98 protein-coding genes and 1 tRNA gene (1 of these 99 cut by a window edge) are annotated in these 113,350 nt (G+C 70.6%); 56 read left to right on the top strand and 43 right to left on the bottom strand.

Annotated features, from left to right (window positions below; genetic code table 11):
• Together rarD and ASF52_RS04110 are read right to left on the bottom strand one after the other, a co-directional pair.
• Positions 1–158, bottom strand: the start of a protein-coding gene (rarD, locus tag ASF52_RS04115) for an EamA family transporter RarD (RefSeq protein ID WP_056168062.1). It extends 700 nt beyond the left edge of the window; only the first 158 of its 858 coding nucleotides appear in the window; its start codon is at positions 156–158; the stop codon falls past the left edge of the window.
• A gap of 171 nt (positions 159–329) precedes the next feature.
• Positions 330–674, bottom strand: a complete 345-nt coding sequence (locus ASF52_RS04110) for a hypothetical protein (RefSeq protein WP_056168059.1) — start codon at positions 672–674, stop codon at positions 330–332.
• Positions 675–937: 263 nt separating this feature from the next.
• On the opposite strand from ASF52_RS04110, the gene ASF52_RS04105 reads away from it, so the two are divergent.
• The 5 genes from ASF52_RS04105 to metC all read left to right on the top strand — a co-directional run bounded on the left by ASF52_RS04105 (position 938) and on the right by metC (position 6,701).
• Positions 938–2,038 (top strand): amino acid ABC transporter substrate-binding protein, encoded by a 1,101-nt coding sequence (locus ASF52_RS04105; protein ID WP_082478887.1) that lies wholly within the window; start codon positions 938–940, stop codon positions 2,036–2,038.
• Positions 2,039–2,266: 228 nt separating this feature from the next.
• Positions 2,267–3,427 (top strand): amino acid ABC transporter permease, encoded by a 1,161-nt coding sequence (locus ASF52_RS04100; RefSeq protein WP_056168056.1) that lies wholly within the window; start codon positions 2,267–2,269, stop codon positions 3,425–3,427.
• The gene (locus ASF52_RS04095; RefSeq protein WP_056168052.1) at positions 3,424–4,581 is read left to right on the top strand and encodes an amino acid ABC transporter permease; all 1,158 of its coding nucleotides are present in this window, start codon (positions 3,424–3,426) and stop codon (positions 4,579–4,581) included. Before ASF52_RS04100 ends, ASF52_RS04095 begins: the two co-directional genes overlap by 4 nt.
• Positions 4,578–5,333, top strand: coding sequence for an amino acid ABC transporter ATP-binding protein (locus ASF52_RS04090; RefSeq protein WP_056168047.1), 756 nt, complete (start codon positions 4,578–4,580; stop codon positions 5,331–5,333). Before ASF52_RS04095 ends, ASF52_RS04090 begins: the two co-directional genes overlap by 4 nt.
• Before the next feature lie 180 nt (positions 5,334–5,513).
• The gene (metC, locus tag ASF52_RS04085; RefSeq protein WP_056168044.1) at positions 5,514–6,701 is read left to right on the top strand and encodes a cystathionine beta-lyase; all 1,188 of its coding nucleotides are present in this window, start codon (positions 5,514–5,516) and stop codon (positions 6,699–6,701) included.
• Between the two features lie 1,050 nt (positions 6,702–7,751).
• Here the strand turns inward: metC and ASF52_RS04080 are convergent.
• From ASF52_RS04080 to ASF52_RS04065, 4 genes are read right to left on the bottom strand one after another with little or no spacing between them, the layout of a single operon-like run.
• Positions 7,752–8,357: a pyridoxamine 5'-phosphate oxidase family protein gene (locus tag ASF52_RS04080; protein WP_056168041.1), complete on the bottom strand. Its 606-nt coding sequence runs from the start codon at positions 8,355–8,357 to the stop codon at positions 7,752–7,754.
• The gene (locus ASF52_RS04075) at positions 8,354–8,674 is read right to left on the bottom strand and encodes a lipid-A-disaccharide synthase N-terminal domain-containing protein (RefSeq protein ID WP_056097410.1); all 321 of its coding nucleotides are present in this window, start codon (positions 8,672–8,674) and stop codon (positions 8,354–8,356) included. The genes ASF52_RS04080 and ASF52_RS04075 overlap by 4 nt, the downstream gene beginning before the upstream one ends.
• A 4-nt stretch (positions 8,675–8,678) precedes the next feature.
• Positions 8,679–9,404, bottom strand: coding sequence for a glycosyltransferase (locus tag ASF52_RS04070; protein ID WP_056168039.1), 726 nt, complete (start codon positions 9,402–9,404; stop codon positions 8,679–8,681).
• Between the two features lie 17 nt (positions 9,405–9,421).
• The gene (locus tag ASF52_RS04065; protein ID WP_156629961.1) at positions 9,422–11,161 is read right to left on the bottom strand and encodes an ArnT family glycosyltransferase; all 1,740 of its coding nucleotides are present in this window, start codon (positions 11,159–11,161) and stop codon (positions 9,422–9,424) included.
• A gap of 250 nt (positions 11,162–11,411) precedes the next feature.
• Between ASF52_RS04065 and ASF52_RS04060 the strand changes: the two genes are divergently transcribed.
• From ASF52_RS04060 to ASF52_RS04035, 6 genes are all read left to right on the top strand, one after another.
• Positions 11,412–12,116: a DJ-1/PfpI family protein gene (locus ASF52_RS04060; protein WP_056168035.1), complete on the top strand. Its 705-nt coding sequence runs from the start codon at positions 11,412–11,414 to the stop codon at positions 12,114–12,116.
• Positions 12,117–12,269: 153 nt separating this feature from the next.
• Positions 12,270–13,601 carry an O-antigen ligase family protein gene (locus tag ASF52_RS04055; protein ID WP_056168031.1) on the top strand — a complete coding sequence of 444 codons (1,332 nt, stop codon included), beginning with the start codon at positions 12,270–12,272 and terminating at the stop codon, positions 13,599–13,601.
• A complete protein-coding gene (locus tag ASF52_RS04050) occupies positions 13,598–14,767 on the top strand; it encodes an acyltransferase family protein (RefSeq protein WP_056168028.1) in 1,170 nt (389 codons plus the stop codon). Before ASF52_RS04055 ends, ASF52_RS04050 begins: the two co-directional genes overlap by 4 nt.
• Before the next feature lie 9 nt (positions 14,768–14,776).
• Entirely contained in the window at positions 14,777–16,690 is a 1,914-nt protein-coding gene (locus ASF52_RS04045; protein WP_082515182.1) for an acyltransferase family protein, read from the top strand.
• Positions 16,691–16,811: 121 nt separating this feature from the next.
• Entirely contained in the window at positions 16,812–17,147 is a 336-nt protein-coding gene (locus ASF52_RS04040; protein ID WP_056168026.1) for a GCG_CRPN prefix-to-repeats domain-containing protein, read from the top strand.
• A gap of 111 nt (positions 17,148–17,258) precedes the next feature.
• Positions 17,259–19,070 carry a methanol/ethanol family PQQ-dependent dehydrogenase gene (locus tag ASF52_RS04035; RefSeq protein WP_056168022.1) on the top strand — a complete coding sequence of 604 codons (1,812 nt, stop codon included), beginning with the start codon at positions 17,259–17,261 and terminating at the stop codon, positions 19,068–19,070.
• Between the two features lie 133 nt (positions 19,071–19,203).
• Here the strand turns inward: ASF52_RS04035 and ASF52_RS04030 are convergent, their stop codons facing one another.
• Positions 19,204–19,635 carry a hypothetical protein gene (locus ASF52_RS04030; protein ID WP_056168020.1) on the bottom strand — a complete coding sequence of 144 codons (432 nt, stop codon included), beginning with the start codon at positions 19,633–19,635 and terminating at the stop codon, positions 19,204–19,206.
• A 106-nt stretch (positions 19,636–19,741) separates the two neighbouring features.
• Positions 19,742–20,830, bottom strand: a complete 1,089-nt coding sequence (locus ASF52_RS04025; protein ID WP_443136648.1) for a replication protein RepA — start codon at positions 20,828–20,830, stop codon at positions 19,742–19,744.
• Positions 20,831–21,414: 584 nt separating this feature from the next.
• On the opposite strand from ASF52_RS04025, the gene mazG reads away from it, so the two are divergent.
• Complete coding sequence (gene mazG, locus ASF52_RS04020; RefSeq protein ID WP_056168015.1) at positions 21,415–22,266, top strand: nucleoside triphosphate pyrophosphohydrolase; 852 nt, start codon at positions 21,415–21,417, stop codon at positions 22,264–22,266.
• Between the two features lie 127 nt (positions 22,267–22,393).
• Here the strand turns inward: mazG and ASF52_RS04015 are convergent, their stop codons facing one another.
• Genes ASF52_RS04015 through pabB form a run of 4 tightly spaced genes read right to left on the bottom strand, consistent with a single transcriptional unit; the run spans position 22,394 to position 25,614 of the window.
• Positions 22,394–22,753 carry a DoxX family protein gene (locus ASF52_RS04015; protein ID WP_056168124.1) on the bottom strand — a complete coding sequence of 120 codons (360 nt, stop codon included), beginning with the start codon at positions 22,751–22,753 and terminating at the stop codon, positions 22,394–22,396.
• A 41-nt stretch (positions 22,754–22,794) separates the two neighbouring features.
• Positions 22,795–23,613, bottom strand: a complete 819-nt coding sequence (locus ASF52_RS04010) for an aminotransferase class IV (protein WP_056168012.1) — start codon at positions 23,611–23,613, stop codon at positions 22,795–22,797.
• Positions 23,600–24,223, bottom strand: coding sequence for an anthranilate synthase component II (locus ASF52_RS04005; RefSeq protein ID WP_056168006.1), 624 nt, complete (start codon positions 24,221–24,223; stop codon positions 23,600–23,602). The genes ASF52_RS04010 and ASF52_RS04005 overlap by 14 nt, the downstream gene beginning before the upstream one ends.
• Positions 24,220–25,614, bottom strand: coding sequence for an aminodeoxychorismate synthase component I (gene pabB / locus ASF52_RS04000; RefSeq protein WP_056168003.1), 1,395 nt, complete (start codon positions 25,612–25,614; stop codon positions 24,220–24,222). Before pabB ends, ASF52_RS04005 begins: the two co-directional genes overlap by 4 nt.
• A 242-nt stretch (positions 25,615–25,856) precedes the next feature.
• Here pabB and rimO point away from each other — a divergent pair, with 242 nt between their 5' ends.
• Positions 25,857–27,203, top strand: coding sequence for a 30S ribosomal protein S12 methylthiotransferase RimO (gene rimO, locus ASF52_RS03995; protein WP_056168001.1), 1,347 nt, complete (start codon positions 25,857–25,859; stop codon positions 27,201–27,203).
• Here rimO and pncA read toward each other — a convergent pair.
• The 3 genes from pncA to ASF52_RS03980 all read right to left on the bottom strand — a co-directional run bounded on the left by pncA (position 27,185) and on the right by ASF52_RS03980 (position 30,344).
• Entirely contained in the window at positions 27,185–27,820 is a 636-nt protein-coding gene (pncA, locus tag ASF52_RS03990) for a bifunctional nicotinamidase/pyrazinamidase (RefSeq protein ID WP_056167998.1), read from the bottom strand. The genes rimO and pncA overlap by 19 nt on opposite strands.
• 43 nt (positions 27,821–27,863) lie before the next feature.
• Positions 27,864–28,838: a quinone oxidoreductase family protein gene (locus ASF52_RS03985; protein ID WP_056167996.1), complete on the bottom strand. Its 975-nt coding sequence runs from the start codon at positions 28,836–28,838 to the stop codon at positions 27,864–27,866.
• Positions 28,839–28,952: 114 nt separating this feature from the next.
• Positions 28,953–30,344, bottom strand: coding sequence for a GntP family permease (locus ASF52_RS03980; RefSeq protein ID WP_056168121.1), 1,392 nt, complete (start codon positions 30,342–30,344; stop codon positions 28,953–28,955).
• Between the two features lie 166 nt (positions 30,345–30,510).
• On the opposite strand from ASF52_RS03980, the gene ASF52_RS03975 reads away from it, so the two are divergent.
• Complete coding sequence (locus tag ASF52_RS03975; protein ID WP_082515181.1) at positions 30,511–31,761, top strand: FAD-dependent monooxygenase; 1,251 nt, start codon at positions 30,511–30,513, stop codon at positions 31,759–31,761.
• 3 nt (positions 31,762–31,764) lie between these two features.
• Here the strand turns inward: ASF52_RS03975 and ASF52_RS03970 are convergent, their stop codons facing one another.
• Complete coding sequence (locus tag ASF52_RS03970; RefSeq protein ID WP_082515180.1) at positions 31,765–33,012, bottom strand: patatin-like phospholipase family protein; 1,248 nt, start codon at positions 33,010–33,012, stop codon at positions 31,765–31,767.
• Between the two features lie 200 nt (positions 33,013–33,212).
• Between ASF52_RS03970 and ASF52_RS03965 the strand changes: the two genes are divergently transcribed.
• The gene (locus tag ASF52_RS03965) at positions 33,213–34,265 is read left to right on the top strand and encodes an HpcH/HpaI aldolase/citrate lyase family protein (RefSeq protein WP_056167993.1); all 1,053 of its coding nucleotides are present in this window, start codon (positions 33,213–33,215) and stop codon (positions 34,263–34,265) included.
• Between the two features lie 98 nt (positions 34,266–34,363).
• Positions 34,364–34,687, top strand: coding sequence for a heat shock protein HspQ (hspQ, locus tag ASF52_RS03960; protein ID WP_443136647.1), 324 nt, complete (start codon positions 34,364–34,366; stop codon positions 34,685–34,687).
• Positions 34,688–34,794: 107 nt separating this feature from the next.
• Here the strand turns inward: hspQ and ASF52_RS03955 are convergent, their stop codons facing one another.
• Entirely contained in the window at positions 34,795–35,571 is a 777-nt protein-coding gene (locus ASF52_RS03955) for an invasion associated locus B family protein (protein ID WP_056167979.1), read from the bottom strand.
• Positions 35,572–36,032: 461 nt separating this feature from the next.
• On the opposite strand from ASF52_RS03955, the gene ASF52_RS03950 reads away from it, so the two are divergent.
• The gene (locus ASF52_RS03950; RefSeq protein ID WP_244473688.1) at positions 36,033–37,241 is read left to right on the top strand and encodes an AMP-binding protein; all 1,209 of its coding nucleotides are present in this window, start codon (positions 36,033–36,035) and stop codon (positions 37,239–37,241) included.
• 289 nt (positions 37,242–37,530) lie between these two features.
• Entirely contained in the window at positions 37,531–37,872 is a 342-nt protein-coding gene (locus ASF52_RS03945) for a hypothetical protein (protein ID WP_056167974.1), read from the top strand.
• Between the two features lie 127 nt (positions 37,873–37,999).
• Here ASF52_RS03945 and mfd read toward each other — a convergent pair whose 3' ends face one another.
• On the bottom strand, positions 38,000–41,599 hold the full coding sequence (gene mfd / locus ASF52_RS03940) for a transcription-repair coupling factor (protein WP_056167971.1): 3,600 nt from the start codon (positions 41,597–41,599) through the stop codon (positions 38,000–38,002).
• Positions 41,600–41,703: 104 nt separating this feature from the next.
• Positions 41,704–41,997 carry an FAD assembly factor SdhE gene (locus ASF52_RS03935; protein WP_056097355.1) on the bottom strand — a complete coding sequence of 98 codons (294 nt, stop codon included), beginning with the start codon at positions 41,995–41,997 and terminating at the stop codon, positions 41,704–41,706.
• 227 nt (positions 41,998–42,224) lie between these two features.
• Between ASF52_RS03935 and recG the strand changes: the two genes are divergently transcribed.
• Positions 42,225–44,369: an ATP-dependent DNA helicase RecG gene (gene recG, locus ASF52_RS03930; RefSeq protein WP_056167968.1), complete on the top strand. Its 2,145-nt coding sequence runs from the start codon at positions 42,225–42,227 to the stop codon at positions 44,367–44,369.
• A gap of 109 nt (positions 44,370–44,478) precedes the next feature.
• Here recG and ASF52_RS03925 read toward each other — a convergent pair whose 3' ends face one another.
• From ASF52_RS03925 to ASF52_RS03900, 6 genes are all read right to left on the bottom strand, one after another.
• A complete protein-coding gene (locus ASF52_RS03925; RefSeq protein WP_056167963.1) occupies positions 44,479–45,237 on the bottom strand; it encodes a DUF502 domain-containing protein in 759 nt (252 codons plus the stop codon).
• A 123-nt stretch (positions 45,238–45,360) separates the two neighbouring features.
• Positions 45,361–46,626 carry an extracellular catalytic domain type 1 short-chain-length polyhydroxyalkanoate depolymerase gene (locus tag ASF52_RS03920; RefSeq protein ID WP_056167960.1) on the bottom strand — a complete coding sequence of 422 codons (1,266 nt, stop codon included), beginning with the start codon at positions 46,624–46,626 and terminating at the stop codon, positions 45,361–45,363.
• Positions 46,627–46,654: 28 nt separating this feature from the next.
• Positions 46,655–47,074: a hypothetical protein gene (locus ASF52_RS03915; RefSeq protein ID WP_056167957.1), complete on the bottom strand. Its 420-nt coding sequence runs from the start codon at positions 47,072–47,074 to the stop codon at positions 46,655–46,657.
• Between the two features lie 143 nt (positions 47,075–47,217).
• A complete protein-coding gene (gene glmS / locus ASF52_RS03910; RefSeq protein WP_056167954.1) occupies positions 47,218–49,059 on the bottom strand; it encodes a glutamine--fructose-6-phosphate transaminase (isomerizing) in 1,842 nt (613 codons plus the stop codon).
• Positions 49,060–49,208: 149 nt separating this feature from the next.
• The gene (gene glmU, locus ASF52_RS03905) at positions 49,209–50,585 is read right to left on the bottom strand and encodes a bifunctional UDP-N-acetylglucosamine diphosphorylase/glucosamine-1-phosphate N-acetyltransferase GlmU (RefSeq protein ID WP_056167943.1); all 1,377 of its coding nucleotides are present in this window, start codon (positions 50,583–50,585) and stop codon (positions 49,209–49,211) included.
• A gap of 144 nt (positions 50,586–50,729) precedes the next feature.
• Positions 50,730–50,975, bottom strand: a complete 246-nt coding sequence (locus ASF52_RS03900; protein WP_056167940.1) for a hypothetical protein — start codon at positions 50,973–50,975, stop codon at positions 50,730–50,732.
• A gap of 303 nt (positions 50,976–51,278) precedes the next feature.
• On the opposite strand from ASF52_RS03900, the gene ASF52_RS03895 reads away from it, so the two are divergent.
• From ASF52_RS03895 to ASF52_RS03885, 3 genes are all read left to right on the top strand, one after another.
• Positions 51,279–52,826, top strand: coding sequence for a glucan biosynthesis protein (locus ASF52_RS03895; protein WP_244472900.1), 1,548 nt, complete (start codon positions 51,279–51,281; stop codon positions 52,824–52,826).
• Between the two features lie 68 nt (positions 52,827–52,894).
• A complete protein-coding gene (gene mdoH, locus ASF52_RS03890; protein WP_156629962.1) occupies positions 52,895–54,991 on the top strand; it encodes a glucans biosynthesis glucosyltransferase MdoH in 2,097 nt (698 codons plus the stop codon).
• 71 nt (positions 54,992–55,062) lie between these two features.
• A tRNA-Ser gene (locus ASF52_RS03885) sits at positions 55,063–55,152 on the top strand.
• 222 nt (positions 55,153–55,374) lie between these two features.
• Here ASF52_RS03885 and aroQ read toward each other — a convergent pair.
• Complete coding sequence (gene aroQ / locus ASF52_RS03880; protein WP_056167933.1) at positions 55,375–55,827, bottom strand: type II 3-dehydroquinate dehydratase; 453 nt, start codon at positions 55,825–55,827, stop codon at positions 55,375–55,377.
• 205 nt (positions 55,828–56,032) lie between these two features.
• Between aroQ and ASF52_RS03875 the strand changes: the two genes are divergently transcribed.
• The 7 genes from ASF52_RS03875 to ASF52_RS03845 all read left to right on the top strand — a co-directional run bounded on the left by ASF52_RS03875 (position 56,033) and on the right by ASF52_RS03845 (position 61,711).
• Positions 56,033–56,863 (top strand): 3-keto-5-aminohexanoate cleavage protein, encoded by an 831-nt coding sequence (locus ASF52_RS03875; RefSeq protein ID WP_056167930.1) that lies wholly within the window; start codon positions 56,033–56,035, stop codon positions 56,861–56,863.
• A gap of 114 nt (positions 56,864–56,977) precedes the next feature.
• Positions 56,978–57,619, top strand: coding sequence for an HTH-type transcriptional regulator RutR (gene rutR, locus ASF52_RS03870; RefSeq protein ID WP_056167927.1), 642 nt, complete (start codon positions 56,978–56,980; stop codon positions 57,617–57,619).
• A gap of 309 nt (positions 57,620–57,928) precedes the next feature.
• Positions 57,929–59,053, top strand: a complete 1,125-nt coding sequence (rutA, locus tag ASF52_RS03865) for a pyrimidine utilization protein A (protein WP_056168112.1) — start codon at positions 57,929–57,931, stop codon at positions 59,051–59,053.
• Positions 59,053–59,796: a pyrimidine utilization protein B gene (rutB, locus tag ASF52_RS03860; protein WP_056167920.1), complete on the top strand. Its 744-nt coding sequence runs from the start codon at positions 59,053–59,055 to the stop codon at positions 59,794–59,796. Before rutA ends, rutB begins: the two co-directional genes overlap by 1 nt.
• 23 nt (positions 59,797–59,819) lie before the next feature.
• A complete protein-coding gene (gene rutC, locus ASF52_RS03855; RefSeq protein ID WP_056167916.1) occupies positions 59,820–60,212 on the top strand; it encodes a pyrimidine utilization protein C in 393 nt (130 codons plus the stop codon).
• A 3-nt stretch (positions 60,213–60,215) separates the two neighbouring features.
• On the top strand, positions 60,216–61,010 hold the full coding sequence (gene rutD / locus ASF52_RS03850) for a pyrimidine utilization protein D (RefSeq protein ID WP_056167913.1): 795 nt from the start codon (positions 60,216–60,218) through the stop codon (positions 61,008–61,010).
• A gap of 59 nt (positions 61,011–61,069) precedes the next feature.
• On the top strand, positions 61,070–61,711 hold the full coding sequence (locus tag ASF52_RS03845) for a flavin reductase (protein WP_082515185.1): 642 nt from the start codon (positions 61,070–61,072) through the stop codon (positions 61,709–61,711).
• A 22-nt stretch (positions 61,712–61,733) separates the two neighbouring features.
• Here the strand turns inward: ASF52_RS03845 and hpxZ are convergent, their stop codons facing one another.
• From hpxZ to ASF52_RS03820, 5 genes are all read right to left on the bottom strand, one after another.
• Positions 61,734–62,114: an oxalurate catabolism protein HpxZ gene (gene hpxZ / locus ASF52_RS03840; RefSeq protein WP_056167911.1), complete on the bottom strand. Its 381-nt coding sequence runs from the start codon at positions 62,112–62,114 to the stop codon at positions 61,734–61,736.
• 5 nt (positions 62,115–62,119) lie between these two features.
• A complete protein-coding gene (locus tag ASF52_RS03835; protein ID WP_056167908.1) occupies positions 62,120–63,523 on the bottom strand; it encodes an AtzE family amidohydrolase in 1,404 nt (467 codons plus the stop codon).
• An 11-nt stretch (positions 63,524–63,534) separates the two neighbouring features.
• Positions 63,535–63,735 carry a DUF4089 domain-containing protein gene (locus ASF52_RS03830; protein ID WP_056167906.1) on the bottom strand — a complete coding sequence of 67 codons (201 nt, stop codon included), beginning with the start codon at positions 63,733–63,735 and terminating at the stop codon, positions 63,535–63,537.
• An 81-nt stretch (positions 63,736–63,816) separates the two neighbouring features.
• A complete protein-coding gene (locus tag ASF52_RS03825; protein WP_056167903.1) occupies positions 63,817–64,506 on the bottom strand; it encodes a cysteine hydrolase family protein in 690 nt (229 codons plus the stop codon).
• A gap of 157 nt (positions 64,507–64,663) precedes the next feature.
• A complete protein-coding gene (locus ASF52_RS03820) occupies positions 64,664–65,404 on the bottom strand; it encodes a GntR family transcriptional regulator (RefSeq protein ID WP_056167901.1) in 741 nt (246 codons plus the stop codon).
• Between the two features lie 218 nt (positions 65,405–65,622).
• On the opposite strand from ASF52_RS03820, the gene ASF52_RS03815 reads away from it, so the two are divergent.
• The 6 genes from ASF52_RS03815 to ASF52_RS03790 all read left to right on the top strand — a co-directional run bounded on the left by ASF52_RS03815 (position 65,623) and on the right by ASF52_RS03790 (position 72,843).
• Positions 65,623–66,642 (top strand): hypothetical protein, encoded by a 1,020-nt coding sequence (locus ASF52_RS03815; protein ID WP_056167897.1) that lies wholly within the window; start codon positions 65,623–65,625, stop codon positions 66,640–66,642.
• Between the two features lie 62 nt (positions 66,643–66,704).
• Entirely contained in the window at positions 66,705–68,069 is a 1,365-nt protein-coding gene (locus ASF52_RS03810; protein ID WP_056167894.1) for an 8-oxoguanine deaminase, read from the top strand.
• A gap of 2 nt (positions 68,070–68,071) precedes the next feature.
• Entirely contained in the window at positions 68,072–69,643 is a 1,572-nt protein-coding gene (locus tag ASF52_RS03805; RefSeq protein WP_056167891.1) for an ABC transporter ATP-binding protein, read from the top strand.
• A 12-nt stretch (positions 69,644–69,655) separates the two neighbouring features.
• The gene (locus ASF52_RS03800) at positions 69,656–70,744 is read left to right on the top strand and encodes an ABC transporter permease (protein ID WP_056167889.1); all 1,089 of its coding nucleotides are present in this window, start codon (positions 69,656–69,658) and stop codon (positions 70,742–70,744) included.
• A 28-nt stretch (positions 70,745–70,772) separates the two neighbouring features.
• Entirely contained in the window at positions 70,773–71,699 is a 927-nt protein-coding gene (locus ASF52_RS03795) for an ABC transporter permease (protein ID WP_056167884.1), read from the top strand.
• 58 nt (positions 71,700–71,757) lie between these two features.
• On the top strand, positions 71,758–72,843 hold the full coding sequence (locus ASF52_RS03790; RefSeq protein WP_056167882.1) for a BMP family ABC transporter substrate-binding protein: 1,086 nt from the start codon (positions 71,758–71,760) through the stop codon (positions 72,841–72,843).
• Between the two features lie 68 nt (positions 72,844–72,911).
• On the opposite strand, the gene ASF52_RS03785 is transcribed toward ASF52_RS03790, so the two are convergent.
• Positions 72,912–73,172 (bottom strand): hypothetical protein, encoded by a 261-nt coding sequence (locus ASF52_RS03785; protein WP_056167878.1) that lies wholly within the window; start codon positions 73,170–73,172, stop codon positions 72,912–72,914.
• A 450-nt stretch (positions 73,173–73,622) separates the two neighbouring features.
• The gene (gene uraD, locus ASF52_RS03780) at positions 73,623–74,519 is read right to left on the bottom strand and encodes a 2-oxo-4-hydroxy-4-carboxy-5-ureidoimidazoline decarboxylase (protein ID WP_056168109.1); all 897 of its coding nucleotides are present in this window, start codon (positions 74,517–74,519) and stop codon (positions 73,623–73,625) included.
• Between the two features lie 176 nt (positions 74,520–74,695).
• On the opposite strand from uraD, the gene ASF52_RS03775 reads away from it, so the two are divergent.
• The 13 genes from ASF52_RS03775 to ASF52_RS03715 all read left to right on the top strand — a co-directional run bounded on the left by ASF52_RS03775 (position 74,696) and on the right by ASF52_RS03715 (position 89,703).
• Positions 74,696–76,099, top strand: a complete 1,404-nt coding sequence (locus ASF52_RS03775; protein WP_244473687.1) for a nucleobase:cation symporter-2 family protein — start codon at positions 74,696–74,698, stop codon at positions 76,097–76,099.
• 121 nt (positions 76,100–76,220) lie between these two features.
• Positions 76,221–77,060, top strand: coding sequence for a factor-independent urate hydroxylase (gene pucL / locus ASF52_RS03770; protein WP_056167876.1), 840 nt, complete (start codon positions 76,221–76,223; stop codon positions 77,058–77,060).
• A 456-nt stretch (positions 77,061–77,516) separates the two neighbouring features.
• Positions 77,517–77,768, top strand: a complete 252-nt coding sequence (locus ASF52_RS03765; protein ID WP_082515183.1) for a hypothetical protein — start codon at positions 77,517–77,519, stop codon at positions 77,766–77,768.
• Positions 77,769–78,109: 341 nt separating this feature from the next.
• Entirely contained in the window at positions 78,110–79,216 is a 1,107-nt protein-coding gene (locus tag ASF52_RS03760) for a BMP family ABC transporter substrate-binding protein (protein WP_056167863.1), read from the top strand.
• A gap of 59 nt (positions 79,217–79,275) precedes the next feature.
• A complete protein-coding gene (locus ASF52_RS03755; protein WP_056167860.1) occupies positions 79,276–80,454 on the top strand; it encodes an ABC transporter permease in 1,179 nt (392 codons plus the stop codon).
• A 10-nt stretch (positions 80,455–80,464) separates the two neighbouring features.
• The gene (locus ASF52_RS03750; protein ID WP_056167858.1) at positions 80,465–81,388 is read left to right on the top strand and encodes an ABC transporter permease; all 924 of its coding nucleotides are present in this window, start codon (positions 80,465–80,467) and stop codon (positions 81,386–81,388) included.
• Positions 81,389–81,396: 8 nt separating this feature from the next.
• A complete protein-coding gene (locus ASF52_RS03745; protein WP_056167853.1) occupies positions 81,397–82,425 on the top strand; it encodes a formamidase in 1,029 nt (342 codons plus the stop codon).
• A 14-nt stretch (positions 82,426–82,439) separates the two neighbouring features.
• Entirely contained in the window at positions 82,440–83,162 is a 723-nt protein-coding gene (biuH, locus tag ASF52_RS03740; protein ID WP_056167850.1) for a biuret amidohydrolase, read from the top strand.
• Positions 83,159–84,712 (top strand): ABC transporter ATP-binding protein, encoded by a 1,554-nt coding sequence (locus ASF52_RS03735; protein WP_200937380.1) that lies wholly within the window; start codon positions 83,159–83,161, stop codon positions 84,710–84,712. Before biuH ends, ASF52_RS03735 begins: the two co-directional genes overlap by 4 nt.
• 131 nt (positions 84,713–84,843) lie before the next feature.
• Positions 84,844–85,101 carry a hypothetical protein gene (locus ASF52_RS03730; RefSeq protein WP_056168104.1) on the top strand — a complete coding sequence of 86 codons (258 nt, stop codon included), beginning with the start codon at positions 84,844–84,846 and terminating at the stop codon, positions 85,099–85,101.
• 156 nt (positions 85,102–85,257) lie between these two features.
• The gene (locus ASF52_RS03725) at positions 85,258–86,229 is read left to right on the top strand and encodes a LysR family transcriptional regulator (protein ID WP_082483570.1); all 972 of its coding nucleotides are present in this window, start codon (positions 85,258–85,260) and stop codon (positions 86,227–86,229) included.
• A 101-nt stretch (positions 86,230–86,330) separates the two neighbouring features.
• The gene (gene atzF, locus ASF52_RS03720) at positions 86,331–88,196 is read left to right on the top strand and encodes an allophanate hydrolase (protein ID WP_056167846.1); all 1,866 of its coding nucleotides are present in this window, start codon (positions 86,331–86,333) and stop codon (positions 88,194–88,196) included.
• A 67-nt stretch (positions 88,197–88,263) separates the two neighbouring features.
• Positions 88,264–89,703, top strand: coding sequence for an acetamidase/formamidase family protein (locus ASF52_RS03715; protein WP_056167843.1), 1,440 nt, complete (start codon positions 88,264–88,266; stop codon positions 89,701–89,703).
• Positions 89,704–89,709: 6 nt separating this feature from the next.
• On the opposite strand, the gene ASF52_RS03710 is transcribed toward ASF52_RS03715, so the two are convergent.
• Positions 89,710–92,484: a molybdopterin-dependent oxidoreductase gene (locus tag ASF52_RS03710; protein ID WP_056167839.1), complete on the bottom strand. Its 2,775-nt coding sequence runs from the start codon at positions 92,482–92,484 to the stop codon at positions 89,710–89,712.
• Complete coding sequence (locus ASF52_RS03705) at positions 92,481–93,296, bottom strand: FAD binding domain-containing protein (protein WP_056167836.1); 816 nt, start codon at positions 93,294–93,296, stop codon at positions 92,481–92,483. The genes ASF52_RS03710 and ASF52_RS03705 overlap by 4 nt, the downstream gene beginning before the upstream one ends.
• A gap of 290 nt (positions 93,297–93,586) precedes the next feature.
• Between ASF52_RS03705 and ASF52_RS03700 the strand changes: the two genes are divergently transcribed.
• Genes ASF52_RS03700 through ASF52_RS03690 form a run of 3 tightly spaced genes read left to right on the top strand, consistent with a single transcriptional unit; the run spans position 93,587 to position 97,079 of the window.
• Positions 93,587–94,723, top strand: coding sequence for a PspA/IM30 family protein (locus tag ASF52_RS03700; RefSeq protein WP_056167834.1), 1,137 nt, complete (start codon positions 93,587–93,589; stop codon positions 94,721–94,723).
• On the top strand, positions 94,720–95,376 hold the full coding sequence (locus ASF52_RS03695) for an OB-fold-containig protein (protein WP_056167831.1): 657 nt from the start codon (positions 94,720–94,722) through the stop codon (positions 95,374–95,376). Before ASF52_RS03700 ends, ASF52_RS03695 begins: the two co-directional genes overlap by 4 nt.
• A 14-nt stretch (positions 95,377–95,390) precedes the next feature.
• Complete coding sequence (locus tag ASF52_RS03690) at positions 95,391–97,079, top strand: flotillin family protein (RefSeq protein WP_056167828.1); 1,689 nt, start codon at positions 95,391–95,393, stop codon at positions 97,077–97,079.
• Between the two features lie 12 nt (positions 97,080–97,091).
• On the opposite strand, the gene ASF52_RS03685 is transcribed toward ASF52_RS03690, so the two are convergent.
• Complete coding sequence (locus tag ASF52_RS03685; RefSeq protein ID WP_056167824.1) at positions 97,092–98,156, bottom strand: YeiH family protein; 1,065 nt, start codon at positions 98,154–98,156, stop codon at positions 97,092–97,094.
• A gap of 147 nt (positions 98,157–98,303) precedes the next feature.
• Between ASF52_RS03685 and ASF52_RS03680 the strand changes: the two genes are divergently transcribed.
• A complete protein-coding gene (locus ASF52_RS03680) occupies positions 98,304–98,558 on the top strand; it encodes a hypothetical protein (protein WP_056167821.1) in 255 nt (84 codons plus the stop codon).
• A gap of 45 nt (positions 98,559–98,603) precedes the next feature.
• On the opposite strand, the gene ASF52_RS03675 is transcribed toward ASF52_RS03680, so the two are convergent.
• The 5 genes from ASF52_RS03675 to chlG form a co-directional block, all read right to left on the bottom strand.
• Positions 98,604–99,722, bottom strand: coding sequence for a hypothetical protein (locus tag ASF52_RS03675; RefSeq protein ID WP_056167816.1), 1,119 nt, complete (start codon positions 99,720–99,722; stop codon positions 98,604–98,606).
• A 135-nt stretch (positions 99,723–99,857) separates the two neighbouring features.
• Positions 99,858–100,586, bottom strand: a complete 729-nt coding sequence (locus ASF52_RS03670) for an amino acid ABC transporter ATP-binding protein (protein ID WP_056168099.1) — start codon at positions 100,584–100,586, stop codon at positions 99,858–99,860.
• Positions 100,587–100,675: 89 nt separating this feature from the next.
• Entirely contained in the window at positions 100,676–101,368 is a 693-nt protein-coding gene (locus ASF52_RS03665) for an amino acid ABC transporter permease (RefSeq protein WP_056167813.1), read from the bottom strand.
• A 41-nt stretch (positions 101,369–101,409) separates the two neighbouring features.
• Positions 101,410–102,132: an amino acid ABC transporter permease gene (locus ASF52_RS03660; protein ID WP_056167810.1), complete on the bottom strand. Its 723-nt coding sequence runs from the start codon at positions 102,130–102,132 to the stop codon at positions 101,410–101,412.
• Between the two features lie 534 nt (positions 102,133–102,666).
• On the bottom strand, positions 102,667–103,563 hold the full coding sequence (gene chlG / locus ASF52_RS03655) for a chlorophyll synthase ChlG (RefSeq protein ID WP_056167807.1): 897 nt from the start codon (positions 103,561–103,563) through the stop codon (positions 102,667–102,669).
• Between the two features lie 265 nt (positions 103,564–103,828).
• Here chlG and ASF52_RS03650 point away from each other — a divergent pair, with 265 nt between their 5' ends.
• The 4 genes from ASF52_RS03650 (at position 103,829) to ASF52_RS03635 (ending at position 108,297) form a co-directional block, all read left to right on the top strand.
• A complete protein-coding gene (locus ASF52_RS03650) occupies positions 103,829–105,208 on the top strand; it encodes an FAD/NAD(P)-binding protein (RefSeq protein ID WP_056167805.1) in 1,380 nt (459 codons plus the stop codon).
• Positions 105,209–105,396: 188 nt separating this feature from the next.
• Complete coding sequence (locus ASF52_RS03645; protein ID WP_056167800.1) at positions 105,397–105,579, top strand: hypothetical protein; 183 nt, start codon at positions 105,397–105,399, stop codon at positions 105,577–105,579.
• 302 nt (positions 105,580–105,881) lie between these two features.
• Positions 105,882–106,265, top strand: a complete 384-nt coding sequence (locus ASF52_RS03640; protein WP_056168094.1) for a response regulator — start codon at positions 105,882–105,884, stop codon at positions 106,263–106,265.
• Positions 106,266–106,320: 55 nt separating this feature from the next.
• The gene (locus ASF52_RS03635) at positions 106,321–108,297 is read left to right on the top strand and encodes an AI-2E family transporter (RefSeq protein WP_056167797.1); all 1,977 of its coding nucleotides are present in this window, start codon (positions 106,321–106,323) and stop codon (positions 108,295–108,297) included.
• A gap of 177 nt (positions 108,298–108,474) precedes the next feature.
• Here the strand turns inward: ASF52_RS03635 and ASF52_RS03630 are convergent, their stop codons facing one another.
• Both ASF52_RS03630 and ASF52_RS03625 read right to left on the bottom strand, forming a co-directional pair.
• Positions 108,475–111,444 (bottom strand): response regulator, encoded by a 2,970-nt coding sequence (locus tag ASF52_RS03630; RefSeq protein ID WP_056167795.1) that lies wholly within the window; start codon positions 111,442–111,444, stop codon positions 108,475–108,477.
• Between the two features lie 77 nt (positions 111,445–111,521).
• Positions 111,522–112,919 (bottom strand): pentapeptide repeat-containing protein, encoded by a 1,398-nt coding sequence (locus tag ASF52_RS03625; RefSeq protein ID WP_056168092.1) that lies wholly within the window; start codon positions 112,917–112,919, stop codon positions 111,522–111,524.
• Between the last annotated feature and the right edge of the window lie 431 nt (positions 112,920–113,350).

Here is a 113,350-nt window from a genome sequence, read left to right as displayed (position 1 = left end):
CGGCGCAGGGCCACCAGCAGGCCGGTGACGAGAACGGCCGACCAGACGATGCGGTGGGCCAGGATGCTGGTGGCCGGCACCGCGTCGAGGAGCCGGAAATGCACCGGGACCACGAGGCCCCAGCTGAGATAGGCGCCGAGCGCGTAGATCAGGCCCAAGGTCGAAGGCTCCCGCTCCCGCGGGCCGTCCCGCGGACGGGGCTTATACCAGACGGCGCGGCGTGGAACGCATCGTCGTCTGCCCGCGCGACCGCGCGGCGGCGGAGGTCCGCCGAGCGGCGCCGAGACCGGCCGTCGCCCGGGGGATCGGCGCCGCTCGGTCTGCGAGCATCAGCGCGTGCGCGACAGGGTGACGGCGGGATCGCCGCGCATGAGGGCGTTGAGGCGCTCGGTGTCGAACCCCTCCACCGCCTTCGGCCGCGCGGCCTTGGCGGTCTTCGTCGGGGCGGGCGCCCCGGACAGGGGGCCTGTGCCGGAGCCGCCCAGGGGCGAGGCCCCACCGGTGCCGAGGGAGCCCGTCGCCAGGGGGTCGGCCATCACCGGGCGCGCCAGGGTGGGCACGGGCGGTGCCGGCACCACCACCGGATGGGCGAGGCGATCGACGCAGGTGAAGCCGATGATCGTCAGGCTGACCCCGAAGAGGCCGCCCACGGCAAGGAAACGCAGGATACGCACGGCGACGCACTTCCGAGATACGCGAACAACACGAACCGCAACAGCTTTAGCCCAGGGCCGTTAACGAACCGCGCGACGCGGCGCGCCCCCGACCCGTCGATCGGCCGGGCCACGCGAATTCACCCTGGCGACGCCACCGCTTCGTCCTGTCTAGGTCCTTGGTACGGCGCGGGTTTTCCGCTCGGAAGCGGGGACCGCTTTTGCGAAACCCACCGAGCCTGCTAGAGCTCGCCCCGATCCCCCGCGAACCCCTACGGAGACGCATGCGCGTGGTTCGACCAAGGCCGGCCCTGCTCCTCGCCCTGGCGCTCCTCGGCACGCCCCTCCCCGCCTGGGCCGAGCCGGCCAAGACCGATTCAGTCAAGACCGATTCGGTCAAGACCGACGCCACCAAGACCGGCACCGGCAAGGCCGAGGGCACCCTGGCGCAGGTGAAGGCGCGCGGGCACCTCGTCTGCGGCGTCAGCCCCGGGGTGGCGGGCTTCAGCGTGCCCGACGGCCAGGGCCACTGGACCGGCCTCGACGTCGATTTCTGCCGGGCGCTGGCGGCGGCGATCTTCGACAGCCCGGAGGCCGTGCGCTTCATCCCGCAATCCTCCGCCGCGCGCTTCACCGCCCTGCAATCGGGCGAGATCGACGTGCTCGCCCGCAACACCACCTGGACCCTGTCGCGCGACACGGCGGCCATGAACTTTCCGGCGATCACCTTCTACGACGGGCAGGGATTCCTGGTCCGAAAGGCCCTGAACATCGGCGCCGTCAAGCAGCTCGACCGGGCGACCATCTGCCTGCAGCAGGGCACCACCACGGAGCTCAACCTCGCCGACTGGTTCCGCACCCGGGGCCTGACCTACCAGGTCGTCACCTTCGCCAACAGCGAGCAGACGCTCGGCGCCTACGAATCCGGCCGCTGCGACGCCTACTCGACGGACCAGTCCTCCCTCTACGGCGAGCGCCTGAAGACCGCCCACCCCGACGAACACGTGATCCTCAGCGAGGCCATCTCCAAGGAGCCCTTCGCCCCGGGCGTGCGCCAGGGCGACGACCAGTGGCGCGACATCGTCGCCTGGACGCACTACGCCATGCTCGACGCCGAGGAGGCCGGCATCCGCCAGGACAACGTGGAGCAGATGCGCCGGGAGGCCCCGAGCCCCGACGCGCGGCGCATCCTCGGCCTCGAGGGCGGCTACGGCGAGCGCCTCGGCCTGACGGCGGACTGGGTCGCCCGGATCGTCCGCCACGTCGGCAATTACGGCGACAGCTTCGCCCGCAACCTCGGCGACGGCACGCCCCTCAAGATCCCGCGCGGCCTCAACGCCCTGTGGAACCAGGGCGGCCTGCAATACGGGCCCCCGATCCGGTGAGGGGCGTTTTGCGGAACGCGGATGCGCCCCCCCTCTCCCCCCTGCGGGATGCGGCACACCTGGCATGTGGAGACGCGGGTCCCCTCTCCTGGAAGGAGAGGGACAGGGTGAGGTGTGTGGGTTCTCCGGAGAGTTCGCACACCTCACCCCAGCCCTCTCCTTCCAGGAGAGGGAGTCCGTCGCGCTTCACGCCCTCGGGCCGGGGCCAATGGCGAGGGACCTCGTCGAATGGCTGAGCCCCGCGTCTCCTCCTGGCGGGCCCTCGTCGTCCAGGCCGCCCTCGTCCTGGCACTGGCGGCGCTGGCGTATTTCGCCGCCACCAACGCCGCCCAGAAACTCGCGCGCCAGGGGATCGTGGCCGGGTTCGGCTTCCTCGAGCGCCCCGCCGGGTTCGACATCGGCCAGAGCCCGATCCCGTACGCGGCCGCGACGGCGACCTATCTCGATGCGTTCCTCGTCGGGCTCCTCAACACCCTGCTGGTGTCGGCCCTCGCCATCGTCCTCTCGACGGTGCTCGGCTTCGCCCTCGGCATCGCCCGGCGCTCGTCGAACCTGCTCGCCCGGTCGTTCGCGGCCGCCTACGTCGAGGGCTTCCGCAATCTGCCGCTGCTGCTGCAATTGCTGGTCTGGTACGTCGCCGTGCGGGTCGCCCTGCCCGCGGCGAGCGATCCCGCCGCGTGGGGCGGCGCGTATCTCAGCCAGCGCGGCCTCTTCCTGCCCCGCCCGGATTTTTCCGGATTGGCCGCCCTTGTGCCCCTGGCTTTCGCCGCCGGCCTTTTCGCGATGGGGCTCCTCCTCCGCATGAGCCGCCGCGCCGTGGCCCTGGGCCGGAAGCCCGTCCCCGTGCTGTGGCCGGGTGCGCTCCTCGGCCTCGGCCTCCCGGCCCTCGCCTGGGCCGGTCTCGCGCTCGCGGGGCATCTCGTGCCGGTGGCGTGGCCGGCGCGCGGCCCCTACGACATCGCGGGCGGCCTGGCCCTGCGGCCGGAATTCGTGGCCCTCCTCGTCGGGCTCTCGACCTACTCGGCCGCCTTCATCGCCGAGATCGTGCGCTCGGGCCTCGACAGCGTGCCGCGCGGCCAGCGCGAGGCCGCCGCCGCCCTGTCGCTCAGCGGCGCCCAAGCCCTGCGCCTCGTGGTGCTGCCCCAGGCCATGCGGGTGATCGTGCCGCCGCTGACGAGCCAGTATCTCAACACGACGAAGAACTCGTCGCTCGCCGTGCTCATCGGCTACCCCGACCTCGTCCACGTCTTCATGGGCACGGTGCTCAACCAGACCAACCAGGCGGTGGAGGTGGTGGCGATCACCATGGGCGTCTATCTCAGCCTCAGCCTCGCGACCGCCCTCCTGATGAACCGGTACAACGCCCGCGTGGCGGGGGGCCGGCCATGAGCCGCGCCGATGGGTTCTTGACCGAGGGTTACGTGCGGAAAACCCTGATCCCGCCGGCCCCGCCGCCGCGCCGCCTCGGCGGGCCCCTCGCCTGGGTTCGGACCAACCTGTTCGCGAGCTGGACCGACGGCCTCGTCACCGTCCTGATCCTGGCGGCGCTGGCCTGGCTCGTGCCCCTGGCCCTGCGCTTCCTCGTGTTCGACGCCGTCTGGACCGGGACCTCCGGCGAGGCCTGCCGGCCCGAGGTGGTGGGCCACCCGGTCGGGGCCTGCTGGGCCTTCATCGGAGAGAAAATCAACTACCTCGCCTACGGTTCCTACCCGGCGGCCGAGCGCTGGCGCCCGAACCTGTTCTTCGCCCTGCTGGCCTTCGGGGCGGGCTGGATGCTGTGGCTCGGCGCCCCGAAGCGCGCCTGGGGCGCGGCCTACCTGTTCGTGGTGTTCCCCGTCCTCGCCTACGCGCTGCTCGCCGGGATGCCGGCGCTGGGCCTCGTTTCCGTCGCCACCGGCCTGTGGGGCGGCCTCCTCGTCACCGTGGTGGTCTCGATGGTGGGCATCGTCGCGTCCCTGCCGCTCGGCATCCTCCTGGCGCTCGGCCGGCGCTCGGACTGGCCGGTGGTGCGCTACGCCTGCATCGGCTTCATCGAGTTCTGGCGCGGGGTGCCCCTCATCACCGTGCTGTTCATGGCCAACGTGATGCTGCCCCTGTTCCTGCCGGGGGACCTCACGGTGGACCGGCTGGTGCGGCCGCTCGTCGGCATCGCGCTGTTCGCCTCCGCCTACATGGCCGAGGTGGTGCGCGGCGGCCTCCAGGCGATCCCGGAGGGCCAGATGCGGGCCGCCCTGGCGCTGGGGCTCACGAAGACCCAGGCCCTGCGCGCCGTCGTGCTGCCCCAGGCCCTCAAGATCGTGGTGCCGGGCATCGTCAACACCCTCATCGGCCTGTTCAAGGACACGACGCTGGTCTCCATCGTGGGCATCGCCGACTTCATCCGCGTGCTGGAGGCGGCCCGCGCCGACCCGCGCTGGTCGGCCCCCGCCGTGCCGGCCACGGCCTACGCCTTCGCGGCCCTGTTCTACTTCGCGATCTGTTTCGGCATGGCCCGCTACGCCGGCTTCATCGAGCGCCGCCTCGCGGCGGGGGATGCGCGATGACGGACACGCCTGCCCAGAATACGCCCGCCGTGGAATTCGCGGGCGTCGACGCCTGGTTCGGCACCACCCACGTCCTGCGCGACATCGACCTCACGGTGGCGCGCTCCGAGACCCTGGTGATCTGCGGCCCCTCCGGCTCGGGGAAATCGACGCTCATCCGCGCGATCAACGGCCTCGTCGCGCACCAGTCCGGCACCATCCGGGTCGCGGGCTTCACCCTCGACGGCAGCGCCAAGGCCACCGACGCCGTGCGCGCCCGGGTCGGGATGGTGTTCCAGCAGTTCAACCTGTTCCCGCACCTCACGGTCCTGGAGAACTGCACGCTGGCCCCCCTCCACGTCCGCCGCCTCGGGCTGAATGCGGCCCGCGACCTCGCCATGGGCCACCTCGCGCGGGTGCAGCTCGCCGACAAGGCCGACCGCAGACCCGCCGAACTCTCCGGCGGCCAGCAACAGCGGGTCGCCATCGCCCGCGCCCTGTGCCTCGAACCGGAGGTGATGCTGTTCGACGAGCCGACCTCGGCCCTCGATCCCGAGATGGTGCAGGAGGTCCTCGACACCCTCACCGAGCTCGCGGGCGCCGGCACCACGCTGCTGTGCGTCACCCACGAGATGGGGTTCGCCCGGGCGGTGGCCGACCGGGTGGTGTTCATGGACGAGGGCCAGATCGTCGAGATCGCCGCGCCGGACGCCTTCTTCGACCGGCCCCGGCACCCGAGGACGCAAGGGTTTCTGAGCCGCATCCTGGGGTGAGGCGGACGGTCTGCGCGCATCCCCCTGCCTTCCGAACGGGTGGACTTGATGCGTCCGATCGATCCGAGGAAGCGAACGAATCTCCCGTCACAGGTCGAGTGCCTGGGAGGCTGACTTGACGGCCCACCCCCCGCCGGGCTGTGGTCGCCCCATCCCCAGAAGAACCGCCCGAAGGCGCCGATGTCCATCACACCGCCCCGCGATCCCGCACGCTTCGGCCCGAGCACCCGCCTCGTCCATGCCGGGCGCGATCCCTCCGCTCAGCACGGCTTCGTCAACACGCCGATCTATCGCGGCTCGACGGTGCTGTTTCCCACCTACGACGACCTCAAGCACCGGCGCGGGCGCTTCGATTACGGCACCTCCGGCACGCCGACGACGGAATCCCTGACGCGCGCCTGGAGCGAACTCGCGGGGGCCGCCGGCACCGTGCTGACCCCCTCGGGGCTGGCGGCGCTCACCGTCGCCCTCATGGCCGTGGTCTCGGCCGGCGACCACCTGCTGGTCAGCGATTCCGCCTACCGCCCCACCCGCATCTTCTGCGATGGCGTCCTGAAGCGCTTCGGGGTGGAGGTGGAGTATTACGACCCGTTGGTCGGCGCCGGCATCGGCGCCCTGATGCGCGACACCACCAAGGCGGTCCTTGTGGAGGCGCCGGGCTCGCAGAGCTTCGAGATGCAGGACGTGCCGGCGATCAGTGAAGTGGTCCATGCGCGGGGCGCCGCCGTCATCATGGACAACACCTGGGCGACGCCGCTGCTGTTCCCGCCCCATGCGCGCGGCGTCGACATCGCGGTGGAGGCCGGCACCAAGTACCTCTCCGGCGGCTCGGACCTGCTGCTGGGCCTCACCTCGGCCAACCAAAAATACTGGCCGGCCCTGCACCGGACCTTCGAGCACTTCGCCATGTGCGCAGGCCCGGAGGACGTGTTCCTGGCCCTGCGCGGCTTACGCACCATGGCGCTGCGCCTGCGCGAGCACGGCGCGCAGGGGCTCGCCATGGCGCGCTGGCTGCAAGCCAGGCCGGAGGTGGCCCGGGTGCTCCATCCCGCACTCCCCGAGGATCCCGGCCACGCCATCTGGCGCCGCGACTTCTCCGGCGCCTCGGGCCTGTTCGGCGTGATCCTCCGCCCCGCCCCCGAGCGCGCCGTGGCGGCACTGCTCGACGGCCTCGAACTGTTCGGCATGGGCTTTTCCTGGGGCGGCTTCGAGAGCCTCGTCATCCCGTTCGACTGCCGCACCTACCGCACCGCCACCACCTGGGCCCCGGAGGGCCCGGGCCTGCGCTTCCACATCGGGCTCGAAGACGTCGCGGACCTGCAGGCGGACCTCGACGCGGGGTTCGCGCGGCTGCGCGCGGCGATGTGAACCGCAGAACGCCTGCGCGCGTCCCTCATGGGCCATCGGCCTCACCACGGCAGGATCGGTCCCACCTCGAGCACCGAAATTTCTTGACAATATTCCTATTTCGTKGTTCAGTCCGGGCACTCGCCTCCCACGCGGGAGGCCCCCCGGCGAACCGGGTCGGGGGGCTCGGGGGAGGAGACGGCGCCCCGCGTCGATGGCCCGGTCNGTTCAGTCCGGGCACTCGCCTCCCACGCGGGAGGCCCCCCGGCGAACCGGGTCGGGGGGCTCGGGGGAGGAGACGGCGCCCCGCGTCGATGGCCCGGTCTCGCCATCGCCCCGGGCCGCATCGGCGACGCAAGGTGTTCTGGACGGGGAGGAGCCGTGTTGAGGCGAGGAACCGGGACCCTGGAGCACACCGAGACAACGGACGGTCCGCCCACTACGAGGCGGGCTCGGGGCTTGACCCTGATCAGTCGGCTGCCGCACCGGCGTTYCCGTAAAGGGACGTCGCGTCGCGCGGAGGTGGGCCGCTACTAGCCGAGTCGCCGAGGCCGAGAAGACGCCGTGACGAAACGGATCGGTCCCGAAAGGGGCCGGGCCGGGGGACGCCGGGAGACCGGCYAAACTTACATTCGGCTTCGAGGGCGCCGGTATCGGCCTTCTCGACGCTCTCGCGCTCGGTGGCGNGGCGGCGATCTTCTGCTCGAGGCGTGTTGAGGCGAGGAACCGGGACCCTGGAGCACACCGAGACAACGGACGGTCCGCCCACTACGAGGCGGGCTCGGGGCTTGACCCTGATCAGTCGGCTGCCGCACCGGCGTTCCCGTAAGGGACGTCGCGTCGCGCGGAGGTGGGCCGCTACTAGCCGAGTCGCCGAGGCCGAGAAGACGCCGTGACGAAACGGATCGGTCCCGAAAGGGGCCGGGCCGGGGGACGCCGGGAGACCGGCCAAACTTACAAAAACAGGGTCTCGCGGCGTCCCGCGTCTCCCGTTTCCTCAGGCCGTCCCCCGCGCCGAACCGGCGGCGGGGCGCTGGCGCGTGGGGAGCGCCCCCGGAACAAGGGGCGGCGTCACGGCGCCAGCCAGGCGCCCGTCCACCCCGCCGCCCCGCGTTCCCACCCCGCCCGGCGGTGCCCGCGCCGGTCGAGGAACAGGAAGTCGAGGCGGGTCGCCGTCACCACCACGGCGCAGAAATTCGGGCGCGCGAGGTCCAGGTCGGCGCCGTCCTCCGGCTGGGTGTAGGCGTCGCCCGCGGGCAGCGCCGTGCCGGGGGCCGGAGCGATCCCGTAGCAGGTCCGGCTCATGACCCGCGAGGCGGCCCAGGCGGCCTCGGCCACGGCGTCGTCCGTGTGGAGGCGGGCCGGCCCCGAGACCCGGATCTGGATCTTCGAGGCGGTGTCGTAGCCGTGCAGGGCGGCTCGGCCGGTGGCGGCGATCTCGCCGGCCTTGGCCGAGCGGCGGTCGCAGTGGAACCGGAGCGTTCCCGCAGCGGGATCGGCTTCGCGCAGGACCACGGTCCGCACCTGGGGGTGCCCGTCGGCGTCGACGGTGGCGAGGGCCGGCATGTGGAAGGCGTTGCGGCGCAAGGCCGGCCCCTCGTGCAGGAGGCGCCAGAGTTCGAAGAAGCTGGCGTCGAGGTCGTCGTAGAACGCCGGCAGGGGCGCGAAGGCCGTCATCGGGCGCGCCGCTCGCGCAGGATGAGGACGACGTTGCGCAGGTAGATGAAGGTCGACAGCGCCTGCCCGAAGATGATCACGGGTTCGCGCCGCACGAGGCCGTAGACCAGGGTCATCAGGCCACCCGCGATGGAGAGGAACCAGAACGCCAGGGGGATCACGCTGCGCCCCGCCCGCTCGGAGGCGAGCCACTGCACCACGAAGCGGGCGCCGAACACCGCCTGGGCGAGGATGCCGAAGACGAGCCACCCGTCGAAGCGCACCACGAAGACGTCGTAGACGTAGCCGCGGATATCCGCGGCGAGCTGGATCAGCATGGGGTCAGGGTCCCGTGACGTCGGTGACCGAAGGCGTGACCCGCTTGCGGCGGATCAGCCACCACACCCCGGCGAGATCGAGGAGGCCGACCCAGAGCCGGTCGAACAGGCCGTATTTCGAGGCCCCGGTGAAGCGCGGGCGGTCGATCACGTCGCGGTGGACCACGGCGTAGCCCTCGCGGGCCACCAGCGCCGGCATGAAGCGGTGCAGCCCGTCGAAATACGGCAGGCGGGCATAGACCTCGCGGCGCACGAGCTTGTAGCCGCAGCCGGTGTCGCGGGTGGCATCCTTGAGGATGCGGACCCGCACCCCGTTGGCGATGCGCGACTGGAGGGTCTTCAACCGGCCGTCCTTGCGCCCGACGCGCTGCCCCTGGGCGAGGCCGACGCGCGGGCCGCCCTCCTCGAGGGCCGCCAGCAGGGTCGGCAGGTAGGCCGGATCGTTCTGGCCGTCGCCGTCGAGGAGGGCGCAGATCGCCCCGCGGGCGGCGGCGATGCCGGTCTGCACCCCGGCGGACTTGCCGGCCGTGCGGTCGTGGCGCAGCACCCGGAGCCAGGGCCGGTCGCGGCGGGCGAGGTCGAGGGCCGCGGCGGTGCCGTCGGTGGAGCCGTCGTCCACATAGATCACCTCGAACGGCGCCAGGGACGCGCAGGCCGCGCCGATCTCGGCGACGAGGCTCGCGATGTTGCCGACCTCGTCCTTCACCGGCACGATCACGGAGAGACGCATGGGGGATTCCCGGGGGTTCAGGGCGTCGGTTCGGGGGCGTGGGCGTAGGCCGTGAGGTCGACCCTTCGTCCGCCGTTGATGTTGAAGCCCGAGACGGTGCCGACCGGGGCCGGCACGAACCCGACGCCCGCGGCGGCCTCGGCGAAGGCCGGGGCGAAGCGGCCCTCGACGTAGAGCAGGCGGCAGCCCTCGCCCCGGAGGAAGGCGGCGGCCTCGGCGGCCGTGTCCATCATCGCCAGATCCGTCCCGATGAGGAAGACGAAGCTCGGCTCGCGGTAGCCGAGGCTCGCCACCTTCGGCGCCGCGCAGGGCACGCGGTCGCGCAGGGCGGCGAGGCGGGGCGAGACCTTCAGGGCGGCCATCACCGGCTGGGTCAGGCCGAACACCGCCGGCGAAAGCAGGGCCGAGGCGAGGATGCCGAGGCACAGGGCCCGCTCCGCCGCCCCCCGGGCGAAGGCGCGCCAGGCGAGGACCGCCACGGCGCAGGCGGCCAGGAGCAGCGGCAGCCCGGCCCAGGGCAGCGTCCGGTCGTAGGTCCAGGCGAAGGCCGAGAGCCCCAGGGTCAGGCCCACCGGGATCAGCACCACGAGGCCGGCCGTGAGCCGCGCCCCCCGGCGTTCGGGGTCGAGGGCGCCGCGCGTCAGGGCGAGCACGGTGAGGATCGCGAGGGCCGGGAACAGGGGCAGCACGTAGTGCGGCAGCTTCGTCGGCACGATCTCGAACAGGAGCCAGGTCGGCACGATCCAGGCGAGGAGGAAGGCGATTCCCGCTTCGCGCCGGTTCGCCCAGGCGAAGGGCGCGCCGAGCGCCGCGAAGGCCGCGCCGGGCCAGAAGGTGCCGAACACCGCGAACAGGTAGGCGCCCGGTGGCGCCCAATGCTTCTCGGAGCCGCCCTGGACCTTGCTCAGCATGTCGTGGCCGACGGCCTCGCCGTAGAAGGCACCGCCGCTCTTCCAGGTGATGGCGACGAACCAGGGCGCCACGATGAGGAGCGTGAGCGGCAGGCCGAGGCCGGGCCGCAGCGCCTGCAGCCACCGGCCGGAGCGGGCGTGGAGCGACAGCACCAGGGCGGGCAGCCCGCAGAACAGGGGCACCATCGGGCCCTTCACCAGGATGCCCACGGCGAGGCCGAGCCAGAAGGTCAGGACGGTGGCGGTGCCGAGGGTCCGGCCGGCCGATCCGTCGGCCCGGCCGAGCCAGGCCCGCGCCAGGGACCCGAAGGTCGCCATGGCGCAGGCACAGAGCAGCGCGTCGGTCTTGGCGAGGCGCGCTTCGGCGGAGAGCACCACGCAGGCGGCGAACAGGGCGGCGGCGAGCAGCGCGCTCCGCCGGGGCAGGAAGGCCAGGGCCGACCAGTAGGCGAGGAGCACCGCCCCGATGGCGCCGAGCAGCGAGGGCAGGCGATAGAGCGCGATGGTGGTGCGGGCGTTCGGGATGCCGAGGGCCTCGCCGGCCCCGACGAAGGCGGCCTGGGCCCAGTAGATCCCCACGGGCTTCTTGTGGCGCGCCTCGCCCTGGAAGCGGATGTCGACGAGGTCGCCGGTCTCCAGCATCTGCTTGGAGGCCTGGGCGAAGCGCGGCTCGTCCCGGTCCATGGGCTGGAGCGAGGCGAGCCCCGGCAGGAAGCAGACGAGGCAGAGCGCCACGAGGAGGGCACAGGCCCGGCCATGGCTCAGCGCCGCGGCGTCGAGGATCGCCTGCGGCCACGCGAACAGGTCGCGACGGCCCGGGCGAGACGCGAAGGCGCGGTCGGTCATGCGGGAGGACGGGCCGGAAAGGCGGGCATGCGGCTCCAGACTGGCACGCGCCCGGCGATTCCGGTCGATGCCGCGAAGGCCGGCGGTGTCGATGATGCGGCCCGGAATGTCAAATTCCGAACGGGCCCGGGCGGGGCCCGCGAGGAAGCGAGAAAAGCGGGCGCCCGGTCGTTTCGGTCCGGATATGATGGTGCGTGTGCGTGAGCCGGGGCGCCCCGCGAATCACGCACCCGAGAACCAGGGTCCTCACATGAGCCTCCACATCGGCCTCCTCGCCTTCCCGAACGTGCAGCAGCTCGATCTCACCGCGCCCTACGAGGTGTTCGCGATGATCCCGGCGGCGACGGTGCATCTCGTCGCCGCCGGCCTCGACCCGATCCGGAGCGCCACCGGCCTCGTGCTCGCCCCCACGGTGACCATGGCCGGGTGCCCGGCCCTCGACGTGCTGTGCGTCCCCGGCGGGGTCGGGGTGAACGCCTTGATGACCGATCCGGTCGTGCTGGCCTTCGTGCGCGAACGGGCGAAAACCGCCCGCTTCGTCACCTCCGTCTGCACCGGCGCCCTGGTGCTGGGCGCGGCCGGTCTCCTTCGGGGCCGGCGCGCCACCACCCACTGGGCCTCCCTCGACCTGCTCGCGGCCTTCGGCGCGACGCCCGTGGCCGAGCGCGTGGTGCGGGACGGCAACCTCGTCACCGGCGGCGGCGTCACGGCGGGGATCGACTTCGCCCTGGCGCTGGCCGCCGAACTCGTCGGTCAGGGGGAGGCGGAAGCGATCCAGCTCGGCCTCGAATACGCCCCCGCCCCGCCCTTCGACGCCGGCACGCCGGACACGGCGGCGGCGCCGGTGCTCGCCGCGGCCCGCGCGCGCCTCGCCGCCTCCCGGGCCGCGCGCGAGGCCCTGGTGCGGTCGATCACGGGCCGCGCGCCGGAGGTCTGGGGCGAGCCGGAATCCTGATCCGGACCGGGGTCCGGCCTTTGCGGGTTCTCAAGTATTCTGCCCGCAGGATACGGAGGACGGATCGCGCTATCCTGGGTGATCCTCGGGGCCGAGTTCCTGTCCCGATGGGGGGCTTTCTCGTCCCGACACAGTTCATGGGAGTTGCAGCCGATGACCACGGGAGTCGCCGTCCCCGCGCGACAGGTGTCCGCCCGTGCGCTGGGTCCCGACGCCCTGCGCGTCACCGCCATGGTGGCGATCCTCCTCGTGATGCTGGTGGGCGCCAACCCGTTCCACGACGGCACCGCGCCCGAGAACGCGGCCTCGGGGGCGGGCGGCAACCTCGGCAACCAGATCCTGTTCCTGATCATGGGCGGCCTCGCCGGCACGATTCTCTTCGCCCGAGGCGCCGCCGCCCTGCGGCCGCTGGCCAGCCTGCCGATCCTGCTGATGCTCGCCTGGCTCGCCGTATCGACGGTGCTGTCCATCGAGCCCCTGGTCTCGGCCCGCCGCCTGGTCTCCCTCGTGATCGTCACCGCGGCGGCGGTGTCGCTTCTCGTGGCGGCGCGCGACGCGCGCCAGTTCGCCACGGTGCTGGGCGCCACGGTGCTGGGGATCGTGGGCATCAGCTATCTCGGCCTCGTGCTCGTGCCCGAGCGCGCCATGCACACGGCCTTCGACCTCATCGAGCCCGAGCACGCCGGCAGCTGGCGCGGGGTCTACGCGCACAAGAATGCGGCGGGCGCCGCCATGGGGGCGTTCGTGTTCGTCGGCCTGTTCTGGGCGGGGACGGGGCAGCGCATCCTCGGCTTCCTACTCGCGGGCGCCGCCGCCCTGTTCCTCGTGTTCACGAACGCCAAGACCTCCGTCGCCATCACGCCTGCGGTGCTCGCCCTCACCTGGTTCTGCACGTGGTCCGGGGCGACCGTCTGGCGCCGCCTCGTGCTGCTCGCGCCCCTCGCCCTCCTCCTGACGGTGACGGTGGGGTCGGTCCTGGTGCCGGAGATCGGCGCCCTGGTGGCGCGTCTGGCCGGCGACCCGACCTTCACCGGCCGCACGGAGATCTGGGAGTTCGCCGCCGACAACATCGCCAGGCGTCCCATCGCCGGCTACGGCTACGGCGCGTTCTGGGAGAGCGTGTTCTACGGCGGCGGCGCCGACGCGGCGACCTGGGTCAACCGGGCCACGGACGCGCACAACGGCTACCTCAACACCGCCCTCGAATCCGGCCTCGTCGGCCTCGCCCTCACCCTGTGGTGGCTCGTCTGGGCGCCCGTGAGCGACCTCCAGGCCCGGGCCGGGGGCCGCTCCATCGACCCCCTGACGATGCTGTTCCTGCGCCTGTGGCTGTTCATCATCCTCGTGGCGGTGTTCGAATCGGTGTTCTACCAAGCCACCAACGGGCTCTATTTCCTCCTCGTGGTGTCGGTGCTGGGCCTGCGCTACCTGGCGCGGACCCGGGTGGTCGCGGGTGGGGACCGGGCGGAAGGGGACCGGGCATGACGCCGCGCGCGGACCAGGCCGACCCCGCGGGCCCCCATCCGGCGGTGGAGCCCTTGCCGGCGCTGACCTCCCTGCGCTTCGTGGCGGCGGCCTACGTCCTCGCCTTCCACTTCGCCGGCTACGAGGCAGGCCGTGCGGCGATGCCCGATGCGGTCTTCCTCGGTTACTCGGGCGTGACGTTCTTCTTCCTGCTGTCGGGCTTCATCCTGGCCTACAACTATCAGCGGGTGGACCTGTCGCCGCGCGCCGCGCGCCTGCGCTTCCTGCGCGCGCGGGTGGCACGGGTCTATCCCGTCTACCTCCTGGCCCTCGCCATCGGCTTGCCGTGGTTCGTCGTCTGGACGGCGAAGGTCGTGCCCCCGCTCCAGACCCTGATGGCCTCCGGCGCGGTGCTGGCGCCGCTCGGCCTCCACGCCTGGGTGCCGGGCGCGGCCTGCTCCCTCGACTGTCCGAGCTGGTCGGTCTCGGCGGAGCTGTTCTTCTACGCCCTGTTCCCCCTCCTCCTGCCGCTCGCCCTCAGGCGGCCGGGCCCGACGGCGCTCGTCACCCTCGCGGCCTGGGCCGCGTCCGTCGCCCTCGCGATCCTGGCCTGGAACCGCTTCGCCCCCGGCCTCTCCCTCATCGCGCCGACCACGGACGCGGCGACCCTCCTGGCGCAGGCGATCAAGTACAATCCCCTGCTGCGCCTGCCGGAATTCGTGGCCGGCCTGCTCCTGTTCGTCCTGTGGCGGCGGGTCCGCCTGCCCCTCGGGGTGCTCCTCACCTGGGCGGGAGCGGCGGCCCTGGCTCTCGTCGCGGGGGTCGAGACGATCCCCGAGCCGCTCATGCACAACGGGCTCACCGCCGTGGTCTGGGCACCGGTGATCCTGGCCGGCGCCCAGGTCCGCTCCGGCCCGCTCACGGCCGGGTGGTTCGTCTTCCTCGGCCGCATCTCCTTCGCCCTCTACCTCCTGCACGTGCCCGCCTACGCCTTCGTGTCGAGCCTCGACCGGACCGTCCTCGCCGGCCGCCTCGCCGGCACGCCCTGGCTCACCGTCGCGCTCGCGACGCTCCTGTCGCTCGCCGCCGCGAGCGCGGTGCACCTGGCGATCGAGGAACCGGCGCGCCAGCGCCTCCTTCGGCCCCGCGCGCCCGCGCGCGAGGCGGCGCCCCTGCCCTCGGCCTGACGAACCGGCATGTCGCAGCTCCCTCCGCAGGCCCATTCGCTCACCCTCGCGGCCGGTCCGCCTTCGGCGCCCCTGCACATGGCCTATCGCCCGGACATCGACGGCCTGCGCGCGGTGGCCGTCCTTGTGGTGCTGTTCTTCCATGCCGGCGTGCCGGGCCTGTCCGGCGGGTTCGTCGGCGTCGACGTGTTCTTCGTGATCTCGGGCTACGTGATCACCCGGGGCATCCTCGCCGACGTGGCGGCGGGCCGGTTCTCCCTCGTCCGGTTCTACGAGCGCCGCATCCGCCGCATCCTGCCGATGCTGGTGGCGACGATTCTGGCCACCTACGCCCTCGCCCTGCTCTATCTGCCTCCCGGCGCCATGGACGATTACGCCCGCAGCGTCGTGGCGGCCGCGGCCTTCGCCGCCAACGTGTTCTTCTGGAAGACCACCGGTTACTTCGACCTCGAGGCGCAGACCCGGCCCTTGCTGCACACCTGGTCGCTCTCCGTCGAGGAGCAGTTCTACCTCGTGGTGCCCATCGCCTTGCCGCTGCTCCTCGCCCGCTCGCGGCGGGTCGCGGCGGCGGCTCTTCTCGCGGCCCTGCTGGCCTCCCTCGCCCTCGGCATCGTCCTGACGAACAGCGCGCCCGGCGCCAACTTCTACCTCCTGCCCACCCGCGCCTGGGAACTCCTCGTCGGTGCCCTCCTGGCCTTCGCGGCCGACTGGACGCCGCCGCGCGCCCTGCGCGAGGCCATGGCGACGGGCGGCCTCGGTCTCGTCGCCACCGCGGTCCTGGCCTACGACGAGGCGACACCGTTTCCCGGCCTGAACGCCCTGGCGCCGTGCCTCGGAGCAGCCCTCCTCATCGCCGCCGGGAATGGCCCGACCGCCATCGGCCGGGTCCTGTCGGCGCCGCCCTGCGCCGGCCTCGGGCGGATGTCCTACGCCCTCTACATGGTGCATTGGCCCGTGGTGGTGTTCGCTCGCTATGCCCTGCTGCGCGAGCCGGCCGGGTGGGAGATCTGTGCCGTCGTCGCGGCCTGCCTCGTCTTCGCCTACGCCGCCTGGCGCTGGATCGAGACGCCGTTACGGTATGGGCGATCCACCGGAACACGGGACGGTCATCGTCCGCTCTTCGCCGCCACGGCCGCTGCCCTGACGGTCCTCGCGGCCCTCGGCCTCGCCGGCACCCTCGCGGAGGGCTTTCCCGCGCGCTTTCCCGACATTCGGCCGGGCGCCCTCGCGGCCCTCGAGCGGGCGGGCTGGAAGGGCGGGCGCTGCTTTCTCGAGAACCAGCGCGTCGCGGACTGGGCGGGAGCCGAGTGTCTGCTGGCCCGGGACGCGCCCGCCACCGCCCTGCTGTGGGGCGATTCCTACGCGGCCCATTACGTGCCCGGCCTCGTGCGCAACGCCCCCACCCTGAGCCACGCCATCCTCCAATACACCTTCGCCGGCTGCCCGCCGCTCCTCGCCTACGCCTCGCGGGCCAAACCCGGCTGCCGGGACTTCAACGCCCACGTCTTCGAGATCATCCGCGCCTACGGCATCGACAGCGTGGTGCTGGCCGCCCGCTGGGACCTCCTGCCCGCCCGGACGCTGGCCAACCTGCCCGACACCATCGCGCGTCTCACGGCGGCGGGGGTCGCCGTCTCGGTGATCGGCCCCTCGCCGCTGTTCGCGTTCGACGTGGGCGTGCTGGGCGCGCGCGGCGCCGGCACCCGGGTCGACGGCTCGGCGGCGTGGTTCGCCCACCGGGGCGATCCGGCGATCCGACGTCTGTCGGCGAAGGCCCGCTTCGCCGACCCCCTGCCGACCTTCTGCGACGGCCCCCTGTGCCGCTACCGCGCGGACGGCACCGACCTGTTCCTCGACACCGGCCACCTGTCGCAGGCGGGCAGCGAGCGGGCGGTGCGGGCATATTTTCCCCTCCTGCGCTGAGCCGGGGATCACAATCGCGCCCAGATCATGTCAGCGAGCGTTCAGCCGGGCGGGGGCATTTTGGTTGGCGATCCGGTCCTCGCGGCCGGATCGCCCTCACAACAGCAGAAGGGTCTGTTCCATGTCTGTGAACGCGCTCGTCGCGGCTCTCGCCGTCGCCTGCGGTGTCGGCCTCGCCTCGGCCGCCCATGCCGCTCCGCTGCCCCCGGCTCCCGCCGGCACCCTCGCGGCCCCGTTTGCCGGTTCCCCCACGGATGCCACGGTGCAGACCGTCGCCTTCGGTTGCGGCCCCGGTTGGGCGCCCAATCGCTGGGGACGGTGCCGGCCGATCTACCGGGGCTACGGCTACGGACCGCGTCCGTTCTACGGCCCCCGGCGCTTCTACGGGCCGGGCTACGCCTACGGACCACCGCGCCCGTTCTACGGCCCCCGCCCCGTCTACGGGCCGTTCTACTGATTCGGCTCCCGATCGAGGACGCGGGCGGGCTCTCCGCCCGCGTCCCTTCGCGCATGAGCCGTGAGGGTTGAAATCGCCTAGACCTCCCCGAACCACACCCGAGGGGATCCCATGCGTCGCGCGCTACCGCCCTGTCTTGGTCTTGGTCTTCTTGGTCTTGCCGCCCTGGCCGGGGCCACCCTCCCCGCGGGAGCCCAGGAGCCGGCCCAGGACGCGACGGGCGGGCCGATGCTCCAGACCGTGGACGCGGCCAACACCCGCTATTCGCCCCTCGACGGGATCACGGCCGAGAACGTCGCCCGCCTCCAGGTCGCCTGGACCTTCTCGACGGGCGTGTTGCGTGGGCACGAAGGCGCCCCGCTGGTGGTCGGCGCGGTGATGTACGTCCACACGCCGTTCCCCAACATCGTCTATGCCCTGGACCTCGACCACGACGGCCGCATCCTCTGGAAGTACGAGCCCAAGCAGGATGCGTCCGTCGTCGCGATGCTGTGCTGCGACACGGTCAATCGGGGTCTGGCCTACGCGGATGGGGCGATTCTGCTGCACCAGGCCGACACCACGCTGGTGTCCCTCGACGCCGCGACCGGCCGGGTGAATTGGGCGGTCCGCAACGGCGATCCGGCCCGGGGCGAGACCAACACCGCCACGGTCCTGCCGGTGAAGGACAAGATCCTCGTCGGCCTTTCGGGCGGCGAGTTCGGCGTGCGCTGCCACCTCACCGCCTACGACGCGAAGACGGGCCGGCGCCTCTGGCGGGCTTACTCCATGGGCACGGACGCCGACATGCGCGTCGATCCCGAAACCACCACCGTGCTGGGCCGGCCCATCGGCCGGGATTCCTCCCTGGCCTCGTGGGAGGGCGACCAGTGGAAGACCGGCGGCGGCTGCACCTGGGGCTGGTACGCCTACGATGCCGCCCTGAACCTCATGTATTACGGCACCGGCAATCCCTCGACCTGGAACCCCGGCCAGCGCCCCGGCGACAACCGCTGGGCGCAGTCCATCGTCGCCCGCGATCCGGATACGGGCCGGGCGCGCTGGCTCTACCAGATGACGCCCCACGACCAGTGGGACTACGACGGCGTCAACGAGATGATCCTGACCGACCAGGCGATGGACGGCCGCATGCGGACGCTGCTCACCCATTTCGACCGCAACGGCTTCGCCTACACCCTGGACCGCGCCACGGGCGAACTCCTGGTGGCGGAGAAGTTCGATCCGGCGGTGAACTGGGCCACGCACATCGACCTCGACCGGGCCTCGAAAACCTACGGCCGGCCCGTCCTCGATCCGCGCTACGCCCCCGAGCGGACCGGCGAAGACGAGACCACCCCGGGCATCTGCCCCGGCGCCATCGGCGCCAAGAACCAGCAGCCGGCGGCCTACTCGCCCCGGACGCGCCTGTTCTACGTGCCGACCAACCACATCTGCATGACCTACGAGCCGTTCCGGGTGACCTACACGCCCGGCCTGCCCTATGTCGGCGCCACCCTGAGCCTGCAGCCGCCGCCGGGCGACGGCCACACCGGCAGCCTCACGGCCTGGGACGGGGTGCGCGGACGGATCGCCTGGTCGATTCCCGAGCCGTTCTCCGTGTGGTCGGGCGTCCTCGCCACCGCCGGGGACGTGGTGTTCTACGGAACCCTCGAAGGCCATCTCAAGGCCATCGATGCCCGGACCGGCCGGGAACGCTACCGGTTCAAGACCCCGTCGGGCATCGTCGGCAACGTGACCACCTACACCCACAGGGGCCGGCAATACGTGGCGGTGCTCTCAGGGATCGGCGGCTGGGCCGGCATCGGGCTGGCCGCCGGTCTCACGGACCCCAACGACGGCGCCGGCGCCGTGGGCGGCTACGCGGCGCTCGCGAACTACACGGCGCTGGGGGGCCAGCTCACGGTGTTCGCCCTGCCGGACTGATGTCCGGGTTCGAAGGGTCGAGCCCTTCGCGGGTCCAGGCAAGAATTTACAAAGACCGGCCCTGGGTTCTGCGTCGGGCTCTGCCCGACACCCGCCGAAGGGGTGACCCCTTCGGGATCCCGGACCGGAAGGCTCACGCCCGATCGGCCTCCTCCTCCGAGGGTGCGTAGACCGCGTCGCCGAGGCGCCGCAGGGGGCCACCGGGGCCGGAGCGCTTCCACAGGCGGGTGTTGAGGGCGGCCACCGGATCGTGGCCGGGCAGGTCGAAACCCCGTGCCGTCAGGCCGGGCAGGATCTCGCCCGCATGCAGCGGCCGGTTGGCCTCGTGCAGGATGTCGAGGGCGGCGGCCACCAGGGCGCGCCCGTGGCGGCGGGCGGCGGCGATGTCCTCGCCCGGGCGCGCCTCGGGTTCGGCCGTCGGCGCCGGAGATGGGCGGGAGGCCGCACCGAGGCGGCGGCCGAGTTCGAGGTAGAGGGCATGGTCGGCGATCTGCCGGTCGAGGGCGTCGCGCTGTCGACGCAGGACAGCCAGAGCGGCTTCGATCTCGGCCTCGTTCGGAAACATCGCCACTCCATGGAATATTCTAATTAATCCCCGCCCGTAGGATTATCGGAATATTCCATGGAGACAAGAGAATGCGTATTATTCCCTGCCTTCCATCACCGACGCGTCAGGCCGCGACGGCCTTCCGGGCCGGCTTGCCGGCCCGCGGCGGAATCAGCAGGGCGCCGGCATCGGCCGGCTGGAGCAGCATGCCGTTGTCGTCCAGCCGGATCGGCAGCTTCGGGAACACCTCCTGCAGATGGGCGAGATCCGCCTTGAAGGCCTGCCGGAAGCTGCGGATGCTGGCATTGTCGGCGCCGAACTGCCTGTGCAGGTTGTCCCAGGTGAGCCGGAGGGGGCGCTGGAGCGCGCGCAGGCGGTAGCCGACCCAGAACAGCAGATCGAGCTTGCGCGCGGAGCCCGAGAACGCCCGGGCGGCCCGGATGTCCACCGGCAGGGCGTGCTGGATCAGATTGTCGTAGAAATCCTGGTGGAACTGGACGCTCTTCTGCCAGACCACCCCGTCGGCGCCCTGCGGCAGCCACAGGTCGAGCTGGCGGAACGGCGGGACGTTGAGGGTGCTGGCGCTGCCGGCCCCGTCCCACAGGCCGATCTGCAGGGTGCAGGCGGCGAGCCGCGCCAGCTGCTCCTTGAACTGCCGGATGGTGCCGCGCTCGCCGCCGGTGACGGCGAATCCCATCTCCTTCATGAAGCCCGACAGGCTGTCGGCCACCGCGATGGTGGGGCTTCGCTGGCGCACGGCCTCGGTGCAGAGGTGCAGGAGCACGAGGCGAGCCTTGGGGCCGTAGGGCAGGCCCTGGAACTCCATCTCGCCGGTGGCGGGGTTCTTCAGGCGTCCGGCCAGGAGACTGAGGGAATTGCGGCCGTATTCCCGAAAAAACTCACGGGCGTCGCCGGGGTCCCGGTAGGGCAGGCCGCAGAGCGCCAGCACCGAGTGGATGTGCTGGAGGTTCTCGGGCCCCGTGGGCTCGTTCTCGATGACCTCGCGCACGGCGTCGCGCCGGCGCTGGTCGCGCGCCATGGCCTGCCGCCGCCCGGCGACGGCCCCGCGGGCGGCGGCCTCGGCGTCCCGCGCCCGCTGCCGGTGCAGGATGGTCTCCGCGATGGTGGCGAACAGGAAGCCGCCGCGCGCCGCCTCGACCTCGGCCAGGAGATCGGCGTCGCGGATGCCCGCCAATGTGTCCTCGATCCCCAAAAGCCGCGATCCCGAACCCGTGCCGTCCGCGCCGATGCGGCGCCATGAGGACGGGACCATGCCCGATCCGGGGCACGGGAGTCTCACGGGCGGACGGCGTCATCCCGGCTATCCACCGGCCGGGACTCGTGAATTCGATCCTGCGGGTCGCGCGTCCGGACCGGGCGAGGGCGGCACGCAGAGTTCGATACGGGGTCGGTTTTCGAACTATCCCCGGAGTTCACCGGCCGGATCCGGTTTCCACGCCGAACCCAATACGCGGATGCGCCGAATCCCATACGCCCACCCCCGTTTCCCACGCAGAGTTCGATACGGACCGGCGCAGAGTTCGATACGAAACCACGCAGAGTTCGATACGCGAACAGGGCTCAACCCCTTCTGCGCACGCATGTTTTCGGCTTCTCATATAACCTGCATAACTGACTCTCTGAGAATCTCTTACTGATACCTTTCCTAAGGGGATCGGGCGCCGTTCGGTTTAACGAACACGCTGGGCAAAGGGGGTTTTGGGGGGCTTTTGAAGGGATGCGCACCGCCTGTCCCGGATCTGTCCCCAGCCTCACCCCTCCCCGGCCGGATCGGCTATGGGTTCCTTCGCCCTCGCCGCAAACGTCCCGGAGTCTCCCTTGACCATCGACGCGCTCCTGACCCTGATGGCGGCCCTGCGCGACCCGGAGACGGGTTGCCCCTGGGACCTCGCCCAGACGCACGCCTCCATCGCACCCTACGCCGTGGAGGAGGCCCACGAGGTCGTGGACGCCATCGAACGGGACGACGCGGCGGATCTGCGCGACGAGCTCGGCGACCTGCTGCTCCAAGTCGTGTTCCACGCCCGGATCGCCGAGGAGGCCGGGCGCTTCACCTTCTCGGACGTGGTGGACGCCATCGTCGCCAAAATGGTCCGGCGCCACCCGCACGTGTTCGCCCCCGACGGCGGCCCGGTACCGGCGGGCTCATCCTTGCGCGATCCGGCGGCGGTGGAGCGGCAATGGGCGGCGATCAAGGCGGCCGAGCGGGCGGGGCGGCCGACGCGCGACCCGGGTCCCCTCGACGGCATCGCCCGCGCCCTGCCCGCCCTCAGCCGCGCGGAAAAACTCTCGGCCCGGGCGGCGACCTACGGCTTCGACTGGTCGGACTCGGCCGACGTCGTCGCCAAGGTCCGCGAGGAGACCGACGAGGTCGCTGACGCCATGCTCAACGGCACCCCGGCGGATGTGATCGAGGAGGTCGGCGATCTGCTGTTCTCGGTGGCCAACCTCGCCCGCCATCTCGGGATCGATCCGGAATATTCCTTGAGATTAGGGAATACGAAGTTCGAGCGGCGCTTCACCGCCATGGCGGCCCGCCTCACGGCCGACGGGAATACGCTGGGCGACGCGTCCCTAGACACCATGGAGGCCGCCTGGACGGCGGTGAAGCGAGCCGAGAAGAGGTGAGAGTCAGGGTGCGAAGGGCTAGCCCTTCGCTGGTCCAGGGCGGAGCCCTGGTGGTCTTCGTCGGGCTCTCCCCGACACCCGCCGAAGGGGTGACCCCTTCGGAATCCCGGACACGGACGCCCTGCCCTCACTTGGTCCGGCGGGGCCAGTCGATCACGTGGGTGGCGTAGAGGGCCCACCAGACGAAGACCGGCTGAAACGCGAGGCGCGGCCCGTGATACCACCACGAATCCGGCAGGCCGGCGACGGGGATGCCCTCCACCGCGTGCTTGATGTTGGCCGGGAACACGCAGACGGCGTAGAGGGCGAGCCCGATGCCGGCCCAGCGCCGGGTCGGCGGCCAGATCAGGCCGGCGACGCCGGCGAGTTCGCAGAGGCCCGTGAGGATCACCACGCGGCGCGGGGCCGGCACCCAGTCCGGCATGATCGGCAGGAACGCGTCGGGGGCGGCGAGATGCACGATCCCGATGAAGCCGTAGGCCGCCATCAGGGCGAGGCGCAGCCACCAGCGGTGATCGCGCGGCCCGGTCACGCCCGCATGGCCGCGCGCAGGGCCTCGCTCAAGGCCGTGACGGCCGGATGCTCGGCAAACGCCGTCGCGCCGACGGCCCGCACGGGGGCCAGCCCGCGCAGGGAATTGGTGAGGAACACCGCCTCGGCGCCGAGGAAGTCCGGGAGTTCGAGGGGCCGCTCCTCGACCACGAGCCCGAGGCCCGGGGCCAATCCTAAAAGTTCGGCGCGGACGATGCCGGCGAGCACGCCCTCCGACAGGGGCGGGGTGACGAGGCGGGTGCCGAACACCGCGAACAGGTTGCCAGTGCCGGCGCAGGCGACGCGCCCGTGGGTGTTGCAGAACAGGGCCTCGTCGAACCCGGCCGCCTGCGCCTCCCCCGCCGCCAGCACGGCGTCGAGGTAGCCGAGCGTCTTCCAGCGCGCGGCCGGCGAGGTGTCGTTGCGGCGGATGTCCGTGGGATGCAGCGTCAGGGAGGCGAAGGGCAGGGCGGGCGGGAGCGGCGCCGCGCTCGCCCACAGGACCGGGCGCGGCTCGGCCGGGGGCGCGAGGCCGCGCGGTCCCGCGCCCCGGGTCACGGTAGTGCGGATCGCCGCCAGCTCCCCTGCCCCGTCGGCCACGGCCCGCATGGCTTGCGTGATGCGCGCCGGGTCGACGAAGAACCCGAGGGCCCGCGTGGCGGCGGCCAGACGCGCGACATGCGCGGCCTCGAACACGATGCGGCCGTCGCGGGCGAGCGCCGTGTCGAACACCCCGTCGCCCAGGGTCAGGCCCCGGTCGGCGAGGTCGAACTGGGCCGTCGGCCCCGCAATGAGGGCGCCGTCAAACCACGGCATGGGACCGCACCCGCTCCTGCCCCTCCCCCGCGCGCCAGGCGCGGGCCAACTCCAAAAAATTGCCGAACAGGGCGTGGCCGTGCTCGGTCAGCACGGATTCCGGGTGGAACTGGATGCCCCAGGTCGGATGCTGCGTGTGGGACAGGGCCATCACCTCGCCCTCGGCCGAGACGGCGTCCACGGTGAGCGACCTTTCCATGCCGGGCTCCGGCGTGACGATGAGGGAATGGTAGCGTCCCACCTGCATCGGGCTCGGCAGGTCGGCGAACAGGCCTTGCCCCCCGTGGGTGATGGGGGTCGCCTGGCCATGGAGCGGCCGGCCTGCCCGTTCGACGCGACCACCGAAGGCCGCCCCGATGGCCTGGTGGCCGAGGCAGACGCCGAGCAGGGGGATCGCGCCGGACAGCTCGCGGATGGCGGGGAGCGAGATGCCGGCCTCGGTGGGCGTGCAGGGGCCGGGCGAGATCACGATCGCCTCGGGGGCGAGCGCCCGGATGCCGGCGACATCGACGGCGTCGTTGCGCACCACCCGCACGGTCTGTCCGAGTTCCTCGAAGTACCGCACCACGTTGAAGACGAAGGAATCGTAATTGTCGATGACGAGGATCACGGCGCGCCCTCCCCGTCCGGCTCGAACGCCTGGAACACCCGCGCGGCCTTGGTCAGGGTCTCCTCGTATTCGCGGCCCGGGTCGGACAGCAGGGTGACGCCGCCGCCCGCCTGAAGCACGGCCGTGTGGCCCTCCATCACCACCGTGCGGATGGCGATGGAGGTGTCGAGGCTACCGTCGAAGCCCAGGGCCCCGATGGCGCCGCAATAGAGTTCGCGGGCGTCGCCCTCGATCTCGGTGATGATGTCCATGGCGCGCAGCTTCGGTGCTCCGGTGATGGAGCCGCCGGGGAAGGTCGCCTGGATCAGGTCGATGGCGTCCATCCCGTCCTTCAGGGTTCCGGTGACCACGGACACGAGATGGTGGACGGAGGCGTAGGATTCGAGCCCGCACAGGACCGGCACCCGCACGCTGTGCGGTTCGCAGATGCGCGAGAGGTCGTTGCGCAGGAGGTCGACGATCATGATGTTCTCGGCGCGCTCCTTGGGGTCGGCCTGGAGCGCGGCCCCCAGGCGCGCATCCTCCGCCAGGTCGGCGACGCGGCGCACCGTGCCCTTGATCGGGCGGGTCTCGATGTCCCGCCCCGAGAGCTTGAGGAAGCGCTCGGGGCTGCTCGAGGCGACGCGTAGGGTCTCGAAGGCGAGATAGGCACCGAAGGTCGCCGGGTTGGTGGCGCGCAGGCGGCGGTAGAGACCGAGCGCATCGAAGCCCGCCGGCAGGCTGGCCTCGAAGCGCTGGGCGATGTTGGCCTGATAGATGTCTCCTGCGCGGATGTAGTCCCGCACCCGCTCCACCGCGGCCTCGTAGGCGCCCTTCGTGAAGTTGGAGTGCCAGACCAGGGGACCCTGCGCCGCCGGCTCGGGCGTCGGACGGGCGCCGGAGAGGCAATGCGCGAACAGGGCGAGGCGCGCCTGTGCCCGGGCCTGCCGGGCGGCGGGGTCTCGCTCGGGAAAGCCCGTGGCCATGAGCCGGCAGGTGCCGCTCTCGTGGTCGATGGTGAGCACCGTGTCGTAGAGGTTGAAGGCGATGTCGTCGCACAGGCCCGCGCGCCGGGCCGGGGCCGCCACCCGCTCCAGGCGTCCGCCGAGATCGTAGGCGAAGTAGCCGATGGCCCCGCCGGTGAAGCCCGGTTCGCCCGGCTCCGGGTCGATCCGGTAGGGCGCGAGGCAGGCGCGCAGGGCGTCGAGGCCGGTGCCGGGCACGGGCGCGCCGTCCAGGGTGGCCTGACCGTCGCGATACCGGAACCGGGCGAACGGGTCCGCCGCCAGGGTCGAGGTCCGGCCGAGGGTCGGGTGATGCATGGCGCTGTCGAGGAAGGCGAGCCCCGGCAGGTGCGCCAGGGCTTCTGCCGCCGCGACGGGATCGACGAACGGGATGTCTGCGGTCCACATGATGATGGGGGCTTAGAGAGTCACGCGGCAATGGGATACCCGCCCTGCCCTGCGGCAAGGATTCCGGGTTTTTCTGAGTTGGCACGCGCTTGGCCGCCGGGGAAGCGGTCGCGATGCATGGCGCGCCCGAAACGGTGAGGCTCGCAAGCCGGCCCGGATGCGGCTATAGAGTTGTCAACTCACCCGATTTCCTCGAATCACCGGCCGTTCGACACTCGTTCGACCGCGCCCGACGAGTGCCCATGACCGCTTCACCCCTGCTGCCGCCGGCGTCTTCGAAGGCCGCGCCCAAGATTTCGTTCGTGTCGCTGGGCTGCCCCAAGGCGCTGGTGGATTCCGAGCGCATCCTCACCCACCTGCGGGCGGAGGGCTACGAACTCGCCCGGCGCCACGACGGGGCGGATGTCGTCATCGTCAACACCTGCGGCTTCCTCGATTCGGCGAAGGCCGAATCGCTCTCGGCCATCGGCGACGCCATGGCGGAGAACGGCCGGGTCATCGTCACCGGCTGCATGGGCGCGCAGCCCGAGGAAATTCGCGAGAAGTACCCGAACCTCTTGGCCGTCACCGGCCCGCAGGCCTACGAATCCGTGGTGGCGGCGGTGCACGAGGCGGTGCCTCCGGCCCACGACCCGTTCCTCGACCTCGTGCCGCCGCAGGGTGTGAAGCTCACCCCGCGCCACTACGCTTACCTCAAGATTTCAGAGGGTTGCAACAATCGCTGCACCTTCTGCATCATCCCGTCCCTACGCGGCGACCTCGTCAGCCGACCTGCGGGCGACGTGCTGCGCGAGGCGGAAAAACTGGTCAAAGCCGGCGTCAAGGAACTGCTGGTGGTCTCGCAGGACACCTCCGCGTACGGCGTCGACATCCGCTACGCCACGAGCCTGTGGCAGGGCCGCGAGGTCCGGGCGAAGTTCTACGATCTCGCCGCCGAGCTCGGCGAGCTCGGGGCCTGGGTGCGGATGCACTACGTCTATCCCTACCCGCACGTGGACGACGTCATCCCCCTGATGGCCGAGGGCAAGATCCTGCCCTATCTCGACATGCCGCTGCAGCACGCCTCACCCTCCGTGCTCAAGCGCATGCGCCGGCCGGGCAACCAGGAGAAGCAACTGGAGCGCATCCGGCGCTGGCGCGAGATCTGCCCGGATCTCGCCATCCGCTCGACCTTCATCGTCGGATTTCCCGGCGAGACCGAGACCGAGTTCGAGGAACTGCTCGCCTGGATCAAGGAGGCGAAACTCGAGCGCGTCGGCTGCTTCGCCTACGAGCCGGTGAAGGGCGCGCCCGCCAACGAACTCGGTGACGCGGTTCCGCCGGAAGTCCAGGCCGAGCGCAAGCGCCGGTTCATGGAGGCGCAGCAGATCGTCTCCGCGCGCCTGCAGAAGGCGCGGGTCGGCAAGCGCCTGCCTGTCATCATCGATGCGGTGGAGGGCGGCATCGCCAAGGGGCGCTCGAAATACGACGCGCCGGAGATCGACGGCAACGTCCACGTCACCTCCCGCCGCCCGCTCCGCATCGGCGACATCGTCACCGTGAAGATCGAGCGGGCGGACGCCTACGATCTCTACGGCAGCGCGGTGTAGGCCGCGCTCTCGACGAAACCGACCCCGGCCGCCGCCATGGCGGCCATGGCGCGGGCGACCGAACCCTCGATGTCGATGCCCCTCACGGCATCGGTGACGACCACGGCCTCGAACCCCGCTGCGCGGGCATCGAGGGCAGTCCAGCCGACGCAGTAATCCGTGGCGAGGCCGCACACGACCACGCGGGTGAACCCGCGCTCGCGCAGGTAGCCGGCGAGCCCGGTGGGCGTGGTCCGGTCGGCTTCCAGGAACGCCGAGTAGCTGTCGACATCGGACTGGTGCCCCTTGCGGACCACCAGTTCGGCGCGTTCGGCTCGAAGCCCGGGGGCGAGGGCGGCACCGGCCGTTCCCCGCACGCAATGCTCCGGCCACAGCACCTGGCGGCCGTAGGGGAGCACCACGCTCTCGAACGCCGCCCGGCCCGGATGGCTGGTGGCGAAGGAGACGTGGCCCGGCGGGTGCCAGTCCTGGGTCACCACCACGTGGGCGAACCGGTCGATGAGGCGGTTGATCGGGGCGATCACCGCGTCGCCGTCCGGCACGGCGAGCGCCCCGCGGGCCAAGAAATCGACCTGCACGTCGACGACGAGGAGGATATCCGATGATCCGGGGATCACGGCGTCCTCCGATCCCGGGAGAACAGGATCCGAGTGGACAGGATCACGGGATCATCACCGTGGCGCCCGTGGTCTTGCGGCTGGCGAGATCGCGGTGGACTTGGGGGGCCTCCGAGAGCTTCGCCTGGGCGTGGACGGGAATCGTCACCGCGCCGCTCGCCACCACGGAGAACAGGTTCTTGGCCATGGCGTCCAGGGTCTCGCGCTTGCCCGCATGGGCGAAGAGCGAGGGGCGGGTGGCGTAGAGCGAGCCTTTCTGGCCGAGGAGCGCGAGGCTGAAATCGTCCACGGGACCCGAGGCCGAGCCGAAACTCACGAAGAGACCCAGCGGGCTGATGCAGTCGAGGGACGCCGGGAAGGTGTCGCGGCCGACGCCATCGTAGACCACCGGCACGCCCTTGCCGCCGGTGATCTGCTTCACCCGGGCGGCGAAATCCTCGTCGCGGTAGAGGATGACGTGGTCGCAGCCGTTGGCCCGCGCGAGTTCCGCCTTCTCGGCCGAACCGACGGTGCCGATGACGGTGGCGCCGAGGTGCTTCGCCCATTGGCAGGCGATGAGGCCGACGCCGCCGGCGGCGGCGTGAAACAGGATCGTATCGCCGGCCTTCACCCGGTAGGTCCGGTGCAGGAGGTACTCGGCGGTGAGACCTTTCAGCATCATCGCGGCGGCGGTGGTGTCCTCCACCCCGTCGGCGAGATGCACGGCGGCGCTGGCCTGGATCACCACCTCCTCCGCATAGGTGCCGGCGGCCGAGCCGTAGGCCACGCGCTCGCCGGCCCGGAACTCGGTCACGCCCTCGCCCACCGACACCACGGTGCCGGCGCCCTCGTTGCCGGGGGTGAAGGGCAGTTGCGGCACCTTGTAGGCGCCCGAGCGGAAGTAGATGTCGATGAAGTTGACGCCGATGGCGCTCTGGCGGACGCGGATCTGCCCTGGGCCCGGCTCGGCCACCGTGACGTCCTCGTAGCGCATCATCTCGGGGCCGCCGTATTCGTGGACTCGGATCGCCTTCGGCATAGGGCATAGCTCCTCGTGGTAGTCAGTTCAGAGCCGACATAGACGGTGTGCTGCGAAGGGCAATGGCGCATCGCCCCTGCCCGGCGGGTGAGCCGTTCGCGGAGCCCCTGCGCCTCATACGATCCCGGTGAGGTAGTAGATTGCGATCACCACGAACACGGCCGTCGTCTTGAGAACCGTGATGGCGAAGATGTCGGCGTAGGCCTGCCGATGGGTCAGTCCGGTGACGGAGAGAAGCGTGATCACGGCGCCGTTGTGAGGCAGCGTGTCCATGCCCCCGCTCGCCATGCTGGCCACCCGGTGCAGCACCTCCATGGGGATGCCGGCCCCTTGCGCCGCCGCGATGAAGGTGCCCGACATGGCTGCGAGCGCGATGCTCAAGCCGCCCGAGGCCGAACCGGTGATGCCGGCGAGCGCCGTCACGGTGACGGCCTCGTTCACCAGGGGGGTCGGGATCGCCGAGAGCGCCTCGCGGATGGCGAGGAAGCCCGGGAGTGCTGCGATGACCGCGCCGAAGCCGTACTCGGAGGCGGTGTTCATGGCGGCCAGTAGCGCACCCGCTACCGCCGCCCGGCTGCCCTCGGCGAAGCCCTGGGCGACGGGCTTCCAGGCGAAAGCCAGCACCGTGAGGATGCCGGCGAGCAGCGCCAGCTCAACGGCCCAAATGGCGGTGACCGAGGCGATCGTCGTCACGATGGGCTTGTCGAGGCCGGCGAGCGCCGTCTCGACCTTGGACCCGTAGAGGCGCGGGATCGCTGCCGTGAAGGCGAGGTTCGCGAGCCCCACCACCACGAGCGGCAGGAGGGCGATGGCCGGGTGCGCCCGCGCGGCGACATCCATCACCGCCGGTTCGTTGGTGTGGCCGCTGCCGTAGCCCTCGCCCCTCCGCTTGGCCGCCGCGATGCGCGCATCCAGGTAGGCGACGCCGATGACGAGGATGAAGGCCGCGCCGATGAGCCCGAGCCAGGGGGCCGCCCAGGTGGTGGTGTTGAAGAAGGTGGTCGGGATGATGTTCTGGATCTGCGGCGTGCCCGGCAGGGCGTCCATGGTGTAGGAGAACGCGCCGAGCGCGATGGTGCCGGGGATCAGGCGCTTCGGGATGTCGGAGAGGCGAAACGCTTCGGCCGCGAACGGGTAGACCGCGAACACCACGACGAAGAGCGAGACGCCCCCATAGGTGAGCAGGTTGCACACCAGAACGATGGAGAGGACGGCCCGCCTGGCGCCGACGACCTCGATCACCGCCGTGACGATGGAGCGCGAGAAGCCCGACATCTCGATGACCTTGCCGAACACGGCGCCCAGCAGGAACACGGGCAAGTACAGCTTCACGAAGCCGACCATCTTCTCCATGAACAGGCCGGAGAACACCGGCAGCACGGCGGAGGGATCGGTGAGCAGCACGGCCGCGAGCGCCGCGATGGGGGCGAACAGGATGACGCTGAAGCCGCGATAGGCCACCAGCATGAGGAAGCCGAGCGCGAAGAGCGCGATGGCGAGGTTCACGGGCATCTCCGGCGCGGGCGGACGGGTGTTCTCGCCCGGGATGCTAACCGGCGCTGTTTTCCCGCACCATCGCGTCCCTTGACCGATCCGGGCTCCTCCCTCTGTAAGGGGTGACGGATCGGCCGGTCTGTCCCACGTCGACACCTGCCTTCGATCCCCGCATCGGATGGGCCGTGCCCAGGAGAACAGCCCCGTGGCCCCATCGCCTGATACCGTTTCGCGCGTGGGGGCCCCCTTCGCGGTGGCCGTCGTCGGCGCCGGGGCCGCCGGCCTCGGGGCCGCCCTGGCGCTCGCCCGCGACGGCATCCCCACCGCCCTCGTCGGCCGGCACGCGCCCGTGGCCGACGGGCGGACCGTGGCCCTCCTCGACGGGTCGGTGCGCTTCCTCAGGGCGCTCGGTGCCTGGGAGGGCATCGCTCCTCACGCGAGCCCGCTGGCCGAGCTTCATATCGTCGACGACACCGGCAGCTTGTTCCGGCCGCCCCCGGCCCGCTTCGTCGCGACCGAGATCGGCCTCGATGCCTTCGGCTGGAACGTCGAGAGCGCCCGGCTCGTCGAGAGCCTGCGGGCGCAGGCCCGGGCCATGGCCAACCTCACCCTGTTCGAGAGCGACGCGGCCGAGTTCCACGTGGGCGCGGAGGCCGCCGATCTCACCCTCGCGGACGGCACGCGCCTGTCCGCCCGCCTCGCGGTCGGGGCCGACGGTGCCCGCTCGAAGCTGCGGGCTGCCGCCGGTCTCGTCCCCCGGGAATGGTCCTACCCGCAGGCCGCCATCACCACGATCCTCGCCCACACCCGTCCTCACCGGGACGTCTCGACGGAGTTCCACACGCGGCAGGGGCCGTTCACCCTGGTTCCGCTGCCGGGTGGCCACCGCTCCAGCCTCGTTTGGGTGATGGCCGACAGGCGGGCGCAGGCCATGGCGGCCCTCGACGAGGCCGGGCTCGCACGCGCCGTGGAGACCCAGGCGCAGGCGATGCTGGGGGCCATGCGGATCGACGGGCCGCGCGGCCTCGTCCCCATGCGTGGCCTCGCCCTGACGAGTCCGGTTTCCGCCCGCCTCGCCCTTGTCGGCGAGGCGGCCCATGTCTTCCCGCCCATCGGCGCGCAGGGCCTCAACCTCGGTCTGCGCGATGCGGCGGCCCTGCGGGACGCCGTCGTGGAGGCGGTGGGCGACGGACGCGACCCGGGCTCGCGGGCGGCACTGGCGGGGTTCGCCCGGGGTCGCAGTCGCGACGCGCGCCTGCGGACCCTGGCGGTGGACACCCTCAACCGAAGCCTGCTCACCGGCTTCCTGCCCGTGGACGCGCTGCGCGGCCTCGGGCTCCTCGCCATGACGACGATCGCACCCTTGCGCCGGATCGTCATGCGCGAGGGCGTGGTGCCGCGTCTCGGTGCCCCGAGCTTGATGCGGTGACGTTCAGCGCCGGGCCAAATCTTTGACGGCGTGGCCCGAGGACGTGTGCTGCGGCTCCGTCGCCCCCGGTCGCGAGACCGTCGGGCGAACGGCGTCGATGCCCTCCCCGGTGAACGCCGTGCCGGCCCGTCCCAGGGCCTCGCCGTGGGCGAACAGCGCCCTCATGTAGGTCTGGTCGAAGGGCACCGTGCTCGTCCGGGTGAAGCGCCCGTCGATTTCGGCGACACGAAGGTCGAGGCCCGTGCGCTGGGCGAACCCTCGGCTAAGCGCGAGGGCCGCGCGGGTCTGCGCCTTGATCGCCGCCGACATGGACCGGCCGAGCACGCTCAGGGTGGTGCGCGAGGCCATCTGGAAGTGCGGCGCAAGCGTGTTGTTGATCACGAGGTAGACCCGGTGGGTCGGCAGGGCGACCGGGTCGGCGGAGAGCAGCGTCGCTTCGGGGGCGAGGTAGTACGGCGCCGTGGTCCCGCCGTCGTCGTGCATTTCCTGGATCGGCCTGGACCCTGCCATGGCCTGCACCATCACCGGCGGAAACACCCCCGGCACCGCCGAGGACGCGAGGATGATGTCCCGGAACAGGGCGAGGGCCTTCGGGCCGCCCGTCGCGGCGATGGCGCCCATGTCCCACAGCACCGGCCGCTCGGAATCCACCGCCGTGGTGGCGATGAGGAGACGCCGTCCCTTTGCGTGCTCGGCCGCGATGGCCTGAAGCAGCTTCGGAGTCACCGATTGGTCGATGCGCCGCTTGAGCGGCCAGGTGTCGGTCAGGGCTTCGTTGGTGCCGCCGAATTCGAAGACGTCGGCGGCCGAGATGTCCGTGTAGGCCTTGTGCAAGGCTTCATCGCCGCCCGACCCGACGAAGGCGAAGGGGGCGATCATCGCACCCGTGCTGACGCCCGTGATCACGCCGAAGCTCGGCCGGGTGCCGGCCTCGCTCCACCCCTTGAGGAGACCGGCCGCGAAGGCGCCGTTCTCGCCGCCGCCCGAGAGCACCAGCCAGGGGTCGGCGACGGCCCGTGCGTCGTCGAGGAGCCGGGCGAAGGCGGCCGGATCGTCACCGGGGATGCGCAGGCCCGCGGGAAGTCCGTCGGGTCGCGCCGATGCGGCGTCCGCGGCGGTGAAGACGGTGCGTTCTGGGGGCCTGCCTCGCTCGGCGGCGGAACCCGGCTGTGGGAGGCCGAGACCGATGACGGCCGCGCACACGAGCGCCGTGGACCGGAGGCCGATACGGCTGATCGATGATCCGGACATGGGTCCGTCCTTCGTTCGTCGTCGAGGTGCCCGCCTCGTCCTCAGAACGTGAGTCGGCGGGTCTCGTTCCGGATGGTCCTCTCATCCCAGCCGCATGGCAAATGGTTTGGTGTGTCCGCGCACCTTTACGACGGGGGCAGGCTTGAACTAACCGCTGGGGCGGGACCCCGACACACAAGAACACGGAGCCTGAGACGCCGATGAAATTGCCCCGCCGCTTCTTCCAGCCGCTCGCCACCGGCGCGCCCGCACCGTTCCGTGAGCTTCCGGTGAAGCTCGAGCGCATGATCCACTTCGTGCCGCCGCACAACGACAAGGTCCGCGCCCGCGTGCCCGAGCTAGCCGCCACCGTCGACGTGGTGCTGGGCAACCTCGAGGACGCCGTGCCCGTCGATCAGAAGGAGGCCGCGCGCAAGGGCTTCGTCGCCATGGCGCGGGCCACCGACTTCGCCGCGTCCGGCACCGGCCTGTGGACCCGCATCAATGCCCTGAACTCGCCTTGGATTCTCGACGACCTGTTCGAGATCGTCTCCCAGGTCGGCGACAAGCTCGACGTGGTGATGGTGCCCAAGGTCGAAGGGCCGTGGGACATCCACTACGTCGACCAGCTGCTCGCCCAAATCGAGGCGAAGCACGGCGTGAAGAAGCCCATCCTCGTCCACGCCATCCTGGAGACGGCCGAGGGTGTGGCCAACGTCGATGCCATCGCCTCCGCCTCGCCGCGCATGCACGGCATGAGCCTCGGCCCCGCCGATCTCGCGGCGTCCCGCGGCATGAAGACCACCCGCGTCGGCGGCGGCCACCCGGATTACCGCGTCATTGCCGATCCGACTTCGGACGGCGCCGTCCGCGCCTCCGCCCAGCAGGATCTCTGGCACTACACGATTGCGAAAATGGTCGATGCCTGCATGGCCAACGGCCTCAAGGCCTTCTACGGCCCGTTCGGCGACTTCTCCGACGGGGACGCCTGCGAGGCTCAGTTCCGCAACGCCTTCCTCATGGGCTGCGCCGGGGCCTGGACACTGCACCCGAACCAGGTCGCCATCGCCAAGCGCGTGTTCGCGCCCGATCCGGCGGAGGTCGCCTTCGCGGTGCGCATCGTCGAGGCGATGCCCGACGGCACCGGTGCGGTGATGCTGGACGGCAAGATGCAGGACGACGCCACCTGGAAGCAGGCGAAGGTCATCGTCGATCTCGCCCGCCTCGTGGCCGACAAGGACCCGGAACTCGCCAAGACCTACGGTCTGACCTGAAGGCGTCGGTTGTCGTCGGCGGCATCGTCGCCGATGACAACCGCGGCGGGCCGGCTTATCTGACGGGGATGAGCGATACGATTTCCGCCGCGCCCGAAATGAGAACCGCCAAGTTCGGCTTAGGCGCCGTGGTCCGGCACCGGATCTATCCGTTCCGCGGCATCGTGTTCGATGTCGATCCGGTGTTCGACAACACCGAGGAATGGTGGCTGGCGATTCCCGAGGAGGTTCGGCCGCGCAAGGACCAGCCGTTCTATCACCTGCTCGCCGAGAACGCCGAGAGCGAGTACGTCGCCTACGTCTCCGAGCAGAACCTCGTGCCGGATACCTCCGGCGAAGCCCTGCGCCACACCGGCATCGCCGAGGTGTTCGAGCGCGATGCGGAGGGCACCTACCGGATGCGGACGTCCCAGGCGAACTGACCGCAAGTTCGAAAGCGCCCGAAACGAGAAAGGCCGGGCGATCCTTCGCCCGGCCTTTCTCGTTTCGAATCCCAGTGGATCGCGGCGTGGCCGCGATCCGATCGCTCTCAGGGCTTGGGCGCGGCGGCCGGAGCCGGGGCAGCCGCACCACCGGTGGCGTTCTGCTGCTCGAGTTTCTTGCGCATGTCGTCGCTGCGCTTCTCCAGCTCGGACTGGAGCTTCTTCTGCTGCTCTTCCAGCACCTTCGGGTCGATGGCGGGGCCGTCGAAGGCCTTGCCGAAGCCGGCGAGCGGCACCGCGAAGGTGACCTCGCGCTGGGTCTGGTTCTGGACGCTGACGTTGAGGGTGGTGCCCTTCTTCATCGCGTTGACGACGTCGTTGCCGACGCCGCCGGCCTCGGCGAAGCAGCCATTGGGGAAGCAGACGGCGAACTTGCCCGGCGTGCCCTGCTGACCGTCGACGGTGAAGCGGATGCCCGGCTGCAGCAGCAAGCCCAGCGGCAGCAGGTAGCGCACCACGCGTACGTTCTGCTGGGCGTTCTTCATGTCGTAGACGGCGACGGCGAGGACCGGCTGGCCCTGATCGGAGACGAAGTCGCGGGTGGTGTAGCAAACGTCCGTTGCGCTCGCCTGGTCCTTGCCGCAGACCTTGGTCCACTCGGTCTGGGACGGCTCGGACTTCACGTTGACGGTTTGGGGACCGGTCTGCTGCTGCGCCATGCCGCCGCCCGCGGGAGCGGCCGGTGCCGTCGGGGCAGGGGCCGTCGGCGCAGGCGCGCCCGGCTTCGGCTTCGGAGCCTGCGCGAGGGCCGGTCCGGCAAGACCCGCCAGGGCAAGGAACGCGGCGATGCGCAGCGGGCGCGCGGGACGGTTGGCGAAGGACATCAGGTCTGGCCCCTTGGAATCTGGAAATCGACGGACTTGTATGGGAGGCGCGGCCGGGACGCGAGGTCCCGGTGGGCGTTTGGACGCGAAGCGACACGGTGACGACGGACTAGGACCCGCGCACCGGCTTGGCGGCCCAGCGCCGGCAGATCGGGTGTGTCCCGATCCCGCCTGAACGATTGCGCGCCTGCTTTCCTCAGGGAATGCGGCGAAGACATGACACCTGCCCCGTTCGGGCCGTTCGGGCAGGGCGGTTTAAGGCGCGCTTAACCCTAAGGGTTCATGAACGTGGGGCATCGGGAGTTCAAGCGCACGTGTCGGCGCAGCCAGCCATCTCATCCCCTTCACCGGGCTTCGCGACCGGCGCTGCCGCGCCGCGCGCTCCGGCCTCGCCCCGTCCCGCCCTGCTGAGCCTCCCGAGGTCCGCGGGCGATGCGACCGCCGCGCCGCGCGACCCCCTCTTGCGCGGCCAGCGCCTGTGCAGCCTGCTGGCCGCCACGGCCCATGCCCACCCGCAACGGATCGCCTTCGTCGATTCGCCGGATAAGCACCGCCGGAGTGGACGCCAATCCATCGTCTGGACCTACGCCGCCGCTGCCGAGATCGTGGCTCGCCTCGCCAACGGCCTCCGCGGCTGGCGGCTTCCGGCGGAGAGCCGGATCGGGATCGCCCTGCCGGACGCTATCGAGGGAGCCCTCGCCATCCTCGCGGTGGAAGCGGCCGGGCACGTTCCGGCCCTCCTGCCCGCAGCTCTGGACGAGGACGGCCTCGTCCTCGCCGTTCAGTCCGCCGGCATCAGCGCGGTCCTGACCCAGGCCCGCTTCGGCGCGACCCATCCGGCCGAGCGCCTGCGCCGGGTGGCCGCCCGGTATTTCGGCCTGCGCTACCTCGCCGCCTTCGGGCCGGACGTGCCCGACGGCGTCATCAACCTCGATGCCATGGTGCTCGACCAGTCCGGTGGCCCGTTCGCCCCGGGACCCGGCGGCTTGGTCAGCTTCGCCGGGGGCGATCCCGCCTGCCCGATCCACCGCAGCGCCGATGCCCTGGCGGCCGCCATCGCAGTGCATGGGATCACCGCCCGGATGGCGCCGGGCGAGCGTCTCCTCACACTCCTGCCCGGCAGCGACCTGCGCGGGCTCGTCACGGGTCTCGGTGCCGCCCTCGTGGCCGGCGCGACCTTCGAGGCGATGCCGATGTTCGAGGCGGCGGGATTCGCCGAGGCCCTGGCGCGCCCGGTGGCGACCCACCTTGTGGTGCCGGCGGCCTTGGAGGCCAACTTCGCCGCGAGCCACCTGCCTGCGACCCTTGCCAGTCTCGTACTCGTGCACCGCACGCCGAGCCGCTTCCCCCAGCGCCGCCTGTCCTCCCGTCCGGACGCGATTCCGGTGATCGACGTGGTCGCCTTCGAGGAGATCGCCCTGCTCACCGGCGCACGCCGTGACAACGATGTCACCCTCACGTTGGCGGCTCCCGAACGGGCCGATCCCCGGTCCATCCTGATGAGCCTGCGCCGCGACCCCGATGGCGCCCTCGCCTTTCGGGGACTCGCCTGTCACGCGGGGCCGCTGCAACGCGGCATTCCCCAACCGGATTTCGCGGATGGGTGGCTGCCCTCACCGTTTCGCGTGCTCGTCGCCGGCGACCGTGCCATGGGCGTCGAGGATCACTGAGGCATCGCACGCGAGCGCGTCACCAAATCGATCGCGTCACGTCATAAAATCGAGATCAAGCCGGATCCCAGTCAATCGAATCATCTGAATTTCAAAAATACCCTTTTCAGCAATAGTTTGCCACGAGATCCGCAAGCCCCGCATGAAGGGCGGTTCTGGTTCGTTGCCGTCGGGCTCCCGTCCCATGATGTGAAAACCATGTTTTCATGTCGGCGAACCAATCGTCGCTGTGTGTGTTGTCACACGGGTCCCTTCCCAAGGGACGATGGATGGACTACCGCTGACGCTCATGGGTGCGCTGCAACAGGTTCTCGTTGTCGATGATGGCCGTCGGGCCATCGACCGATCGCTGGCTGCGGAGCTCGCGGAGCTCGGCTATGCCAGCGTCACCGCCTCCCTGGAGGCGGCACAGGACGTGCTCGCGGTTATCGCGCGCCCGGCTGCCATCCTGCTGCAGGTCTCTTCGCGCGATCCGGCCTATGCGTTGCTGTCCGAGCGCTTGCGCGAGCAGATGCGCCATGCCGGCATCCCGGTCATCGTCGTGGATGAGCTCATGGCCGGCCAAGCCGGAACCCGCATCGATCTGCAGAGCGAGATCGGCCCCTACGTGCTCAACGAGCCCGATCTCTAGAGGCCACCACAAAGCGGTCCGGGCGATTCGGTTCTGAGAAAGAACGTGAGCTTTCGCCCGTAAGCCATCTATAGAATTCACGAAATCAGGTTCGACGGGCGCGCTGCAAAGCGCGTCCGTTTCTCGTTCAGGCCGCCTTCGCCTTCTTGACGCGTGCGATCTTCGACAATTCACGCAGGATCGTGGTGGTGATCTTGAGGCGCTCGGGGATCGAGTCGAGGTCGCGGATGAACACGATGCTCATGTCCGGACGCACCTTGGCGAAGGACGCTTGGCCGGCGACGTAGGCGACGAGGCCCTGCGGGTTGGCGAACGACCGGTCGCGGAAATGCACCACGGCGCCCTTTGGGCCGGCCTCGACCTTCTCGACGTTGCAGTCGCGACACAGGATCTTGATGGTGACGATCTTGAGGAGCTGCTCCACCTCTGGCGGCAGCGGCCCGAACCGATCGATGAGTTCGGCGCCGAAGCTTTCCATCTCGGCATCGTTCTCGAGGGTCGAGAGCCGGCGGTAAAGGCCGAGCCGCACGGTGAGATCCTCGACGTAGTCCTCCGGGATGGTGACCGGGGCGCCCAGCGCGATGGTGGGTGACCAGGCCTCCTCCACCGGCTCCTCGATGCCGGCCTTGAGCGCGGTGACGGCATCCTCCAGCATCTGCTGGTAAAGCTCGTAGCCGACCTCCTTGATGTGTCCCGACTGGGCGTCACCCAGCAGATTGCCGGCGCCGCGGATGTCGAGGTCGTGGGAGGCGAGCTGGAAGCCGGCGCCCAAGGTGTCGAGGGTCTGGAGCACCTTCAGGCGCTTGTCGGCCTGCACCGTCAGGGTGCGGTTGGCCGGCGTCGTGAACAGCGCGTAGGCCCGGGCCTTGGCGCGCCCGACGCGGCCGCGCAGCTGGTACAGCTGGGCGAGGCCGAACATGTCGGCCCGGTGCACGATCAGCGTGTTGGCCGTCGGAATGTCGAGGCCGGATTCGACGATGGTCGTCGAGAGCAGAACATCGTACTTGCCCTCGTAGAACGCCGTCATCACGTCCTCGAGCTGGCCCGCCGCCATCTGGCCATGGGCGACTGCCACGGTCGTCTCGGGCATCTCGGTGTCGAGGAATTTCTTGACCTCGGCCAGATCCTCGATGCGTGGCACCACGTAGAACGACTGGCCGCCGCGATAGCGCTCGCGCAGCAGCGCCTCCCGGATCAGCAGCGGATCGAACGGCGTCACGGAGGTGCGCACGGCGAGGCGGTCCACCGGCGGCGTCGCGATGATGGAGAGTTCGCGGACCCCCGTCATGGCGAGCTGCAGGGTGCGGGGGATCGGCGTCGCCGAGAGGGTGAGCACGTGCACGTCGGCCTGGAGCGCCTTGAGGCGCTCCTTGTGGGCCACGCCGAAATGCTGCTCCTCGTCGACGATGATGAGTCCGAGATCCTTGAACGCCACGTTCTTGGCCAGCAGCGCGTGGGTGCCGATGACGATGTCGACGGTGCCGGCGGTGAGACCGTCGCGCACCCGCTTCATCTCGGTGTTGGAGACGAAGCGCGACATCTGGGCGACCTCGACGGGCAGGCCTTTGAAGCGCTCGGCGAAGGTCCGGTAGTGCTGGCGCGCTAGGAGCGTGGTGGGCACCACCACCGCCACCTGCTTGCCGCCCATGGCGCCGGCGAAGGCCGCACGCAGGGCCACCTCGGTCTTGCCGAAGCCGACGTCGCCGCACACCAGCCGGTCCATGGGCCGGCCGGCGTTGAGGTCGGTGAGCACCGCGTCGATGGCGTTGGCCTGGTCCTCGGTCTCGTTGAAGGCGAAGCGCGCCGCGAACTCGTCGGTGAGGCCTTCCGGCGCGTGCAGGCGTGGGGCCTGGCGCACGAAGCGCTCGGCCGCGACCCGGATGAGCTGGCCCGCCATCTCGAGGATGCGCTTCTTCATCTTGGCCTTGCGGGCCTGCCAGGCGCCGCCGCCGAGACGATCGAGGGCGACCTCCGCATCCTCCGAGCCGTAGCGGGTCAGAAGCTCGATGTTCTCCACGGGCAGGAGCAGCAAGCCGCCCGCATACTGGATCTCGAGGCAATCGTGCGGTGCCCCCGCGGCCGTCACCGTCTTCAGGCCGACGAACCGGCCGATGCCGTGGTCGGCATGGACCACGAGGTCGCCGGCCTGGAGCGCCTGGACTTCGAGGATGATGTCCTGCGGGCGCTTGGCCTTGCGCTTCTGGCGCACCAGCCGGTCGCCGAGGATGTCGCCTTCCGAGATCACCGCGAGCTTGTCGACGGTAAAGCCGCTCTCCAGGCCCCACACCGCCACCGCCACGTCGGTGCCGCGCTTGAGTGCGTTCACCGCCGTCAGGGTGTTGATGGCGATGGGCTTCTTGAGCCCATGGTCGGAGAGCACGCTGCACAGGCGGTCGCGCGAGCCATCGGACCAGGATCCAAGGATCACGTGATGACCGGATCCCTGCAGGTCCTTGACGTGCGCCACCGCTGCATCGAACACGCTGGCCGATTCGTCGGCGCGCTCGGCCGCGAAGGTGCGGCCTTGCCGACCCTCGCAATCGATGGTCAGGCGCTCCGGGGTTTCCGGCATCGTGAAGGGCGAGAGCCGGGCGATCGCTGCCGCCGCCACCCGGTCGCGCCACTCGTTGGGCGTCAGGTACAGGGCCGAGGGCTTGAGGGGCTTGTAGGGCGCGACCCCCGGGGACGGGGCCTTCACCGCCTCGGCGCGGGCATCGTAATAGTCGCGGATCAGGGTGAGGCGCTCGGTGGCGGCCTCGTCGACCTGCGCGTCGAACACCAGGGGCACGCCGGCGACGTAGTCGAACAGGGTGTCGAGATGGTCGTAGAACAGCGGCATCCAGTGCTCGAGGCCGGCGTAGCGCCGGCCCTCGCTGATGGTCTCGTAGAGACGGTCGTCACGGGTCGCGGCACCGAAGCTTCCGATGTAGCCCTGGCGGAAGCGCCGGATCGTCTCCGTGGTGAGCTGGACCTCGCTCATGGGGACGAGGTCGAGGGAGCGCAGCTGCCCGATGGTGCGCTGGGTCTCGGGGTCGAAGGCGCGGATCGATTCGAGGGTGTCGCCGAAGAAGTCGAGGCGGATCGGGTTGGGCAGGCCGGGCGGCGACAGGTCGAGGATGCCGCCGCGCACGGCGTACTCGCCGGTGTCCCGCACCGTCCCCGTGCGCAAGAAGCCGTTGGCCTCGACCCAGGCGGTGACCTGATCCATGGGCACCACGTTGCCGATGGCGGCCGAGAAGGTCTCGACGGCGATCTTCTCTCTGGGCGGCACCTTCTGAATCAAAGCATTGACCGTGGTGCACAGGATGCGCGGCTGCTCCTCCGATGAGCGCGAGCGGGAGAGCCGCGACAGGGCGGTCATGCGCTGAGCCGCGATGGCGGCGTTGGGCGAGACGCGGTCGTAGGGCTGGCAGTCCCAGGCCGGGACGCTCATGGCCTCGATCTCGGGGGCGACGAACTTCAGGGCGTTGACGAAGGCCGCCGCGCGGCCGGAATCGCGCGCGACGTGGACGAGGACCGCCGGCCCCTCGACGTCGCGGCTCAGCGCCCGGGCGAGATCCGCCACCACGACGGCGTCGAACCCTTCCGGCACGTTGGCGAGCGTCGGGCTGTCGCCACGCTTGAGCGCCTCCAGCGCGCGGGCCAGGGGCCCGGATTTCGGCAGGGCGAAGCGCGCCACGGGGGGCTTCGGGGCGGGCGCGGGGGCTTTGGGTTGGGGTTTTGCCATCGGGTCGGGTGTCTGAACTCGTTCGGTGGGCGAGGCGCAACGCGGCATCCCTCCCCGTAGGGGGGATCGAGGGCGTCGGACGGTCCCGTGCGGTCGCGCGGTGTCTAGTGAATCGGCGCGTCGTGCTTATGGAACGCCTTGAGGCGGCGGTACACGGGGGTATCGTAGTTCTGCGGCGTCTCGTCCTCGCCCGTGAGCCAGCGGAACAGGTCGCGGTCCGGCACCTCAATGAGCGCCTCGAACAGGGTCAGTTCCTCCTCCGTCAGGGTGCCGATCTCGGCATCGGCGAAACGGCCCATGATGAGGTCCATCTCGCGGATGCCGCGATGCCAGGCGCGGAAGAGGGTGCGGCGGCGGCGTGGATCGAGGTCCGCGCTGGTGCGGGTGGTTCCGGACATGGGCTCGCCTGTGATGCTGTGATCCGGGGATGACGGGAACTCGGTATCAAGGGATCCCGGGAACGGAGGATCTTCGGACCCGGGCCGATGCGGCATCCGCGCCGGGACCAAGCCTTTCAGGACGTATATAGAGGCACCGCGTCGCGTCACCATCCCGCCCGGCGCATGCGCCAACCTCTTAAGGCCGCCGCCTTAGCGTCCGCGAAAACCGCCCTCGCCCGAGCCGCATGACCGACGACCCCCGCCCTGCCCCGCTCCGCCCGACCATCCTCGACCCGCTCTTCGCACCGGCGCGCGGCTTGCCGGGCATCGGACCGAAGATGGCGCCGATGATCGAGCGGCTGCTGGGCACCCCCGAGCAGCCGGCCCGCATCGTCGATCTCCTGTTCCACCTGCCCCAGGGCGGCGTGGTGCGAAAGCTCCTCGGCTCCATCGCGGAGGCGCCGCCCGGCGAGCCGGTGACCCTCGGCGTCACCGTGACCGAGTACCGCCCGCCCCAAGCCGGCGCCGGCAAGCGCCCGTTCCGGGTTCTGGTGGAAGATGCGACGGGCGACATCACCCTGGTGTTCTTCGGCATGCCGGCCCCCCGGGTGGAGAAGATGCTGCCGCTGGGCGCCCACCGCTACATCACCGGCCGCATCGACCTCTACGACGGCCACCGCCAGATGGTGCACCCGGCCCGCATCATCGACGAGGCGGGGCTCGCCGCCCTCCCCGCCGTCGAGCCGGTCTACGGCGCCACGGAGGGGCTAACCTCGCGGGCGATCTCGAAGCTGGCGCACGCGGCGCTGGAGCGCCTGCCGGTGCTGCCCGAATGGCAGGACCCGGCCTGGCTGGCCCGCGAGAATTTGCCGACCTTCGCCGACGCATTGCGCGCCGAGCATCGCCCCGAGAACGCCCCGCCGCCCGTTCCGGACGGCGCGACGAGCGCACCCCGGACGCCTGCCCGGAGGCGTCTTGCCTACGACGAACTCCTGGCCTCGCAACTGGCGCTCGCGCTGCTCCGCGCCCGCAACCGCCGGGCACCGGGCCGGGCCAACGCGGGCGACGGGCACTTGAAGGACCGAATCGAGGCCGCCCTGCCCTTCGGGCTCACGGGTGCCCAGAAGCGCGCCGTCGCGGAGATCCGCGCCGATCTCGCCTCCGATCGGCGCATGCTGCGCCTGCTCCAGGGCGATGTCGGCTCGGGCAAGACCGCCGTGGCGCTGCTGGCCATGGCCTCCGCCATCGAGGTCGGGCGGCAGGCGGCGCTCATGGCCCCCACGGAAATCCTCGCCCGCCAGCATTTCGAGCGGCTCGGGCCCATGGCCGGGAGCCTGCGCCTGCGCCTCCTCACCGGGCGCGACCGGGCCGCCGAGCGCCGCGCGACGCTCGCAGACCTTGCGGCCGGCACCATCGACATCGTGGTCGGCACCCATGCCCTGTTCCAGGACAGCGTGGTCTTTCGCGATCTCGGCGTGGCCGTGGTGGACGAGCAGCACCGCTTCGGCGTCCACCAGCGCCTGGCGCTCGGGGCCAAGGGCCAGGCCGTGGACATCCTGGTGATGACCGCCACACCCATTCCCCGCACCCTGGCGCTGACCTGCTTTGGCGACATGGACGTCTCGGTGCTCGACGAGAAACCCGCTGGCCGCCAGGCCATCGTCACCCGCCTCGTCTCCACCGACCGCCTCGACGAGGTGGTGGCGGGGTTGGGCCGCGCGTTGGCGGCCGGCGACCGGGTCTACTGGATCTGTCCCCTGGTGGCCGAATCCGAATTCATCGATCTCGCGGCGGCGGAGGAGCGGTTCGCGGATCTGCGCCACAGCTTCGGCGACGCCGTCGGGTTGATCCACGGCAAGATGCCGGGGCCGGACAAGGACGCCGCCATGGAACGGTTCTCCGCCGGCGTCACGAAGATCCTCGTCTCCACCACCGTGGTCGAGGTCGGCGTCGACGTGCCGGAGGCGACCATCATGGTCATCGAGCATGCCGAGCGTTTCGGGCTGGCCCAGCTCCACCAGCTGCGCGGTCGGGTCGGGCGGGGCGCCAGGGCATCCACCTGCCTGCTGCTCTATCGCGGGCCGCTGGGGCAGGTCTCGCGGGCACGCCTGGAGATGATGCGCGAGACCGAGGACGGGTTTCGCATCGCCGAGGAGGACTTGCGCCTGCGCGGCGAGGGCGAGGTACTGGGCACGCGCCAATCCGGCCTGGCCGCCTTCCGCCTCGCGAGCCTGGAGACCGACGCCGAACTGCTGCAGGTCGCCCGCGACGACGCCCAACTCGTGGTCCAGCGCGATCCCGGCCTGAAGAGTACCCGCGGACAGGCCCTCAGGGTGCTGCTCTACCTGTTCGAGCGCGACGCCGCGATCCGTCTCCTCGGAGCCGGATGACCCCTCATACCAACTCCGGTTGATCCCTTCGCGATGCGGATCTGGGCCTCGCTCAAGCGCCGCGCCGGCTGCCTGAGACTGTCTCCGAATGGATCATCCGGAAGCAGTCTCAGGCGTCCACCGGGGCGGCGGGCTTCACCGCCGCTTCCTGCGCATGGCGCAAGGTGGCGGCCATGGCCTGGATCCGTGCGTGCGGATCGTCGGGCTGGATCACGCCCGCCGACATGACGAGTTTGGCCGCATCGTCCACGCTCATGGCGATCTCCACGATGTCGTGGCGCGGCAGATAGAAGAAGAACCCCGTGGTCGGATTGGGCGCGCAGGGCAGGAACACGCCGACATGGTCGCCGCCGGGCGCCAGGGCGTTCTGCACGTCGGGCGCGGCCGGCGCCGACAGGAACACCACCGACCAAGTGCCCTTCACCGGAAATTCCACGAGGCCGACAGTGCGGAACGAGGTGCCGTTGGCCGAAAACAGCGTCTCGAAGATCTGGCGCAGGCCCTTGTACAGCCCCGAGATCACCGGGGTCCGGGCGAGCAGCACCTCGCCGAACTCGACGACGCTGCGGCCGACGAGGTTGGCCGTGAGGAAGCCCAGCAGGGTCACCGCCAGGAAGGCGATGACGAGGCCGAGGCCTGGGATCGAGAACGGCAGGTAATGGTCGGGCAGGTAGCTCGCCGGCACCAGGGGCTTCACCCAGCCGTCGATGAGGCTGATGAACCACCACGTGATGTAGATGGTGATCGCCAGGGGGCCCGAGACGATGATGCCGGTGAGGAAGTAGGTCCGCAGGCGCCCGCGTGCGCTCACCCGGGGGCGGGCGCCTGCGGGCTCTGGTTCGGGGACCGGTGGGATGAGTGTCGCCACGGATGCACTTTCGGCGCGGGGAACGGCGCCCGAGGATCGTCGGCCGGCCCCGGCCCGCTTGCGTAGAGGTAGCCGCAGACGGGGTTGGGCTCAAGGTCGCGCCTGCGCGCCCGGCCCGCCGGTTCAGTGTCGGGTCGGGCGTTCCGCGAGCGTGTGCGCCAGGAAGAAGCGCACCATCTCGGCGCTGGCATCGGGGCCGCGCGGATCGGTGTAGGACCCGTCCGGGCTGCCGCCGGACCATGCGTGGCCGGTGCCGTGCAGGAGCCAATGCTCCAGCACGGCGCGACCGGCCTCGTCGGTCCGGACCGTGCGGGTGTAGCGGGTGCCCCCCGGCGCGGTGCCGTTGGTGACCGTGGTACCAAGAGCCTCGGCGGGCGTCGCCTGGGCGATGACCCGTTCGCCGTTGACGGGATGGACCGTGCGGTCGCCGTCGCCGTGGAACACGATGGTCGGCACGGCCGGGCCGTTCCCGCGCGCCTGGACCGCCCCGCCGCCGTTCATGGCCGCGAAGGCGGACGGCATGTCGCGGGCCGCCCCGCAGGCGAGGCCCGAATGGACGCCGACCGCCGCGAACAGGTCGGGATAGGTCGCGGCCATGATGGCCGCCGCCGCCCCGCCCGCCGAGAGGCCGGCAACGTAGACGCGGGTTGCGTCGCCGCCGAACTCGGCCACCACCGCCCGGGCGATACCGGCGATGAGGGCCGGTTCGCCGCCCTCGCGCTGCTGGTCGCCGGCGTTGAACCAGTTCCAGCATTTCTGCGCGTTGGCCGAGGGGGGCTGCGCCGGATAGGCCACGAGGAAGCCCTGCGTCTCGGCCAGCGCGTTCATGCGGGTACCGGCGGCGAAGTCGTCGGGCGACTGGGTGCAGCCGTGCAGCATCACGATCACGGGGAGCGTCTCGCCCGTCCGGCCACTCGGCACGTAGACCTTGTAGTCGCGGGCGCCCCCCGCACTGGTGAAGCGGCGCGTCTCGAAGCGGGCGCCCTCTGGCACCGGAATCGGCTTCGTGGCGGGGCCCCGGCCAAGTCCCTGACCGAGTCCCTGACCGAAACCTTCGAGGTTCGGCATCGCCGCCAGACCGCCGGCCTTGGTGAAGCGCTCGGATAGGGCGCGCAGGGCCTGTGCGGGGTCGGGCCGTGCCGCCTGCGTGGGGGCGTCGGCGGTGGTGTCCCTGTCTGCCCCCGGCGCCGTCCAGGCCCCGGTGCCGTCCGTCGGGGCCACCATGTCGAGGATCGGGCGCGGGCGCTTCGTGTCCTTCGGTGCGTCCGCCTCGGGCGCAGGCTTGCCCTGGAGCAGGGCCATCGCCTCGGCGAGCCGCCCGGCCTGGGTCAGGCGGGTGACGGCGGCCATGTCGATGGCGGAGAAGTGGGTTGCGTCGAATGGGGCCATGGATCGGAATCCTTGTCGGTGAGGGAGTTCAGGCGATGCGGTCGGCGAGGGCCGCCTTGACCGCCGGGCTCGCCTGGAAGGCACCCAGCACCTGCACGGAGGCGATGGCGGCGCGGGCGAGTTCGGGGGTGACGTCGGGGGCGATGCTGGCGAGGCCGAGCACCTGGATGTGGAGCGGCGCGCCGGCGTCGCGCGCCGCCTCAAGGGCGGCGCGGCTGTAATGGGAGAGCCCGAGTTCGAGGCCCTTGCGGGCCACGGACTGGCGCACGGCCTCGCCCTGGCGTTCGAGCTGGTTGCGCACGGCGGTGCGGATGAAGTCGGCCCGGTTGGCGAAGAAGCCGTCGCGGACCATCAGGTCGATGTGCCCGAGATCGACGAAGCCGAGATTGACCGTGACCTTCTCGCTGTCGGGCAGCTTCGGCCGCAGGGCGTGAACGTTGTTTTCCATCTCCAGAACCCCCTCAGACCATCCGGTTGGATGGTCTGAAGATGGCCACGGGATGGAAAAGCGCAAGGGTCGGCGATCGGTCGCCGTGGGCGGGACTGCGTTTCAGGGCTGGCTGATGATGGAGCGGGACGATTCCCGCGCGGTTATTCCACCGTCACGGATTTCGCGAGGTTGCGCGGCTGGTCCACGTCTTTCCCCATGAACACCGCCGTGTGGTAGGCGATGAGCTGGATCGGCACGGCGTAGACGATGGGCGCCACCACCGGATCGCAGTCGGGCATGGTCACCGTCGCCATGGTCTCGAGGCCGGCCGCCGCGGCGCCCTTGGCGTCGCCGATGAGGATGATGCGGCCGCCGCGCGCCGCCACCTCCTGCATGTTCGACACGGTCTTCTCGAAGATCGCGTCGTGGGGGGCGATGACGATGACCGGCACGCTCTCGTCGATGAGGGCGATGGGGCCGTGCTTGAGTTCGCCCGCCGCATACCCTTCGGCGTGGATGTAGCTGATTTCCTTCAGCTTCAGGGCGCCCTCCAGCGCCATCGGGTAGCTGGTGCCGCGCCCCAGATAGAGCACGTCACGGGCCTTCGAGACCTCGCGGGCCAAAACCTCGATCTCGCCCTCGCGCTTGGCCGCCTCGGCCATGAGGCCCGGCACGGTGATGAGGGCGTCGACCAAGCCGCGCTCGCGCTCCGCGCTCAGGGTGCCGCGCGCCCGGCCCGCCGCGATGGCGAGGCACAGGAGCACGGTGAGCTGGCACGAGAACGCCTTGGTGGAGGCGACGCCGATCTCCGGGCCGGCCAGGGTCGGCACCACGGCGGAGGCCTCGCGGGCGATGGTCGAGGTCGGCACGTTGACCACCGCCAGGGTGTGCTGGCCTTGGCTCTTGGCGTAGCGCAGGGAGGCCAGTGTGTCGGCGGTCTCGCCCGATTGCGAGATCACCAGGGTGAGGCCGTCGCGGTCGAGGGGCGGCTCGCGGTAGCGCGCCTCGGAGGCGACGTCGATCTCCACGGGCAGGCGCGCCAGGGTCTCGAACCAGTATTTGGCCACGAGCCCGGCGTAGTAGGCCGTGCCGCAGGCGGTGATGGACAGCCGCGAGAGCGTGGCGAAATCGAACGGCAGGTCCCCCGGCAGGGCGACGCGGCCATTGGCCAGATCGACGTAGTGGGCGAGGGTCCGGCCCACGACCTCCGGCTGCTCGTGGATCTCCTTCGCCATGAAGTGGCGGTGGTTGCCCTTCTCGACCCGGTAGGCCTGGGCGACGATGCGCTGGCGCGGGCGTTCGACCATGGCCCCGCCGATGTCGCGGATCTCGGCGCCCGCGCGGGACAGGACCGCCCAGTCGCCCTCCTCCAGGTAGGTGATCTCCTCGGTGAACGGCGCCAGCGCCAGGGCGTCGGAGCCGAGATAGGTCTCGCCGATCCCTGCTTCCCTTTGGCCGAACCCGATGGCGAGCGGCGCGCCGTGGCGGGCGCCGATGAGCAGGTCGTCGTGGCCGGCGAACAGGATGCCGAGGGCGAAAGCGCCGTGCAGGCGCGGCAGGCAGGCGGCCACGGCCTCGATGGGGCTTAAGCCCCCCTCCATGGCGTGGCTGATAAGCTGGGCCACGACCTCGGTGTCGGTCTCGCTCTCGAAGCGGACCCCGAGGCCCTGCAGCTCGGCCTTGAGTTCGCGGAAATTCTCGATGATGCCGTTGTGGACCACGGCGAGGCGTGCCGTGGCGTGTGGGTGTGCGTTGGTCTCGTTGGGGCGCCCATGGGTCGCCCAGCGGGTGTGGCCGATGCCGATGGCGCCGGCGAGGGGCTCGTCGCGCAGGCGCGCCTCGAGGTTGGCGAGCTTGCCCTCCGCGCGCCTGCGTTCCAGGCGCCCCTGCGTCAGGGTGGCGATGCCGGCCGAATCGTAGCCGCGATACTCGAGCCGGCGCAGGGCCTCCACGAGCTGCCCGGCCACGGCGTCCCGTCCGACGATGCCAACGATTCCGCACATGGGTCGTGTCTCTCACAAACGGGCCGCCAAACCGCGGCCGAGCCGGGCTTGTATCGGATTGGAACAGGCGCGCCACCCGGTCGACGCCAAGGGTCGCCGGCAAACCCTCAACGCAAGCTTGAGGCAACCGGCCCAACCGCCCGCATGGTTTACGATTTTGCGCGCTTGGCCTTCTCGGCGGCCAGAGCCGCACGCTTGCCCGGCGCCCATCCGGCGAGGTTGCGCTGGCGCGCCCGCGAGACGGCCAGCGCGTCCTCGGGGACATCGGCCGCGATCACCGAGCCCGCCCCGACGATGGCACCGGCCCCCACGGTGACGGGGGCGACGAGGGCGGTGTTCGAGCCGATGAAGGCGCCCGCCCCGATGGTGGTGCGATGCTTGTTCACTCCGTCGTAGTTGCAGGTGATGGTGCCGGCCCCGACATTGGCGCCCGCCCCGATCTCGGCGTCGCCGAGGTAGCTCAGGTGGTTGGCCTTGGCGCCGGCGCCGAGGCGCGCGTTCTTGATCTCGACGAAGTTGCCGACCCGTGCGCCCGCCTCCAGCACCGCGCCGGGGCGCAGGCGGGCATAGGGACCGATCTGGACGCCCGGCGCCAGGGTGGCGCCTTCGAGATGCGAGAAGGCGTGGACGACAGAGCCGTCACCGACGGTGACGCCAGGGCCGAACACCACATGAGGCTCTACAAGAACGTCCTGGCCCAAAACCGTGTCGACACTGAAGAAAACCGTCTCGGGGGCGATCAGGGTCGCCCCGCCGAGCTGCGCTGCGCGCCGCAGGCGACTCTGGATCTCGGCTTCGGCGACGGCGAGTTGGATCCGGTCGTTGACGCCCTGCGCCTCGGCTTCGTCCACGGCCACCACGGCTACGGTGAGCCCGTCCGCGACGGCGAGGGCGACGGCGTCGGGCAGGTAGTACTCGCCGGCCGCGTTGGCGTTGCCGATGCGCGCGAGGAGGCCGAGGGCGTGCCGGCCCGAGAGCGCCATCAGCCCGGCATTGCACAGGGTCACGGCCCGCTCTGGGGGTGTGGCGTCCTTCTCCTCCCGGATGGCCACCACCCGTCCGCCGTCCGTCAGCACGCGGCCGTAGCCCGTGGGGTTCGGACTGTCGAAGGCCAGCACCGCCACGGCGGCGCCGTCGACCAGGGGGGCGCGCAGGCGCGCGAGGGTGGCGCCGGTGACGAGGGGGGTGTCGCCGAAGGCGACGATCACGTCGTCGTCGCCGGCCGTCAGGGCGTCGCGGGCGGCCAGCACCGCGTGGGCGGTGCCGAGGCGCTCGGCCTGGGGAAACACGGCGGCGCCCGGGGCCATCCGCTCGATCTCCCGGGCAACGGCCGCCTGCCCCGGCTCCACCACCACGGCGATGCGGCCCGCGCCGGCCTCGCGGGCGGCGGTGAGCACGTGGCCGAGCATGGTCCGCCCGGCCACGGCGTGGAGGACCTTGGGCCGATCCGAGCGCATCCGCGTGCCCTTGCCGGCGGCCAGCACGATGGCGGTGAGGCTGCGCCCGGTCGTCGTCGCTGCATCCATCGGTCGGTCCCAGTCCTTACGCGCGCTGCCGGTGCGCTACTGCGCCACCGCCGGGTCTGGCAAGGCCCCGGCTGACTCCCGCCGGGTTCGAAAACACCTTCCCTGGAACAAGCGCCTTCACTGGAACAAGCACCGCCCTCGGAATCAGCGACCGGAGAGGATCAGCGTGATCAGCACGGCGGCGACGCAGACGAACATGACGCAGCCCAGCGCCAGGCTCGCCAGTGTCGTCGTGGAGATGTAGGTGCCGGCGACGTGGCCCAGCACCCGGGCGATGCCGCCACCCCCGCCCCGCGGGGAATGCTCCTGACCGGGATGGCCGCAGGCGGGGCAAGCCAAGGCCTGCGTGGACACACGGTGCGTGCAGGCGGGGCATGGAATCAGTGCCATGAAGAGCCTCCGTTGCGGCGTCGACGATGACCATCGACGGTCTGGATGTGCCATAAGCGCGCCGGCTCGGCCAGACGGCCAGGCTTGTGTGGGGCGAACCGGCTCCGACGCGTCGAACAGGACCGGGGACTTGGGCGTTGTGTGACACTTAATCTCCAGTTCAGGCCGACGCATGGTAGACCCTGCGCCTGAGCCGCGCTCTCCATCAATCCGGCGCCCGAGCGCGCCCAAACGACAGGTCCCATGACGCTGCCGCTCCCAGGTTCCCACGCTGCCGTTGCTCACCCGTCCGACGCTCCCGCGATGGCAGGTTCCCAGGACCATACCCGCCGCGATCTTCTCCGTGGGGCCGGCGTGGTGGCGTTGTCCGGAGGGCTCGCCGCCCTGCCCGCGCGTGCCTTCGCCGACGAGGCTCCGTCCCTTCCGGCGGCCGGCACGCCATTCCAGGCCGGATTGGTCACCGACCTCGCCCGGGCCCTGGCCGCGCGCGCCTACGTCGCCCCGCGCACGGACGATTTGCCCGAGACCCTGACGGGCCTCAACCGCGAGCAATATGCCGGGATTCGGACCGTGCCGGGGAGCGCGGTCTGGGCCGACGCCGACCTCGGCTTCACCATCGAACCGCTCCATCGCGGCTCGGTGTTCAGGGGACGGGTCGCCCTGGCGCTCATCGAGGACGGGGTCGTGCGCCCCGTGGCCTACGACCGCGCCCGCTTCGAGACGGACACCACCCAGATCCCGACGTTCAAGGACGACCCGGGGTATTCCGGTTTCAAGCTCCGGGCCCGGTTCGCGGGCGGCGAGCTCACGGATTTCGCTTACCTCCAGGGCGCTTCGTTCTTCCGCCTCGTCGCGGCCGGCCAGGGCTTCGGCGTCACCGCGCGCGCCCTCACCCTGCGACCGGCCGATGCACGGGGTGAGGAATTTCCCGAGTGGCGTGCCGTCTGGATCGAACGGCCCGGTCCCGGCGGCCCCCTCGTCCTGCATGCCCTGGTCGATTCGCCGTCCGCCACGGCGGCCCTGCGCATGAGCCTGCGCCCGGGAGCGGCTTCGCTCTGCGACGTCGAGGGGACGGTGTTCGCGCGGACCGCCATCGATCACCTCGGACTCGGGGGCATGACCACGAGCTACCTGTTCGGTCCCCACGACCGTCGCGGCGCCGACGATGCGCGCGCCGCCGTCCATTCCTCGGGCGGCTTGCAGATCCGCACGGGCTCCGGCGAGGCGATCTGGCGCCCGGCGCGCAACCCCGAGACCCTGCAGGTCTCGTCCTTCGTCGACGACAGCCCGAAGGGCTTCGGGCTGATGCAGCGGGCGCGGGATTACCGCAGCTTCCAGGACGACATCCAGCATTGGGAATGGCGCCCGTCCCTGTGGCTCGAGCCCCTCTCCGCCTGGGGACCGGGGTCCGTGACCTTGCTCGAAATCCCGAGCGATTCCGAATTCAACGAGAACATCCTAGCCTATTGGCGGCCGAAAGCCGGCCTCGCGGCGGGGGCCGAGCGGGCGTTCAGCTACCGCCAGCACTGGTGCTGGCAGCCACCCGAGCCGGTGCCTGTGGCCGTGGTTTCCGGCACCCGCGCCGGGCGCGGGACGAACGACAACCGGCGCCTCTTCCTCGTCGACTTCACCGGGGAGGGTCTGGCCGAAGCCGGCGACCTGCGGACCCAGCTCTCGGTCGGCCCCGGCGCCATCACGGCGAGCACCCTCTACCGCTACCCCGACCGCAAGACCGTGCGCGTCGCCTTCGAGCTCGACCCGCGTGGCGAGAAGGCGTGCGAACTGCGCCTCGCCCTGCAACGGGGCGACACCCCCCTCACCGAAACCTGGCTCTACCGTTGGACACCGTGAACGCACCCGCGCCTCAAGTCGCCCCAGCCGGTGATGTCGCCCCGGCACCCGCCCCGTTCCGTCCGGCGATGCCACCCGAGGCGCCCCTGGCCATGCCGGTGCAGCGCCTCGACACCTGGGACGAGGGCGCCGGCCACGTGCCTTCGGTCCGCCATGGAAAGCCGTGGCTGGCCCGCCTCTTCGTGTTTGGCGCGGCAGCACTCCTCACCGCCTACGGCGCCATGCAGATGTACGAGGTGGTGGCGGTCTCGGGCGGCACCACGGCCCTGCAATACGTGCTGCTCGCCCTTTTCACCCTGAACTTCTCCTGGATCGCGCTCGCTTTCACCGGCGCGATCCTGGGCTTCTTGGTGCTCCTGCGCCGCCCCAAGGCCCCTGCCCTGCCGACGGCGCTCACCACCCGCACGGCGGTGGTGATGCCGGTCTACAACGAGGCCACGGCCCGGACCTTCGCCGCCATCGAGGCCATGCGCGTCGAGATCGATGCCACCGGCCTGGGCCACGCCTTCGACTATTTCGTGCTGTCGGATTCGACGTTGAGCGATGCCTGGATCGCCGAGGAGCGCGCGTTCCTCGATCTTCGCGCCCGCTGGGGCGACGCCGCCCGTCTGTACTACCGCCACCGGCCGAAGAACCACCACCGCAAGGCCGGCAACATCGGCGACTTCGTCTCGCGCTGGGGTGCCACCTACGACCACATGCTGGTGCTCGATGCCGACAGCCTGATGACGGGCACGTGCGTGGTGCATCTGGCCGCCGCCATGGAGGCCGACCCGGATTCCGGCATCATCCAGTCGCTGCCGCTCATCATCAACCGCAACACCCTGTTCGCGCGCGTCCAGCAATTTGCCGCGCGGATCTACGGGCCGGTCATCGCCACCGGCTTGTCGGTGTGGTCGGGCCGCGACGGCAATTACTGGGGCCACAACGCCATCATCCGCACGAAGGCCTTCGCCGCCGCCTGCGGCCTGCCGGACCTGCCCGGCAAGCCGCCCTTCGGCGGCCATGTGCTCAGCCACGACTTCGTGGAAGCCGCCCTGATCCGGCGCGCCGGCTGGAGCGTGACCATGCTGCCCGACCTTCCCGGCTCCTACGAGGAGAGCCCGCCCTCCCTCATCGATGTGGCCGTGCGCGACCGGCGCTGGGCGCAGGGCAACCTTCAGCACAGCCGCATCATCGGGGCCGCCGGTCTGAAAACCGCGTCGCGCCAGCACTTCGCCACGGGCATCGCGGGTTACGTCGCCTCGCCGCTCTGGCTCGCCCAGCTCGTGGTCGGTATCGCCCTCGTGCTGCAGACCGCCTACGTGCGGCCGGAATACTTCACGAGCGAGTTCGGGCTCTACCCGGTCTGGCCGCGCTTCGATCCCGTTCGCGCGCTCCGGCTGTTCGGGATCACCATGGGCATCCTGCTCGCCCCGAAGTTTCTGGGGCTCATCCTGGCGCTGATCGACGGCCCCGTGCGACGGGCCTGCGGGGGCGCCGTCCGCCTCGTTCTGTCGAGCCTGATCGAGATCCTGCTCTCGGCCCTCATCGCGCCCATCGCCATGCTGATCCAGTCGGGCTCGGTGTTCCAGATCCTCGTCGGGCGCGACACCGGCTGGAACCCGCAGCGGCGCGACGACGGCTCGATCCCGTGGAGCGACATCGTCCGTCGCCACCGCTGGCACATGGCGCTCGGCCTCGTCACCGGGATCGCCGCCTTCGCCATCGCGACCTCCCTGTTCCTCTGGATGTCGCCGACGATCCTCGGCCTCGTGCTCGCGATCCCGATCTCGTGGGCGAGCGGTCAGCTCGCTTGGGGGCTGGCCCTCAAGCGGCTCGGCCTGCTCATGACCCCGGAGGAGCGCGACCCGCCCGCCATCGCCACACAGGCGGGCCGCCTCGCCGCCCGCAATGCCGCGCAGGGCCTCGACGATGCGGACGCCCTGCGGGCCCTCCACGCCGAGCCCGCTTTCGCAGAGGCCCACGCCGCCATGCTGCCCCAGGCCGCACCCCGGCCGCGCGGCGTCATCGACACGGACCGGGCGCTGGCCCAGGCCAAGGTGGTGGAAGCCCACACCCTCGACGAGGCCGCCGCCTGGCTCTCGCCGAAGGAGCGCATGGCCCTCCTGCACGACCGCGCGCTTCTCGACCGCCTGAGCCGCCTCGAGGCCAGCGCCGCCTGAGTTTTCGATTTCCGACCGCGGCGTTCTCCGTTAGAACCCTCCCACCCCGCCGGCTCCGCGCCGGCGCGGACGGAAGGGTGGCCGAGTGGTTTAAGGCAGCGGTCTTGAAAACCGCCGTGGGGGCAACTCCACCGTGGGTTCGAATCCCACCCCTTCCGCCAAGTTTTTCGACCGGCAAGGTTTTCGTAGGGCTCTCGACCCAAGCCATGGGTCAAGCCATGGCTTGGGTGGAAGAACTTCCGATATAGGCGTGAGGCTGGGGTCGGCCGCCCGTATCGCTTCGGCATGACTTCGATGGGCGACGGAGCCACCCGCAAGCCGCGGCCTTTTTGTGCCCGAGGACGCTCGACCCGCTCAAGACCGGGCGCGGCGGCCTGATCGCGTCAGACTTGGCCCTGCAACCCGCGAAGATGGGCGATGTGGCGAACCGCCAGAACGTAGCCGTGCGTGCCGAAGCCGGCCAGCACCGCAGTCGCGGCGAGCGAGACGTAGGAATGGTGCCGGAAGGCCTCGCGCTTGTGGACGTTGGAGATGTGGCACTCGACGATGGGAACCTCGCACGTGGCGAGGGCGTCGAGGATCGCGATCGACGTGTGGGTGAAGGCCCCCGGATTGATGACGATCCCCGCCGACCCGACCCGGTACTGGTGAATCCAGTCGATGATCTGGTGCTCGGCATTGCTCTGGTGGAAGTCGACCGTGAGCCCGAACGCCTCGGCCTCGGCCCGGCAGAGCGCCTCGACATCGCCGAGGGTCTCGTGCCCGTAGATCTCGGGCTGGCGCTTGCCGAGGAGGTTCAGGTTGGGGCCGTTGAGGATCAGGATGGTGTCGTTCATGGAAGGCTCCATCGTTGAAGGGTCCTGACAACGGCCGTTGCACGGACGCGCAGGTCCCGTCGCGGCTTGCCAAGCCCGCCTTTACGTCTCCGCCGGCCCCGAGGCCACCGCTGCCGTCGGCCTCCCCCTGTCGGGTGACGGTAGGGCGTCCCTTCGGCATCCGACGCCCCGCTGCCGCGTTGACGAAAGCAGGGAGACCCACGCCATGAGCCAGCCCGTCGTCGTCGCCGTCGCGATCACCGGTTCCGTGCCGCGCAAGGCGGACAATCCCGCCCTGCCCGTCACGGTGTCCGAGCAGATCGAATCGACCCATGCCGCCTACGAGGCCGGCGCGACGCTGGCCCACATCCATGTCCGCAACGACGACGAGACCCCCTCCTCCGATCCAGACCGGTTCGCCGCCGTCCAGGCGGGCCTGCGCACGCATTGCCCGGGCATGATCGTGCAGTTCTCCACCGGCGGGCGCGGACGCGACCCGGCGAGCCGGGGGCTCTCCCTCCAGCATGCCCCCGACATGGCCTCGCTCTCGACGGGCTCGGTCAACTTCCCCACCATCGTGTACGAGAACCCGGCCGCCCTCGTCGCCGATCTAGCAGGTCGGATGAAGCGTTTCGGGGTGAGACCCGAGATCGAGATCTTCGATCTCTCGCACCTGCACGGCGCCAGGCGCCTCGTGGAGGCCGGGCTGATGGACGACCGGCCCCACGTCCAGTTCGTCATGGGCGTGCAGAACGCGATGCCGGCCGACGAACACCTCCTCGACATTCTGCTCGCTGAGCTGCGCCGCGTGCTGCCGAAGGCGACGTGGACGGCCGCCGGCATCGGACGCCATCAGGCGCCCGTGATGGATTGGGCCCTGGCACGCGGCGCAGACGCCGTCCGCACCGGGCTCGAGGACAACATCCGCCTCACCAAGGATCGGCTCGCCGCTGGCAACGCCGAACTCGTAGGCCTCGCCGTGGAGGCGATCGCGCGGCACGGCCGGACCGTCGCGAGCCCGGCCCAGGCCCGCACCCGCCTCGGCCTCACCGCCTGATCCGGCGCGGTCGACTGTTCCGGCCCTCGCGTCCCCTTTGTCGCGCCCGCACGGGATCGGGTAGGAACGGGGACGCGCCCGGCTCTCCGGGCGACGTCCCGGGAGGCGAGCGGATTGGCTGACGGCTTTGTGGCAGCGCCCGTGCGGCGTCGGCGGCGCGCCGGAGCGCTGCGGCGCGACGCGGTTCTGGATGCCGGCCTCGCGGTCTTCTCGACCCTTGGCCTTCATGGGGCGAGCCTCGATCAGATCGCCGAGCGCGCCGGCCTCTCGAAGACCAACCTGCTCTATTACTTCGCCTCGAAGGAGGCTCTCTACGTCGCCGTGCTGCGACGGGTGCTCGATGTCTGGCTCGATCCGCTTCAGGCCCTCGATTCCGGGAGTGAGCCGGCCGAGGCGCTCAAGGCCTACATCCGCGCGAAGGTGACCCTGTCGCGCGACGCACCCCAGGCGTCCCGCCTGTTCTGCCTCGAGATCGTCCAGGGCGCTCCGCTCCTGCGGGCGGAACTCGAAGGCCCCCTGCGGGCCTTGGTCGACGCCAAGGTCGCCGTGCTGAGCGGCTGGATGGACGAAGGGCGGATCCAGCCGCACGACCCGCATCACCTCGTCTTCTCGGTCTGGGCGATCACCCAGCACTACGCCGATTTCGCCGTGCAGGTCGACGCGATCACCGGGCACGATCTGTCGGACGAAGCCTTCTTCGAGCGGACCGTGGCCAGTACCCAGAGACTGATCCTGGCGGGCCTCGGACTCGCCTGATTCGGCGGCGTCGCCGGATCCGGGTCCGAGCGCTGCCGTTCTCGCCGTTCCGATGGGCAGGACCCGCACAGCGCGCACGCATGCCGCGGAGAGTTTGTGCAGATGGTCAAACTTCCTGATTTTGAAGTTTGACCATCTGGTCCGAATAGCTAGCCTGAGGATGTGCCGTACCACTTCGGTCGAGTCCGAAGCCGTACGGCGGAAGACTTGACGGGTCTCATGTCGCGGCACGCAATGCTGCCGTCGGAACGCGAGGGTGCCATGACCGAGCCCAAAGCCGAGACTGAGGCCGAGCCCATGACCGAACCGATGAGCATCGGTGTTTTCATTCCGATCGGTAACAACGGCTGGCTTCTCTCGGAGAACGCGCCGCAATACATGCCGAGTTTCGAGCTGAACAAGCAGGTGACGTTGAAGGCCGAAGGGTACGGCCTCGATTTCGCGCTCTCGATGATCAAGCTGCGGGGGTTTGGCGGCAAGACCGAGTTCTGGGACCACAACCTCGAATCGTTCACGCTGATGTCGGGGCTCGCCGCCGTCACCAGCCGGATCAAGCTCTACGCCACCGCCCCGACCCTGTGTCTGCCGCCCGCCATCGTCGCCCGGATGGCGTCGACCATCGACTCGATCTCGAACGGCCGCTTCGGCCTGAACCTGATCACCGGCTGGCAGAAGCCGGAATACGCGCAGATGGGCCTCTGGCCCGGCGACGAATATTTTGCCCGGCGCTACGAGTATCTCTCGGAATACGCGCAGATCCTGCGCGATCTCTGGGAGACCGGCCGCAGCGACCGCAAGGGCGACTTCTTCCAGATGGACGATTGCCGCTTGAGCCCGCGCCCGCAGGCCGACATGAAGATCATCTGCGCCGGGCAGAGCGGCGCCGGCATGGCGTTCACCGCGACCTATGCCGATTACAATTTCTGCTTCGGCAAGGGCGTCAACACGCCCACCGCCTTCGCCCCCACCGTGGCGCGGCTGGAGGACGCCAAGGCGAAGACCGGCCGCGCGGTCTCGTCCTACGTGCTCTTCATGATCATCGCCGACGAGACCGACGAAGCGGCCCACGCCAAATGGGAGCATTACAAGGCCGGCGCCGACGGGGAGGCGATCGCCTGGCTCGGCGTTCAGGGCTCGGCCGATACCAAGTCGGGGGCCGACACCAACGTCCGCCAGATGGCCGATCCGACCTCCGCGGTGAACATCAACATGGGCACCCTGGTCGGCTCCCACGCCACCATTGCGCGGCTCCTCGACGCGGTCATGACCGTGCCGGGCACCGGGGGCGTGCTCCTCGTCTTCGACGATTTCTTAGCGGGCCTCGACGCGTTCGGACAGAAGATCCAGCCGCTGATGAAGACGCGTCGGCACATCACCGGTGATGTCGCGCCCCTGACGCGGGGCGACTCGGCCTCCCTGGCACAGGTGGCGTGATGCGGGGCGAGATCCCGGCGGGCTACCGCGACGCGACGGGCCGCGTCGGCGGCGTGACGCTTCCCGCCCGGCCCGAGCCGATCGCCTTCGACGCGGGCGCGAGTGCGCTCATCGTCGTCGACATGCAGAACGCCTACGCGACGAGGGGCGGCTACCTCGATCTCGCCGGCTTCGACGTTTCCGCGACCGGCCCGGTCGTCGAGCGGATCGCCGCGGCCGTCGTCGCCGCCCGGGCGGCGGGACTCCTGGTGATCTGGTTCCAGAACGGCTGGGACGCCGATTACGTCGAGGCCGGCGGTCCGGGTTCGCCGAACTGGCACAAGTCGAACGCCCTCAAGACCATGCGCCGGCACCCGGAGAGGAACCACAGGCTCCTGGCCAAGGGCACCTGGGACTACGCCCTGGTCGACGCGCTGAGGCCGGAGCCGGGCGACATCGTCCTGCCGAAGCCGCGCTACAGCGGCTTCGCCAACACCGCCCTCGACAGCATGCTCAGGGCCCGCGGCATCCGCACCCTGATCTTCACCGGCATCGCCACCAACGTCTGCGTGGAATCGACCCTGCGCGACGGCTTCTTCCTCGAATATTTCGGCATCGTCCTGGCCGACGCCACCCATCAGGCCGGCCCGCCGAGCCTGCAGGCGGGGGCACTCCTCAACATCGAGACCTTCTTCGGCTGGGTCTCGGACGTCGGCGCCTTCGCCGAGGCGCTCGCCGCCGAGCCCCCCCGCAACGCCGAGTAACCCTCAATCGAAAGCCTCCCAGAATGCCGAAGACCGTCGTGATTCCCCCCGGCACCGGCAAGCCGCTGGCGCCCTACGTGCCCGGAACCCTGGCGGATGGCGTGCTCTACGTCTCGGGCACCCTGCCCCTCGATGCGGAGGCCAACGTCGTCCATGTGGGGGACGCGGCCGCGCAGACCCGCCACGTCCTCGAGACGATCAAGGGCGTGGTCGAGGCCGCCGGCGGCGGCATGGACGACGTCACCTTCAACCACGTCTTCCTGAAGGACTGGGCCGACTACGCCGCGATCAACGCCGTGTATGCCGCGTACTTTCCGGGCGAGAAGCCGGCGCGCTACTGCATCCAGTGCGGGCTCGTGAAGCCCGACGCGCTCGTCGAGATCGCCTCGGTGGCCCATCTCGGCAAGGCTGCCTGAGGGATGGCCGTGCCGGTCCATCACGCGGTCCATCACGCGGTCCATGGCCGGGCCGGCGGCCGAACCGTGCTGCTTTCGCCGGGGCTCGGCGGGGCGGCGGGTTATTTCGCGCCGCAGATGCCGGCGCTGGCCGAACGCCGTCGCGTCGTCACCTACGATCATCGCGGCACCGGTCGCTCGCAGGGCCCCCTGGAGCCCGGCCACGACATCGCGGCCATGGTGCGGGACGTGCTCGTCCTCCTCGACGGGCTCGCCATCGAATCGGTCGACCTCGTCGGGCACGCGCTCGGCGGGTTGATCGGGCTGCAACTGGCGCTGACGCACCCCGAACGGGTCGGGCGCCTCGTCGTCATCAACGGATGGGACAGCATCGACCCGGCGACCCGCCGTTGCTTTGCGGCCCGGAAGGCCCTGTTGACGCGGGACGGTCCCGAGGCCTTCGTCCGAGCCCAGGCGATCTTCCTGTATCCGGCGCCCTGGATCTCGGAGAATGCGGAGCGGCTCGCGGCGGACGAGGCCCACGCGCTGGCGCATTTCCCCGGCACCGACGCCGTTCTGGCGCGCATCGCCGCCCTGGAGGCGTTCGACCTGACGGGACGCCTCGGCGCGGTGCCGCACGAGACCCTGGTGATGGCCGCGCGCGACGACGTGCTGGTGCCGTTCACCGCGTCGGAGCGGCTCGCCGCCGGATTGCCGAACGCCTGCCTCGATCTCGCGCCCGATGGGGGGCACGCCCATTCCGTGACGCGGCCGGAGCTGGTCACCACGGCCCTCCTGCATTTCCTCGATCGGCCGTGACGGCGCGAATGGCGATGGACCCGCGAATGGACCCGCGCTTGGACTTGGAGTCGACCGACATGACCGGGACCGAGGGACCCGACGACGCGCCCGTCGCGGCCGGCGCCTATCGCGATGCCATGGCGCGGCTCGCCAGCGCGGTGCATCTCGTCACCACCGACGGGCCGTGGGGGCGTGCCGGCTTCACGGCCTCGGCCGTCTGCAGCGTCAGCGATGCGCCGCCGACCCTGCTGGTCTGCCTCAACCGCGCGTCCTCCGCCCACCCGGTCTTCGACCGGGCCGAGAGGCTGTGCGTCAACATCCTCGGTGCCGGACAGCAGCACGTCGCGGGCGCCTTCGGCGGCAAGCGGTCGATGCCGGAGCGCTTCGCCGCCATACGCTGGTCCACCGGCGCGCGCGGGCTCCCCGTTCTCGCCGACGCGTTGGCGACGTTCGAATGCCGGATCGCGAGCCGGAGCCGCGTCGGCACCCACGATGTCCTGTTCTGCGAGGTGGTCGGCCTCGGCGAGGCGTCCGGTGCGGACGCCCTCGTGTATGCGGACCGGCGCTACCACGCGGTGCCGTCCGCACCCGTCGCCGAGGCGCCGGGAGAATACGAGCGCATCGTCGGCGTGCACGAAGCCGGCGGCACCGATCGGGCGGTGATCGCCAAAGCGCCCGAGGGGGCGTGGAGCCGCGCCGTCACCGCCGCGGCGAAGTGACGGAGCCTGAGCGGCGTCGGCCTCAGGCGTCGATGACGCTCACATGGGCCGCGACGACCTTCCAGCCATCGGGGAACCGGACCCAGGTCTGGCTCTGGCGCCCGATGCGATCGGGCGCCGTCGGGCGCGTGAACAGCGTCATCGCGACGGCGCAATCACGGCCGTAGGTGGTGATGACCGTGCCGGAGAGATCGCGCGCCAGACCCTCGGCCGAGCGGGACCGGCGGAAGGCGCGGATCGCGTCCATGCCGTAGAGGTTCTCGCCCCCGCCATAGCGGATGGTGCGGGGATCGTCGTGGAACAGCGCTTCCAGGGTCGGAACGTCGTTGCCGACGAGGGCCGCCTCGTAGCGGGCGAACGCGGCCTCGACCTCGGCTTTCACGGTGGGATCGTCGATGGGCATGCGGCTCACGCGAAATTGGCGACGGGCGCGCGAACGACGCCCGCGCGTTCGAGATGATGGGCGACCCGGAGCGCCAGATCCTCGCGCCACGGTGCGGCGATGACCTGCACGCCGAGCGGCAGGCCCGTGTCGAGCCAGACCGGCACGGCGACCACGGGCAGGCCGATGAACGAGATCGGCTGGGTGAACAGGCCGATATTGGCGCGTACCGGCAGCGTGACGCCGTCGAGCACGAAGGCTGTCTGCCCCGCGCGCGGCGCCCGGCAGGGTGTGCAGGGCGCGAGGATCACGTCGACCTCGCGGAACAGGTCGAGCACGGCCGCGCGGTACCAGCGCCGGAAGCGTTGGGCGCGCTCGACGAACGGCGCGGGCAGCATCATTCCGGCGATGAGGCGATCCCGCACGGCCGGATCGAAATCGCCGGCCCGCTCCCGCAGGCGGTCGCGATGCAGGGCGGCGCCTTCGGCGGCCGTGATCAGGTAGGCCGCCGCACGGGCCCGTGCGGCCTGCGGGATCTCGACCGTGCGCGTCGCCGACAGGGCGTCGGCGACGGCCGCGACGGCCGCGAAGGCTTCCGCGTCGCCGCCGGAGGCGAAATACCCGCCCGCCACGGCGATCCGCAGATCCCCCACGCCCGCGTCGAGGCCGGGACCGGTCGGTTCGACGGCCCGATCCGTGGCGACGGGATCCGCCGGATCCGGGCCCTGCATGGCGTCGTACGCCAGGGCGAGATCGCGGGTCGAGCGGCTCATCGGCCCGAGATGGTCGAGGCTTCCGACGAAGGGAAAGCTTCCGGCGCGGCTGAGGCGCCCGTAGGTGGGCTTCAGGCCGAAGCAGCCGCAGAAGGCGGCAGGCACGCGGATCGAACCGTTGGTGTCGGAGCCGAGGGCCAGGGGCACGAGGCCCGCCGCCACCGCCCCGCCCGAACCGCCGGAGGAGCCCCCCGCCATGTGTCCGGGCGCGTGCGGATTCCGGGTGTTGCCGTCGTGGCAGTTCTCGCCGGTGAAATCGTAGGCGTACTCGCCCATGTTGAGCCCGCCGACGAGGATCGCCCCCGCCGCCTCCAGGCGCCCGATCAGCGTCGCGTCCCCCTCCGACGGCGCCCGCTCCCGGTTGATCCGCGACCCGGCCCGCGTCGGCAGCCCGGCGATGTCGAACAGGTTCTTTGCCGCGAAGGGGACGCCCGCGAGGGGGCCGGGCGCCCCGCCCCGCCCATGGGCCGCGTCGAGTCGGTCCGCGCGGGCCAGGGCACGGTCCGCCAGGACGTCCGTGAAGGCGTTCACGGCGGGATCGACGCGGCCGATCCGATCGAGGGCCGCCGCGACCACCGTCCGGGCGCTCACCGCCCCGCTCGCGACGGACGCGGCGATCGATGCGGCCGAGGCCGTACTCCAATCCTGCTCGCTCACGGTCCCGGACCTCACGCTTCGAACACCGGGGCGGCTTCGGCCTCGTCCGGCAGGGGGAACGCGCCGACGAGGTCGGCCGCGGCGTGCAGCACGCGCAGGTTGGCCACGATCGCCGGCATCCAGGCGGGGTCGATGGGCAGGGCGAGCATGCCGGACGCGGCCGAGGCGTAGGCCTCGGGATCGAAGGCCGGGATCTCCGGGGCTTCCGTCATGCAACGTCCTCCTTGGTCTGGGCGATGGCGGTCATGCGAATCTCGTTCCGGCGGGCCCCCGGTCCGCGCCGCCGAGAGGGTTCAATCGAGCGTCTCCGAGGCACGCCCCTCCAGGGCGGCGACAACCCGGTGCGCGTCGGAGACCCAGCCGAAGATGCCGCCCTGCGCCGTGATCATCGCGAGGCCGGCTTCGTGGAATTCCGGGATGTACGACGCGCAGGCATCGGCGATGACGACGCAGCGATAGCCGCGGTCGTTGGCCTCCCGCACCGTCGTGTGCACGCAGACCTCGGTGGTCACGCCGCAGACCAGCAGGGTCGCGATGGCCCGGGTCGCGAGCACGTCGGCGAGTTCGGTGGCGTAGAACGCGCCTTTGCCGGGCTTGTCGATCACCGGCTCGCCATCCTGCGGCGCCAGGGCGGGAACGATGCCGTGACCGGGTTCGCCGCGGATCAGGATGCGTCCCATCGGCCCGGGCTGACCGATCCGCGCCGTGGGTTCGCCGCGCTCCAGCTTGGCCGGCGGCGCGTCGGAGAGATCCGGGCGATGGCCCTCCCGTGTATGCACGACGAGGAGCCCTGCGGCACGCGCCGCGTCGAGCACGGCCCGGCATGGGGGCACGGCGGCGGCGAGGAGGGAGACATCGTTGCCGAGGCTCTCCCCGAAGCCGCCGGGCTCGAGGAAATCGCGCTGCATGTCGATGATGACGAGGGCCGTGCGCGACGCCTCGAAGGGAAGCGGCGACGGCTCGGCGTCGAGAAGGCTGGGCATGCGCGGATCTCTCGCGACCGGGAATCACGGCCTCGAAGCATGTATGCAATCTGGCCGAAATGCGTGCCCAAACCACACACAGCGGTGCGCGAAGTTTCGTCTCTCCTGGCCACCCCATGGGCAGATCGCCGGGATGCGGCATCCGACGCCGGAGACGTCAGCGCTGGGCGCGCGCCCGGCTCGCGCGAATCGGCGGGGCGCGGCGTTTCAGGCGGTCCCGAGCCCGTTCGCCGGCCGCTTCGCGCGCGGCGGCACTTCCGGCATCGAGCGCCTCGAATGCGTCCTCGACCACGCTCATATGGACGAGCATCGCGGAGTTCGCGGCCGCCGCATCGCGGGCGAGCACGGCCCGGACAACGAGGCCGTGTTCGGCATGCGAGCGGGCGAGCCGCCCCGGTGCCTGGAACTGGGCGCGACGGTACGGCGTCAGCCGCCGCCGGAGGTTGCGGGCGATCTCGTCGATCACGCTGTTGTGCGCACCCACGTAGAGAAGGCTGTGGAAGTCCGCATTGGCGAGGACATAGGCGTCGTGGTCGTTCGCCTCGGCGAGGCTGCCCATGCGCTCGTGCAGCATCCGGAGCTGCCCGCGCTCGGCCGGTGTCATGCTCAAAGTCGAGAGCCGCGCGCAGGTCGCCTCGATCTCCCCCATGGCGATGAAGAGCATGTCGAGTTCGTCCGGCGTGATCGTCCGCACGGTCGCGCCCAGGCGTGGACGCAGGTCGATTAGGCCGGTTCCGTTGAGAAGTCGCAGGGCGTCGCGCACCGGTGTGCGCGACACGCCGAAGCGCTTGGCCAGGACCTGTTCGTCGAGATGGGTGCCGGGCGCGAACTCCCCCGACAGGATCGCGTCGGCGATGGCGTCGGACAGGCTCTCGGAGCGGGTTGGGGACGCTGGCACTGTGGTCTCGGGTTCCCGATGCGCCACCGGTACGGGGCCGCGCACGCCACCGATGATAGAGACGAGTTTCCCTCGCCCCGCAACATGACCCGCTGGCCGGGTCTATGGAGATGTGTTGCGGTTATGTGACGGCCGGCTCCGGCGTCCGACCAAGGGCGGGCCATGGCACACCGGTTGCGGTCCCCCGAACAGCATTGGCAGGTTCAGGGGGACGAACGATGTTCGCAAGGACGTTCACGGCTGCGGCTCTGTCGCTCGCCACGGTCGGGGCAAGCATGACCGGGGCCTGCATGGCCGCCGATCTCGAGACCAGAAAGCTCAACGTGGCGGAGGCAGCACCCCTCAGGGAGCCGTCCTTCTTCCTGTTCTCGGACACGCAGGTGAGCTTTCGCTACCAGTTCCCCGCGGCCGAGCCGGGCGTGCAGATCCAGCGGGCGGATGGCGGCTTCCGCAACCGCGACATTCCGAAATACATCACCAACATCTCGCACGCCGACGCCTGGGCGTACGGCACGAACTTCTTCTCCCTCGACATCCTGAAATCGACCTCGCAGGACCCGGCCGGGACCACCAACGCCCCGGGCGGCTTCGCGCAGTACGACAACGGGGCCACGGAAGCCTACGGCCTCTATCGCGGCACGCTCAGCCTGAACGCGCTGACCGGCACCAAGGCCTTCACCGTGCCGGGCCTCGTCAAGGACGTCTCGCTCGCCTTCGGGTTCGACGCGAACACGAAGAACACCGCGTTCGGGCCGAAGAAGCGCGACGTCGTCGGCGGCCTGACCTTCTCGGTCGACGTGCCCGCCGGCTTCCTCAACATCAGCGCCCACGCCTACAAGGAATGGAACCGGAACGGCTTCAATATCGGCGGCGACCGCGACGTCAGCTTCGACACTGTCCCCGAATTCGAGATCGTCTACAACTTTCCGATCACCTTCTTTCCGAACGTTCCCCTGAGCCTCGCGGGCTTCAACAACATCGTCATGCCCAAGGGCAAGGGCATCCGGGACGCGTTCAATTATCCGGGTGGCTACTATCCCGGAACCGGCGTCGAGTTCCTGTCGCGCACGAACCTCGTGCTCGATGTCGGTAAAATGATCTGGAACCAGCCCAACAAGCTCGATGCCTTCGTGGGCTTCCAGTACTGGCTGAACAAGTTCGGCAACGTGGAGCGCACGACCTTCAAGGGGACCGAGGAGAAGAGCTTCCTTGCCGGCATCGCGTTCCACATCTTCTGAGAAGCCCCGGGGCGGCCTGGAATATGCTCCCCTCGGGACATCGCGTGGAATCGGGAGTCGGAATGAACGCGCACAAGGCCGGGACCCATCGTCTCTGGATCAGGAACCCCCTGGCGATCCTCGCGGAGGATGCGGCCGGTGGCCTCGTCGTCGAGGGGACGCGCATCGTGGAGCGCGTGCCCTCGGGCGGCCAGCCGGCGGCGCCTGTGCACGAGACCTTCGACGCCGCGGGCCACGTGGTGATCCCCGGCCTCGTCAACACCCATCACCACTTCTTCCAGACCCTGACCCGCGCTCATCCGCTGGCGATCAACAAGCCGCTGTTTCCCTGGCTTCAGGCCCTCTACACCGTCTGGGACAAGCTGACCCCGGAGGCCTTCCGCCTCGCCACGCGCCTCGCCTACACCGAACTGCTCCTGTCGGGCTGCACCACGGCGGGGGATCACCACTACCTGTTCCCGAAAGGACTCGAAGCCTCCGTCGACATCCAGGTCGAGGAGGCGAGGGCCCTCGGCATCCGGGCCTTCGTCACCCGTGGTTCCATGAGTCTTTCGGTGCGCGACGGCGGCCTGCCGCCGGACGCCCTCGTGCAGGACGACGACACGATTCTCTCCGACAGCGAGCGGGTGCTGTCCCTGTTCCACGACCCGAACCCCGGCGCCATGGTGCAGATTGGGTTGGCGCCCTGCTCGCCCTTCAACGTGACGAAGCGGCTGATGCGCGAGAGCGCGGCGCTGGCCGAACGCCATGATTGCCGCCTGCACACGCATCTCGGCGAGACCCTGGACGAGGACGCCTACTGCCTCGCGACGTTCGGGCAACGCCCCGTCGACTACCTCGAGGAGGTCGGATGGATGAGCCCGCGCGCCTGGCTCGCCCACGGCATCCACTTCAACGACGACGAGGTCGCCCGCCTCGGTAAGGCGGGGGTCGGCGTGTGCCATTGCCCGACCTCGAACATGACCCTGGCGTCCGGCCAGTGCCGGACCTGCGAACTGGAGGCCGCCGGCTCCCCCGTGGGGCTCGGGGTCGACGGCTCGGCCTCGAACGACAGCTCGAACCTCATGGAGGGCGTCCGGCACGCCCTGATGCTGAACCGCCTCACCTACGGCGCCGAGAAGGTCACGCATCTCGACGCCCTGCGCTGGGCGACGGAGGGCTCCGCCGCCTGCCTCGGGCGCTCCGATATCGGCCGCCTGGAAGAGGGCCGCGAGGCGGATCTTGCCCTCTTCACCCTGGACGAGCTGCGCTTCTCCGGCGCGCACGATCCCCTGGCGGCCCTCGTGCTCTGCGGCGCCCACCGGGCCGACCGGGTGATGGTGGCCGGGCAATGGCGGGTCATCGACGGACATCCGATCGGCCTCGACACGCGTCGGCTGCGCGAAGACCACAGCCGGTTGGCCCGGCACCTGTTCGGTGCCGTCTGAGGATGGAAGCCGCCCGCTCCGCTTCCGCTTCGCCGCGCCCGCAGGCGGGGCCGACGCCCCTGTTCGGTGCCTACGGCATCGTGAAACGGTTCGGCGGCTTCACGGCGAACGACGGTGTCGATCTGGAGATCCGGGCCGGCGAGATACACGCCTTGCTGGGCGAGAACGGCGCCGGCAAATCCACCCTGATGAAGATCCTCTACGGCCTGCTGGAGCCGACGGAGGGCGTCGTCACGCACCAGGGCGACATCGTGCAACTGCCGAACCCGGACGCCGCCCGCCGGCTCGGGATCGGCATGGTCTTCCAGCATTTCTCCCTGTGCGAGAACCTCACGGTCGCCGAGAACATCGCCCTCGTCATGCCGCGGGATTTCTCCGGCCGGGCGCTGGCCGACCGCATCGCCAAGCTCGGCATCGATTACGGCCTTCATCTCGAGCCGGACCGTCCGGTCTGGTCGCTCTCGGCCGGCGAGCGCCAGCGCATCGAGATCGTGCGTTGCCTGCTGCAGGATCCGAAACTCGTCATCCTCGACGAGCCGACCTCTGTGCTCACCCCGGGCGAGGCCGAGGTGCTGTTTTCCGTGCTGGAGCGTCTACGCGCGGAGGGGCGGGCGCTGCTCTACATCTCCCACCGCCTCGACGAGGTGCGGCGGCTCTGCGTACGCGCCACCATCCTGCGCGCCGGCAAGGTCGTGAGCGCCTGCAATCCGCGGGAGGAGACGGCCCGATCCCTCGCGGCGATGATGGTGGGGAGCGCCGTGCGCGAGGTGACCGTGCGCGGGGGCGGAGCCGTCGGCCGGGAGCGCTTGGCGCTCGACCGCCTCGCCCTCCCCGCCCCCGGCCTGCACGCCACCGCGCTCCGCGACGTCTCGCTCAGCGTCGCGGGCGGCGAGATCCTCGGGATCGCGGGCATCGCCGGGAACGGACAGGCCGAACTCTTCGCGGCCCTGTCGGGCGAGGTGCGGGCGGCCGATCCGGCTTCCGTGCGCCTCGACGGGGCACCCGTTGGGGACCTCGGCATCACCGCGCGCCGGCGCCTCGGCGCCGCCTTCGTGCCGGAGGAGCGCAACGGCCACGCGGCGGCACCCGCGATGAGCCTGTCGGAGAACGCCCTGCTGTCGCGCCATTCGACGGCGCCCCTGACCCGGTTCGGTCTGCTTCGTCCGGGGGCCGCCCGTGCCCTCGCCCAGCGCGTGATCACGGCCTTCGACGTGCGCAAGGCGGGCCCCGATCCCGCCGCCGGCACCCTGTCGGGCGGCAACCTCCAGAAATTCGTGGTCGGCCGCGAGATCCTGGCGGAGCCCGGAACGCTCGTGATCAACCAGCCGACCTGGGGCGTCGATGCCGCCGCCGCCGCCCATATCCGTCAGGCGGTGATCGATCTCGCGGCCCGCGGTACCGCGATCCTCGTCATCAGCCAGGACCTCGACGAACTGTTCGAGCTCGCCGGTTCCATCGCCGTGCTGCACGACGGTACGCTATCGGCGGCGGTGCCTGCGGCCGAGACGACCCGCGAGGCCATCGGCCTGCTCATGGGCGGATCGAGCGACGCGGCGCCGGCCCCCGCGCACTGATCGGGAGACCCCATGCGCCTCGACCTCGTGCCCCGCACCCGCCGCTCCGCGGTGCTCGACATCCTCGCGCCGGCGCTGGCCTTCGTCGCGGCGGTTCTGATCGGCGGCCTCGTCGTGGCGGCCCTCGGTGTCTCGCCGAGCGCGGCGTTCGTGACCTATTTCGTCGCCCCCTTGAGCGAGGTCTGGTCGCTCCAGGAGATCGCCCTCAAGGCGGCCCCCCTGGCCCTCATCGCGACGGGGCTCGCCTTCTGCTACCGCGCCGACCTCTGGAACATCGGCGCCGAGGGCCAGTTCGTCGTCGGCGGATTGGCCGGTGGCTGGGTCGGCGTGGCGACGCACGGATCGGGTGACGCCCCCTGGATCCTGCCCGCCATGCTCGCCGCCGGAGCCCTCGCGGGGGCCGCCTACGCGCTGATCCCGGCCGTGCTGAAGGTCCGCCTCGGGGTCTCTGAGATTCTGACGAGCCTCATGCTGGTCTACGTCGCCCAGCTCCTGCTCGACTACATGGTCCGCGGCCCCTTGCGCGACCCGGCGGGCTACAACTTTCCCCAGAGCGTCGGGTTCGATCCGGCCGCGCGCCTGCCCTACCTCATGGAGGGCGAGACCCTGCATGCGGGCGTGCTCGTCGCCCTGGCCGCCGTGGGGCTGGCGACCTTCGTGCTGGCCCGCACCCTGTTCGGATTCGCGGTGCGGGTCGTCGGCGCGAGCCCGCGGGCCGCGCGCTTCGCCGGCTTCTCTGATGCGCGCCTGACTCTGTCGGTCTTCGCCATCTCCGGCGGGGCCGCGGGCCTCGCCGGCATCGTCGAGGTGGCGGGGAAGATCGGGCAGCTCCAGCCCGAGATCTCGCCGGGCTACGGCTTCACGGCGATCATCGTCGCCTTTCTCGGCCGGCTCTCGCCGCCCGGTATCCTCGTCGCCGCCCTCGTCATCGCGCTCACCACCATCGGCGGCGAGGGCGCGCAGATCGACCTGAAGCTGCCCCTCGACCTGACCCGCGCCTTCCAGGGCCTGCTCCTCGGCCTCGTCCTCGGGGCCGACGTGTTCGCCCGCTACCACGTCCGGATCGTGCCCGGCGGGCCGTCGGGCCGCACGGCGTCGTGAGCCCGCGCGAACAGGACCGGAGCCGGTCATGACCCTCGACATCGTCCAGATGGTGCTCGTCACGGTCCTGGCGGCCGCGACCCCCCTGATCCTCGCCGGCCTCGGCGAACTCGTCGCCGAGCGCTCCGGGGTGCTCAACCTCGGCGTCGAGGGCATGATGATCTTCGGCGCGGCCGTCAGCTTCGCGCTGGCGATGCAGACCGGCTCGACCCTTCTGGGGGCGCTGGGCGGTGCGGGAGCGGGCCTCGGCCTCGCCGCCCTGTTCGGCCTCCTCACCGTCGGGCTCGCGGCGAACCAGGTCGCTTCCGGCCTGTCGCTCACCATCCTGGGTCTCGGCCTGTCGGGATTGGTGGGGGCGAACTACGTCGGCATCAAGCGCGATCCGGCGCCCCACCTGGCGATCCCCGGCCTCACCGACCTGCCCGGGATCGGCCGGCTGCTGTTCGGGCAGGATGCGTTCGTCTACACGGCGGTCGCCCTCGTCGCCGCCGTGTCGTGGTTCCTCTGGCGCACCCGCGCGGGCCTGACCCTGCGCGCCATCGGCGACGACCCCGTCGCGACCCATGCCCTCGGGCTGAAGGTGCGCCGGGTCCGCTTCCTGTCCGTCCTGTTCGGGGGCGCCTGCGCCGGGCTCGGCGGGGCCTATCTGGCGCTGGCCTACACGCCCTTCTGGTCGCCCGGCATGACGGCGGGCCGCGGCTGGATCGCGCTCGCCCTCGTGGTGTTCGCCTCCTGGCGGCCCCTGCGGGTCGCGGCCGGCGCGCTCCTGTTCGGCGGGGCGACGGTGCTCCAGCTTCACGCCCAGGCCGCCGGGCTCGGCCTGCCGGGCCAGCTCCTCTCCGCCCTGCCCTACCTCGCCACCATCCTGGCCCTGGTCTTGCTCTCCCTGGGACGGCGCCAGGGCGGCTCGCTGGCGCCCGCCGCCCTCGGACGCGTCTTCACGCCGAGCCGGTGACCCGCTTCCACGACGGCACGCCGAAGTTGGCCCACAACGGATCGAAGAGGACACCACCATGCGGGGTAGGTTGATGAGACTCGGCGGTGCAGTCCTGGGCGCGGTCCTCGCGGCCGGACCGGTGCTGACCGGGCAGGCCTCCGCGGCCGACAAGCTGAAGGTCGGCTTCGTCTATGTCGGGCCTGTCGCCGATTTCGGCTATTCCTACCAGCACGACCTCAGCCGCAAGGCGCTGGCGGCGGCGATGCCCGACACCGTCGACACCACCTTCCTCGAGAACGTGCCCGAGGCCGACAGCGAGCGCTCCATCGAGAAGCTCGCCCGCTCCGGCGCCGGCCTGATCTTCACCACCTCGTTCGGCTTCATGGAGCCGACCCTGAAGGTCGCCCGCAAATTCCCGAAGGTGAAGTTCGCGCACGCCACCGGCTACAAGCGCTCCGACAACGTGGCGACCTACTCGGCCCGCTTCTACGAGGGCCGCTACGTGTGCGGGAAGATCGCCGGCAAGCTCTCGAAATCCGGCACCGTGGGCTACATCGCCTCGTTCCCGATCCCCGAAGTGGTGAGCGGCATCAACGCGTTCATGCTCGGGGCGCAGTCGGTCAACCCGAACATCAAGATCAAGGTCGTCTGGGTGAACACCTGGTTCGATCCGGGCAAGGAGGCGGAGGCGGCCAAGGCCCTGCTCGCCCAGGGCGCCGACATCCTCACCCAGCACACCGATTCGGCGGCCCCCCTGCAGGAGGCCGAGAAGCAGGGCAAGCTCGCCTTCGGCCAGTCCTCCGACCAGTTCCGCTTCGCCCCGAAGGCCCAGCTCACCTCGATCACCGACGACTGGAACGGCTACGTCATCGCCCAGGCGAAGGCCGTCCTCGACGGCACCTGGAAGAGCGGCGACACCTGGGGCGGGATCAAGGACGGCATGGTGGTGCTGGCGCCCTTCACCAACATGCCCGACGACGTGAAGGCCATGGCCGAAGAGACCACCAAGGCCATCGCCGACGGCAAGATCCACCCGTTCACCGGGCCGGTGCTGAAGCAGGACGGAACCGTCGCGGTGAAGGCGGGTGAGACCGCACCCGACCCGATGATCCTCGGCATGAACTGGTACGTGAAGGGCATCGACGACAAGCTCACGCAGTAGCGCGCCATCGGACGCGCGGAAGCCCGCCGGATCGCTCCGGCGGGCTTCTTGATCTTACCGGCGACGGATCAGGGGCGCGGTGCCGGCGGCCGGTCGGGCGTCGGGATGCCGGATGGCGGGAGAATCGGCTCGCCGATGCCGGGTGGGGCCGGAATGGCATCGCCGCTTCGAATCGCTTCCCGCTCGTTCCGGGGGCCGGCGCGGCCCTCGGTGCCGCCGGGAGCCGTGGCGGGGTCGCTGCCGGCCGGGGCACCCACGGATTGGGCGAGTGCCGGGCCGGCCAGGCCGAACACCCCGCACAGGGCGAGGACCGAAATTGTCAGGCGCATGATCGGGTACCTTCCAGGTCAGTCGAAGGGGAGAAGCAGGTTTCTGTCGAGGCGACGGAACGCGGCCCTGGCGGTTCCGCCGGGTCAGCGACGACGATGCGTTCCGTGGCGGCGGATCGCTCGTCCGCGAAGGCCGCCCGGGGCCGTGAGGCGCGATTGACCGGCCGGAGGCGTCAGGCTGGCTTGCGCCCGGGCTTCGGGTGCCACTCCGAGGACGCCACCGCCGAACAGGCATCCTGCGAGGAGCCAACCCATCATGGGAAGGCCGAGGCAGATGATTCGGGACGGACGCATCGGATACGCTCCTGCCGCCGGCCCTGGGCCGGGTTCGCGGATCGGAGCACAGCAATAGCCATGCCGGCCCGGCCTCGAGTGCCTCTCACCAAACGCCCGCTGCGCCGCCGTGCTCCAGGCGAGAACCGGCTGCGACCGGGAATCTGGTGAGGTACGCTAACTTCCCCGATACGTCTGATAGCTCCAGGGCGTCGCCACCAGGGGCACGTGATAATGGCCTTCCGGATCGCCGACGCCGAAGCGCAGCGGCACGACGTCGAGGAACGGCGGCTCGGGCAGATCGAGGCCGAGCGCCGGCCCGATCCGCCGGAAGTGGTCTCCGAGTGCGAAGCGGAGCTCGTAGGTCGCCCGCGGCACGGGACGCCCGTGGATCAGGGGCGCGTCGGTGCGGCCGTCCGCGTTGGTCACCGCGCGGGCGACGACGGCAATGTCCGTGTCCGAGATGAACTCGACGAGCGTCACGGCCACCCCGGCGGCGGGCTTCCCCTGGACGGTGTCGAGGACATGGGTCGAGATCCGGCCCGTCGTGGACAACGGCCCCGCGCCCGTCACCAGGGCGTTCAGGCGGATCGCGGCGATCCGCATCACCTCGGCCTCGGCCGTCCGTTGCTCCTCCTCCGGCGACGCGGCCAGCCGAGCCTCGAAACTCGCCAGCAGGGAGGTCCGGCCGTGCCGCTTGACGCACAGGATGAAGGGCAGCCCGAACTTGTCCCGGTAGGCCGCATTGAGGGCTGCGAAACGGGCGGCTTCGGTCTCCGACAGGCGATCGAGGCCCGCCGCGGCCTGCTCGGCGATGGAATTGGGGGCGATGTCCCCGGAGCGGGCGGCGCGTCCGGCGAGTTCGGGATGGTTCGCCAGGAGAGCCTGCCGCCGGGCGTCCGGGGCACCCTCGACCGCCCGGCGCATGGCGGCGAACAGGGCCTCGACGGTGCCGAAGGGCCGTTGCGCGGCGGTCGCCTCGGCGACCCACGGGGCATGCTCGAAGACGGCGCCGAGCACCGCCACGAATTCGGTGGCCGGGGCTTCGTTCAGATCTGCGAGCGTCGTGGGCATGACGGCCGGGTCTCCTTTGAGGCGGGCGATGGTGACGCATCGCAGGGCGGAGGGGTGCAGGCAACGGGCCACATGCCGTGCCCGAGGCAAGCGCTTCGGCCTCTGGCACACGGTTTGCGCTCTTGGAACCGGCATCCCCGGTGAGGGATCTGCGCGTCGCGGCAGAGGTGTCGACCATGAACAGCGCCACGACGATCGCGGCCCCGCCCGATGCCGTCCTGAGCCCGACCGGCAGCGCACCGCCCGCGGCCGCGGCGAATGTGCCCCCCGTCGCCCTCGGCCTGCTCGGGCTGCAGCACGTCCTCGTGATGTATGCGGGCGCCGTCGCCGTCCCCCTGATCGTCGGCCGTGCCCTGAATCTCGCCCCCGACCAGGTGGCGATGCTGGTGAGCGCCGACCTGTTCGCGTGCGGTCTCGCAACGCTGGTGCAGAGTTGGGGCCTGCCGGGCGTCGGGGTGCGGATGCCGGTGATGATGGGCGTCACCTTCGCCGCCGTCACGCCCATGGTCGCCATGGGGACCAACCCCGCCATCGGATTGACCGGAATCTACGGCGCCGTGATCGCCGCGGGCCTGTTCGCGTTCCTCGCGAGCCCCCTGGTCGGACGGCTGCTGCCGCTGTTCCCGCCGGTGGTGACGGGCACGATCATCCTCGTGATCGGCGTCTCGCTGATGAAGGTCGGCGTCAACTGGGCCGCGGGTGGGGTCGGCAATCCCGACTACGGCGCCCCGCTCTTTCTCGCCATCGCCACGTTCGTGCTCGGCGTGATCCTGGCGATCACCCACTACGGCACCGGCTTCGTCAATTCGGCCTCGGTGCTCATCGGCATCGTCGCCGGGACGATCGTGGCGGCGTTCTTCGGTCTGGTCGATCTCGGCCACGTCGCCAAGGCGTCCTGGTTCGACGTGGTGCGCCCCTTCGCCTTCGGGTACCCGACCTTCGATCCCGTCTCCATCGTCACCCTGTGTATCGTGATGATCGTGGTGATGATCGAGTCGACGGGGATGTTCCTGGCGCTCGCCGAGATCTGCGCCGACCCCGTGGACGAGGCGCGCCTGACCAGGGGCCTGCGCGGCGACGGCCTCGGCACCATCCTGGGCGGCGTCTTCAACACGTTTCCCTACACCTCGTTCTCGCAGAACATCGGGCTCGTGGGCGTCACCGGGGTGCGGACCCGGAACGTGGCCGTCGTCGGCGGCTGCATCATGCTGGGCCTCGGCCTGATTCCGAAGCTCGCAGCCCTCGTGGAGGCGGTGCCGCCATGCGTCCTGGGCGGGGCCGGCCTGGTGATGTTCGGGATGGTCGGCGCCACCGGGGTACGCATCCTCGGCGCGGTCGATTTCGCCCGCAATCGCAACAACCTGTTCGTCGTCGCGGTGTCCATCGGCTTCGGCATGATCCCGCTGGTCGCCCCGGCCTTCTTCAGGCAGATGCCGCACGCCCTGCACCCGCTGCTCGAATCCGGCATCCTGCTCTGCGCCATCGCGGCGGTGACCCTGAACCTGTTCTTCAACGGCCTCGCCGGCGCCGGGGCGTCGCGGGCGGCGGCCCGGCAGCAGGCGGCCGCCTCCGAGCATTGAGCGTCCCCGACGAACCCCCGGTTGCGCCGTTGCGCGCAAGGCGGGCACCGGCGAGTCTCGCGGGCACGCCGGGAGCGCCGTGCCATCCCCTCGATTCCCGATCGCACATGGAGAGAAGACCATGCCCCTGACCGCCTCCCAATACGGCAAGGGCCGCGTGCGGGTGATGCGGCTCGTTCGCGACGGGGATCGTCACACCCCGCGCGAACTCTCCCTCACGGTGCTGATGAAGGGGGCCTTCGACGCCGCCTGGACCGGGGCCGACAACCGCGCCTGCGTCGCCACCGACAGCGTGAAGAACATCGTCAACGTGGTCGCGGCCCGGAACCTCGCCCTCGACGCGGAGGCCTTCGTCCAGGCCGTCGCCGCCACGTTCCTCGACGCGTACCCGCAGATCGAGGAGATGCGGATCGAGGGTTCGGAAACACGCTGGCTGCGGCGTTCCATCGGGGGGGCGCCGCATGGGCACGTCTTCACCCTCGACGGCAACGGGACGGGCCACGTCGCCCTGACGGCCCGCCGCGACGGGAGCGTGCTCCGCTCAGGGCTGCGGGGCTTCACCTTCATGAAGACCACGCAATCGGGCTGGGCGGACTTCGTCGACGACGGGTACCGCACCCTGCCGGACGCGACGGACCGCATCGCCGCCACCGCCATGGACGCCACCTGGACCTGGGCGGCCGCCCCCGCCGACACCACGGCCACCAACGCGCGGGTGCTCGACATCCTGATCGACGTGTTCGGCACCACCTACAGCGCCGGCGTTCAGGACAGCATGTACCGCATGGGAGAGGCGGTCCTCGCGGCCATCCCGGAGATCGCCGAGATCGGCTTTTCCATGCCGAACAAGCACTACATTCCCATCAACCTGACGCCGTTCGGCCTGGAGAATCCCGGAACCGTGTTCCTGCCGACCGACGAGCCCCATGGGCAGATCGAGGCGACGATCGGGCGAGGCTGAGCCGCGATCCGTCCGTGAGCGAAGCCGTTCGGGTCGATTCCAACGTACTTGAGGAAGGGCCGACCGTGTTCCCGGCGTAAGCTCCGGGTCCCGCCCGCGCCGTGCCCCTTCGCGCGGTGCGATCCCTTGGGTGCCCTCCGGGTGGGCATTCCCTGGAACGCCGAGCGTTCCCGTCGCCTGATGCTTCTCGGAGATGCGGTCCGCCGAAAGATGCGTGCCAGCGGCGACAGGACCTGGCACAAAAGGCGGCACTGGCGTCCAAGTAATTGCCCGAAATCGGTTTATTCTCGCGAATTTTTACCGGAGGGACGTCGAGCCAAGGCGTGTGCATCAACATGATGCACACGCCTTGCGCACGGAATGTTGCTTTTCGATGCGTTGCTGCACAAATTCTGGGAACTCAGCGAGCCGTTCCGCCTTCTATCGGACCGCGGCTCCGCACTCGGGAACCCAACCATGACCGTACGCATCCTCGTGGGCGCCGCCCTTGGTCTTGCCCTTTCCAGCGCCGCTCTCGCGCAGAGCTACACTGCCCCGGCCGGGATTCCCGCCGCGACCGCACCGGGCGGCCTCGAGGGACGGGCCGCCGACCGGAACTTCCACGCCTACACGGGCCGCTTGTCCCACCCGGTGCCCGGACGGGCCGGTGCTGCGGATGCGGACGTCACCGGTTCGGTGAGGGGCACCCTGCCCCAGCGCGGGCGCTGAAGGCAGCCGATCCCGCAACCGGTCTGCGTGACGTGCGCGACGGCGTGGAAGTCCGCGTGTGAGAGACATCGATCCTCGTCTCGGTTTGGGCCGGCGGCTTCCATAGGCCTGCCGGCCCTTCCATTTCCGGACGCCCTTCGACGGAACTGGAAGCGGGTCCCTTGCGTGGCCAAAAACCGTGCATACACGGCCGTCATTTTGAGCGCCTGGTCTGTCCAATTGCTGATGCGCGTAGAGCAAACGCCATCATCGCACTGCCGAAAGTCTTGGCTTTCTCTCCATTGGGGTACGGCTTAGGTTTCGTTCCATCGCAACCATGCGAGTCGAATGGAACGGATGCCGTGACCGCACGCCCTTTCTCTCGCAGACATCTTCTCGCCGGAGCCGGCGCCCTGTCGCTCGGGCTCCTGCCCTCCGGTCGTGCGCGGGCCGCCGGTGCCTTGACCGTCGGATTCATCTACGTCGGGCCCAAGGACGATTACGGGTACAACCAAGCCCACGCCCAGGCCGCGAAGGCGCTCAAGGGTATGCCGGGCCTCGAAATCACCGAGGAGGAGCGTGTCCCCGAGACCAACGCCGTCGAGAAGACCATGGAGAGCATGATCAACCTCGACGGGGCGACGCTGCTGTTCCCCACCTCGTTCGGTTATTACAGTCCGTATCTTCTCGCCCAGGCGAAGAAGAACCCCAAGATCCAGTTCCGGCATTGCGGCGGCCTCTGGACGGACAAGGATCCGAAGAACGCAGGCTCGTACTTCGGCTACATCGCCCAGGGCCAGTACCTCAACGGGATCGTGGCGGCGCATGCGTCGAAGTCGAAGAAGCTCGGCTTCGTCGGCGCCAAGCCGATCCCGCAGGTGCTGAACAACATCAACGCCTTCCTGCTCGGGGCCCAGAGCGTCGATCCGTCCATCACCTGTCAGGTCATCTTCACCGGCGAGTGGTCGCTCGCGGTCAAGGAGGCCGAGGCCGCAAACGCGCTCATCGACGGCGGCGCCGACGTCGTCACCTGCCACGTCGACAGCCCGAAGGTGGTGGTCGAGACCGCCTCCCGGCGCGGGGCCTTCGTCTGCGGCTACCACGTCGACCAGTCGCCGCTCGCCCCGCAGAAGTATCTCACCGGCGCGGAGTGGAACTGGCTGCCGATCTACAAGGACTTCATTGCCGTGATGCAGGCCGGCCGCGTGCCGCAGAACTTCGTGCGCGGCGGGCTCGCGGACGGCTACGTCAAGATGAGCCCCTACGGCCCCGGCGTGAGCGAGGCGGCTCGCAAGAATGCCGACGCGGTCAAGGCCGAGATGATGACGGGCGGCTACGCCATCATCAAGGGACCGCTCAAGGACAACACCGGGAAGGAAATCCTGGCCGCCGGCCAAGCCTACCCGGAGAAGGCGCCCGAACTCGAGAGCACCAACTACCTCGTCGCCGGCGTGAAGGGCTCGGTATGAGCGCCGGGCCAATCGGGTCTCGGGTGACGTCCCCGATCGCACACGGGAGACCCTGACGCGTGGTCGCGCAGGCCGCCCCTTCGGAGCTGAGCGCCGCCCCGGCGCGCCCCTCGACCGGCCTCCAGGTCCGCGCCTGGCTGGCGCGCCGCGCGGAGGCGGTGGCGATTCCAGTGGCCGCCGCCGTGACGGGCTTCGTGCTGTTCGGTGTCTTCCTCGCCGCCATGGGCAAGTCGCCGGTCCAACTCGTCGAGATCGTCTGGCGCGGCGGCTTCGGCTCGGCCTTCGCGCTCGGCAACAGCCTGCAGCGCGCCGCGCCCCTGCTGTTCGCCGCCCTGTGCGTCGCCCTCCCCGCCCGGCTCGGTCTCGTGGTGATCGGCGGCGAGGGCGCCATCGTGCTCGGCGGCCTCGCCGCGGCGGCCGCCGCCCAGCCCCTCGCCGCCATGCCGGTGCCGCTCGCGATCCCCCTGATGGCGCTGGCGGCGGCCCTCGTCGGAGCGGTCTGGATCGGTGCGGTGGGCTGGCTCCAGGCCTATCGCGGCGTCAACGCCACCATCTCCAGCCTGCTCCTGTCCTACATCGCCATCGCGGTCGCCAACCATCTCATAGAGGGGCCGCTGCGCGATCCGACGAGCCTGAACAAGCCTTCGACCCTGCCGGTGGGCGAGGCCTTCATGCTCGGTCCGATGCCGGGGATCGGCGTGCATTGGGGGCTGGGCTGCGGCGTGATCGCGTGCCTGGCCGCCTACCTGCTCATGGACCGGACGACCCTCGGCTTCGCGGCCCGCATCGCCGGAGGCAACGTGCGGGCGGCGCAGATCCAGGGACTGCCCGTCGGCCGGCTCATCGTCGGCTTCACGGCCCTGGGCGGCGCCTTCGCGGCGCTCGCCGGCTTCTTCGAGGTGGTCGCCGTGCAGGGCACCGCCAACGGCACGCTCGCAGCCGGCTACGGCTACACCGGCATCCTCGTGGCGTTCCTCGCCCGGCAGAACCCCATCGCCATCGTGCCGGTGGCCTTCCTGCTCGGCGGCATCGAGGCCTCGGGCGGCCTGATCCAGCGGCGAATGCAGCTCCCCGACGCCACCGTCCTGGTGCTGGAGGGCCTGCTCTTCCTCGTCGTGCTCATGAGCGAAACGCTCTACGGCCGGTTCAAGCTGTTCAACCCGCATCTCTGGGCGGCCAAATCCCGGGCAACCGAGCGCGAGACGGCACGGGGATCGACCCCCGCGGGGCCGGCATGAGGGGTGGGCGATGAGCGAGGATCTCGGTCTCTGGTCCGTCCTGATCGCGGTGATCGGCGGGGCGATCCGCGTCTCGACGCCGTTCCTGTTCGTCAGCCTCGGTGAGACCATCACCGAGCGCTCGGGGCGGATCAATCTCGGGCTGGAGGGAACCCTGGTCTTCGGGGCCATGTCCGCCTACGGCACCGCCGTGTTGACCAATTCGCCCTGGGCGGGCGTGGCGGTCGCCGCCCTGGCGGGCGCCGCGTTCGGCCTCCTGCACGGGTTCGTCTGCCGCCTGCCCCGGGTCAACGACGTGGCGGTGGGCATCGCCCTGATGCTGTTCGGCTCAGGTCTCGCCTTCTTCCTCGGCAAGCCCTTCATCCAACCCTCGGCCCCGCCGCTCCCGGCCATTCCCTTCGGGTTCTGGTCGAGCCTGCCCCAGGTGCAGGCGGCCCTGCAGGTGAACGTGCTGTTCCTCGCGGGCGCGGCCCTGTCGGTGTTCCTGTGGTGGGCGTTCCGCAACACCAAGGCCGGCCTGATCGTGCGCGTTGTCGGTGACAGTGCCGACGCCGCACGGGCCATGGGCTACGACGTCGACCGCGTCCGCCTGTACGCGACGGCCACCGGCGGTGCCCTGGCGGGGATCGGAGGCGCCTACCTGTCGCTATACTATCCGGGTTCGTGGAACGAGGGCGTGTCGTCGGGCCAGGGCCTGATGGCGGTGGCCCTCGTCATCTTCGCCCGCTGGAACCCGCTGGCGTGCTTCGGCGCGGCTTTGCTGTTTGGCGGCGCCGGGGCCCTGGGGCCGGCCCTGCAATCGGTCGGCGTCAGCCAAGGCTACTACCTGTTCTACGCCGCGCCCTACGTCCTCACCCTCGCCCTGCTGATCGCCACCGCGTCGCCCGACCGGGCGCTGGCCGGCGCACCGGGCGAACTGTCCCTCTCGAAGTAGGCTCTCGCATGAACGGACTCGGCGGACTGAACAAGTCGCCCGACGGCGTCGTCATCGGCCTCGTGCAGCTGCAATTGCCCAAGGTGGTCACGAAGGCCGATCTGACGGCCCAGACGGACCGCGTCGTCGCCATGGTGGCCAAGGCGCGCGCGAACCTCGGAACCATGGATCTCGTGGTGTTCCCCGAATACGCCCTGCACGGCCTGTCGATGGACACCAACCCGGAGATCATGTGCCGGGTGGATGGCCCCGAGGTCGCGGCGTTCCAAGCGGCCTGCCGCGAGCACCGGATCTGGGGCTGCTTCTCCATCATGGAGTTCAACCCGCACGGAAATCCCTACAACACCGGCCTGATCATCGACGACGGGGGCGCGGTGAAGCTCACCTATCGCAAGATGCACCCCTGGGTGCCGGTGGAGCCGTGGGAGCCGGGTGACCTCGGCATCCCGGTGATCGACGGGCCGAAGGGCGCGAAACTCGGCCTCATCATCTGCCACGACGGCATGTTCCCCGAGATGGCCCGCGAATGCGCCTACAAGGGCGCCGAGATCATGATCCGCACGGCCGGCTACACTGCGCCGATCCGCGACTCCTGGCGCTTCACCAACCAGGCGAACGCGTTCTCGAACCTCATGGTCACCGCCAACGTCTGCCTGTGCGGCTCCGACGGCGCCTTCGATTCCATGGGCGAGGGCATGATCTGCAACTTCGACGGCGCGATCATCGCCCACGGCACCACGGGCCGCGTCGACGAGATCATCACGGCCGAGGTGCGGCCCGACCTCGTGCGCGAGGCGCGCATCCACTGGGGGGTCGAGAACAACATCTACCAGCTCGGCCACCGCGGCTACACGGCGGTGAAGGGGGGCGCGCAGGATTGCCCCTACACCTACATGCACGATCTGGCCGCCGGCCGGTACCGCGTGCCGTGGGAGGATCAGGTCCAGGTCGTCGACGGCACGGGCTGCGGCTTTCCCGCGCCGACGCGGTCCTACGGCGAGGCGCTGGCGCCGGGCGCCCGCGAGGCGGCCGAATGAGCACGGGCTCTCCCATGGGCGTGGAGGCCTCCTCCGTGGGCGCACAAACTTCGGCCGGGGGCACCTATGCGGCCGCCGAGCCGTACCCCTGGCCCTACGACGGCAGCCTTCGCCCCGAGACCACGGCCCTCGTCGTCATCGATATGCAGACGGATTTCTGCGGCGTCGGCGGCTACGTCGACGCCATGGGCTACGACCTCGCCCTCACCCGCGCGCCGATCGGTCCGATCGCCCGGCTCCTCGCCGCCGCGCGCGAACGGGGCTTTCCCGTCATCCACACCCGCGAGGGGCACCGGCCGGATCTGGCGGATCTGCCTGCCAACAAGCGCTGGCGCTCGCGCCGCATCGGAGCCGGCATCGGCGATCCGGGACCCTGCGGCCGGGTGCTGGTGCGGGGCGAGCCCGGCTGGGAGATCATTCCGGAGCTGGCGCCGGAGCCGGGCGAGCCGGTGATCGACAAGCCCGGCAAGGGCTCGTTCTGCGCCACCGACCTCGAACTGATCCTCAACGCGCGCGGGATCCGCAACCTCATCCTCACCGGCATCACCACGGATGTCTGCGTCCACACCACGATGCGCGAGGCCAACGACCGCGGCTTCGAATGCGTCATCGTCTCCGACGCCACCGCGGCCACCGATCCCGGCAACCACGCGGCGGCCCTGAAGATGGTGACCATGCAGGGCGGCGTCTTCGGCGCCGTCGCCACGTCCGAGGCGCTTCTCCGGGCCATGGGCTGAGCACCATGGACAGCACCCCCGCCCTGCCCCGCGCCATCGGCATCGAGACCATCGGCATGACGAAGCGCTTCGGCGCGCATGCGGCCCTCGACGACGTCTCCATGAAGATCGAGCGGGGCGGCTTCCACGCCCTGCTGGGCGAGAACGGCGCCGGCAAGTCGACCCTCGTCAAGTGCGTGATGGGCTTCTACGCCCCGACCGCGGGCACGGTCCTGGTCGATGGGCGCGAGGCCGAGATCACGAATCCGAAGGGTGCGCAGGCGCGCGGCCTCGGCATGGTCTATCAGCACTTCACCCTGGTGCCGTCCCTCACGGGCGCCGAGAACCTCGTCATCGCGCGCGCCGACGCGCCGGCGATCCTCGACTGGAAGGCCCAGCGCGCCGTGCTGGCGGATTTCATGGACCGGATGCCGTTCCGCCTGAACCTCGACCGGCCCGTGGCGGAGCTGGCGGCGGGCGAGAAGCAGAAGCTCGAGATCGTCAAGCAGCTCTACCTCGAGGCCCGGTTCCTCATCCTCGACGAGCCGACCTCGGTGCTGACGCCCTCCGAGGCCGAGGAGGTGCTGGGTCTGCTGCGCGCCATGACCGACCGCGGCGACCTCACCGTGCTGATGATCAGCCACAAGTTCCACGAGGTCGAGACCTTCGCGCGGTCCTTGAGCGTCCTGCGCCGGGGCCGCCTCGTCGGTGGCGGTGCCGTCGGGACGCTCTCGCGCGACGACATGGCGGCACTGATGATCGGCGAGCGGACCGTGCGGACCCTCGCGGCCCGGATCGGCGACGCGGACGCGGGCCGCGAGGTGCTCCGGGTCGAGGGCGTCACCGCCACCGACCCGTCCGGCCTGCGCCACATCGCCATCGACAGCCTGCGGGTGCGCGCCCGGGAGATCGTGGGCATCGCCGGCGTCTCCGGCAACGGCCAGAAGGAACTCGCCGACGTGCTCGGCGGGCAGATCCGCGCCACCGCCGGTCGGGTGATCGTCGCGGGCGCACCCTATTCCGGCACCCGTTCCGAGAGCCGATCGCGAAAGGTCCGGTTCATCCCGGAGGAGCCCCTGCGCAACGCCTGCGCGCCCCGCATGTCGGTGTCCGAGAACCTCGCCTTCCGCGCCTTCGACCGGCGCGGCGACGCGGCCGGCGGCCCCCCGACCCTGTGGCTCGACAAGCGTGCCATGGCGGCCCGGGCCAGGGAGCTGATCGCACGGTTCAAGGTGAAGACGGCCTCCGCCGAGGCCCCCATCGCGACCCTGTCGGGCGGCAACGTGCAGCGGGCCGTGCTGGCGCGCGAGCTCACCGATCCCGTCGATCTCCTCATCGTGGTCAATCCGTGCTTCGGCCTCGACTTCGCGGCGGTCTCCGAGATCCGCAACCGGATCGTCGCCGCGCGCAATGCCGGGGCGGCGGTGCTGCTGATCAGCGAGGACCTCGACGAGATCCTGGAACTGTCCGACCGTATCCTGGTGATGTCGGACGGGCGCCTCGTCTACGAGACCCCGGCGGCCGCGGCCGAGGCCGGCACTATCGGCCGGCACATGGCCGGGCATCACTGAAGCATCTGTCTTTTCGATTTCATCGAACGTTTCCATCGAGTCTTTTCGGGTTTTTCGGAGGGCGGTCCGGGTCCATCTTCGCTCCATCAGAAGCCGGCCAACGTCGGCACACCGAACCGATGGAGCCCATCATGTCCCGTATCCTCACCCTGTCGGTCCTCGCTCTCACGGCCGTCGCCGGTCTGACCGGCGCCGCGTCCGCCCAGAGCTACACGGCCCCCGCCGGCATTCCGGCCGTCACGGCGCCGGGCGGCGTCGCGGGGGCGCCTGCGAACGACCGGCGGCGCCTCGACGGAGCGGTCCCGGCTTGGGTGGCGGGTGCGGACGTCGCCACCACCGGGTCGCTCCGGGCGCCCCACCCCGCAATCCGGTCGCGCACCGCGCGCTGATCCGCGCACGAACACGCCGACGCGACGAAGCCGGTCCTTACGGGGACCGGCTTCGTCGCGTCGGCGTCGCCTTCTTTGGAACCGGCGCTCCCCTTGCTTGCGAAGACCCGCCCGGCGCCGTTGTGCCGTGTGCGAGGCGATGGGCGGGGAAACGACATGCGGACGGCCGGAATCCCGACCCTCGATCAGCTGCGCGTGTTCCTGTGCGTCGTGGAGGCCGGAAGCTTCGCGGCGGCGGGCCGGCGGCTCAACCGCGCCACCTCGGTGATCAGCTACGGGATCGCCAACCTCGAGCAGCAGCTCGGCCTGCCGCTATTCGATCGGGACTCGACCCGCAAGCCGCAACTCACCGAGGCGGGGCGTGCCGTGCTGGCCGAGGCCCGCACCGTCGCCCACAGTCTCGATGCCCTGCGCGCCAAGGTGAACGGCCTGCTCGGCGGGCTGGAGGCCGAGGTCAGCCTCGCCGTCAGCGTGCTGATGCCGGGCGACCGTCTCGTCGATGCCCTGAAGGCGTTCCAGGCACGGTTTCCGACGGTGGCGCTGCGCCTCAACGTCGAGGCCCTGGGGGCGGTCCAGCACTGCGTCGCCAGCGGCAAGGCCGTCATCGGCATCGGCGTTGAGATCTGGGACAAGACGAGCGATCCCCTCGAACACATCGCCGTCGGAGACGTCGAGATGCTGCCGGTCGCGGCCCCGTCGCACCCCCTCGCGCGGGCGGACGGCGCCCCGCCGGGCCAGGCCCGCGAGCATGTCCAACTCGTGATCGCCGACCGCTCGCCGCTCTCGGACGGACAGGAATTCGGCGTGATCGCCACCCGCACCTGGCGGCTCTCCGACCTCGGCTCGAAGCACACCCTGCTGCTCGCCGGGATCGGTTGGGGCAGCATGCCGGCCCACATGGTGCGGGCGGACCTCGCGGCGGGACGCCTCGTCGAACTGCGGATGCCGGAGGCGAAGCGCCGCCGCCTGCCCTTCACGGCGATCCACCGCACCGACCGGCCGCCCGGACCCGCAGGGCGCTGGCTGATCCAGCGCTTCGCCGAGCAGGTCGGAGATGCGCCCGGAGATACGCCCGGCGACCCGTCCGCCCATGGACCTGCATCGCGTTACGCGGGCACGCCCGGCTGAGGCGCCTTGGCAACGGGCTTGCTCACGGGGAAGCGGGGAACGCGTCGCGGGCGAGGCGGCGTCCGGTGACGTGTCGCGCCGTGTATACAAAGGAGGCAAGGATGCATCGTGGTGAGCACAACGACGCGATTTACGATCCGCGCGCGGATGACGGCCTGCCGCCGGTCCTGACCCTCGCGGCCCTGCGTGCACGCTACGCCGCCGGAGACCTGAGCCCGGCCGACCTCGCCGCCCGCGTATCCGACCGCATGGCGGCCTGTCCCGACCCGGCCGTCTTCATCACGCCCGTCCCCCGCGAACACCTGATCGCGGCGGCCCGTGCCCTGATGGCGCGCCACCCCGAGCCGAATTCCCTGCCGCTCTGGGGTGTGCCTTTCGCGGTGAAGGACAACATCGACGTCGCCGGCCTGCCCACCACCGCGGCCTGCCCGGCCTTCGCGTTCGAGCCGGCGCAGGACGCGCACGTGATCGCGCGGCTGAAGGCGGCCGGCGCCCTCGTCATCGGCAAGGCCAACCTCGACCAGTTCGCCACGGGCCTCAACGGCACCCGATCCCCCTACGGCGCACCCCGCAGCGTCTTCTCGCCCGACCACATCTCCGGAGGGTCGAGTTCGGGCTCGGCGGTGGCGGTGGCGGCGGGGCTGGCCTGCTTCTCCCTCGGCACCGACACCGCCGGCTCCGGCCGGGTCCCGGCCGCCTTCAACAATCTCGTGGGCATCAAGCCGACGCCGGGTCTCGTCTCCACCACCGGCCTCGTTCCGGCCTGTCGCAGCCTCGATTGCATCACCGTGTTCGCCCCGTGCGTCGCGGATGGGATCGAGATCCGACGGATCGCCGAGGGGTTCGACGGGAGCGACATCTACGCCCGGCGCATCACGCCCGTGTCCCTGCCGTCCGCCCCGCGCTTCGGGGTGCTGACGGGGGCGGACCGCGAATTCTTCGGCGACACCGAGGCCGAGCGCCTCTACGACGCGGCCGTCGCCCGGCTCGAAGCCCTGGGCGGCACGCCCGTCGCGTTCGACTACGCCCCCCTGCGTGCCATCGCCGACCTCCTCTACGGCGGCCCCTGGGTGGCCGAGCGCCTCGCGGCGGTCGAGACGTTCTTCGGCACGAACGCCGACGATTTCGATCCGAGCGTGCGCGCCATCGTCGCCTCCGCCGGGGCGTTCAGCGCCGTCGACGCCTTTCGCGGCCGCTATCGGTTCGAGGCCCTGAAGCGCGAGGCGGACGCCCTGTTTTCCGGCCTCGACATCCTGCTCCTGCCGACGGCGCCGACGATCTACACGGTGGCCGCCATGCGCGACGACCCCGTCGCGCTCAACAGCCGGCTCGGCCTCTACACCAACTTCGCCAACCTGCTCGGCCTCGCCGCCATCGCGGTGCCGGCGGGGTTCCGGGGCGACGGCCTGCCCCTTGGCGTCACCCTGGTCGGCCCCGGCGGCAGCGACGATGCCCTGGGACCGATGGCCGATGCCCTCCACCGGGGGGCCGCGTGCGGCCTGGGGCGCGACCGCGCCGGGGCCGTGCCGGACTTCGTCCGTCGCCCGGAGCCCGGCCACGCCGGCGTCGCCCTCGCGGTGGTGGGGGCGCATCTGTCCGGCCTCCCCCTCAACGGCGAGCTGCTCGCCCTCGGCGCGACCCTGCTGGAGAAGACCCGGACCAAGTCCGACTACCGCCTCTACGTCTTGCCGCACACCGAGCCCGCCAAGCCCGGCCTCGTGCGCGACCCGGGTTTCGACGGACCCGGGATCGCGGTCGAGATCTGGACGCTGCCGCCGGAGGCCTTCGGCCGCTTCGTCGCCGCGATCCCCGCACCCCTGGGGATCGGCCGGATCGCCCTGGCCGACGGAAGAGCGGTTCCGGGCTTCCTCTGCGAGGCGCACGCCGTCGCGGAGGCCCCGGAGATCACCCGGTACGGCGGGTGGCGCACCTACCGGGCCGCGGCCGAACCGGGAGGCACCGCTTGATCGCCGGCGGAGCTTGGCCGCGCCCTTGCGTACACGGCTCCGGACGCCCCAGCTTCGGAGAGACGAGATGTGCCTTGGCGACGACCCGACCTGCGCCGCCTTCGCGGAGCATCGCCTGCGCTACCGGCGTGACATGCAACCCGAACGGCGAGCCTTCCTGAAGAGCGGTTTCGTCGCGTCCGGGGGCGCGGCGGCCCTGGCGGCCGGCGGGCTCTCCCTGGTGAGTCCCGCCGTGGCCGAGGCTGGTCGTACGAGCGCGGCGCACGCCGCCCACCACCACCTGCCCGCCACGGCGGAGACGGTGCATTGGGGCTATTTCAGCAAGACCCTGAAACCCCGTATCGAGATCGCGTCGGGCGATTACGTCACCATCGAGACGCTGACCCACCATGCCAACGACGACGCCGAACGCATGGTCACGGGGGATCCGGGCGCCGAGAGCGTATTCCTCTGGACCAAGGACAAGAAGGGCGTCGCCCGCCGGGGCGCCGGCCCCGAGGATGCCAAGCTCGGTCCGGGCGGCGGCCTCGGCGTCCATATCTGCACCGGGCCCGTGGCGATCCGGGGCGCCGAGCCCGGCGACGTCCTCGAAGTCCGCATCCTCGACGTGGCGCCGCGCCCCTCCGCCAACCTGAAGTTCAAGGGCTCGACCTTCGGCAGCAACGCGGCGGCGTGGTGGGGCTACCACTACAATGACATGCTGGAGGGCAAGAAGCGCGAGATCGTCACCATCTACGAGGTCGATGCCGGCGGCGAGCGGGACTGGGCCAAGGCGGTCTACAGCTTTCCCTGGCCCGGCGTCACCGACCCCGACGGGGTGCTGCACTCGATCATCGATTACCCGGGCCTTCCCGTCGATCACACCAAAACCAAGCGCACCTACGACGTGCTCAAGGGAATCCGGGTGCCGATCCGTCCGCATTTCGGCACCATGGGCCTCGCGCCGGCCGAGGCCGACATGGTGAACTCGATCCCGCCGAGCTACACTGGCGGCAACATCGACAATTGGCGCATCGGCAAGGGTGCGACCATGTATTATCCCGTGGCCGTGCCCGGCGCCCTGTTCTCGGTGGGCGATCCCCATGCCAGCCAGGGCGATTCCGAGCTCTGCGGCACGGCGATCGAGTGCTCGCTCACGGGCACCTTCCAATTCATCTTGCACAAGAAGGCCGCTCTCGCTGGCACGCCCCTCGAAGCCCTCGATTTCCCGATGATCGAGACGCGCGACGAGTGGGTGCTATCGGGCTTCAGCTATCCGAACTACCTGCGCGACCTCGGTCCGGAAGCGCAGAGTGCGATCTTCCAGAAATCCTCCCTCGACCTCGCCATGCGCGACGCCTTCCGCAAGATGCGCTCCTTCCTCATGCACGCGAAGGGGCTGACCGAGGACGAGGCCATCTCGCTCATGTCCATCGCCGTCGATTTCGGGATCACCCAGGTGGTGGACGGCAATTGGGGTGTCCACGCCATCGTCAAGAAGGCGATCTTTTCTGAAAGGACGGCCTGACCGGCATCACGGTGCGGCGCGCTCCCGCTCCGCGACCGCCGCCATCACCTGACGAAAGATCCGGTCCGGCGCGAACGGCGTCGCGGTGAGGCGCGCGCCCGTCGCGTCGCGAATCGCGTTGGCCAGCGCCGGGGCGACGGGGTTGTAGGGCGATTCGCTCATGGACTTGGCGCCGAGCGGCCCGATGCGGTCGTGGGTCTCGGCGAACAGCACCCGGGTGTCGGGTACGTCGGCGCAGGCCGGGATGTGGTAGTTGCGGAACGTCCGCGTGAGGACGCTGCCTTCGTGGTCGAGGCGGTAATCCTCGTAGAGCGCCGCGCCCAGCGCCTGCGCCACCCCGCCCTCGACCTGGCCGCGGCACTGCATCGGGTTGATCACCACGCCGGCATCCACGGCCTGGATGCTCGCGAGAATCCGCACCTCGCCGCTCATCGGGTGCACGGCGACGCGGAACGCCTGGACGTTGAAGGCCACCGAGCGCGGACTGCCGTCGGCCTCGGCCCGCGCCTCCAGGGGCGCGAGGGCGGTGAGCGGAACCGGGCCGGCGGGCGTCTCCACGCATTCGCCCGCCAGGCGGCAGTGCTCCGGGGCGACGCCCATCCGGGCGGCGGCCGCCTGCACGAGGGCGTCGGCCAGGGCCGTCGCCGCGCGAAGATTCGCCTGACCCGACACCACGATCCCGGTGCTTCCGTAGGCGCCGGTGTCGTGGAGGACGGCGTCGGTGTCGGCCTGGATCAGGCGGATGCGGTCGGGCGTGGTGGCGAGGGCCTGCGCGGCGATCTGGGCGTGGACCGTGCTGGTGCCGTTGCCGAATTCGGCCGTGCCCACCGCCAGGGCGTAGCCGTCCCCGTCGAGGCGGATCCGCGCGTGGGCGAAGTGGCCGCGCGGCGGAATCGTATCGATCATCGCCATGGCCATGCCCTCGCCGACGCACCAGTCCGACCCCGGCGGGCGGGCGCCCGGATCCTCCGCGAGGGCGGCTTCGGCGAGGGCGGCCTGAGCGAGGTCGAGGCACTGGTCGAGGCCGTAGGAGCCGTACGCGACGTCGTGGGGCTCGAGGCTGGTGGAAACCATCGGGTCGCCCGGCCGCACGGCGTTGCGGCGGCGCATGGCGAAGGGATCGAGGCCGAGCCCGCGCGCCAATTCGTCCACGGCCGATTCCATGGCGAAGATCGTCTGGCTGAGGCCGTAGCCGCGAAACGCGCCCGCCGGCAGGGTGTTCGTGTAGACGCTGTAGCCGTCCACCCGCTTGTTCGGGCAGTTGTAGGCGGCGATGCTCTCGTTGCAGCCGTGATGCAGCACGCCGCCGGCATGGTTGGCATAGGAGCCGGTGTTGGACAGCACCGTCAGCTGGATCGCCGTCAGGGTGCCGTCGGCCCGGGCGCCCATCCGCACCCGCACCCGCATGGGATGGCGCGTAGTGGCGGCGGTGAACTGCTCCTCGCGGGTCAGCTCCCACTGCACCGGCCGTCCGGTCCTGAGGATCGCCAGGGCGACGAGGTCCTCGGTCAGCATCTCCTGCTTGCCGCCGAAGCCTCCGCCGACCCGGCCGCACAGGACGCGGACCGCGGCCCGGTCGAGGTCGAACAGGGCGCAGAGGGCATCCCGGGTCAGGAACGGCACCTGCGTCGAGGAGCGCAGCACGAGCCGGCCATCCGCGTCGATCCAGCCCACGGCACCGTGGGTCTCCAGATGCGCGTGCTGCACGCGCTGGGAGACGTACTCCGCCTCGTGGATCAGGTCGGCTTGCGCGAACCCCGACTCGACGTCGCCGATGGCACCGTGGGCCTCGGCCGCGAGGTTCGGATGGGGCAGGAGCGGCGGTGCGTCCGCCCACGGGGGCGGCGGATCGCGGTCTCTCGGATCGTGCACCAGGGGGGCGTCCGGGCGGAGCGCCGCGTCCGGATCGAGGAGGGCCGGCCGCGTCTCGTAGGTGACGACGAGGGCCTGGACGCCGGCCTCCGCCGCGGCCTCGGTCTCGGCCACCACGGCGGCCACCCGCTGGCCGACGAAGCGCAGGACGGGATCGAGGATCAGGGTGTCGGGCGCGTCGTCGGCCGGGTTCTCGTGCCGGCCCGTCGAGAACCGGCGCGGCGGCACGTCCGCGTGGGTGAAAACCGCCACCACGCCCGGAACGGCCAGCGCCGCGTGCCGGTCGATCCGCAGGATGCGCGCATGGGCGTGGGGCGAGCGCAAGACCTTCAGGTGCAGCACCCTCGGTACCGCGACGTCGAGGGTGTAGGCGGCCGTCCCCGAGACGACGCCGCGGCTCGCCGGTGCGGGAAGGTTGCGTCCGACGGGGTCCGCGCAGGCGCCGGGGGCCTCGGCATGAGGAACGCCCGCCACGGCGTCGCGGATTGCGCGGTAGCCGGTGCAGCGGCAGAGGTTGCCCTTCAGGGCCGTGCCGAGATCCTGCCGCTGGCCCTGGTCCAGGGCCGCCGCCGTCATGATTATCCCGGGCGTGCAGAAGCCGCATTGGAAGCCCTGCGCATCCAGGAAGGCGTCCTGCATGGGGTGGGTGCGCGCGGCCGGTCCGCCGCCGGGGGCGCAGGGGCCGCCGAGGCCCTCGATGGTGGTGACGGCGCGTCCCTCGGCCCTGAAGGCGGGCAGGAGGCAGGAATGCACCGGCTCGCCGTCGAGATGCACGGTGCAGGCGCCGCAATCGCCCGCATCGCAGCCCTTCTTGACCCCGAACCAGCCGAGCTCCCGCAGAAGGGTCCGCAGGCACTGGCCGGGCCGCGGCGCGGCGTCCTGCGCCTGCCCGTTGACGGTCAGGATCATCGGGTCAACTCCTGCCGGATGTCTTCTGCGAGGAAGAGGGAGACGTGACGCCGCCAATCCGGCGTGCCGTGGACGTCGTCGTACCAGTCCGGGTCGCGGATCGCCGCCAGGATCCGCTCCCGCAGGGCCTGCGCATCGGGCACGGCGTCGAACGCGATCCGCACCGGGCGGCGCGTCGCCGCCGTCACGGTCAGGACGAACGCCCCCGCGCCGTCCCGCGTCCCGATCAGCAGCGCGCCGGAGCGGCCGTTCGGGCTCAGGGAGATGCGTCGGAACGCGGTCCGCCGGCACAGGGCCGCCACCGGCAGGGCGACGCTGCGCAGGAGTTCGCCCGGTTGCAGCGCCGTCCGCTCGGGGCCGAGGACGAAGTCGGGGACGGCGAGGTGCCGCTCGCCCCCGCCTCGCATACGGATGGTGCAGACGCCGTCGAGGGCGGCCGTCAGGGCGATCATCGGCCCGGCCGGCAGGGCCATGCAGAGGTTGCCGCCGACGGTCGCCGTGTTCCAGATCTTGAACGAGCCGAGCAGCGCCCGGCAGCACTGCCCGATGAGGGGCGAGGCGACCCAGGCCGGCGGCAGGTCCAGCCGGTCGAGCTCCGCGATGGTGCCCGTCGCCGACAGGGTCAGGCCGCTGTCCGAGACCGCGTGCGTCGGCCAGCCCAGGCCGGCGAGGTCGATCAGCCGGCCGAGCTGCGGTTGCGGCTGCGAGAACAGCCAGGTTCCACCCGCCAGCCACGCATCGCCGGCCTGCCAGTCGGGCAGCGCGTCGGCTGGTCCCGGGGTGATGACGGATGTGACGCCGTTGAGATCCATGGGCCAGCCCGCAAGCAAAACTTCGTCCACCCCGGCGCGCCGGCGGACGCCGGCGTCCCGAACGGCCATCGTGTCGATGTTCGGGGGGCGGGTTCAAGGGCCTTGCAAAATTCTACTTCTGCGAGCGTTGTCGTGGGCGCGATCCCGGTCAAGATGCAGGCTTCGACTCGGTCGGGGTCGACCGAACCGGTCGCCGCTCTGGACGCACGGCCGGGGACGAGGATCGGTCTGCGCAGGTCGAAGGCGCCCATTCCCTTGAAAACACCGGATCGGTGTTTTACCTTCTCTGCATGGCCAGATCCGGTACGCTTCCGTCGCGAATCGTCTACCGCCTCCTGCCCGGGGCCGGCGACGTCGCGGCCTTCCACGACCTGCTCGCGGCCTACCGGCGGATGCTCGTCATCCTCGACGAAATTCGCGCTCGGCATCGGCTGCGCGCCAATGTCGTGATCCTCACGGAGCTGGCCTATCAGCAGGTGCGCGCCGAGACGGGCCTGCCGTCGCGGTTCGTGACCCTCGGAATCCGCGACTACGCCCAGCACCTCGGCGACAGTCCCGACGGCGTCGATGCGATCCCCCTCGACGAGAAGCTGTTCTCCGTCAAAGGCCCGTCGCAGGTCAGCATCCTCACCCTCGCGGGCCGCCGCACCCTGTCCTACCGCGTCGAGGGCTACGACGGCCCCTGGCGCGAGGTCTCAGCCGCACGGCTGATCATCGTGGGCGAGACGCTCACCCTCCATGCCGGCGTCGCCCTGCACGCACCGATCGAGGAGCAGACAACCATGACCGAGACCATCCTGACCCGGGTCGGGCGCATCATCGCCGGTGCGTCGAACGCCGCCCTCGATCGGCTCGAGAACCGTGACCCGCAGGGCGTCGCCGATCAGGCCCTGCGCGAGATCGACGAGGTCATCGCCGAGGCCCGCACCGATCTCGGCCGCATCCAGGCCGAGGCGTTCCGGATCGAGCAGCGCCGGGGCCAGCTCGCCGCGGAGGTGGCGGGCCTCGCGGCGAAGATCGCCACCGCCCTCCAGCACGACCGGGAGGATGCCGCGCGCGCCGGGATCGCCCGGCAGATCGATCTCGAAACCCAGATCGGCGCCCTCGACGCGTCCCTGCAGGACGTCGCCGAGCGGATGGCGACGGCCCAGAGCGCCTTCGACGCCGCCAACGCGGCCCGGCGCGACGCCGAGCACCGGGTTGCGCTCCTGCGCCGGCCCAGTCCCGAGGCGGGCGACCTCAAGGGCTACGGCAGCGAGGAGCGCAAGCCCCGCCGCGGCCTCGACGGCCCCCTCCGGGCCATCGACCGGCTCACCGGCCTGCCCTCCGCCCCGGCCTCCGACGATCTCGACGAACTCGACCGCCTCCAGCGGTCGAGCGAGATCGACAAGCGGCTCCTCGCGATCCGCCGGACCCTCCCGTCATGATGGCGTTGACCGACCCCCACCTGGTTCCGTTCACGGTCGTGGGCGGGATCATGGCCGGCCTCGTCGCCGTCGAGGCCGTCGCCCTCGTGATCGGCCACTCCGTCTCGGGCCTCGTCGATCAGTGGTTCGAGATCGAGGGCGGGCACGGGCTCGGAGCCGAGTCCCACCATCTCGGTTCGCCCACCACTTGGCTGTCCTGGATCAATATCGGCCGGGTGCCCTTCCTTATCCTGCTCATCGTGGCGCTCGCCGCCTTCACGGTCTTCGGCTTCGCGATCCAGGCGGTATCGGACGCGGTCCTGGCGCCCCTGCCCGCCGCCCTCGCGGCCGTCGCCGCCCTCGGCCTCACGGTCCCGACCCTGCGGGCGTCCACCCGCACCATCGCCCGGCTGATCCCGCGCGACGAGACCTACGCCGTGGACGAGGATCACTTCGTCGGCCGGATCGCCGAAGTGACCCTCGGCCCCCTCGATCAGGGCGCGCCCGGACAGGTCCGGGTTCGGGACGGGCACGGCAACTCCCATTCCCTGAGGGCGCGCGCGGCGCCCGACCGCCCCGCGATCCCGCAGGGCACGCACGTGCTCCTGGTGGAGCATGCCGGCGGCGTCTTCGTCGCCGTCCCCGCCGCCCTCGATCTCACCGCCTCCCACTGAAGGGCTTTCGTCCCATGGATCTCGTGAACATCGCCGTGCTCGTCGGCACGGTCGTCGTCGCCCTCCTGGGCATCGGGTTCGTGTTCGGGCGGCTCTACCGCCGGACGACGCGCGACACCGCCTTCGTCCGCACGGGGCTCGGTGGCCGCAGGGTCGTGGTCGACGGCGGCGCGGTGCTGCTGCCGGTGTTCCACTCCATCGCCATGGTGAACCTCAACACCCTGCGCATCGAGGTGAAGCGCGACGGCGCGGCCTCGCTCATCACCAAGGACCGCCTGCGGGCCGACATCACCGTCGAGTTCTACGTGCGCGTGGAGCCCAAGGAGGATTCCATCGCGCTCGCCGCCCAGACGCTGGGCGACCGCACCAACGACGCGCGCAAGCTCAGCGAGCTCGTCGAGGCGAAGTTCGTCGATGCCCTGCGCTCGGTCGCCGCCGGCATGACCCTGCCCGACCTGCAGGAGAAGCGCTCGGAATTCGTGAAGGGCGTGCAGGAGGCCGTGTCGGGCGACCTGCGCCACAACGGGCTCGAGCTCGAATCCGCCTCCCTCACCCGCCTCGACCAGACCTCCATCGAGTTCTTCAACCCCGACAATTCCTTCGACGCCGAAGGCCTGACCGTCCTCAAGAAGATCACCGAGGATCGGCGCCAGGAGCGCAACAAGATCGTCCGCGAAGCCGAGGTCAACGTCGCCGAGAAGGACCGCGAGACGGCCCTGAAGCAGCTCACCATCACCAAGGAGACACAGGAGGCCCAGCTCGCCCAGGCCCGCGACATCGCCAACCGTACCGCCGAGACCCGGGCCGAGCAGGCCAAGGCGGAGCAGGCGGCCCAGCAGAGCGAAGAGACCGCCCGCATCGAGCGGGAGCAGGCGGTGAAGCTGCGCGAGGCCGAGGCTCGCCGGGCGGCCGAGACGGCCCGGATCGAATCCGATCTCGCCATCGCTACCCGCACCGCCGAGGCCGAGCGCGACCGGCAGCTCGTGATCCAGGAGAACGCCATCCGGGTCGCCGAGCGCTCCAAGGCGCAGTCGGAGGCTCAGGCGCGGGCGAAGGAGGCCGAGGCGCTGGCCGTGTCCGCCGAGGAGAAGGTCGCCACCGCCAAATCCATCGAGATCGCCGAGCGCGAGCGCCAGGTCACGGTGATCGCGGCGAAGAAGGAGGCCGAGAAGGCCGCCACCGCCATCACGGTCAACGCCGAGGCCGAGCGCAAGGCGGCCGAGGACCGGGCGATGGCGATCACCACCCTGGCGGAGGCCGAAGCGACGGCGGCGGCCTCGAAGGCCGAGGCGATCACCAAGCTCGGCGCGGCCGATGCCGAGCGCGAGCGCGTGATGAACGAAGCACGCAACGCCCTGTCGCCGGAAGCCCGGGACTTCGAAGCCAGCCTCAAGCGCATCGCCATCGTCCCCGAGGCCCTGCGCGAGAGCATGAAGGCCGTGGAGAAGATCGAGTCGATCCGGATCTTCGACGCCGGCGGGATGATGGGCGGTGAGGGGGCGGGCCGGGGCGCGGCCGGCTTCGGGGAGAACCTCTCCGGCCAGCTCATGCGCTACCAGTTCAACGCGCCGATCCTGAAGACCCTGCTGGGCGAGGCCGGCTTCACGGGCGGCGGCCACGCCATCGACAGCCTGCTGGGCGCGGTCGCGGGGGAATCCGAGACCGACCAGGCGAAGGCCAAGGCGGAGGTTGGAACGGCCTGAGCCGGGATCGGATCAGGCGATGCCCAGGACCTTGATGAGGACGAGGCTCGTCGCGATCAGGACGAGGAGCGAGCCGGTCACCGCGGCGGTGACCCGGCCGCCGACGCGGGCGAGAACCCGGACGTCGACGCCGAGGCCCAGCGCCGCCATCGACACGATGGTGAGGAGACCGGCCAGATGCTTCAGCGGTCCGACCAGGGCGTCCGGGATCAGCCCGAGGGACCGCAGCGACGCGAGCACGAGGAAGCCGAGGATGAACCACGGCACGAGCTGGGTCAGGCGCAGGGTGGCCGGCCGTGGGGCGGCGGTCGAACCGTCCACGGGCAGGAAGCGGGCGATCAGCGAGCACGCGACCACCACGGGCCCGAGCATGAGCACACGCACGAGCTTGACCAGGGTACCGACCTGGGTGCTGAGCAGCCCCACCGGCACCGTCGCGGCCAGGACCTGCGGAACGGCGTAGACCGTCAGGCCGGCGAGCACCCCGTACTGATTCTCCGAGAGGCCGACGAGGGGGACGAACAGGGGCAGGCCCAGCACCATGAGGACGCCGAGGACGGCGGTGAAGGCGATCGAGGCGGCCACGTCCTCGCCATCGGCGCCGATGACGGGCGCCACCGCCGCGATTGCGGAGTTGCCGCAGATGGCGTTGCCGCAGGCGACCAGGATCGCCATCCGCGCCGGCAGGGCGAGGAGGCGGCAGATGGCGTAGCTGGCGCCGATGGTCACCACCACCGTGCCGACGATGCCGGTGAGCAGGGCCGGCCCCGAGGCGACGATGGCCCCGAGGCTGAGGGAAGCGCCGAGCAGGGTGACCGCCACTTCGAGCACCTGCTTGGCGCTGAAGGCGATGCCCCGGCGGAAGCGGTCGCCCGGCTGCCAGACGCTGCGTACGGCGATGCCGAGGAGGATCGCCATGACCAGGGCCTCGACATAGGGATGCTCGAAGACGTGTTCCTCGCCGGCCTGCAGCAGCCTGGCGACGCCCGTGATCGCCAGGCACACGAGGAGGCCCGGAAGAAGAGCGGTCGGCCCCGCCTCGCCTTTCGGGCCTGCTCGATGGAGCTGGTCAGACATCGAGGCGGACGTCTGAAGCGCGATTGCCGCCGGACCGGAAGGAACTTCCCCGCTCGGTGGTGAGAGGAGAAGAAGCCCCTCTGAAATCGCACAAGTTCGAAAAACGCATCCATTGATCCGCGAGGTTCGAGCCGCGACATTCTCCCTATGAGCGACCTTCGAGATCTGCGCCAGCCCGCCTTCGACCCCTTCGGTGAGCCGATGGCGTCGGTGTGCCCGCGCGCGGAGCCGAGCGCTGAGCAGAGAGGCTACGGCGAGACACGCCGTGCCGCCCTCGTGTTCTGGGCGCTGGCCGTGTTGTTGGTGGTGAGCCGGATCTACGTTGCCGAGGGACCGTCGGCCGGAACCTTCGCGGCCGATGCGCCCCAGTCCGTCGACATGCAGGTGGCCGCTTTGCGCTGACCGCGTCTTTCGCGAAAACCGATGATTGTGGATCGCTCCGGCCGATCAGGCGGATGCGACCGCTGCGATGGGTAGAGACCTTGCGGCGTTTATGCGTCCGCGCCGCGGCTTCGGCCAGATCAGGCGCCCGATCAGAAATCCCAAACGGCGGCAGAACAGGGCGAGCCCCCAACACCATCCCAGCGCCAGCCACACGGTCCGCACCAGTTCCATGAGCACGGCCCCGATCACCAGAGCCGCGCGGTCGAGGAGCTTGAGGACGGCCCGCGTCGCGGGGCCCATTCCCTCCGCCAGGCGCACCGCGCGGCCGACCTCGGCCGGAGAGCGCGCCAGCGACAGGACCTGAAACACACCACGCGTTCCGAGCCGGGTCTGCAGGGCGTAGGCCCGACCGCCGAGCGCCGTCAGTTCGGTGACGGCCCCCGTGCGGATGCCGTTGCGCGCAGCGGTGCGGGCGGCGACGAGATCGAAACGGCCGGCGGCCACCGCCATGGATCGCATTGCGGCCGGATCGACGCTCTCCCGGGCCAATCGGCCGAGGCTCGCCGCGAGGGGACGCGAGAGGCGCCCCGAACGGTGGGCCGTCTTCAGCAGGGTCGCACCGCCCCGGACGACGGCACCGAGGCCGCCCGCATAGGTCGCGGCCGTCGCCGCCAGCCCGACGCTCGCCAGCCCGAGCAGAACCGAATCGTAGGGTTCGTCGCGCACGAGGTGCCCTCCTTCGCGTGCGAGGTCGCGCAGGTCGCCGAGGCCGGTCAGATCCGCCGCGAAGGCGCCGGCGAGGCCGACCCCGCTGTCCGCTTGCCCCGTGAGGGCCCCCTCGGCAAAGGCCCGTGCCGTGCGCAAGGGGGCGACCTGCTGCAAGGCGGCGACTTGGGTTCGCCGCGTGGCATCGACGGGAATCCCGCGCGCATCGGCGAGCTCGAGAAAGCTCTGGGCAAGGCTGTCGTCCTGCGCTGCCAGGGCGGCGTCGATCTCGCCGGCTACGCGCTCGGGCGTCGCCACGGGGTCGAGGCGCAGGCGCGCCAGGGCGGGCGGATCTTCGGCCGCCCGCAGGAGCCGCCACGCGAGGTGGGCCCGTGGCAGGAGCTCCGCGCCGGTGCCCGCCAGAAGGCCTGCCGCGAGGGCGAGACCGGCCCAAGGGAGAAGCGCTCGTCTACCCATGCGGTCCACTCGACCGACCGCCGGCCCCGCGCCGGCGCATCCATCGAAGTCCGGCCTCAGAACGCGGCTCCGGTCAAGGCCGGCCGTCCGCCGTGGCTGTACTCGGTTCTGCAGGATTCCGTGCCGAGGGATCCTTCAGTGCTGAAGGATCTTGGAGAGGAAGTTCTGCGCGCGCTCCGAGCGGGCGTTGCCGAAGAAGTCGTCCTTGGTGGCGTCCTCGACGATCTCGCCCTTGTCCATGAAGATCACCCGATTGGCGACCTTTCGGGCGAATCCCATCTCGTGGGTCACGCACATCATGGTCATGCCCTCGCGGGCGAGCTGGACCATGACGTCGAGAACCTCGCCGACCATCTCGGGATCGAGGGCCGATGTGGGCTCGTCGAACAGCATGACGATGGGGTTCATGGCGAGCGCTCGGGCGATGGCCACGCGCTGCTGCTGCCCGCCGGAGAGCTGGCCGGGGAACTTCTTGGCGTGGGCGGACAGGCCGACGCGGTCGAGGAGCACCATGCCGCTGTCGAGGGCGGCGCCCCGGTCGCGCCCGAGCACCATGACCTGGGCCAGGGTGAGGTTCTCGGCGATGGAGAGGTGCGGGAACAGCTCGAAGTGCTGGAACACCATGCCGACCCGGGCGCGGAGCTTGGGCAGGTTCGTGCGCTTGTCGCGCACGGGCGTGCCGTCCACCACCACCTGCCCCTCCTGGAACGGCTCCAGGGCGTTGACGCACTTGATCAGGGTTGATTTGCCCGAGCCGGACGGCCCGCAGACGACGACGACCTCGCCCTTGTTCACCGCGGTGGTGCAGTCGGTCAGGACCTTGAAGTCCCCGTACCACTTGCTGACGTTGGTCATGGTGATCATCGGGCCGGTGCCGACGGAAGGAGCCGACGAAGTATTCAGGGGGGCGCGCATGGGGCGATCCTCGATGGAAGGCGTTGAGGGGCGGGCGATCAGCGGATGATGGCGATCTTCTTCTGCAGGTGGCGCACCGCCAGGGAGGCCGCGAAGCACACCGCGAAGTAGACGACCGCCGCGAACAGATACATTTCCACCAGGCGCCCATCGCGCTGGGCGATCTTCGAGGCGGCCCCGAGGAAGTCGGTGATCGAGAGCACGTAGACGAGCGACGTATCCTGGAACAGCACGATGGTCTGGGTGAGCAGGATCGGGGTCATGTTGCGGAAGACCTGGGGCAGGATCACCGTCCGCATGGAGGTCCAGTAGGTCATGCCGAGCGCCGAAGCGGCGGCCGCCTGACCCTTGGGGATCGACTGGATGCCCGCGCGCATGATCTCGGAGAAGTACGCCGCCTCGAACAGGGTGAAGGTCACCAGTGAGGAGGTGAAGGCCCCCACCGTCATCGGACGGTCTGCACCCGTCACCCATTGGCCGAGATACGGCACCAGGAAGTAGAACCAGAAGATCACCAGCACGAGGGGCAGGGACCGGAACAGGTTGACGTAGCCCTTGGCGACCAGGGGGATCACCGGAAGCCCCGAGAGCCGCATCATCGCGATGAAGGTGCCGAGCACGATGCCGCCGACGGCGGCCAGCGCCGTCAGGGTCAGGGTGAAGCGCATCCCCTCGAAGAACAGGTAGGGCAGCGAGTTGGTGATGACGGAGAAATCGAAATTCGCGAGCATGGGAGGCTACCTCTGATGGGGCGAAGGCGAGGATTGCACCCTCAGCGGCTGCCCGGGACGGCGACGCGGCGCTCGATCCAGGACGAGATGAAGATCACTCCGACGTTGATGAGCACGTAGAGGATCGTGGCGGCGGTGAAGGCCTCGAACACCTGGAACGAGAATTCCTGCATGGCGCGGGCACGCGCCGTGAGCTCCAGCAGGCCGATGGTCAAGGCCACGGAGGTGTTCTTGAGATTGTTGAGGAATTCGGACGTCAGGGGCGGCAGGATGATGCGGTAGGCGTTGGGCAGCAGTACGTAGCGGTAGGTCTGCCCCACGGTCAGGCCCAAGGCCGTGCCGGCCATCTTCTGGCCCCGTGGCAGGGACTGGATGCCGGCGCGGACCTGCTCGGCGACGCGCGAGGCGGTGAAGAAGCCGAGACACAGCACGGCGGTGTAGAAGGGTGCGTTGGGGAGCTGCTTGAGCCAGGAGCCCCATTGTTCTGGCAGCACCTCGGGGAGGACGAAGTACCAGAGGAACATCTGAACCAGCAGGGGGATGTTGCGGAACAGCTCGACATAGGCCGTGCCCACGGCGTTGGCGGCCCGGTTCGGCAAGGTCCGCATCACGCCGACGAGGGATCCGAGGAGAAACGCGATGACCCAGGAGCAGAGCGCCGTGACGATGGTCCACGCCAGCCCCGACAGCAGCATGTCCGCGTAGGTGCCGGTGCCCTCGGGCGACGCTTCGAAGAAGATGCCCCAGTTCCAGTTGTAGTTCATCGCATCGTCTTCCTTGTGGGCGGGGCTGTCGCGGCGCCATCGAGCGGGCCGCCGGATGGTCTCGCACGCTCAGGCCCCCGAATCGCGCGAGGGGCGCGCGTGACGCGGGGGGACAGGGCGAGCGAGGCGGTGATGGCAGTGAGAGAACGCCCGATGAGGCCCGGATGGACCCGGGTCGGCTCGCCAAGCATCAAACGGACCAAAGCATGGCCGGCGCCGGTCGACCTGCGTCCAGGGCCGGCGCTCCCGGCGCTCGCTTCGCTGGTGTCCCGCATCGCGTCCGCGTCGATCCCCGCCGGCTCTCTTGAGCTGTTCTGTTGCTCGGTTCTGTTGGGAACGCGCATCAACGGCTCGTCCCGCGCGTAGCCTTGCCGACTTCCGCGAGGGCGACAAGGGTTCGTGCGTCGCCCGGGGGCCTCCCGGTTGTGGACGGCGGCCCGATGTCATTCCACAATGGTCGGCGGATCACGATCGTTGCGCCGGGGACGCCTCCCGCGCCGGTCCGTGCGGCGGGCGTGAGACCGGGCCGCTCCGTTACGTCAGGGCGCGCGCCGCGAAGGCGCTCGCCAGCATGCCGAACACGTAGAGGGGCACGCCGAAGCCGCTGTACCAGAGCGCCCGCTCCGTCGGGCTGGCGAGGAAGTGACGCATCATCGCGACCTGTCCGGCCAGGAGCGCCGCGACGATGCCCGCTTCGACGGGCCGGCCCCATGACAGCAGGAGGCCGATGACCGCTCCCTGGGGGACGGCCATGACCCAGCACGCCACATGCGCGGCGCGGTCCGGCCCGAGGCTCGCCGGCAGGGAGCGGATGCCCATCTGTCGGTCACCCGCGACGGACTTGAAGTCGTTGAGGGTCATGATGCCGTGGGCGCCGGCGCTGTAGAGGGCGGCCAGGATCAGGGAGGTGGCCGGCGGCAGGGCGCCGCCCAGCATCGCCGCATGCCCCGTCACCCAGGCCAAGCCCTCGTAGCAGAGCCCACAGGCGGCGTTGCCCCACCAGCCGTTCCGCTTCAGCCGCGGGGGCGGCGCGCTGTAGGCCCAGGCCAGGGCCAGACCGAGGACGGCCGCGAGGAAGACCCAAAGCCCGAGACCGGCTGCCACGGCGAGCGAGAGGCCGGTCCAGGCCCACGCGATCGCGAGGCCCCAGCGGCCGGGGATGCGGCCCGAGGGGATGGGTCGGTGCGGTTCGTTGATGGCATCGACCTCCCGGTCGAACCAGTCGTTGACCGCCTGACTCGTGGCGCAGACCAGGGGACCGGCGAGGAGGAGGCCTGTCAGCGCCACGCCCCAATGGCCGGCCAGCGGCACGCCCGAGGCGACCACGCCGCAGCCGAAGGCCCACATGGGTGGGAACCACGTCACCGGCTTGAGCAGCTCCAGCACCGCCGCCGGTGCCGGGTAACCGGGATGGAGCCGCGTCCCGTTCATGCGTCCCTCGCCTTCGCATCGTACCCGAGGCTACCGGAAGGCCCTGCCGTTTGGTAGGGCGGCCAAGCCGTCGGGAATGCTCGGTTCGCGGGACTCCAGCGTTCGTTTTAAGGAATGTTTCGCCCCTTCGATCGTGCGGCGAATGTGCGCTATCGTGTGCGAAGCCACCGTTTCGCGGGGGACTTCCAAAATTCGCCCGCCGGCCTTGTTCGTTTTAAAGGACATCCCTAGTCTGGCGGCCGGTCAGTGGAGCTGGAAAGAACGGATGACATCGAGGGAGTCCCCGCGTCCCATCGCCGTGATCGGCGCGGGCTTCAGCGGCACCATGAGCGCGATCCAGCTCCTGGCGCGCCTGGAGCCTCAGCGGCGCGTGCTCCTGTGCGAGCGCGCGGGCACCTTCGGTCGGGGGCGGGCCTACGCCACCGGCAACCCGGATCACCTCCTCAACGTCCGGGCGGCGAACATGAGCGCCTTTCCCGACCAGCCCGAGCACTTCTCCGATTGGCTCGCCCAATCGACCTTCGACGGCGACGAAGCCTCCGGCATCCGCGTCACGCCCGGCGGCACCTTCGCGGCACGCGGCCTCTACGGACGCTACCTCACCGATCTCCTCACCCGTGCGGTGACGGGGGGCGACGGGCCGCCCCGCCTCGACCTCGTCAACGATGCCGTGACCGACCTCGAGCCGGCACCCGGCGGTTTCACCCTCCGCACGGAGGGCGGCGCGTCCTACCCCATTGCCGGCGCCGTCCTCGCCATGGGCAACCTCGGCGCGCCGGGGGCGCCGCGCAGTCGCCACCAGGCCGACCCATGGGCGCCCGAGAGCTTCGGCCGCCTGCACCCGGATCGAACGGTCCTCATCGTCGGCACGGGCCTGACCATGGTGGACGCCGTGGCGGCCCTGCGGCGGCACGGGTTTCCCGGACGGATCGTCGCCCTGTCCCGGCGGGGCCTTCTCCCCAGCGCCCATGCGCCCGTCCAGCCGTGGCCGATGCCGGATCTCACCGGCGTGAACACGGTATCCGCCCTCGCCGCCCGCATCCGGCGCGAGATCGAGCGGGCGGGAGCGGCGGGCCTCGGCTGGCGCGGAGTGATCGACGCCCTGCGGCCGGTCACCGATACCGTGTGGCGCGATCTGCCCGCCTCCGAGCAGGCCCGCTTCCTGCGCCACCTGCGTCCGTTCTGGGACATCCACCGGCACCGCGCGGCGCCGCCGGCCGCCGAGGCCATCGCCGACGAGATCGCCCGCGGCACCCTGGTGGTGCGGGCCGGGCGGATCCGCTCCATCACCGACACGGCGGCCGAGGCCATCGTGACCCTGCGTCCGCGCGGAGCGGCCGAGGACGAGCCCCTCGCCGTCCAGTGCATCCTCGACGCCACCGGCATCGGACGCGTGGCGGAGACCGACGATGCGTTGATTCGCCGATTGATGGAGCGTGGGCTGGTCCGGCCGGGACCGTTCGGGATCGGCCTCGACGCGTCCGCCGACCTCGCGGCCCGCGGTTCGGTGCAGGCTGGTCCCCTCTGGGTGGTCGGTCCGCTCCTGCGTGGCGTGCTGTGGGAGTGCACGGCCGTACCCGACATCCGCAATCAGGCTGCCGGCCTCGCGGGCGCGGTGGCGCGGACGCTCTCCGTCCCGGGTTGAAATTCGATCGGGCGCTGTTCGCATTCGAGCGCCACCCTGCTCCGCCGGGCGGAGTCCGTGACGATTCGGACGTGACAGCCCGTCATCGACAGGACATGACCGCTCGGGCTCTCCGGCGGAGGGTGTCCATCGAACCGGCGGCGCGGGCCGGCCTCGCTTCCCTCACCTCTTGTTCCGAGCCTGCTCCGATGCTCACCTTCGTGCTTCTCCTGGCTCTGTTGGTCGTCTTCGTTGTCATGATGGTCTGGCGGCGCCATCTTGGGCGCCTCGCCTCCCTGGCGACGCTGCTGGCGGCGATGCTCGGCCTGATCGTGATGCAGGACAGCGGCCTGCTGCCGGGACCTCAGCCCGCCGCGACCGTCCGGCGCTGAAGCGTCACCGTCTCGTTCGCCCGATCCGCGCGCGGGGTGGGACCGTTCGTGCGACTTGTGCGTTCACAGCACGGTGAAGGGTCGGGCGGCGTCGGCAAGGCGTGGTCCGGCCGGCGACGAGGGCCTGCGTTCGTGGCGGCACAGGCGTGCGGGGTTACCGGTGATCTGACCGGGGCTCCTCCCCGCGCGCCGGCTCGAATGCGGCGATGGAAGGCCCGGTCCTTGCGGACATGGGCAGGCGGAGCCGTTTCGCGCCGACCGGCGCGAGGGACCGTTCGAAGGGACATTCAGGGGAGCGGATGATGGCCAAGATCTTGTTGGTGGAAGACCATGAGGAAATCTGGGACTTCCTGTCCCGTCGGCTGAAGCGCCGCGGGTACGAAGTCATCCTCGCCCATGACGGCGAGGCCGGCGTGCAACAGGCTCGCACGGCCCGGCCCGACGTGATCCTCCTCGACATGAACCTGCCGATCCTCGACGGTTGGTCGGCCGCCCGCGTCCTGAAATCCGGCAGCGACACGCAGGGCATTCCGATCATCGCGCTGACGGCGCATGCCATGTCGGGCGACCGCGACAAGGCGATCCAGGCGGGCTGTAACGACTACCACCCCAAGCCCGTCGATTTCTCGAAGCTCCTGACGCAGATCAACGCCGCCGTCGGTCCGCAAGCGCCCGTCGCCGCCTGAGCCTGCCCGGCATCCTCCCGTCGCTCTCCCCCCTTGACGAGACCATAGCGTACCCATGAGCGACGATCCCATCACCGCCCGCCTGCTCCGGCAGGCGATGCCGGTCTTCACGACCCTGGCGTCATGCCTGCTCGTCATCACCATCGCGGCGGCCCTGTATTTCGGCCGGGACATCTTCGTGCCGGTGACACTGGCCATCCTGCTCAGTTTCGTCCTCGTCCCGGCCGTTCGCCTGCTGCGGCGCGTTCGCGTGCCGCGGGCCCTGGCGGTGATGCTGGTGGTGATCGCCGCCTTCGGAGCGTTGCTCGGCATCGCGCTGCTCATTGCCAACGAGGCGGCGCAACTCGCCGCCGACCTGCCGCGCTATCAGCTGACCATGCGCGACAAGATCGCCTCCCTAAAGGAAGCGACCGCCGGAAGCGGCACCCTCACCCGGGTGATCGACATGGTGCAGGACATCGGCGCGCAGCTTCAGCCCGAGCTGAAGGACGCCGTCACCCAGGGCAGCAACGGCAGCCTCGACCGTCCGCTCCACGTGCAGATCGCGGCGGCCAAGGTTGGGTTTTTGGGCACCCTCGGGGCTTTTGCGGCCCCCATCCTGCACCCGCTCGCCACCACCGGACTGATTCTGATCTTCACGATCTTCATCCTCCTGCAGCGCGAGGACCTGCGCAACCGCGCCATCCGGCTCGCGGGCTCGGGCGACCTGCGGCGGACCACGGCCGCCATCGACGACGCCGTTAGCCGTCTCAGCCGGTTCTTCCTCGCCCAGCTCTGCCTCAACATCGCCTTCGGGTTCGTCATCGGCCTCGGCCTGTGGTGGATCGGCGTGCCCAACCCGATCCTGTTCGGCGTGCTCGCCGCCATCATGCGATTCGTACCCTATGTCGGGGCTGCCATCAGTGCCCTGCTGCCCCTCGTGGTGGCGGCGGCGGTGGACCCGGGCTGGACCATGGTGATCGCCACGGCGGTTCTGTTCGTCGTGGTCGAGCCCATCGCCGGCCACGTCATCGAACCGCTGCTCTACGGTCATTCGACCGGGCTCTCGCCCATCGCGGTCATCCTCGCCGCGACGCTCTGGGCCTTCCTGTGGGGGCCCATCGGCCTCGTCCTCGCCACCCCGATCACCGTGTGTCTCGTGGTGCTGGGCCGCCACATCGAGCGCCTGTGGTTCCTCGATGTGATCCTGGGCGATCAGCCCGCCCTGTCGCCGCCGGAGATCTTCTACCAGCGCATGCTGGCGGGCGATCCGGCCGAGGCCATCGATCAGGGCGAACTGTTCCTCAAGGCGCGCGCCCTCGTGACCTATTACGACGAGGTGGTGCTCGCCGGCCTCCTCCTGGCGCAGGAGGATCTCGCGCGGGGGGCCCTGGACCGCGAACGTCAGGGCGAGGTCGGGACGTCGCTGCGCACCGTGGTGACGCGTCTCGGCACCCGGCCCGTGCGCCGAGCCAAGAGCGGCCGCGCGAAGACCGGCAACACCGAGGCCTCGGCGGCCGTCGCGGCCGTCGGCCCCGATCGCCAGGTGGCTGCCATCGTGCGGGCTCAAGCCGATCTCGCGCCGGGCTGGCGCGGTCCCTGCCCCGTCCTGTGCGTGTCGAGCCGTGGTCCGTTCGACGAGGCCGCCACCCTGATGCTGAGCCAGATTCTGGGCCAGCACGGATTGGCCGCGCAGGTCATGTCCATGGCGGCCCTGCGCCAGGGCGAGCGGCCCGAAATCGTCGGCGGCATCGCCATGGTGTGCTTCTCCTACCTCGAGCCGGTGAGCCTCTCGCAGATCCGGCTCAACGTCCGCCAAGCGCGGCAGGCGATTCCCGGCGTGAAGGTTCTGGTCGGCTTCTGGCGCGAGCGCGATCCCGCCTCCCTCGACCGGCTCCGCCGCACGATCTCGGCCGACGTGCTGGTCACTTCGCTGAACGGGGCGCTCGACGCGGCGCTGCGATTCTCCGAGCGCCGTCCCGATCCCATCGAGGCCGCGCCCGCCCCCACCCATGCGATCCCACACCTGCTCGGACCGTCCGTGGCTGCGTGACGCCTCACAGCGGCGGATGCGGCTGGCGCTCGCGGCCGCGCCGCGAAGGCACGGTTCCGAGGTCGGTCTTCACGCTACGACAGGCGGCGCATCCGTCGCACCGGATGCGCCGCCTGTCGTAGGCGCGTTCTATGACGTCGTCCGGTGGGCGGAGCGATCACCCGGCACGCACCGTGCTCAGGCCCCCGGCGCCACCAGCGAGCGAAGCGATTCCGAGAGATCGCTGAGGCTGAGGCGGCCCTTCTGGAGCACCCGGTCGGCCTGACCCGCCAGGCGACGACGGTCCTCCGCGGTCACGTCCTTGGCGGTGAGCACCACCACGGGAATGTCGCGCCATTCCGCTTTGCCGCGCAGGGCCCTGAGGAACCCGAAACCGTCCATCTCGGGCATCATCAGGTCGAGGAGGATGAGGCAAGGCTTCTTGGCCGCCGTCGCCTCGAGTCCGGCGATGCCGTTCTCTGCCGAGGCGACCCGCCAGCCCTCGCGGATCAGCATCGCGGACATCCGCTCGCGGGCATCGGGATCGTCGTCGATGATGAGCACCGGTCCCTCGTTCTCCGAAGGTTTGAACCGCTCCATGGCGGTCTTCAGCTGAGTCCACTCGATGGGCTTCTGAAGATAGTCCGTGGCCCCGAGCGAGAAGGCGAGGTTCTGCTCGTCGAGGACGGTCACCATGATGATCGGCGTGGCCCCGAGCTCCGGGTCGGCCCGCAGGGTGCGCAGCACCGACCAGCCGTCCATGCGCGGCATGGTCACGTCGAGGAGAATGACCCGGGGCCGCAGGGTTCGCGCCCGTTCGACGCCCTCGCGCCCGTCGCTCGCCGTCGTCACGCTGAAACCATCGCGCTCGAGGAAGCGTGCGAGGAGGTCCCGCGTCGAGGGGTCGTCGTCGATGATGAGAACGTGGCTGCCCGAGGCGACATCGGGCATGGGCAGGCGGTGACTCGCATGCGGGCCGTCGTGCCCGATGGCCTCCAGAGGCGAGGTGCTGACGTAGTCGGCCGGGACCCGGAGGGTGAAAGTGGTGCCGACACCCTCCTGGCTCGTCACCTCGATGGCGCCACCGAGCATGTCGGCGAAGGCGCGGGTGATGGCGAGGCCGAGGCCGGTGCCACCGAAGCGCCGCGTCGTCGAGGCGTCCGCCTGGGTAAAGCGCTGGAACAGCTTGGCCTGCTGCTCGGGCGTCATGCCGATGCCCGTATCGATGACATGGAAGTTGAGCCACCCGCTCCCGCTCGCCTCGCTCCGCGTGGCCGACAGGGTGATCTGGCCGCCCTCGGTGAACTTGGCCGCGTTGCTTAGGAGGTTGATGAGGCACTGACGCAGCTTGGTCTGGTCCGTATGCGCTTCGCCGAGGTCGTCGGCGACCTCGATCGCGAGAGTGTTGCCCTTCTTGTCGACGAGGGTCTCCACGGTGGCGGCGACATCCCGAACGATCTCGGCGACGGAGAAGGTCTCGGCGTAAATCTCCATCCGCTCGGCCTCGATCTTCGACAGGTCGAGGACATCGTTGATGAGCCCGAGGAGGTGTCGCGCGTTCGCCTCGATCTTGCGCATGTCGACGAGGAGGCTCTCCTCGCCGAGATCCTCCATCTCCTCCTGCAGCATCTCCGAATAACCGATCACTGCGGAGAGCGGCGTGCGCAACTCGTGGCTCATGTTGGCGAGGAACTGGCTCTTTGCCCGGTTGGCCTCCTCCGCCGCCTCCTTGGCGGCGGCCAGCGCCAGTTCGGCCTCCTTGCGCGCGGTGACGTCGGAATGGGTGCCCACCCATTCGCGGATGCTGCCGTTCTCCTCGAGGATCGGGACGGCGCGGGCGGACATGATCCGCCAGATGCCGTCGTGGCGGCGGATGCGATGCTCGATCTCGTAGGGGGAAAGGCTGTCCACCGCCTTGATCCACGTCGCGTTGGTGCGTGCCCGGTCATCCGGGTGGATCGCCTCCAGCCACCCGGCCCCGGCGGCCGCCTGCGGTGTCTGACCGGTGAAACGGGTCCATTCCGAGGGTGTCACCTCGAAGCCACCCTCGGGCGTCGTCGTCCAGACGATCGCGCTGGTGGCCTCGGTCAGTGACCGGAAGCGCTCCTCGCTGTGGCGCATGCGCTCCTCGGACAGCTTGCGCAGGGTTTCGTCGGACACGACGAGGCCGACGCCATCGGCCTGTGCGCCGCCCGCGCCGGTGCTGTCGCGAAGGGGGTAGAAGCTCATCAGGAAGTGGCGCACCCCACGCGGAGCGCTCGGGGTCGGGACGGCGACATCGACGTTGGTGGTGACGAGGCCTTCGTCCCGGGCGGCCCGGAGCTTGGGGGTCAGCTGCTCCTGCAGGGTCGGCAGCATGGCCCAGATCGGCGCGCCGAGATCGGCTCCGAATCCGCGCTCGTTCATGGTGGCGAGCGCCCGGTTCATGTGACGGATGCGCAAGTCCCGGTCGAGGAAGCCGAGGCCGACGGGGGCATTCGCGAACACCCCGTCGAGGAGGGCGGCCGTGCGCTGTTCCTCACGCCGGCGCACGAGGGCGAGGCGACCGAGGAGGCCGACGGCCGCCAGCGCCGAGGCGATGGAGACGAGGAGGAGCACCAGCGACCAGGTCCGGTCCTGGCCCTCGATCCGCTCCAGACTCGCATTGGCATGGTCCTGCAGGGCTTTCGCCGCCGCCCGGACCCCGTCCATGGTGCGCTTGCCCTCGCCGGTCCGCGCCAGCACCACGGCCGGATCGTAGCCTTCGGCCCGCCGCACCGCGATGACGCGGGCGGCGAAGGCGCGCTTGGCCTCCACGAAGGTGCGCAGGCGCCCGGGACCTGGGCCAGAGGAATCCTTGGTCAGAGACTCGATGGCGTCGAGTTGCCCGCCGACGGTGTCCTGGGCGGCCTGGTACGGCTCGAGGTATTCCTCGGACCCGAACAGCATGTAGCCACGCATGCCGGTTTCGAGTTCGACCATGTTGGCGAGCAGGCGATCGCTCAGGGTCAGCACCGCGTGCTGGCGCGTGCCTTCCGTCCGGCGTGCCTCACCCACCCAATAGTTCGCGATCCCCGCCGCCACGGCGATGCCGATGAGCACCAGGGCGAGGGGGGAGCCCGGCAGGCCGCCGAGCAGGCGCGTCTCGCGCCGGCCACCGGCGGAACGCGGAGGGGAGGCTAGGGTCATCGGGCCGCCTGGGCTGGAGATTGGGGAAGGGGTCGGTGCCGCGGGGAACCCGGCGAATCCGGTGCTCGCCGAACGCGTCAGCGCCGGAGGCGGTTGCCGAGGATGAAGCCGAACAGTCCCATGAGGATGATGCCCGCAGCGCCCTCGATGCCCACCAGGAGGTTGGTGAAGCGTCCGATGGGCTTGATGCCGATCTCGGGTGGGTTGGCCGTCATCATGTTGAGGGCGCTGTAGCTCACGAGATCGAGGACGTTGTAGGTCGGGCTGCCGTCGCCGCCCTCGCGGATCAGGCCGCCGGCGACGCCGTAGAGCACGGCGAACAGGCCGATGACGAGGACGAAGGCCCGCGCGATCCGCGACAGGCTCTCGCCGTAATCGCACAGCCACTCGACGAAGCGGTCGGCGACCCACTGGTAGCCGTGCCGCGCCAGATCCCGGCCCGAGCGGGACCGCCAGGCTGCCCGCGCTTCGGTGCCCGCGTGAAACCGGCCCATGCGGCGCCCGCGCTTGTAGGCCCAGCTCGCCTCGTCCTGGGCGCCGATGCTCTTGAAGTTCTGTTCCAGGGCTAGGTAGCTCGCCTGCGCGGCCTTGTACTCGCCGGCGATCTCCTCGCCCACGGCCCCGCCGAGCTGCTCGGCCCGCATCCGCGTGCCGTTGAGCCAGGCTCCGGCGAAGCGCACGTGGCGCAGGGAACAGGTGGAGAGGTTGAGCCGTACCAGGCTGGTCTCGGAGAAATCGGCGCCGTCGAGGATCGCCCCGTCGAGCTTGACCCCGGTGAAGTTGGCGCCCTGCAGGCGCGATCCGGCGAGATTGGCCTTCTTCAGGCTGGCGCCCTCGAAATCCGCGTAGGTGAGGTTGACGTTGCCGAGCTTGGCTTCATCGAGGCGGGTGCCGCGAAACACCGTGTAATCCGCATCCGCACCCGTGAGGTCGGCCCCCCACAGGTCGGCGCCGGTGAAATCGGCGCCGTCCAGGAGCGCGCGACGCAGCTTGGCGAAACGCATGGAAGCCTGGCCGAAACGGGCGTCCTCCAGCATGGCCTCGTCGAAATTGGCCTCGCCTCCGGCCATTGCGGTGAAGTGGGCGCCGCTGAGATCGGCGCCGCCGAGATCGGCTTCCTCCAGTACGGCTCCATCGAAGCGGGCGGAGCGCCCGAGAGCACCGGAAAGGTTCGCGCCCGTCAGGTTCGCGCCGCCCAGGTCCGTTTCCTCGAGGGTGGCCTCGTGCAGATCCACGTTAGCGAGGCGAAGCCCGTTCTGCTGCCCATCCCACCACGCCGGCATTACGCCGGAACCGGCTCGACCCGGATCGAGCGAACGGCCGAGACCGAGACCCCGCAGGTCGATGCCCCGACAATCGAAGCGGTCGCCATTCGGCGTGGGGGCGTCGGCGAAGGATGCGATTCGGGCAAGCAGTGCGGTGACGCGTGGGTCCGCATCGGCTTGATCATCGGGTCCCCTGTCCGCTGGCGCAATCGGGATGCGGGCGGCGCCGGATTGCTCCGTCAAGGTTGGCCTCTTTCGTTCCAGGTCGGCGTCCGACGGCACCCTGCAGCGGGGGGCCGGCAGGAGCGTCACCGGCGGTGTCGACGGCCCCCGCGCCGGTGTCAAACCCGAACGGCGTCGCGCCCCTCCCCTGTCTGTCCAGAAGGATGACCAAGGACGCTGAGAGAGGTGCGTGCTGAAGACAGATTGGACTGAGCAGCCGGCTTGCAGCCCTGTTTCGCTACGTTTCCAGGGCCGTGTGAGGCGGGATGACGCTTTCGTCGCGAAAATTTCGTTTCCCCGTCATTTGGCCGTTGACGGTTGGGCTGTGGGCCCGTAGAAGCCTGTTCATCGGCGGCGGCCAGCGGGACTTTGGTCTTGGCGGCGGCGCCGGTTCTCTTGGAGGCGTTATCGGATGGATG

This window comes from Methylobacterium sp. Leaf112 (assembly GCF_001423295.1).
Lineage (GTDB): Bacteria > Pseudomonadota > Alphaproteobacteria > Rhizobiales > Beijerinckiaceae > Methylobacterium.
Note: the sequence above shows the minus strand (reverse complement) of the source record. Positions and strands in the feature narration are given on the sequence as shown.

Bases quoted from the DNA above. Each gene is read 5' to 3' on its own strand.
- uraD (WP_056168109.1), bottom strand. From the start codon at position 74,519: ATGCCCACGACGCTCGCAGATCTGAACGAAGCCCCGGCCACCGAATTC.
- glmS (WP_056167954.1), bottom strand. From the start codon at position 49,059: ATGTGCGGAATCGTTGGCATCGTCGGACGGGACGCCGTGGCCGGGCAG.
- ASF52_RS03875 (WP_056167930.1), top strand. From the start codon at position 56,033: ATGAGCCAGCCCGTCGTCGTCGCCGTCGCGATCACCGGTTCCGTGCCG.
- ASF52_RS03800 (WP_056167889.1), top strand. From the start codon at position 69,656: ATGCGCCTCGACCTCGTGCCCCGCACCCGCCGCTCCGCGGTGCTCGAC.
- ASF52_RS03945 (WP_056167974.1), top strand. From the start codon at position 37,531: ATGGGTGCGCTGCAACAGGTTCTCGTTGTCGATGATGGCCGTCGGGCC.
- ASF52_RS03750 (WP_056167858.1), top strand. From the start codon at position 80,465: ATGAGCGAGGATCTCGGTCTCTGGTCCGTCCTGATCGCGGTGATCGGC.
- ASF52_RS03665 (WP_056167813.1), bottom strand. From the start codon at position 101,368: ATGCTCGCGAATTTCGATTTCTCCGTCATCACCAACTCGCTGCCCTAC.
- ASF52_RS03965 (WP_056167993.1), top strand. From the start codon at position 33,213: ATGAAATTGCCCCGCCGCTTCTTCCAGCCGCTCGCCACCGGCGCGCCC.
- ASF52_RS03985 (WP_056167996.1), bottom strand. From the start codon at position 28,838: ATGCCGAAGGCGATCCGAGTCCACGAATACGGCGGCCCCGAGATGATG.
- ASF52_RS03765 (WP_082515183.1), top strand. From the start codon at position 77,517: ATGACCGTACGCATCCTCGTGGGCGCCGCCCTTGGTCTTGCCCTTTCC.
- biuH (WP_056167850.1), top strand. From the start codon at position 82,440: ATGGGCGTGGAGGCCTCCTCCGTGGGCGCACAAACTTCGGCCGGGGGC.
- hspQ (WP_443136647.1), top strand. From the start codon at position 34,364: ATGAGAACCGCCAAGTTCGGCTTAGGCGCCGTGGTCCGGCACCGGATC.
- ASF52_RS04040 (WP_056168026.1), top strand. From the start codon at position 16,812: ATGTCTGTGAACGCGCTCGTCGCGGCTCTCGCCGTCGCCTGCGGTGTC.
- ASF52_RS03815 (WP_056167897.1), top strand. From the start codon at position 65,623: ATGTTCGCAAGGACGTTCACGGCTGCGGCTCTGTCGCTCGCCACGGTC.
- ASF52_RS03915 (WP_056167957.1), bottom strand. From the start codon at position 47,074: ATGGAAAACAACGTTCACGCCCTGCGGCCGAAGCTGCCCGACAGCGAG.
- ASF52_RS03970 (WP_082515180.1), bottom strand. From the start codon at position 33,012: ATGTCCGGATCATCGATCAGCCGTATCGGCCTCCGGTCCACGGCGCTC.
- rimO (WP_056168001.1), top strand. From the start codon at position 25,857: ATGACCGCTTCACCCCTGCTGCCGCCGGCGTCTTCGAAGGCCGCGCCC.
- atzF (WP_056167846.1), top strand. From the start codon at position 86,331: ATGCATCGTGGTGAGCACAACGACGCGATTTACGATCCGCGCGCGGAT.
- ASF52_RS04045 (WP_082515182.1), top strand. From the start codon at position 14,777: ATGTCGCAGCTCCCTCCGCAGGCCCATTCGCTCACCCTCGCGGCCGGT.
- ASF52_RS03725 (WP_082483570.1), top strand. From the start codon at position 85,258: ATGCGGACGGCCGGAATCCCGACCCTCGATCAGCTGCGCGTGTTCCTG.
- ASF52_RS04030 (WP_056168020.1), bottom strand. From the start codon at position 19,635: ATGTTTCCGAACGAGGCCGAGATCGAAGCCGCTCTGGCTGTCCTGCGT.
- ASF52_RS03745 (WP_056167853.1), top strand. From the start codon at position 81,397: ATGAACGGACTCGGCGGACTGAACAAGTCGCCCGACGGCGTCGTCATC.
- ASF52_RS03650 (WP_056167805.1), top strand. From the start codon at position 103,829: ATGACATCGAGGGAGTCCCCGCGTCCCATCGCCGTGATCGGCGCGGGC.
- ASF52_RS04095 (WP_056168052.1), top strand. From the start codon at position 3,424: ATGAGCCGCGCCGATGGGTTCTTGACCGAGGGTTACGTGCGGAAAACC.
- ASF52_RS03710 (WP_056167839.1), bottom strand. From the start codon at position 92,484: ATGATCCTGACCGTCAACGGGCAGGCGCAGGACGCCGCGCCGCGGCCC.
- ASF52_RS03675 (WP_056167816.1), bottom strand. From the start codon at position 99,722: ATGGGTAGACGAGCGCTTCTCCCTTGGGCCGGTCTCGCCCTCGCGGCA.
- rutC (WP_056167916.1), top strand. From the start codon at position 59,820: ATGCCGAAGACCGTCGTGATTCCCCCCGGCACCGGCAAGCCGCTGGCG.
- ASF52_RS03685 (WP_056167824.1), bottom strand. From the start codon at position 98,156: ATGTCTGACCAGCTCCATCGAGCAGGCCCGAAAGGCGAGGCGGGGCCG.
- mfd (WP_056167971.1), bottom strand. From the start codon at position 41,599: ATGGCAAAACCCCAACCCAAAGCCCCCGCGCCCGCCCCGAAGCCCCCC.
- ASF52_RS03825 (WP_056167903.1), bottom strand. From the start codon at position 64,506: ATGCCCAGCCTTCTCGACGCCGAGCCGTCGCCGCTTCCCTTCGAGGCG.
- recG (WP_056167968.1), top strand. From the start codon at position 42,225: ATGACCGACGACCCCCGCCCTGCCCCGCTCCGCCCGACCATCCTCGAC.
- ASF52_RS04010 (WP_056168012.1), bottom strand. From the start codon at position 23,613: ATGCCGTGGTTTGACGGCGCCCTCATTGCGGGGCCGACGGCCCAGTTC.
- ASF52_RS04065 (WP_156629961.1), bottom strand. From the start codon at position 11,161: ATGACCGACCGCGCCTTCGCGTCTCGCCCGGGCCGTCGCGACCTGTTC.
- ASF52_RS03975 (WP_082515181.1), top strand. From the start codon at position 30,511: ATGGGCCGTGCCCAGGAGAACAGCCCCGTGGCCCCATCGCCTGATACC.
- metC (WP_056168044.1), top strand. From the start codon at position 5,514: ATGTCCATCACACCGCCCCGCGATCCCGCACGCTTCGGCCCGAGCACC.
- chlG (WP_056167807.1), bottom strand. From the start codon at position 103,563: ATGAACGGGACGCGGCTCCATCCCGGTTACCCGGCACCGGCGGCGGTG.
- ASF52_RS03805 (WP_056167891.1), top strand. From the start codon at position 68,072: ATGGAAGCCGCCCGCTCCGCTTCCGCTTCGCCGCGCCCGCAGGCGGGG.
- ASF52_RS03795 (WP_056167884.1), top strand. From the start codon at position 70,773: ATGACCCTCGACATCGTCCAGATGGTGCTCGTCACGGTCCTGGCGGCC.
- ASF52_RS03845 (WP_082515185.1), top strand. From the start codon at position 61,070: ATGACCGGGACCGAGGGACCCGACGACGCGCCCGTCGCGGCCGGCGCC.
- ASF52_RS04050 (WP_056168028.1), top strand. From the start codon at position 13,598: ATGACGCCGCGCGCGGACCAGGCCGACCCCGCGGGCCCCCATCCGGCG.
- ASF52_RS03635 (WP_056167797.1), top strand. From the start codon at position 106,321: ATGAGCGACGATCCCATCACCGCCCGCCTGCTCCGGCAGGCGATGCCG.
- mdoH (WP_156629962.1), top strand. From the start codon at position 52,895: ATGCCACCCGAGGCGCCCCTGGCCATGCCGGTGCAGCGCCTCGACACC.
- ASF52_RS04070 (WP_056168039.1), bottom strand. From the start codon at position 9,404: ATGCGTCTCTCCGTGATCGTGCCGGTGAAGGACGAGGTCGGCAACATC.
- ASF52_RS03630 (WP_056167795.1), bottom strand. From the start codon at position 111,444: ATGACCCTAGCCTCCCCTCCGCGTTCCGCCGGTGGCCGGCGCGAGACG.
- ASF52_RS04080 (WP_056168041.1), bottom strand. From the start codon at position 8,357: ATGACGGCCTTCGCGCCCCTGCCGGCGTTCTACGACGACCTCGACGCC.
- ASF52_RS03660 (WP_056167810.1), bottom strand. From the start codon at position 102,132: ATGAACTACAACTGGAACTGGGGCATCTTCTTCGAAGCGTCGCCCGAG.
- ASF52_RS03700 (WP_056167834.1), top strand. From the start codon at position 93,587: ATGGCCAGATCCGGTACGCTTCCGTCGCGAATCGTCTACCGCCTCCTG.
- pucL (WP_056167876.1), top strand. From the start codon at position 76,221: ATGCCCCTGACCGCCTCCCAATACGGCAAGGGCCGCGTGCGGGTGATG.
- ASF52_RS04055 (WP_056168031.1), top strand. From the start codon at position 12,270: ATGACCACGGGAGTCGCCGTCCCCGCGCGACAGGTGTCCGCCCGTGCG.
- rutB (WP_056167920.1), top strand. From the start codon at position 59,053: ATGCGGGGCGAGATCCCGGCGGGCTACCGCGACGCGACGGGCCGCGTC.
- ASF52_RS03705 (WP_056167836.1), bottom strand. From the start codon at position 93,296: ATGGATCTCAACGGCGTCACATCCGTCATCACCCCGGGACCAGCCGAC.
- rutA (WP_056168112.1), top strand. From the start codon at position 57,929: ATGAGCATCGGTGTTTTCATTCCGATCGGTAACAACGGCTGGCTTCTC.
- ASF52_RS03670 (WP_056168099.1), bottom strand. From the start codon at position 100,586: ATGATCACCATGACCAACGTCAGCAAGTGGTACGGGGACTTCAAGGTC.
- ASF52_RS04015 (WP_056168124.1), bottom strand. From the start codon at position 22,753: ATGGCGGCCTACGGCTTCATCGGGATCGTGCATCTCGCCGCCCCCGAC.
- ASF52_RS03715 (WP_056167843.1), top strand. From the start codon at position 88,264: ATGTGCCTTGGCGACGACCCGACCTGCGCCGCCTTCGCGGAGCATCGC.
- aroQ (WP_056167933.1), bottom strand. From the start codon at position 55,827: ATGAACGACACCATCCTGATCCTCAACGGCCCCAACCTGAACCTCCTC.
- ASF52_RS03955 (WP_056167979.1), bottom strand. From the start codon at position 35,571: ATGTCCTTCGCCAACCGTCCCGCGCGCCCGCTGCGCATCGCCGCGTTC.
- pabB (WP_056168003.1), bottom strand. From the start codon at position 25,614: ATGTGGACCGCAGACATCCCGTTCGTCGATCCCGTCGCGGCGGCAGAA.
- ASF52_RS03695 (WP_056167831.1), top strand. From the start codon at position 94,720: ATGATGGCGTTGACCGACCCCCACCTGGTTCCGTTCACGGTCGTGGGC.
- mazG (WP_056168015.1), top strand. From the start codon at position 21,415: ATGGGTTCCTTCGCCCTCGCCGCAAACGTCCCGGAGTCTCCCTTGACC.
- ASF52_RS04090 (WP_056168047.1), top strand. From the start codon at position 4,578: ATGACGGACACGCCTGCCCAGAATACGCCCGCCGTGGAATTCGCGGGC.
- ASF52_RS04075 (WP_056097410.1), bottom strand. From the start codon at position 8,674: ATGCTGATCCAGCTCGCCGCGGATATCCGCGGCTACGTCTACGACGTC.
- ASF52_RS03645 (WP_056167800.1), top strand. From the start codon at position 105,397: ATGCTCACCTTCGTGCTTCTCCTGGCTCTGTTGGTCGTCTTCGTTGTC.
- hpxZ (WP_056167911.1), bottom strand. From the start codon at position 62,114: ATGCCCATCGACGATCCCACCGTGAAAGCCGAGGTCGAGGCCGCGTTC.
- ASF52_RS04100 (WP_056168056.1), top strand. From the start codon at position 2,267: ATGGCTGAGCCCCGCGTCTCCTCCTGGCGGGCCCTCGTCGTCCAGGCC.
- ASF52_RS03900 (WP_056167940.1), bottom strand. From the start codon at position 50,975: ATGGCACTGATTCCATGCCCCGCCTGCACGCACCGTGTGTCCACGCAG.
- ASF52_RS03690 (WP_056167828.1), top strand. From the start codon at position 95,391: ATGGATCTCGTGAACATCGCCGTGCTCGTCGGCACGGTCGTCGTCGCC.
- ASF52_RS03730 (WP_056168104.1), top strand. From the start codon at position 84,844: ATGTCCCGTATCCTCACCCTGTCGGTCCTCGCTCTCACGGCCGTCGCC.
- ASF52_RS03775 (WP_244473687.1), top strand. From the start codon at position 74,696: ATGAACAGCGCCACGACGATCGCGGCCCCGCCCGATGCCGTCCTGAGC.
- ASF52_RS03785 (WP_056167878.1), bottom strand. From the start codon at position 73,172: ATGCGCCTGACAATTTCGGTCCTCGCCCTGTGCGGGGTGTTCGGCCTG.
- ASF52_RS04060 (WP_056168035.1), top strand. From the start codon at position 11,412: ATGAGCCTCCACATCGGCCTCCTCGCCTTCCCGAACGTGCAGCAGCTC.
- ASF52_RS03920 (WP_056167960.1), bottom strand. From the start codon at position 46,626: ATGGCCCCATTCGACGCAACCCACTTCTCCGCCATCGACATGGCCGCC.
- ASF52_RS03830 (WP_056167906.1), bottom strand. From the start codon at position 63,735: ATGACGGAAGCCCCGGAGATCCCGGCCTTCGATCCCGAGGCCTACGCC.
- ASF52_RS03790 (WP_056167882.1), top strand. From the start codon at position 71,758: ATGCGGGGTAGGTTGATGAGACTCGGCGGTGCAGTCCTGGGCGCGGTC.
- ASF52_RS03640 (WP_056168094.1), top strand. From the start codon at position 105,882: ATGGCCAAGATCTTGTTGGTGGAAGACCATGAGGAAATCTGGGACTTC.
- rutD (WP_056167913.1), top strand. From the start codon at position 60,216: ATGGCCGTGCCGGTCCATCACGCGGTCCATCACGCGGTCCATGGCCGG.
- ASF52_RS04035 (WP_056168022.1), top strand. From the start codon at position 17,259: ATGCGTCGCGCGCTACCGCCCTGTCTTGGTCTTGGTCTTCTTGGTCTT.
- ASF52_RS03935 (WP_056097355.1), bottom strand. From the start codon at position 41,997: ATGTCCGGAACCACCCGCACCAGCGCGGACCTCGATCCACGCCGCCGC.
- ASF52_RS03895 (WP_244472900.1), top strand. From the start codon at position 51,279: ATGGCAGGTTCCCAGGACCATACCCGCCGCGATCTTCTCCGTGGGGCC.
- ASF52_RS04105 (WP_082478887.1), top strand. From the start codon at position 938: ATGCGCGTGGTTCGACCAAGGCCGGCCCTGCTCCTCGCCCTGGCGCTC.
- glmU (WP_056167943.1), bottom strand. From the start codon at position 50,585: ATGGATGCAGCGACGACGACCGGGCGCAGCCTCACCGCCATCGTGCTG.
- ASF52_RS03680 (WP_056167821.1), top strand. From the start codon at position 98,304: ATGAGCGACCTTCGAGATCTGCGCCAGCCCGCCTTCGACCCCTTCGGT.
- ASF52_RS03810 (WP_056167894.1), top strand. From the start codon at position 66,705: ATGAACGCGCACAAGGCCGGGACCCATCGTCTCTGGATCAGGAACCCC.